Origin of the sequence: Lacticaseibacillus brantae DSM 23927 (assembly GCF_001436115.1) — a bacterium.
Lineage (GTDB): Bacteria > Bacillota > Bacilli > Lactobacillales > Lactobacillaceae > Lacticaseibacillus > Lacticaseibacillus brantae.
The window spans coordinates 115,344-230,686 of the sequence record NZ_AYZQ01000003.1 but is presented as its reverse complement, the minus strand read 5'-3'; the positions used below and the strand labels follow the sequence as shown (position 1 = coordinate 230,686).

At 47.6% G+C, this 115,343-nt stretch carries 109 protein-coding genes and 1 tRNA gene (2 of these 110 cut by a window edge); 28 read left to right on the top strand and 82 right to left on the bottom strand.

Annotated elements, in window-relative coordinates:
- The 6 genes from FC34_RS07170 to gnd all read right to left on the bottom strand — a co-directional run.
- A protein-coding gene (locus FC34_RS07170) for a metal ABC transporter ATP-binding protein (protein ID WP_057894736.1) crosses the window boundary here: on the bottom strand, positions 1-184 show its 5' portion. Its footprint begins 530 nt before the window's first position; the window shows 184 of its 714 coding nt (coding positions 1-184); the start codon lies at positions 182-184; its stop codon lies off the left edge, out of view.
- 102 nt (positions 185-286) lie between these two features.
- Positions 287-637: a hypothetical protein gene (locus tag FC34_RS07165; RefSeq protein ID WP_057894735.1), complete on the bottom strand. Its 351-nt coding sequence runs from the start codon at positions 635-637 to the stop codon at positions 287-289.
- Positions 638-701: 64 nt separating this feature from the next.
- Positions 702-824 (bottom strand): hypothetical protein, encoded by a 123-nt coding sequence (locus tag FC34_RS09880; RefSeq protein ID WP_268872377.1) that lies wholly within the window; start codon positions 822-824, stop codon positions 702-704.
- 84 nt (positions 825-908) lie between these two features.
- Positions 909-2,261, bottom strand: coding sequence for a gluconate:H+ symporter (locus FC34_RS07160; RefSeq protein ID WP_057894778.1), 1,353 nt, complete (start codon positions 2,259-2,261; stop codon positions 909-911).
- 269 nt (positions 2,262-2,530) lie between these two features.
- Positions 2,531-4,093, bottom strand: coding sequence for a gluconokinase (gene gntK, locus FC34_RS07155; protein WP_057894734.1), 1,563 nt, complete (start codon positions 4,091-4,093; stop codon positions 2,531-2,533).
- An 11-nt stretch (positions 4,094-4,104) separates the two neighbouring features.
- Positions 4,105-5,031, bottom strand: a complete 927-nt coding sequence (gene gnd / locus FC34_RS07150) for a phosphogluconate dehydrogenase (NAD(+)-dependent, decarboxylating) (protein ID WP_268872380.1) — start codon at positions 5,029-5,031, stop codon at positions 4,105-4,107.
- A 112-nt stretch (positions 5,032-5,143) separates the two neighbouring features.
- On the opposite strand from gnd, the gene FC34_RS07145 reads away from it, so the two are divergent.
- A complete protein-coding gene (locus FC34_RS07145; protein WP_057894732.1) occupies positions 5,144-5,983 on the top strand; it encodes a MurR/RpiR family transcriptional regulator in 840 nt (279 codons plus the stop codon).
- Positions 5,984-6,048: 65 nt separating this feature from the next.
- Positions 6,049-6,600, top strand: a complete 552-nt coding sequence (locus FC34_RS07140) for a TMEM175 family protein (RefSeq protein ID WP_057894731.1) — start codon at positions 6,049-6,051, stop codon at positions 6,598-6,600.
- Between the two features lie 116 nt (positions 6,601-6,716).
- On the opposite strand, the gene FC34_RS07135 is transcribed toward FC34_RS07140, so the two are convergent.
- The 19 genes from FC34_RS07135 to guaB all read right to left on the bottom strand — a co-directional run bounded on the left by FC34_RS07135 (position 6,717) and on the right by guaB (position 24,353).
- The gene (locus FC34_RS07135; RefSeq protein WP_057894730.1) at positions 6,717-7,577 is read right to left on the bottom strand and encodes an aldo/keto reductase; all 861 of its coding nucleotides are present in this window, start codon (positions 7,575-7,577) and stop codon (positions 6,717-6,719) included.
- Between the two features lie 71 nt (positions 7,578-7,648).
- Positions 7,649-8,488 carry a peptide-methionine (S)-S-oxide reductase MsrA gene (msrA, locus tag FC34_RS07130; RefSeq protein WP_057894729.1) on the bottom strand — a complete coding sequence of 280 codons (840 nt, stop codon included), beginning with the start codon at positions 8,486-8,488 and terminating at the stop codon, positions 7,649-7,651.
- A gap of 119 nt (positions 8,489-8,607) precedes the next feature.
- Complete coding sequence (gene nagA, locus FC34_RS07125; protein WP_057894728.1) at positions 8,608-9,768, bottom strand: N-acetylglucosamine-6-phosphate deacetylase; 1,161 nt, start codon at positions 9,766-9,768, stop codon at positions 8,608-8,610.
- A 127-nt stretch (positions 9,769-9,895) separates the two neighbouring features.
- Complete coding sequence (locus FC34_RS07120) at positions 9,896-10,783, bottom strand: PTS system mannose/fructose/sorbose family transporter subunit IID (RefSeq protein WP_057894727.1); 888 nt, start codon at positions 10,781-10,783, stop codon at positions 9,896-9,898.
- Complete coding sequence (gene agaW, locus FC34_RS07115; RefSeq protein WP_057894726.1) at positions 10,773-11,579, bottom strand: PTS N-acetylgalactosamine transporter subunit IIC; 807 nt, start codon at positions 11,577-11,579, stop codon at positions 10,773-10,775. The genes FC34_RS07120 and agaW overlap by 11 nt, the downstream gene beginning before the upstream one ends.
- Before the next feature lie 36 nt (positions 11,580-11,615).
- Positions 11,616-12,104: a PTS N-acetylgalactosamine transporter subunit IIB gene (gene agaV / locus FC34_RS07110; protein WP_057894725.1), complete on the bottom strand. Its 489-nt coding sequence runs from the start codon at positions 12,102-12,104 to the stop codon at positions 11,616-11,618.
- Positions 12,105-12,123: 19 nt separating this feature from the next.
- Positions 12,124-13,296: an SIS domain-containing protein gene (locus tag FC34_RS07105; protein ID WP_057894724.1), complete on the bottom strand. Its 1,173-nt coding sequence runs from the start codon at positions 13,294-13,296 to the stop codon at positions 12,124-12,126.
- 10 nt (positions 13,297-13,306) lie between these two features.
- Complete coding sequence (agaF, locus tag FC34_RS07100) at positions 13,307-13,729, bottom strand: PTS galactosamine/N-acetylgalactosamine transporter subunit IIA (protein ID WP_057894723.1); 423 nt, start codon at positions 13,727-13,729, stop codon at positions 13,307-13,309.
- A gap of 36 nt (positions 13,730-13,765) precedes the next feature.
- Complete coding sequence (locus FC34_RS07095) at positions 13,766-14,482, bottom strand: GntR family transcriptional regulator (RefSeq protein WP_057894722.1); 717 nt, start codon at positions 14,480-14,482, stop codon at positions 13,766-13,768.
- A 287-nt stretch (positions 14,483-14,769) separates the two neighbouring features.
- Positions 14,770-14,952 carry a hypothetical protein gene (locus tag FC34_RS07085; RefSeq protein WP_057894720.1) on the bottom strand — a complete coding sequence of 61 codons (183 nt, stop codon included), beginning with the start codon at positions 14,950-14,952 and terminating at the stop codon, positions 14,770-14,772.
- 193 nt (positions 14,953-15,145) lie between these two features.
- Positions 15,146-15,589: a hypothetical protein gene (locus FC34_RS07080; protein ID WP_057894719.1), complete on the bottom strand. Its 444-nt coding sequence runs from the start codon at positions 15,587-15,589 to the stop codon at positions 15,146-15,148.
- An 11-nt stretch (positions 15,590-15,600) separates the two neighbouring features.
- On the bottom strand, positions 15,601-16,353 hold the full coding sequence (locus tag FC34_RS07075; protein ID WP_057894718.1) for an aspartate/glutamate racemase family protein: 753 nt from the start codon (positions 16,351-16,353) through the stop codon (positions 15,601-15,603).
- 15 nt (positions 16,354-16,368) lie between these two features.
- Positions 16,369-17,913, bottom strand: coding sequence for a UDP-N-acetylmuramoyl-L-alanyl-D-glutamate--2,6-diaminopimelate ligase (locus FC34_RS07070; RefSeq protein ID WP_057894717.1), 1,545 nt, complete (start codon positions 17,911-17,913; stop codon positions 16,369-16,371).
- Positions 17,914-17,996: 83 nt separating this feature from the next.
- Entirely contained in the window at positions 17,997-18,470 is a 474-nt protein-coding gene (gene greA, locus FC34_RS07065) for a transcription elongation factor GreA (protein WP_057894716.1), read from the bottom strand.
- A 15-nt stretch (positions 18,471-18,485) separates the two neighbouring features.
- Positions 18,486-19,757, bottom strand: coding sequence for a serine hydrolase (locus FC34_RS07060; RefSeq protein ID WP_057894715.1), 1,272 nt, complete (start codon positions 19,755-19,757; stop codon positions 18,486-18,488).
- Positions 19,758-20,921 (bottom strand): sensor histidine kinase, encoded by a 1,164-nt coding sequence (locus FC34_RS07055; RefSeq protein WP_476703238.1) that lies wholly within the window; start codon positions 20,919-20,921, stop codon positions 19,758-19,760.
- Positions 20,921-21,610, bottom strand: coding sequence for a response regulator transcription factor CroR (gene croR, locus FC34_RS07050; RefSeq protein WP_057894714.1), 690 nt, complete (start codon positions 21,608-21,610; stop codon positions 20,921-20,923). The genes FC34_RS07055 and croR overlap by 1 nt, the downstream gene beginning before the upstream one ends.
- 159 nt (positions 21,611-21,769) lie before the next feature.
- On the bottom strand, positions 21,770-22,729 hold the full coding sequence (locus FC34_RS07045; protein WP_057894713.1) for a glycerophosphodiester phosphodiesterase family protein: 960 nt from the start codon (positions 22,727-22,729) through the stop codon (positions 21,770-21,772).
- A gap of 136 nt (positions 22,730-22,865) precedes the next feature.
- Positions 22,866-24,353 (bottom strand): IMP dehydrogenase, encoded by a 1,488-nt coding sequence (guaB, locus tag FC34_RS07040; RefSeq protein ID WP_057894712.1) that lies wholly within the window; start codon positions 24,351-24,353, stop codon positions 22,866-22,868.
- A 415-nt stretch (positions 24,354-24,768) separates the two neighbouring features.
- Here guaB and FC34_RS07035 point away from each other — a divergent pair, with 415 nt between their 5' ends.
- The 3 genes from FC34_RS07035 to FC34_RS07025 all read left to right on the top strand — a co-directional run bounded on the left by FC34_RS07035 (position 24,769) and on the right by FC34_RS07025 (position 27,658).
- Positions 24,769-25,542, top strand: coding sequence for a DeoR/GlpR family DNA-binding transcription regulator (locus FC34_RS07035; protein ID WP_057894711.1), 774 nt, complete (start codon positions 24,769-24,771; stop codon positions 25,540-25,542).
- Positions 25,543-25,582: 40 nt separating this feature from the next.
- Positions 25,583-26,584 (top strand): tagatose-bisphosphate aldolase, encoded by a 1,002-nt coding sequence (lacD, locus tag FC34_RS07030; RefSeq protein WP_057894710.1) that lies wholly within the window; start codon positions 25,583-25,585, stop codon positions 26,582-26,584.
- Between the two features lie 135 nt (positions 26,585-26,719).
- Positions 26,720-27,658: a hexose kinase gene (locus FC34_RS07025; protein ID WP_057894709.1), complete on the top strand. Its 939-nt coding sequence runs from the start codon at positions 26,720-26,722 to the stop codon at positions 27,656-27,658.
- Positions 27,659-27,690: 32 nt separating this feature from the next.
- Here FC34_RS07025 and FC34_RS07020 read toward each other — a convergent pair whose 3' ends face one another.
- The 10 genes from FC34_RS07020 to rsmG all read right to left on the bottom strand — a co-directional run bounded on the left by FC34_RS07020 (position 27,691) and on the right by rsmG (position 33,928).
- Complete coding sequence (locus FC34_RS07020) at positions 27,691-27,954, bottom strand: hypothetical protein (RefSeq protein WP_057894708.1); 264 nt, start codon at positions 27,952-27,954, stop codon at positions 27,691-27,693.
- Between the two features lie 5 nt (positions 27,955-27,959).
- Positions 27,960-28,190 (bottom strand): hypothetical protein, encoded by a 231-nt coding sequence (locus FC34_RS07015; RefSeq protein ID WP_057894707.1) that lies wholly within the window; start codon positions 28,188-28,190, stop codon positions 27,960-27,962.
- Positions 28,191-28,210: 20 nt separating this feature from the next.
- A complete protein-coding gene (locus FC34_RS09695) occupies positions 28,211-28,387 on the bottom strand; it encodes a hypothetical protein (protein WP_157052269.1) in 177 nt (58 codons plus the stop codon).
- Between the two features lie 149 nt (positions 28,388-28,536).
- The gene (locus tag FC34_RS07010) at positions 28,537-29,214 is read right to left on the bottom strand and encodes a DUF1129 domain-containing protein (protein WP_057894706.1); all 678 of its coding nucleotides are present in this window, start codon (positions 29,212-29,214) and stop codon (positions 28,537-28,539) included.
- A 14-nt stretch (positions 29,215-29,228) separates the two neighbouring features.
- The gene (ychF, locus tag FC34_RS07005; RefSeq protein ID WP_057894705.1) at positions 29,229-30,329 is read right to left on the bottom strand and encodes a redox-regulated ATPase YchF; all 1,101 of its coding nucleotides are present in this window, start codon (positions 30,327-30,329) and stop codon (positions 29,229-29,231) included.
- 158 nt (positions 30,330-30,487) lie between these two features.
- Positions 30,488-30,667 carry a DUF951 domain-containing protein gene (locus FC34_RS07000; RefSeq protein ID WP_057894704.1) on the bottom strand — a complete coding sequence of 60 codons (180 nt, stop codon included), beginning with the start codon at positions 30,665-30,667 and terminating at the stop codon, positions 30,488-30,490.
- A 13-nt stretch (positions 30,668-30,680) separates the two neighbouring features.
- Entirely contained in the window at positions 30,681-31,550 is an 870-nt protein-coding gene (locus FC34_RS06995) for a ParB/RepB/Spo0J family partition protein (RefSeq protein ID WP_057894703.1), read from the bottom strand.
- Entirely contained in the window at positions 31,540-32,307 is a 768-nt protein-coding gene (locus FC34_RS06990; RefSeq protein ID WP_057894702.1) for a ParA family protein, read from the bottom strand. Before FC34_RS06990 ends, FC34_RS06995 begins: the two co-directional genes overlap by 11 nt.
- A gap of 5 nt (positions 32,308-32,312) precedes the next feature.
- The gene (noc, locus tag FC34_RS06985) at positions 32,313-33,197 is read right to left on the bottom strand and encodes a nucleoid occlusion protein (protein WP_057894701.1); all 885 of its coding nucleotides are present in this window, start codon (positions 33,195-33,197) and stop codon (positions 32,313-32,315) included.
- Positions 33,197-33,928, bottom strand: coding sequence for a 16S rRNA (guanine(527)-N(7))-methyltransferase RsmG (gene rsmG, locus FC34_RS06980; protein ID WP_057894700.1), 732 nt, complete (start codon positions 33,926-33,928; stop codon positions 33,197-33,199). The genes noc and rsmG overlap by 1 nt, the downstream gene beginning before the upstream one ends.
- Before the next feature lie 216 nt (positions 33,929-34,144).
- Here rsmG and FC34_RS06975 point away from each other — a divergent pair, with 216 nt between their 5' ends.
- Complete coding sequence (locus FC34_RS06975; protein WP_157052273.1) at positions 34,145-34,828, top strand: type 1 glutamine amidotransferase; 684 nt, start codon at positions 34,145-34,147, stop codon at positions 34,826-34,828.
- Between the two features lie 81 nt (positions 34,829-34,909).
- Here the strand turns inward: FC34_RS06975 and FC34_RS06970 are convergent, their stop codons facing one another.
- Both FC34_RS06970 and FC34_RS06965 read right to left on the bottom strand, forming a co-directional pair.
- Entirely contained in the window at positions 34,910-35,548 is a 639-nt protein-coding gene (locus FC34_RS06970) for a hypothetical protein (protein ID WP_057894698.1), read from the bottom strand.
- 92 nt (positions 35,549-35,640) lie between these two features.
- On the bottom strand, positions 35,641-36,048 hold the full coding sequence (locus FC34_RS06965; protein ID WP_057894697.1) for a pyridoxamine 5'-phosphate oxidase family protein: 408 nt from the start codon (positions 36,046-36,048) through the stop codon (positions 35,641-35,643).
- Positions 36,049-36,216: 168 nt separating this feature from the next.
- On the opposite strand from FC34_RS06965, the gene FC34_RS06960 reads away from it, so the two are divergent.
- Positions 36,217-36,453, top strand: coding sequence for a hypothetical protein (locus FC34_RS06960; protein ID WP_057894696.1), 237 nt, complete (start codon positions 36,217-36,219; stop codon positions 36,451-36,453).
- Here FC34_RS06960 and FC34_RS06955 read toward each other — a convergent pair.
- From FC34_RS06955 to FC34_RS06935, 5 genes are all read right to left on the bottom strand, one after another.
- Entirely contained in the window at positions 36,445-36,810 is a 366-nt protein-coding gene (locus FC34_RS06955) for a hypothetical protein (RefSeq protein WP_057894695.1), read from the bottom strand. The two genes, FC34_RS06960 and FC34_RS06955, sit on opposite strands and share 9 nt — an antisense overlap.
- A gap of 108 nt (positions 36,811-36,918) precedes the next feature.
- Positions 36,919-37,158, bottom strand: a complete 240-nt coding sequence (locus FC34_RS06950) for a hypothetical protein (protein WP_057894694.1) — start codon at positions 37,156-37,158, stop codon at positions 36,919-36,921.
- Positions 37,159-37,210: 52 nt separating this feature from the next.
- A complete protein-coding gene (locus tag FC34_RS06945; protein WP_057894693.1) occupies positions 37,211-37,666 on the bottom strand; it encodes a flavodoxin domain-containing protein in 456 nt (151 codons plus the stop codon).
- A gap of 51 nt (positions 37,667-37,717) precedes the next feature.
- Positions 37,718-38,257: a CvpA family protein gene (locus FC34_RS06940; RefSeq protein WP_162259771.1), complete on the bottom strand. Its 540-nt coding sequence runs from the start codon at positions 38,255-38,257 to the stop codon at positions 37,718-37,720.
- A 67-nt stretch (positions 38,258-38,324) separates the two neighbouring features.
- The gene (locus FC34_RS06935) at positions 38,325-38,627 is read right to left on the bottom strand and encodes a hypothetical protein (protein WP_057894691.1); all 303 of its coding nucleotides are present in this window, start codon (positions 38,625-38,627) and stop codon (positions 38,325-38,327) included.
- A gap of 149 nt (positions 38,628-38,776) precedes the next feature.
- On the opposite strand from FC34_RS06935, the gene FC34_RS06930 reads away from it, so the two are divergent.
- The gene (locus tag FC34_RS06930) at positions 38,777-38,983 is read left to right on the top strand and encodes an LBP_cg2779 family protein (protein WP_057894690.1); all 207 of its coding nucleotides are present in this window, start codon (positions 38,777-38,779) and stop codon (positions 38,981-38,983) included.
- Between the two features lie 72 nt (positions 38,984-39,055).
- Here FC34_RS06930 and FC34_RS06925 read toward each other — a convergent pair whose 3' ends face one another.
- Together FC34_RS06925 and FC34_RS06920 are read right to left on the bottom strand one after the other, a co-directional pair.
- The gene (locus tag FC34_RS06925; RefSeq protein ID WP_057894689.1) at positions 39,056-39,691 is read right to left on the bottom strand and encodes an LVIS_2131 family protein; all 636 of its coding nucleotides are present in this window, start codon (positions 39,689-39,691) and stop codon (positions 39,056-39,058) included.
- A 2-nt stretch (positions 39,692-39,693) separates the two neighbouring features.
- Positions 39,694-41,052: an FAD-dependent oxidoreductase gene (locus tag FC34_RS06920; RefSeq protein WP_057894688.1), complete on the bottom strand. Its 1,359-nt coding sequence runs from the start codon at positions 41,050-41,052 to the stop codon at positions 39,694-39,696.
- A 180-nt stretch (positions 41,053-41,232) separates the two neighbouring features.
- Here FC34_RS06920 and FC34_RS06915 point away from each other — a divergent pair, with 180 nt between their 5' ends.
- Complete coding sequence (locus tag FC34_RS06915) at positions 41,233-43,068, top strand: FAD/NAD(P)-binding protein (protein WP_057894687.1); 1,836 nt, start codon at positions 41,233-41,235, stop codon at positions 43,066-43,068.
- A gap of 72 nt (positions 43,069-43,140) precedes the next feature.
- Here FC34_RS06915 and FC34_RS06910 read toward each other — a convergent pair whose 3' ends face one another.
- The 15 genes from FC34_RS06910 to FC34_RS06840 form a co-directional block, all read right to left on the bottom strand.
- Complete coding sequence (locus tag FC34_RS06910) at positions 43,141-44,232, bottom strand: baeRF6 domain-containing protein (protein WP_157052268.1); 1,092 nt, start codon at positions 44,230-44,232, stop codon at positions 43,141-43,143.
- 156 nt (positions 44,233-44,388) lie between these two features.
- Positions 44,389-48,147 (bottom strand): hypothetical protein, encoded by a 3,759-nt coding sequence (locus FC34_RS06905; protein ID WP_057894685.1) that lies wholly within the window; start codon positions 48,145-48,147, stop codon positions 44,389-44,391.
- Positions 48,148-48,462: 315 nt separating this feature from the next.
- Positions 48,463-49,107, bottom strand: coding sequence for a DUF3862 domain-containing protein (locus FC34_RS06900; protein ID WP_057894684.1), 645 nt, complete (start codon positions 49,105-49,107; stop codon positions 48,463-48,465).
- A 26-nt stretch (positions 49,108-49,133) separates the two neighbouring features.
- The gene (locus FC34_RS09690) at positions 49,134-50,504 is read right to left on the bottom strand and encodes a helix-turn-helix domain-containing protein (protein ID WP_057894683.1); all 1,371 of its coding nucleotides are present in this window, start codon (positions 50,502-50,504) and stop codon (positions 49,134-49,136) included.
- 31 nt (positions 50,505-50,535) lie between these two features.
- Positions 50,536-51,942: a hypothetical protein gene (locus FC34_RS06890; RefSeq protein WP_057894682.1), complete on the bottom strand. Its 1,407-nt coding sequence runs from the start codon at positions 51,940-51,942 to the stop codon at positions 50,536-50,538.
- A gap of 37 nt (positions 51,943-51,979) precedes the next feature.
- Positions 51,980-52,900: a class A sortase gene (locus FC34_RS06885; RefSeq protein ID WP_057894681.1), complete on the bottom strand. Its 921-nt coding sequence runs from the start codon at positions 52,898-52,900 to the stop codon at positions 51,980-51,982.
- Entirely contained in the window at positions 52,897-53,718 is an 822-nt protein-coding gene (locus FC34_RS06880) for a class C sortase (protein WP_057894680.1), read from the bottom strand. Before FC34_RS06880 ends, FC34_RS06885 begins: the two co-directional genes overlap by 4 nt.
- Complete coding sequence (locus FC34_RS06875; RefSeq protein WP_057894679.1) at positions 53,690-54,544, bottom strand: class C sortase; 855 nt, start codon at positions 54,542-54,544, stop codon at positions 53,690-53,692. Before FC34_RS06875 ends, FC34_RS06880 begins: the two co-directional genes overlap by 29 nt.
- A 123-nt stretch (positions 54,545-54,667) precedes the next feature.
- Complete coding sequence (locus FC34_RS06870) at positions 54,668-61,429, bottom strand: MSCRAMM family protein (protein ID WP_057894678.1); 6,762 nt, start codon at positions 61,427-61,429, stop codon at positions 54,668-54,670.
- Between the two features lie 78 nt (positions 61,430-61,507).
- Positions 61,508-63,811 (bottom strand): isopeptide-forming domain-containing protein, encoded by a 2,304-nt coding sequence (locus tag FC34_RS06865; RefSeq protein ID WP_157052267.1) that lies wholly within the window; start codon positions 63,809-63,811, stop codon positions 61,508-61,510.
- Between the two features lie 394 nt (positions 63,812-64,205).
- Entirely contained in the window at positions 64,206-66,785 is a 2,580-nt protein-coding gene (locus FC34_RS06860) for a BspA family leucine-rich repeat surface protein (protein ID WP_057894676.1), read from the bottom strand.
- Between the two features lie 189 nt (positions 66,786-66,974).
- A complete protein-coding gene (locus FC34_RS06855; protein WP_057894675.1) occupies positions 66,975-67,247 on the bottom strand; it encodes a hypothetical protein in 273 nt (90 codons plus the stop codon).
- A complete protein-coding gene (locus tag FC34_RS06850; RefSeq protein ID WP_057894674.1) occupies positions 67,219-68,649 on the bottom strand; it encodes a helix-turn-helix domain-containing protein in 1,431 nt (476 codons plus the stop codon). Before FC34_RS06850 ends, FC34_RS06855 begins: the two co-directional genes overlap by 29 nt.
- Before the next feature lie 393 nt (positions 68,650-69,042).
- A complete protein-coding gene (locus FC34_RS06845) occupies positions 69,043-69,816 on the bottom strand; it encodes a DUF6612 family protein (protein ID WP_057894673.1) in 774 nt (257 codons plus the stop codon).
- Between the two features lie 349 nt (positions 69,817-70,165).
- The gene (locus FC34_RS06840; protein WP_057894672.1) at positions 70,166-72,538 is read right to left on the bottom strand and encodes a phosphoketolase family protein; all 2,373 of its coding nucleotides are present in this window, start codon (positions 72,536-72,538) and stop codon (positions 70,166-70,168) included.
- 216 nt (positions 72,539-72,754) lie between these two features.
- Between FC34_RS06840 and FC34_RS09770 the strand changes: the two genes are divergently transcribed.
- The 4 genes from FC34_RS09770 to FC34_RS06825 all read left to right on the top strand — a co-directional run bounded on the left by FC34_RS09770 (position 72,755) and on the right by FC34_RS06825 (position 74,882).
- On the top strand, positions 72,755-72,904 hold the full coding sequence (locus FC34_RS09770; protein ID WP_169790025.1) for a hypothetical protein: 150 nt from the start codon (positions 72,755-72,757) through the stop codon (positions 72,902-72,904).
- Positions 72,905-73,005: 101 nt separating this feature from the next.
- Positions 73,006-73,836: a hypothetical protein gene (locus FC34_RS06835; protein ID WP_057894671.1), complete on the top strand. Its 831-nt coding sequence runs from the start codon at positions 73,006-73,008 to the stop codon at positions 73,834-73,836.
- Positions 73,837-73,981: 145 nt separating this feature from the next.
- A complete protein-coding gene (locus tag FC34_RS06830; RefSeq protein ID WP_057894670.1) occupies positions 73,982-74,254 on the top strand; it encodes an autorepressor SdpR family transcription factor in 273 nt (90 codons plus the stop codon).
- A complete protein-coding gene (locus FC34_RS06825) occupies positions 74,247-74,882 on the top strand; it encodes a DUF1648 domain-containing protein (RefSeq protein ID WP_057894669.1) in 636 nt (211 codons plus the stop codon). The genes FC34_RS06830 and FC34_RS06825 overlap by 8 nt, the downstream gene beginning before the upstream one ends.
- A gap of 39 nt (positions 74,883-74,921) precedes the next feature.
- Here the strand turns inward: FC34_RS06825 and FC34_RS06820 are convergent, their stop codons facing one another.
- From FC34_RS06820 to FC34_RS06800, 5 genes are all read right to left on the bottom strand, one after another.
- Complete coding sequence (locus FC34_RS06820; RefSeq protein WP_057894668.1) at positions 74,922-75,938, bottom strand: linear amide C-N hydrolase; 1,017 nt, start codon at positions 75,936-75,938, stop codon at positions 74,922-74,924.
- 103 nt (positions 75,939-76,041) lie between these two features.
- A complete protein-coding gene (locus tag FC34_RS06815; protein ID WP_057894667.1) occupies positions 76,042-78,447 on the bottom strand; it encodes a YhgE/Pip domain-containing protein in 2,406 nt (801 codons plus the stop codon).
- Between the two features lie 10 nt (positions 78,448-78,457).
- The gene (locus tag FC34_RS06810; RefSeq protein WP_057894666.1) at positions 78,458-79,039 is read right to left on the bottom strand and encodes a TetR/AcrR family transcriptional regulator; all 582 of its coding nucleotides are present in this window, start codon (positions 79,037-79,039) and stop codon (positions 78,458-78,460) included.
- A 136-nt stretch (positions 79,040-79,175) separates the two neighbouring features.
- Positions 79,176-79,670 carry a hypothetical protein gene (locus tag FC34_RS06805; RefSeq protein WP_057894665.1) on the bottom strand — a complete coding sequence of 165 codons (495 nt, stop codon included), beginning with the start codon at positions 79,668-79,670 and terminating at the stop codon, positions 79,176-79,178.
- 23 nt (positions 79,671-79,693) lie between these two features.
- Positions 79,694-80,377 (bottom strand): endonuclease III domain-containing protein, encoded by a 684-nt coding sequence (locus FC34_RS06800; RefSeq protein WP_057894664.1) that lies wholly within the window; start codon positions 80,375-80,377, stop codon positions 79,694-79,696.
- A 119-nt stretch (positions 80,378-80,496) separates the two neighbouring features.
- Here FC34_RS06800 and FC34_RS06795 point away from each other — a divergent pair, with 119 nt between their 5' ends.
- Positions 80,497-81,948, top strand: coding sequence for an APC family permease (locus FC34_RS06795; protein WP_057894663.1), 1,452 nt, complete (start codon positions 80,497-80,499; stop codon positions 81,946-81,948).
- 50 nt (positions 81,949-81,998) lie between these two features.
- Here the strand turns inward: FC34_RS06795 and FC34_RS06790 are convergent, their stop codons facing one another.
- Complete coding sequence (locus FC34_RS06790; protein ID WP_057894662.1) at positions 81,999-83,192, bottom strand: acetate/propionate family kinase; 1,194 nt, start codon at positions 83,190-83,192, stop codon at positions 81,999-82,001.
- Positions 83,193-83,351: 159 nt separating this feature from the next.
- On the opposite strand from FC34_RS06790, the gene FC34_RS06785 reads away from it, so the two are divergent.
- Both FC34_RS06785 and FC34_RS06780 read left to right on the top strand, forming a co-directional pair.
- On the top strand, positions 83,352-83,678 hold the full coding sequence (locus FC34_RS06785) for a hypothetical protein (RefSeq protein ID WP_057894661.1): 327 nt from the start codon (positions 83,352-83,354) through the stop codon (positions 83,676-83,678).
- A 10-nt stretch (positions 83,679-83,688) separates the two neighbouring features.
- A complete protein-coding gene (locus tag FC34_RS06780) occupies positions 83,689-84,213 on the top strand; it encodes a GNAT family N-acetyltransferase (protein WP_057894660.1) in 525 nt (174 codons plus the stop codon).
- A 54-nt stretch (positions 84,214-84,267) separates the two neighbouring features.
- On the opposite strand, the gene FC34_RS06775 is transcribed toward FC34_RS06780, so the two are convergent.
- From FC34_RS06775 to FC34_RS06765, 3 genes are all read right to left on the bottom strand, one after another.
- The gene (locus tag FC34_RS06775) at positions 84,268-85,926 is read right to left on the bottom strand and encodes an ATP-binding cassette domain-containing protein (RefSeq protein WP_057894659.1); all 1,659 of its coding nucleotides are present in this window, start codon (positions 85,924-85,926) and stop codon (positions 84,268-84,270) included.
- Between the two features lie 195 nt (positions 85,927-86,121).
- Positions 86,122-86,194: transfer RNA gene (locus tag FC34_RS06770), tRNA-Lys, on the bottom strand.
- Between the two features lie 82 nt (positions 86,195-86,276).
- Positions 86,277-87,212, bottom strand: coding sequence for a ribose-phosphate diphosphokinase (locus tag FC34_RS06765; RefSeq protein WP_057894658.1), 936 nt, complete (start codon positions 87,210-87,212; stop codon positions 86,277-86,279).
- 121 nt (positions 87,213-87,333) lie between these two features.
- Here FC34_RS06765 and FC34_RS06760 point away from each other — a divergent pair, with 121 nt between their 5' ends.
- From FC34_RS06760 to nagB, 7 genes are all read left to right on the top strand, one after another.
- Positions 87,334-88,266, top strand: a complete 933-nt coding sequence (locus FC34_RS06760) for an alpha/beta hydrolase (protein ID WP_057894657.1) — start codon at positions 87,334-87,336, stop codon at positions 88,264-88,266.
- A 67-nt stretch (positions 88,267-88,333) separates the two neighbouring features.
- Positions 88,334-89,035 carry an ABC transporter ATP-binding protein gene (locus FC34_RS06755; RefSeq protein ID WP_057894656.1) on the top strand — a complete coding sequence of 234 codons (702 nt, stop codon included), beginning with the start codon at positions 88,334-88,336 and terminating at the stop codon, positions 89,033-89,035.
- 5 nt (positions 89,036-89,040) lie between these two features.
- A complete protein-coding gene (locus tag FC34_RS06750; RefSeq protein ID WP_162259769.1) occupies positions 89,041-91,491 on the top strand; it encodes an ABC transporter permease in 2,451 nt (816 codons plus the stop codon).
- A gap of 836 nt (positions 91,492-92,327) precedes the next feature.
- On the top strand, positions 92,328-93,104 hold the full coding sequence (locus tag FC34_RS06745; RefSeq protein WP_057894654.1) for a Cof-type HAD-IIB family hydrolase: 777 nt from the start codon (positions 92,328-92,330) through the stop codon (positions 93,102-93,104).
- A 381-nt stretch (positions 93,105-93,485) separates the two neighbouring features.
- Positions 93,486-93,740, top strand: a complete 255-nt coding sequence (locus FC34_RS06740; protein ID WP_057894653.1) for a hypothetical protein — start codon at positions 93,486-93,488, stop codon at positions 93,738-93,740.
- 12 nt (positions 93,741-93,752) lie between these two features.
- The gene (locus FC34_RS09685; RefSeq protein WP_157052266.1) at positions 93,753-93,929 is read left to right on the top strand and encodes a hypothetical protein; all 177 of its coding nucleotides are present in this window, start codon (positions 93,753-93,755) and stop codon (positions 93,927-93,929) included.
- A 144-nt stretch (positions 93,930-94,073) separates the two neighbouring features.
- Positions 94,074-94,775 carry a glucosamine-6-phosphate deaminase gene (gene nagB, locus FC34_RS06735; protein ID WP_057894652.1) on the top strand — a complete coding sequence of 234 codons (702 nt, stop codon included), beginning with the start codon at positions 94,074-94,076 and terminating at the stop codon, positions 94,773-94,775.
- A gap of 59 nt (positions 94,776-94,834) precedes the next feature.
- Here nagB and FC34_RS06730 read toward each other — a convergent pair whose 3' ends face one another.
- The 3 genes from FC34_RS06730 to dnaB all read right to left on the bottom strand — a co-directional run bounded on the left by FC34_RS06730 (position 94,835) and on the right by dnaB (position 98,888).
- Positions 94,835-96,127: an adenylosuccinate synthase gene (locus tag FC34_RS06730; RefSeq protein ID WP_057894651.1), complete on the bottom strand. Its 1,293-nt coding sequence runs from the start codon at positions 96,125-96,127 to the stop codon at positions 94,835-94,837.
- A gap of 172 nt (positions 96,128-96,299) precedes the next feature.
- Positions 96,300-97,460, bottom strand: coding sequence for a hypothetical protein (locus FC34_RS06725; protein WP_057894650.1), 1,161 nt, complete (start codon positions 97,458-97,460; stop codon positions 96,300-96,302).
- 33 nt (positions 97,461-97,493) lie between these two features.
- On the bottom strand, positions 97,494-98,888 hold the full coding sequence (dnaB, locus tag FC34_RS06720) for a replicative DNA helicase (protein WP_057894649.1): 1,395 nt from the start codon (positions 98,886-98,888) through the stop codon (positions 97,494-97,496).
- A gap of 191 nt (positions 98,889-99,079) precedes the next feature.
- On the opposite strand from dnaB, the gene FC34_RS06715 reads away from it, so the two are divergent.
- Positions 99,080-99,484, top strand: a complete 405-nt coding sequence (locus tag FC34_RS06715; protein ID WP_057894648.1) for a VOC family protein — start codon at positions 99,080-99,082, stop codon at positions 99,482-99,484.
- Between the two features lie 73 nt (positions 99,485-99,557).
- On the opposite strand, the gene rplI is transcribed toward FC34_RS06715, so the two are convergent.
- The gene (gene rplI / locus FC34_RS06710) at positions 99,558-100,013 is read right to left on the bottom strand and encodes a 50S ribosomal protein L9 (protein WP_057894647.1); all 456 of its coding nucleotides are present in this window, start codon (positions 100,011-100,013) and stop codon (positions 99,558-99,560) included.
- 23 nt (positions 100,014-100,036) lie between these two features.
- Positions 100,037-102,049: a DHH family phosphoesterase gene (locus FC34_RS06705; RefSeq protein WP_057894646.1), complete on the bottom strand. Its 2,013-nt coding sequence runs from the start codon at positions 102,047-102,049 to the stop codon at positions 100,037-100,039.
- 208 nt (positions 102,050-102,257) lie between these two features.
- Between FC34_RS06705 and FC34_RS06700 the strand changes: the two genes are divergently transcribed.
- Complete coding sequence (locus tag FC34_RS06700) at positions 102,258-103,595, top strand: dihydrolipoyl dehydrogenase family protein (protein WP_191978488.1); 1,338 nt, start codon at positions 102,258-102,260, stop codon at positions 103,593-103,595.
- Between the two features lie 79 nt (positions 103,596-103,674).
- Here the strand turns inward: FC34_RS06700 and FC34_RS06695 are convergent, their stop codons facing one another.
- The 5 genes from FC34_RS06695 to FC34_RS06675 all read right to left on the bottom strand — a co-directional run bounded on the left by FC34_RS06695 (position 103,675) and on the right by FC34_RS06675 (position 108,993).
- Positions 103,675-104,526 (bottom strand): carbohydrate ABC transporter permease, encoded by an 852-nt coding sequence (locus FC34_RS06695; protein WP_057894644.1) that lies wholly within the window; start codon positions 104,524-104,526, stop codon positions 103,675-103,677.
- On the bottom strand, positions 104,526-105,401 hold the full coding sequence (locus FC34_RS06690; protein ID WP_057894643.1) for a carbohydrate ABC transporter permease: 876 nt from the start codon (positions 105,399-105,401) through the stop codon (positions 104,526-104,528). The genes FC34_RS06695 and FC34_RS06690 overlap by 1 nt, the downstream gene beginning before the upstream one ends.
- A 79-nt stretch (positions 105,402-105,480) precedes the next feature.
- Positions 105,481-106,734, bottom strand: a complete 1,254-nt coding sequence (locus FC34_RS06685) for an ABC transporter substrate-binding protein (RefSeq protein WP_057894642.1) — start codon at positions 106,732-106,734, stop codon at positions 105,481-105,483.
- Positions 106,735-107,164: 430 nt separating this feature from the next.
- Positions 107,165-108,352 carry an MFS transporter gene (locus FC34_RS06680; protein ID WP_057894641.1) on the bottom strand — a complete coding sequence of 396 codons (1,188 nt, stop codon included), beginning with the start codon at positions 108,350-108,352 and terminating at the stop codon, positions 107,165-107,167.
- 128 nt (positions 108,353-108,480) lie between these two features.
- Complete coding sequence (locus FC34_RS06675; RefSeq protein WP_083479282.1) at positions 108,481-108,993, bottom strand: transcription repressor NadR; 513 nt, start codon at positions 108,991-108,993, stop codon at positions 108,481-108,483.
- Positions 108,994-109,074: 81 nt separating this feature from the next.
- Here FC34_RS06675 and FC34_RS06670 point away from each other — a divergent pair, with 81 nt between their 5' ends.
- On the top strand, positions 109,075-110,457 hold the full coding sequence (locus tag FC34_RS06670; protein ID WP_057894640.1) for a TrkH family potassium uptake protein: 1,383 nt from the start codon (positions 109,075-109,077) through the stop codon (positions 110,455-110,457).
- A 3-nt stretch (positions 110,458-110,460) separates the two neighbouring features.
- Positions 110,461-111,099: a potassium channel family protein gene (locus tag FC34_RS06665; protein ID WP_057894639.1), complete on the top strand. Its 639-nt coding sequence runs from the start codon at positions 110,461-110,463 to the stop codon at positions 111,097-111,099.
- Positions 111,100-111,176: 77 nt separating this feature from the next.
- Here the strand turns inward: FC34_RS06665 and FC34_RS06660 are convergent, their stop codons facing one another.
- A complete protein-coding gene (locus FC34_RS06660) occupies positions 111,177-111,797 on the bottom strand; it encodes an NAD(P)H-binding protein (protein ID WP_057894638.1) in 621 nt (206 codons plus the stop codon).
- Positions 111,798-111,921: 124 nt separating this feature from the next.
- Between FC34_RS06660 and FC34_RS06655 the strand changes: the two genes are divergently transcribed.
- Entirely contained in the window at positions 111,922-113,325 is a 1,404-nt protein-coding gene (locus FC34_RS06655; RefSeq protein ID WP_057894637.1) for a DUF2252 domain-containing protein, read from the top strand.
- A gap of 33 nt (positions 113,326-113,358) precedes the next feature.
- Here the strand turns inward: FC34_RS06655 and FC34_RS06650 are convergent, their stop codons facing one another.
- From FC34_RS06650 to FC34_RS06640, 3 genes are all read right to left on the bottom strand, one after another.
- A complete protein-coding gene (locus FC34_RS06650) occupies positions 113,359-113,844 on the bottom strand; it encodes a methylated-DNA--[protein]-cysteine S-methyltransferase (protein WP_057894636.1) in 486 nt (161 codons plus the stop codon).
- A 119-nt stretch (positions 113,845-113,963) separates the two neighbouring features.
- Positions 113,964-114,977 carry an amidohydrolase family protein gene (locus tag FC34_RS06645; RefSeq protein ID WP_157052265.1) on the bottom strand — a complete coding sequence of 338 codons (1,014 nt, stop codon included), beginning with the start codon at positions 114,975-114,977 and terminating at the stop codon, positions 113,964-113,966.
- Positions 114,978-115,052: 75 nt separating this feature from the next.
- Positions 115,053-115,343 carry the 3' portion of a TetR/AcrR family transcriptional regulator gene (locus FC34_RS06640; RefSeq protein WP_057894635.1) on the bottom strand. 297 nt of this gene lie beyond the right edge of the window, so 291 of the gene's 588 nt are visible here — the last part of the coding sequence; the start codon falls outside the window, past its right edge; its stop codon occupies positions 115,053-115,055.

Genomic DNA, 115,343 nt, shown 5'->3' with positions numbered 1-115,343 from the left:
TGGTACCGGTTTGCGGCTTCAACTGTTTCATCAATAACCGCACAAGCGTGGTTTTCCCGACCCCGTTGGCCCCGATGAGGCTGGTCATGCTGCCAGGCGCAAGCTCAAAACTCAAATCCTGATATAAAGGGCGATCATAAAACCCGAAATTCAAGTGATCGACCGTTAATAGTGGTGTTTGCATCGCTGCCTCCATGATATTGGTAATGATTACGATTAACGATATCTAGTTTACACGAGTTCTGGGCAAAAAAAAACAACCTTTTGAAAAAGGTTGTTGGCTCAATTACAGTTGCGTCCCTTTAAGGTTGTTCAAATCATTGGCAGCACTGAAGTTAATGCTAATAGTCTTTGGTTGATCTTTAACAATCAGGATGTAACCGTGGCCCAGAAAATCCTTCTCGCCCGTGTAGGTGATAGGAAATTCTTGTGCTGGTGCGGCCTGGCCTTGGATGACCATGGCGTAAATTTCATCATCAGTGGAATCATCAGAAAAAGCAATGGCAACAGGTGAAACCACAATCTGTCCTGCTTTGTTCATCACTGAAATGACATCAAAAATTTGCTTCGTCACGGTTTCTGGAAAGACCTTGGCAACTTCTTCACTCACGCGGTGTTTCTTTGTAGCATCGTACATGTGTCGACCCCCATTAAACTTTCAATGGCGCTAGCATATCATATTTTATCGCAGGCGTCTAAAGTCAGTCGATAAACCACCAACCTTTGAACGTCTGCTCGTCGCTGGCACCAAATTCACCTTCGTCGTCATCCCCGAATTCTGGGTCGAAACTAAAATCATCATCTTCAAATTCGTCTTCGTCCATGTTTGCACCCCTTCTTCTAAGGTAGCAGGTTGCGCCTGTTTTTAGCCACCAAAAAAGCCATGCTTTTACGCATGGCTTTTGACGTTAAACGAACAGACTCAGTAACATGACGCCGCCGAGTCCGACGACCGCGATGATGGTTTCAAGCACCGTCCAAGTCAGTAATGTTTCTTTGACACTTAAGTCGAAGTATTCCTTAAACATCCAGAACCCAGCATCATTCACGTGGCTGGCAGCTAAACTCCCGGCCCCGATAGCCAACACCATCAAAGCAGGATCGACACCAGCACCGGTCATCAATGGCAAGACCAGACCTGCAGCAGTTAATGCGGAGACAGTCGCGGAGCCTAAAGCGACCCGCAGAACAACTGCGATGAGCCAACCTAAGATGAGTGGCGAAATGTTAACGGAACTGAACAGGGTCTTAACGGATTCACCAACCCCGCCATCAATCAGCACTTGCTTGAAGGCACCACCACCACCGATAACCAGCAGCAGCATGGCAATTGACTTCACCGCTTCTTCAAGCGTCGTCATGATTTGAGAAGTCGCAATCTTGCGATGATAACCCATTGCCCACATTGCAAACAGCAATGAGATCAGCATCGCGATACTTGGGGAACCGATGAAGCCCATGATGTTATCCAACACATTCGGGTTCTTTGGTGCAATCCCATTATGCACGACCAATTCATACACAGTGGTGATGGCCATCAGAATCACTGGAAACAATGAGGTCAAGACTGACAAGCCAAAACTTGGCGTGTCTTCCAACTTGAATTCCTTTTGAGGGCCAAGAGCCTTCAAGTTACCAGAGTGTTCAAAAGCGGTTGGCACATAACGCCGGGCAATCTTAGAGAAGAGAATCCCTGCCAAGTATACAGTAGGAATTGCAATGATAATCCCGTACAGAAGCACTTTACCAGCGTTGGCCCCTAAAACAGCGGCAATCGCGGTTGGTGCTGGGTGAGGTGGCAGGAAGCCGTGGGTGACGGACAATGCAGCTGCCATTGGTAGCCCTAACATTAGAATTGGTACGCCGGCTTCAACCGCAATCGCAAAGACGATTGGGACTAATAAGACAATCCCAACTTCAAAGAACAGCGCAATCCCAATGATGAAGGACGCCACAACAACCGCAATTTGCAGATGTTTGCGACCAAAGCGAGCAATTAGGGTATGCGCAATCCGATAAGCACCCCCGGCATCGGCAACCAAGCGACCAAGCATGGCCCCGAAACCAAAGACAAGCGCTAACTCACCTAATTGACTCCCAATCCCATTTTGAATCGTGGTGGCAATTTTGGCGGCAGGCATCCCTAGACCAAGGGCCACTACCACTGAGGTAATAATTAATGAAACATAGGTGTTCATCTTAAATTTGATGATCAATGTGAGTAACAGTAAAATCCCAATCACCAAAACCAGAATTTCCATCATGGCTTTATCCTCCTTTAGTAAACGATTACATTGTTTGAATAAAGGAAAGGCTGCCAACGCAACCTTTCTCGGTGTTTCCTATGATAGCAGTGCCGCAAACCCGCGGCACAAAGGTAATGAATTCGAACTTAAACGCGCTCGCTTACGCTCTAAACGCGCTCACCGACGCAGCCTTCTCGTGATAAGTCAATCCAGTCGGCGCCGTACCCGTCGCCGAGCTGTCTTAACTTATCTTCCGAAGGCAAACCGCGTCGTCTCGCGCTCTGTTAATCTTCTTCGGCGATTTTTGCATGTGGATTTGGATGCTTGCGTTGGTACTCAGCAATGCTGCTGTATTCGCCTTCAAGTTCACGGCTCAAACGAATCCAAATTGGTAATAATTCACGGTAAGCTTCGAAGTTGTCGGGATTTGGTTGGTGCTTGTTGGTGACCCCAACCATGTCTTTAACCACACTCAGATCATCAATGATGCCCAAGCTCTTCATCCCGAGCACTGCGGCCCCGAGGGCTGAACTTTCGAAACTTTCAGGAATGTTGACTTCCTGTTCAAAAATATCAGCTAACATCTGACGCCAGAGTTCACTGCGGGCAAAGCCACCGGTCGCTTGAATGGCTTTGGGCTTGCCGGCAATCCCTTCAATCATCAACATGACCATGTAAAGGTTAAAGACAATACCTTCAAGCGCTGCCCGAACCATGTGGGCCCGCGTGTGTTGCCGGGTCAATCCGAAGAAACTTCCCCGAGCATTGGCATCCCAGATGGGTGCCCGTTCCCCACCAAGATATGGGTGGAACAGTAAGCCATCAGCCCCAGCAGGAATCTTGGCTGCAATATCAGTCAAAATTTCGTACGAATCAACCTGCATCTGTTCAGCAGTGATTTTTTCAGGGGCGAAAAGTTGATCGCGAACCCAACGGAAGACAATCCCACCGTTGTTCACAGGGCCACCAACCACCCACATATCCTTATCCAGATAGTAGGTAAACAGCCGACCTTGAGGGTCAACGACTGGCTTATCAACGACGACCCGCACCGCGCCAGATGTCCCGATAGTAACGGCCAAGACGCCAGGGTCAATGGCATTGACACCTAAGTTACTGAGGGTCCCATCGCTGGCACCGAGGATAAATGGCGTTTGTGGATCAATGCCGGTGACGGTGGCATATGATGGTGCCATACCCTTCAATTGATATTCGGTATCAACCAAACGAGGTAATTGATCACGGGTCACCCCGGTCACGGTCAGTGCTTGATCATCCCAGTCCATATTGAAAATATTGAACAAGCCAGTCGCGTTAGCTAACGAGTAATCCTGGACGTATTCCCCGAACAAACGGAAAAGAATATAATCCTTAATTCCGATGAAGTGAGTGGCTTGATTAAAGAGGTCAGCATGTTCAGCCTTCAGCCACAGCAGCTTTACCATAGGTGACATTGGATGAGTTGGCACCCCGGTGTTAGCAAACAATTGCGCGCCAATCCCATTTTGCTTCAATTGTTCAGCGTATTGACTGGCCCGGTTATCTGCCCAAGTTATCACCCGGGTGATAGGCTTGTCGTTTTTATCCATGAGAATCAAACTATGCATCGCAGCTGAGAAGGACACGCCCTTTAATTCTTCGGGTTTGACCTTGCCTTTACGCATAACTTCTGTCAGTCCGGCAATCACCGCTTCAAAAATTTCTTCTGGATCTTCTTCGGCCATATCTGGCGTATCTTGGTACAGTGGATAAGGGTTATTGGCGTACGCTTGCGCTTGGCCCTTCATATCGAATAAGACAACCTTAGTACTTGTGGTCCCTAAGTCCACACCAATCATGTAATCCATGAATCTTCCCCCTATTTATGGTCGACTGCGTGTCCACCGAATTGATTCCGTAACGATGCGACAACCTTCCCGGCCACGCTATCGTCTTCTTCAGAGCGATACCGCATCATTAATGAGCTACTGATAACTGGTGTCGCCACGTGTAACCGAATCGCTTCTTGGACAGTCCAGGCACCTTCACCCGAGCTATGCATGACGCCTTTAATTTCATCCAAGTTGGGATCAGCGCTAAAGGCTGATTGCGCCAACTCCATAAGCCAACTGCGAATCACAGAGCCGTGACTCCAAACTTTAGCTACCCCTTCATTATCATAATCAAACGGACTTTTGGCCAGTACTTCGAATCCTTCGCCGATGGCTTGCATCATGCCATATTCAATCCCGTTGTGGACCATCTTAAGGTAGTGCCCTGAACCGGCGGGCCCAGTATAGAGATAACCATCTTGAGCAGCAATGGCTTCAAACAGCGGTTCAATTGTTGCAAAGGTATCCTTGTCGCCACCAATCATGAAGTTCCCATCATGCCGTGCGCCGGCCATACCACCAGAAGTCCCAACATCAAAGAAGTGAATGTTCTTTGCGGCTAAATTCTCGCCATGCCGAATCGAATCTTCAAAGTAAGAATTCCCGCCGTCGATGACAATATCGCCGGCGCTGAGTTTGTCGCCGAGTTGGTTAATGGTTTCGTCTGTGGGATCACCTGCCGGCACCATCACCCACACAATCCGCGGTGCAGAAAGTGCTTCAACCAATCCATCAATTGTATCCACTGCCTTGGCGCCTGTCTGCGCTGCAGCGGTGCGAGCTTGTTCAAACAAGTCATACGCGACGACATCAATGTCTGCATCCCGCATGTTCTTGACTAAGTTCAAACCCATCTTCCCTAAACCAATCATCCCAATTTGCATTGTGCTGCCCCTTTTCGTCTTGTACTTAATGGCTACATTTTATGTAAATTTTTTACAAAATGCAAGCGTTTTACTCGTAAATTATTTTCTAAGACGATTCAGAATGCTATACTCGAAGTAAGCATACAAGGAGGCGTTAAAAATGCAAGATTTTAGGCTTCGATTACAAGCTTACCAGGCGAATCTCAGTGACAAGGAGCAGCAACTCGCGCAATACCTGCTTGATCACCAAGACGCCGCCAGTCACGTGACGATTTCAGATCTCAGTCAAGCCACCGGCATTTCAACCGCAACAATCTCACGTTTTGCAAAAAATCTCGACTTTCCGAATTTTCAAGCGTTAAAAATCGCCTTGGTGCAGTCGAATGCGCCGTCCGACTCACTCTTTGTTGAAATCAGTCCCGATGATTCAGCGACGACCATGGCGCACAAAATTTTCAATTCAAACATCGACGCCCTCAAAGCGACTGAAGCAAATCTCAGCGATGATAACTTAAATGCCGCCTCAAATTTGATCGTAAAGGCCCTCCAGATTGGCATTTATGGTCTTGGGGCCAGCAATATTGTCGCCCTTGACGGCTATCATAAATTCCTGCGCACCCCAGTGACCGTCAATTACGCCAGTGATTATCACATGCAACTGATGAGCATGACACGGCTAACCAAGCGCGATGCTGCCATTATCGTGTCGCATTCAGGTGAGAATCACGATGCCCTTGCACTCGGTAAAATTGCGCATCGCCATCACGTGCCACTTATTGTCATCACCAGTTCCGCCAACTCACATTTAGCTAAGCTTGCTGACATCGTGCTGGTCTCAATTGCGGAAGAATTTCAGTACCGAACTGAAGCTTTGCATGCCCTTATCGCCCAAATCAGCTTAATGGATACCTTGTTCATGTTGACCGCCATCAAGACCAACAGCCAAACCGCTGCCGTCTTTGAAGACATCCACAAAGAAATCCAAAAAACCAGAGCGTGAGCCAAGCCGATTCAAGGCCGGACGGGCTCGAGCTTTTAGCAACAAATCATTAAGGAGTACCTCAGATGAAAAAAGAACGACTTGAAGCTTTTACTGATGGCGTTTTGGCCATTGTCTTAACGATATTGGTGTTGGAAATTCATTTGCCAGCAACAGACCACACGCCACGCGCATTAATCGAGATAGCCCCCGAGTTTCTGGCTTACGTCTTTTCCTTTATCCTGATTGCGACGATGTGGGTCAACCACCACTATCTCTTCTTACAAGTGAACCGAATCAACAATCGCGTCATTTGGGCCAATATCATCTTGCTCTTCTGGTCCACGATCCTACCAGCGACAACCGCGTGGGTCGGCACAGATATTCACTCACAGACTGCCGCAATTGTTTATGCAATCAATATCGTCTTCTATAACATCGCCTTCGCCTTCCTACGCGAAAGTGTCACCAGAATCAATACCATCATTAAGCCTAAAAGAGGCACCGAACTGCTGTCATTTGGGATCAACATTTTGACGCTTGGCGTGACTCTGTTCTGGCCACCATTTGTTTTTATTGGCCTGATCACAAATGTTTTGTTGTGGGCACTGCCCCACTTAGTGACGGATAAAGATTAAGTTTTTTTGCGTGATTTCAATGTACTGTGCAACACTCAGCGGTCATAAAATATTCAGCAAATAAAAAAAACCGCCCACACCGATTGAAATCGGGAGTGAGCGGCTTTTCATTTGATTTAGAAGTTGGTGGTATCAGGGTCAGTAGCTAAGCCAGCAACACCATGAAGATCATCAATCAAAGTCATATCGTGATGGGATAATTCAAAATCAAACAATTGCCCATTTTGAATAATCCGGTCTTCGTGGACAGACTTTGGCAGTGGCAAGAAGCCGTGCTGTAAGGACCAACGAAGTACAATCTGAGCAACACTGCGGTTATAGCGTTCCGCCATCTTCTGTAAGGCTTCGACTTCAAAAATCTTACCCGTACCAAGTGGACTATAGGCTTCACTCAAAATGTTGTGAGCATCGTTATAAGCGACAACTTCTGGTTGTAAATCACTTGGATTCAAGAAGATTTGGTTAACCATCGGGGTCACCTTGGCTGTCTTCAACAATTCATCCAAGTGCTTTGGCCGGAAGTTAGAAACCCCAATTGCCCGCACTTTACCGGCTTCCAAAGCTTCTTCCATCGCCCGCCATGAGTCAGCATTAGCTTCAGCCCAGTTATCACGGAAGGCAGCTGGATTTGGCCAGTGAATCAAATACAAATCCACGTAGTCAACGCCTAGCTTCTGTAAGGAAGTATCCAAAGCCTTCTTCGCGGCTTCGTAGCCGTGATCAGCATTCCAGAGCTTGGTAGTTAAGAAGTAGTCTTCACGTTTCAAGCCGCTCGCCTTCAGACCAGCACCAACACTCTCTTCGTTGCCATAGGCAGCAGCGGTGTCGATGTGACGATAGCCGGCTTTTAATGCCGCTTCAACACTGCTTTTAGCGACATCACCATCTGGTGTTTGCCAGGTCCCGAACCCAACAATGGGAATTTCGACACCATTAGCTAACGTATAGGTATCTGTTAATTTAGTTAAATGAGTCATTAAAAAAATACCTCCTTTGTCATAAGTTAATGGTAACACAATGACAAAGAAGGTTACATAAAATAAGTGGATTAACGTGCAGTGCCTCTGAGCCGCTTCAGGCCTAAACGGACCCGACCACCGAAGTGTTGCAAGCCCAAATATTCTTTGCGGCTGCGTTCGAGTAGTTTGTAGCGCCGCGGATTCTTTTTGTAAAACTGTTGATGGTAATTCTCGGCTGGCCAGAAAGTGGTGGCTGGTTCAATCGCCGTCACGATTGGCTTGCGGTACATCCCAGAATCAGCCAACTGGGCTTTTGAAGCCTCCGCTTGCTGATGTTGGGTTTCATCCCTATAGAAAATAACTGGTCGGTACTGATCGCCACGATCATTAATTTGGCCCATATCGTCAGTGGGATCGGTAATTTGCCAGTAAAGATCAAGCAAATCTTGATAGCTGACAACCCGAGTATCAAAGACAATTTCCACTGCCTCAACGTGGCCAGTATATTGCCCTAAAACCTGGTCATAGGTTGGATGGTCAATAGATCCACCCGTGTACCCAGAGAAAACAGCGCTGATACCAGGCCGTTGCTCAAAGGGTTCCACCATACACCAGAAGCATCCACCAGCAAAAACAGCTCGGGATTCATATGGCGCATCGGCATCATAGTGGCGCTGCAAGTCAAAGGTGTCCGCTTCTTTTGCATCGCCCACCACCAGCGCATAAAAATCAGCCACATCTGGGGTCAGATTATTTCGCAAAGCCAGTGGCCGCAACTTGCCTTCGAGTATCGCCAATTGGCTGTTGAAACTCTCGCCTTGGCCGACCGCATTTTTGGCGGCGGTAATCTGCTCACGTTCCCAATCGCGGGTAGCGGGATTCAAAATGAGGTTATACATAATCGTCATTAATTCCTCTTGTGCGACCATTTGCGACCTCCTTAGATTGTTTCGGTCATTATACCCGCTAATCGTAAAAATGCAAGCGGTCTCAGCGGACACAAAAAGCCATGGTCACCTTCTGGAGATCATGGCTTTTTGAGCAATGCTTAAGCTTGGGCAGCGTAACGTTGCTTCCCATCAAGGTAAGTTTCTGCCAAGCTCATGTCTGGATTCAAGACAATGTAATCGGCAGCGCGTCCTGGCAAGATACTGCCACACTTGTCGCTGACACCACAAGACTTCGCAGCCGTATAGCTAGCCATCAGCACAGCATCTTCGGGAGTCACGCCATTCCATTCAACGACATTCTTAATGGCATCGTTCAACTTCAGGATTGAGCCAGCAAGACTGTCCCCATCCTTTAACCGTGCCATCCCGTCTTTGACGTACACTGGGAATTCACCCAGTACATAGTCACCGTCTGGCATCATACCAGCACGCATGCAATCCGTAATCAAGGCGATGTGTTCTGGGGTCTTCTCATCGATGAGTGTGCCCGCAACTTCTGGCCGCACATGGTGGCCATCGCAAATGAGTTCATCATCGACGCGATTCAGGTACATCGCCGCGCCAACCATCCCTGGTTCACGATGGTTCAAGCCACTCATCCCATTAAAAGTGTGGGTGAAGACTGATGCGCCGGCTTCAATTGCTGCTTTAGCTTGTTCAAACGTCGCATCTGAATGGCCTAAAGCCACAACAGTTCCCGTGTTAGTCACCTTTTCAGTGAATTCAACGGCACCGTTACGTTCAGGTGCGATGGCAATCTTTTGTAATAAGCCTTTAGCTGATGCTTGCCATTGCTGGAATTCATCAAAACTTGGGTCCTTGAAATACTTAGGATTCTGCGCACCCTTATGTTCGGTCGTGAAGTATGGGCCTTCAAAGTAAATCCCTTGAATTTTGGCCCCAGTTTCATTACCTGCATTGTCCCCAATCGTCTTGCAGACGGCATTCAGTTGGTCAAAAGAGCCAGTCAAGGTGGTTGGCAGCCATGAGGTAACCCCGGCCTTTAACAAGCCCTCAGACATCACGTTGATGGCGTCCCAATCGTTATCCATCACGTCATGACCTAACAAGCCATGAATATGGGTATCAACCAAACCTGGGGCAATCCATTGATCACCTTTTTCCACGATTTCTCCGGCCGGCTTTTTATTTTCCGGGAAATAATTGCCGAAGTGGCCGTCGTCGGTGACTTCCAAATAACCATTGTTTTCGGTATTTGACTTCAAAAAGAACTTTGCAGCGTGAATGTAATAACTCATGGAATTCTCTCTCCTTTATGTATCGTGACGACTAGGGCCGCCACGTTGAAGCTCTGCTAGAAAAGCATTGAATCAAATAAAATGCGGAACCGGGTCAGATCGTCCCAGCTCCGCACCTTTAAACCAATTACTTAATGGCTGCTGGCCATGCAAACAGGCCAAAGAATGAACCGATTAAGCCAATTAACAATGTAATCCCGATCAGGGTTAATGGGCTGCGGCCCTTCTTCAACATCCAGTAGCAGAAGAAGGTATAAGCAAGTGGCAAGAGGGCTGGCATAATCTTATCGATAATCCCGGCTTGAAGATCAATCTTCATCTTCCCGATTGCAAATGAGCCGTTGGTCCCGTTCAAACTAAAGTTGATGTAGGTCGCGGTCAAGCCACCAACAACAGCTAACCCAATGATGGTTGCGGCGCGAGAAATCTTTTGCGTGTTTTCACGCATTGATGCAATCGCCCGTGTCCCTGTGTTATACCCATAATTCATCAACCAGAACAGCAAACCAAAGTGAACGGCGTTGAATAAGAGTAAGAACAGAATTGGTCCAAAGATATTCCCTTGTTGTGACAGGGAAACCCCGATACCACCTGTGATAGGTAACAAGGTCAACCAGAATAAGGCATCCCCAATACCACCTAAAGGTCCCATCAAGGCAACCTTAATCCCACGAATTGTGGACCGGTTTTCCTTGTTTTCTTCCATCGCGATAATAACCCCTTGAACGAAGGTTACTAAGAATGGGTGAGTGTTAAAGAACTGCATGTGATCAAAGAGAGCAAAGCCTAAATCCTTCTTGTTGGTATGAATTTTCTTCAAACCAGGGATTAAGCTGTAAGTCCAGCCCCCACCTTGCATACGTTCGTAGTTAAACGATGACTGCAACAAGAGTGAACGCCAAACCATCTTATGCAACGTTGACTTGTCAATGACTTTGTTAACTGATGGATCTTCATAAGTGTCAGGAATTTGAAGGTTATCAACTTCCTTAATGGTTGCTTCGTTAGATGCCATTGCTGTAATCCTCCTCTTCGTCAGCGTCTGCACTAGCAGCAGGTGCAGGGGTGGTAGGTGTTTGGTTACGGTTGATGAAGAAGTCATAAGCCGCAACAGAAGCTGCTAACAATGCGATGGCTAAGATTGGCAACTTCCCATAAGCCGCTGCAATAAAGCCGGCAACGAAGAATGGTGCGTATTCAATCTTCCACATAATCTTCAGTAACATTGCGAAACCAACGGCTGGCATCATGCCACCAGCAGCTTGGAATCCACCAAGGATCCAAACTGGGATAGCCTTAACGGCAGCAGTAACAACGCCTTGACCGAAGATAGCTGGCAAGAATGCCATGATGAAGAATCCGATGAATAAAATAACTGGTTCAATCCAGGCCATTCGATCCATTTTCTTGGTATCACCGTTAACTGCGGCAACATCCATTGTATGCATCAAAGGTGCTAAGGCCGTGAACAATAATGTAATAATAGCTTGAACAGCAACAGAGAATGGTACGGCAACCCCAACGGCAACTTCCGGCTTCAAGCCAGAAAGAATTGCGAACAAGGTCCCAATCACACCACCAATAACAACGTTAGGTGGTTGTGCCCCAGCGAGTGGCACCATACCTGCCCAAACAAGTTCCAAAGTCCCACCGGTAATAATACCCACGGTAGGTTCACCGAGAATAATCCCGATAACAGCACCGGTAACGATAGGGCGGTGAATATGGGTCAACCCGTTAAATTGGTCAATCCCGGCAATCCCTGCCCACAAGCCAACAAGGATGGCTTGTAATACAGTAACGTCGTGCATGTTTTAACCCCCTCAAAATTTTTATAACAACGGCTTCTATGCCTTTGCTAACAGATCCATTAAATCGGTGGCGCGTTCGTTAGGGATACCTTGGACTTCAAGTTGAATCCCCATGTTGTGCAATTCGTTAAAGGTCTCAATATCTTCAGGTGAGACAGAAACGGTCGCAGATAATTGTTTCTTGCCTTCAGCGAAATGCAAGTTCCCAATGTTCAACTTCTTGATTGGCACGCCGCCTTTAATTAAGGCTAAGGCATCTTGCGGTGTCCGAATAACCAAGAGGATCTTCTGGCTAGGTGCAGCTTTTCCAATAACTTTGATGGTCTTGTCAATGCTGAAGAATCGAATACCAACGGTGCCAGGGATAACCATTTCCATCAAGTTCTGTTGAACAGGATCCGTTGAGACATCGTCGTTAGCCACGACGATCAGGTTAGCTCCAATGGTATTCACCCAAGTCATCCCCACTTGTCCATGAACAAGCCGATTGTCAATCCGTGTTACTAAAATGTTTGGTTCAGTCATGATGTCTTCCTCCTATGAATTAAGCTTGGTAGTCGTGTAAAATTACGCCCTTAACAACGCGGTTAACGGTCCCTGTTGGTGATGGTGTGTCTGGCGTGTTGCCAACCTTGATAGAACTCAGTAATGCCAGAGTTTGGGCAAACATCACGTCAGGTAAGGCCAGGTAGGCTTCAGGTAAGTTCTTTGGTGCAGCTTCAAACAAGAAGCTTTCACCAGAAAAGTCCAAATCTTGCGAGACGCCAATGGCAACGACACGCTTAGCGATTTCGTCACCCTTGATTTCTTCCGTGACATCGACGTCGTATTGACGGGTGTATGGGTCATTACTCAAGAAATCAAAGACCAGGGTCTTGCCATCAACGAATGACTTAGGTCCATGACGGAAGCCCATGGATGAATCAAAGATGGTTGCCAATTGACCAGCAGTTAATTCCAACACCTTCAACTGAGCTTCACGAGTAAGCCCGCTCAAGCTGCCAGAACCTAGGTAAGTAATCCGATTGAAGTCTTCATCAACCAAGTTCTGAATGAAACTTTCGTGATCAATCACTTCATGACCCATAGCGGAAATAGCCTTGACCCAAGCAGCTTTATCACTTTCCTCCGCTGTGTCAAAGACCAACAGTGCTGTCAATGCCATGCAAGAGAAACTCCCGGTCATCGCAAAGCCTTTGTCGTTTGAACCGGCTGGTTGCAACAAGACCAAATTCTTCGCTTCGCCTTCAGCCCGTTGTGCCAAATTGCCTTCTGGTGCACAGGTAATCGTCAATTGATACAGGGATGAGACAAGTTGTTCAGCGAGTTCTACGGCCTTGATGCTTTCAGGTGAGTTCCCACTCCGAGAGAATGAAACCAATACGGTTGGGGTATCAGCTTCTAAGTAGTCGTATGGGGCAGACACGATATCCGTTGTGGGGATGGCTTCGAACTTGAAGCGTGAGCGGTCGCCGTGCTTGCTCAAGTATGGGGTGACCGTGTCGCCAACATAAGCGGAAGTACCGGCCCCAGTAAAGATTACGCGAACGACACCGGTTGTTTCATTGGAGACCTTATCCAAGAATGCGGTAATCGCCGCTTTGTGCTCGTTATAGAGGTCAAAAGCTTCGGTCCATAATTCTGGTTGGTGCTTAATTTCTTCAGTCGTAATTTGAGCGCCCATTGCTGTCAGAGCAGCTACATCTTTTTCAAACATGTTTATCCTCCTAAATCCCGTCTTCGTCATCAGTGACTTCACGTTGGCGTTGCTTAAATTCAACAACACCAGATTTACCGGCCGTTAATGCGGCTTCCGCGAACTGATCAATATCGAGTTCGCGTTGGAACATAATTTCCATCAACATGGAAACATTCGTCCCAGATAACACCACCACATTGTCATAATTCATTTTGCACATGACAGCTTGATTGAATGGGGTGCCTCCGGGAATATCAGTGAAGAATGCAATGCCAGAAACATCGCCTAGTTCTTTGACAGCAGCTTGGAATTTCTCCTGCAGTTGATCGGCTGTCATCCCTTCTTCAAAATCAATCCCGATTAGCTTTTCATGCTCACCACTCAAGAGCTTAATGGTGCTCATTAATCCGGTCGCGAAATGGCCGTGGCCAGTGACAATCATTCCAATCATTGCTGTCTCTCCTTTATTGTTCGTTTTGATTCGGCGTTAGTTGACGTGATGGACCTGATAGATGAATTGATCTGATCGGGCCACGCTCATTGTATATTCAACAACGTCATGGGTATCGCTATAGGTGGTGCGACGAACATTCAATCCTGGGGAGTCGGTCGGTACCTTTAGTAGGTCCGCATCTTTACTGCCGATAAGACTGGCGTAGAACCCTTCGGTCGCTTCGGCAATCTTAACGTGATATGTATCTTGCATCACCGTGTATAACGCAGTGTCTTTCAGCATCTCAGCTGTGAACCCCGGAAAAATCGTCCCAGGAATGTACGTCCGTTCAACCATCAACGGCATGCCGTCCGCAATCCGAACCCGTTTCAACTTATACACCGGTGCACCCAGCGGTAAATCGAGTTTCTCAGCAATGTACTTATTCGCCTCAACCTCATGCAAGTAAAGCAAGTCGGTTTGAGCAGTGCGGCCAAGCGCCGCCATCTGGGTACTAAAGCTGTATGTCGTCGACAGGTCGGTGGTTTGCTTCGCATTGTTTAATACGAAGGTCCCACGGCCATGTTGCCGATAAACTAAGCCCATGGTTTCCAGCTCATCAAGTGCCATGCGCACAGTATTGCGGCTCACCTGGTAGGTATTAGTTAATTCGCGTTCAGAAGGTAGCTTGTCGTGAGGTTGCATGTGACTTATCTTGTCGCGTAAAAGATCAACCAATTGTTCATGCAGCGGTTGTTCGTAAGTCGCCATAACATCATCACCTTAACTGGTACCAACCACAAGACCAGTGTAAGGGTTTTAAAACTTGCTGTCAATATAATTTCTCAAGGATAAAGTGATAAATTCGCTTTCAAAAATTGGTATCAAAGGTGCCAGTCTGCGCTTTCCTATTTTGAAAGCTTTTTCATTACCGTTATCCCGGGAAATTCCAATCGGTATAGCCCAATGAATTCTAATAGAATCGCCGTTCCCTCTCATAATCGCATTTGAATTGTCACAATTTTCGACATCAAAAAAGCCTAGCTGCGACAAGCAAGCTAGACTCCAGGTAAAATCGTGATTAGCCAACCAATAACTTGAGAACATTTATTGCCGAATGATGTCTTTGGGTGCCATTGGTGTTTCAGCCCATCAATGAACTGCCAAATGATTGCCGCCAGAAGCATCACAGCGATGATAACGGCGAGCATAATTAATGCAGCAATCACTACTGTTTTCATATAAACCTCCACGAATATGCGCCTTAGGTAACCTTTGTGTATAGGTGACAATACCTGATAATGCTTTTATCGTCAAATCCTATCTCTTCAACTGGTATACATGGAAACTACCCTACAAGGGTCTAGCTCGCTGTCAAGGCCCTGACAGCCGCATAAAAAAACCGCGCTGCGAAAGATTCGCAGCGCGGTGCTTTTAATTTTCTTGATGTTCTTTTAAGACGGTCTTGGCGTCAGCTAGGACCTGAGCTTCTGGGGTCACCAGCACTTGTTGCTTATGCAGCCAAGCGATGAAGCTCGTATAATCCTCCGGCTTCAAGAACATGCCAAAAAGTTTCTGGTGGACCGTTAATGGCGCATAAGTCTTATTGAAGTCCACCCGATTCTTATCGGTAAAGACGTATAGCCGGCTGGTTTTGAAGGTTTCTTCGGCCTTTTCAGTCTTATACACTGTGACTTGTTGATTCTTCACGCCAATAAAACCACCGCCAGAACGGCCTAACCAGTACTGATCGAAGTGGCGGTTCTCGGCTTCTGCCCGAGCTCGTTTCGCTTTGAAATGATTACTCAGATAGATAAACTCGACCAACAAAAGAATCAAAAACAGAATAATTCCAACAATAATCCCAGCTACTAACATGACGGCTCCCCCTAGTCTGCCATAATGGTGCGCAGTAATGCTTTACCTTCAGCTTCGCTTGCCCGGAAGGCCCGGCCAAGTGCTAATGACTTATCAACGATAATACTTTGGGCATCGATGGTCTGATAAGGATGATCACCGGCTAATTCTTGGGCCAATGATAATTCAGTACAGCCAAGCACAATGACGTTCACCCCAAAGTCATCGTGCATGGTTTTAAGAATCTTATGATACAACTGGGCGTCGACGTGGTCGTTCTCCTTGATATTGGTGTAAATCAATTCATTGACCATATCTTGAACGTGTTTGTCGCCCAAAACGACTTCGCGACCAGCTGCTTCAATCTCATCAGCATACACACCGTCGGCAATTGTTCCCGCGGTGGCAATCAGGCCCACGCGTTGTTCATCTGGATACTGTTCACACATGGTTTTGATTGCCACACGTGGCATATGAATTAATGGCACATCTGTTTCTGCCTGTAACTGTTCATAGAAATAGTGGGCAGTATTGCAGACAATCACCATGAAATCGGGATTGAGCAGGCTCTGTTGGCGAATGTCATCGCGTAAGTATGGGAAAAAATTAGGCTGGCTATGATCCAAAATATAAGCGGTCCGGTCTGGTACAGTCGCATGATTGACCAGTAGGTAATCAAGATAATCCTGATCACGCTTGGCATCGGTGCGCTTATTCAACAAGCGGACATAGCTTTCAGTCGCTGCGGTCCCCATCCCACCAATAACTGTAAAGAATCGTTGCATACACGTTACCTCTTTCTATAGCGATTCGGCAATTTCCGTCACGACAACCATATCAGTTGGCCATGGGGTATCAACGCCCCGAACTTTTTGATAGGGGTCAGCGCCCTTACCAGCAACAACAACAATGTCATTAGGGCCACTGGATTCAATGGCTTGGCGAATCGCTTCCCGACGATCAAGGACGTGATGGACATTCACTTTGTCGTGGTCAATATCTTGATCGATTTCATTAATAATGGCTTGTGGATCTTCAAATCCCGGATCATCGGTCGTCAAGAAGGCTTCATCGGCGTATTCGTTCAACACCTTCGCAAAACCTGCTCGGCGTGAGACCCCTTTGTCACCAGGGGATCCAACGACGACCAGTAGCCTTGGATGATTGTATTCGTTGTCAATAAAGTGCAACAGGGCCTTCATACTGCCGTAGTTATGGGCGTAATCAACATAAACGACCCCGTGTTCAGAAACGGCAAGGCGTTCCATCCGCCCAGGAATTTTAATTTTGGCAATGCCTGGGACCGCAGTCCGGGCATCGACGCCAGCTAGGCCAGCGCCAATGATGGCCGCGGTGGCATTACTTTCATTGAAGTCCCCAATCAGACTGAGTTCATAGTGGCCACCGATGTTTAAGGCCGCCGCTTTGTCCGTCACAGGAATAACGGTGAACTTGCTGGTGGCGGTGTCAGCTTCTTGGCTTTCGAAGCGGAAATCAATTGTAATATCATCCCGGGTTGGCTTAAAGTCTGTCGAAGCAAATAAGTAGATGCTCTCTGGATAAGTCGTGGTCGTTGCGGCCGCATACACTTCATCAAAGTGATCAGTCTCGGCGTTAATCACCACTTTACGGGCGTTCACAACAAGTTGCAGTTTATTGTGTAAGTAATTTTCGAAGTTAGGGTGCTCATTGGGGCCAATGTGGTCGGGCGTGATGTTCAAGAAGAACCCGACATCATAGGTCAGCCCAAAGACCCGATTACGCAAGTAGGCTTGTGATGAGACTTCCATGACTAAATGGGTCATCCCATTATCAACCGCTTCACGCATATCATGGAACAAGTCCAAGCTTTCTGGCGTGGTCAAATCAGACTTAAAGCGTTGATCAGGGTTAGGGCCCAAAATGCGATCAATCGTCGAAAACAGTGCCACGTGCTTAGGATGTGCTTCTTCGAGAATCCCACGCGTGAAGTAGGAAGCAGTCGTTTTACCTTTGGTCCCGGTATAAGCAATCACAAACAAATCGTCTTGTGGGAAGTCATAGAAAGCGGCGCCAAGAATCGCCATCGCTTTAGTGACGTTAGTGACAATCAGCGCATTCATCCCGTTGCCCTCAACATATGGCTTCTCAGCCACATAGGTTGTCGCGCCATTATCCTTGGCCATCGACAAATAGATTGGCCGGAAGTGGGTCCCTTTGCAGAAGAAAAGACTTGGGCCAGAGACCTTGCGGGAATCATAGGTAATCCCCGTCATTTCAACGTTAATGTCGCTTTGAACCGCGCTACTTTTTAACAGGTGATGCTCTTTGAGTAATAAGATACATGCATGTAATGATAATGCCATGTCAATCTCCTTATCTGGTATCGATTCGTTCGCGTGTCTGTGCTCGCTGATTACGTCCGCTTACACTCTGAAACTAAATTATATCATACTGGTTTGGTCGGAGTGACATGCGTCAAGCGAACGGTATATTCGCCATTAGGGGCAGCAACTGTCACCACCTGGCCTGGCGCTTGATTTAGCACAGCTGCACCCAGCGGCGAATCGCTGGCCAAGTTGTCAGGATTAAGGCGCGCTTCCGCTGGACCGACCAAATGATAGGTCTCCGTTTCACCTTCAGCCAGGAAAACGAGCGTGACATCCGTCCCAATGGCTGCATTGGCCCCAGTCGGTTCAGGAACCACTTGCGCATAGCGAATCAGCTTGTCCAAATATCGCAGGCGACTTTCTAAATGACGCAAATCTCGTTTGGCAGCACTGTATTCTGCATTCTCGGAAAGATCTCCCAAAGCACGAGCTGCCACTAATGCAGCAATTTTATCGGGCCGTTGGGCGGTTAAGGTCACAATTTCTTGTTTTAAAGCCGCCAAGCCATGGGCGGTAATTGGATGATACTGCATCTAATCGCTTCCTCGTTAGAACAAATTACTGAAGAATTCGACAATCCCCCGCCAAATCAAGACAAAGACGTTGGTTTTTTTGACGGTTTTTTGAGTGGCCATCGGCACGCTGAGCCGCTGACCGGAGACATTGGTCAGATAACTGGCATTCCCCGCCAAGCTCAACGTCCCAACGCGCGTGCCAGCTGTTTCAGGGGCAGAGAGCTGTTTCTTGGCGGCGGTGTATTGATACTGAACTTGAGTGGCTGACTTAGGGAGATAAATGGTCATACTTTTTGCGGGGGCAATCGCCACATGTTCTTGCGTCCCACGCTTAACGGCAATCTGCTTAGATGGCCCAGCGCTCGTGCCTGCCTTAAACACTGCCACTGGCACATATTCCCCGTAAACATACTTCATCAGTTGGGCAGTTTGTGAGAAGCGAACTTCATGATCAGGTCCGTTAGCGTGCATCACCACTGTAATCAGCCGCAGGCCATTTTTCTCAACCGTACCAGTAAAATTCGCTCCAGCTAGGTCGGTGGTCCCAGTTTTCAGGCCATCCACCGGTAAACTAGCATCATAGCTCGATAAACCTGGCAGCATGTGATTAAAATTCTCCATCATCGTATTATCGCTGTTACCCGAAGCAAACTTCAGCTTGGGAATTTTGGTGGTTTGGAGCACTTCTGGGAAATCGGTAATCAAATGTTGAGCCACGATGGCCACTGAGCGAGCTGACATACTATTCTCAGCGTTCGCACCAGTACCGGCCACAATGTCTTGTCCTAATTCACTATTATTCAACCCGGTGCTATTGACGATGGTGGCGTCTTGGATGCCCCACTTATGCAGTTGATTCTGCATTGCCGTAATGAACTGGGCCTGATTGCCACTTAAGGCATCCCCGAGCAACATCATAGCAGCGTTAGCGGAAGAGATTAATGCCGCTTGATAGAGGGCTTTAACAGTATACTTACCGTCAGAGCGGAGGGGTACGTTGGATAAGTTGGTATTTTGGCTGATACGATAACTCAGCGCATCAACGGCCACTTCTTGATCCCAGCTGAGCTTTCCAGACTTCACGGCATCAAGGACTAAATAAATGCCCACCATCTTTGTCATTGAAGCGATTGGCAAAGCCTGGTCGGCATTTTTGGCATAGAGAACTTGCCCCGTTTTGGCATCGATTGCCAAAGCAGCACGCGCATTCACATCAATAGTGCTGGCCGCCATCGCTTGATTGGGTAGTCCAAAACCAAGCAATACTGTGATGACCAGCGTTAATTTAACCCAAAATTTCTTCATTTACTTTGTCTCCTCGTGTGGTGATAGTGTTGCGCCCATTTTTAGTGGTAAATGCATGACAAAACTGGTCCGTTCTGGCGTTGATTCGGCATAGATATACCCACCGTGTAACGCCACAATGCTCTGAGCGATAGCCAGACCCAACCCAGTGCCACCGGTCTCTTGGGAGCGGGATTCTTCGACGCGATAGAACCGATCAAACAATTGGTTCAAGGCATCGTTAGGAATCTCGGGGCCATCGTTGGCCACATGAATGATGGCTTCTGAACCGACTTTTTCGGCCTCAAGCCAGATATGTTTGCCTCCCGAGCCATACTTCAAAGCATTCACAATTAAGTTATTAAACACACGCCCAAGTTTCTCCGTATCAGCTTCCATCATTAAGGGGTTCGGTTTACCGCTGACTGAGATGGTCATGCCCTTATGCGCGGCTTCGAGCTCAAAACTGGCGGCCAATTGTTCCAGCATGGCAACCATATTGAAACTCAAAATATTCAGCGGCGTCGTGGTTTGGCGGACCTTGGTGTATTCAAATAAGTCCTCCACCAGCACCTTCATTTGCTTCGCTTTGAGATAGGCTGTATGCGTGTACTTAAGCAGTTCATCCTCGCTGCGGAATTGGCGATCTTCAATCAAACCTAAATAACCAATGATTGACGTCAACGGCGTGCGAATATCATGTGAGACATTAGTAATCAGTTCATCCTTGCTCTGTTCAATCCGTCGTTCCTCTTCCATAGACTTCACAGTCGAATCAACCAAAGCATTAATGCTCGCAATCACTTTTTGCAAATCAGTATTCACTTCGAAACTAATCCGATGATCCAAGTGGCCATCTGCAATATAGTGGAGTTCCGCGATCACGTGGCGCATCTGCATTTGCCGATACCGCCGAATGAGTCGCCAGTACACGACGGCTGCATCCGCCACGCCCATCAAGGCAATAAACAGATTCCGCCAACTCCAGATATGAATCCCGGCACTGCCGAAGGTCACGCCGCTTTTCACGCCCCAAATAGCATTCTCAAGTTGCTGATTGCCCTGAATCATCTGCATCAGAATGACCACAACCGCAAGATTCAACATCAAAAGCAAAATGACGGTCACGATGCCTTCCACCAGCAGTTCAGACTTTTCTTTGGCGGTCAGATGTACTTTTTCCATTATTGTGCCGAAACCTTGTAACCAACGCCCCAAACAGTTTCGATAACCTTCTCGCCATCGGTGGCCTCTTCAATCTTATCGCGTAAGTGAGAGACGTGGACCATAACGGTCTTGGCCGAGATGATACTTTCTTGTTGCCAGACGCGTTCAAAAATCTCATCCGCAGAAAAGACCCGGTTCGGGTGGCTAGCTAGCAAGTACAAAATCCCAAACTCCAAGGCAGTTAGTTGAATCTGCTTACCTGTCAGGGTGGTTACTTCGTGGCTGTCCTTCTTAATGACTAAGGGACCGACTTCAAGGACGTCGGGTTCATCATTGGTGACGGCATTTTGGCTGCGGCGTAATAAACTCTTCACGCGCGCCATCACTTCCAGCGGGTTAAACGGCTTAGTCACATAGTCGTCTGCCCCGGTTATCAGGCCTTGAATCTTGTCCATATCGCCGGTTTTGGCCGAAACGATAATAATCGGGATTTGTGAGTCTTTCCGCACCTGCTTGACCACATCAATCCCCGATAGATTCGGCATCATGATATCCAGAATCATCAAGGCAATATCAGGGTTGGTGGCCAACTTGGTGATGGCTTCCTTACCAGAATAAGCGAGTACGGGTTCATAGCCTTCGTTTTTAACGTAGATACTCAAAAGTTCAACGATTTCTTTGTCATCATCCACAACCAGAATTTTCATGGTGGGTTCTCCTTCATTGTTCATATTGCCTTCATTGTACCAGATTGTTTCACCACGCAAAGGCCGGCCATGGTGGCTTAACCGAAATTTATAGGCACACAAAAACGCCTCTGACCACAGAATCAAAGTTCTGTGCCCAGAGGCGCTTGTAAGCCATGATTAAGCGATAGTGATGTTGGCTTGATTGATCCATTGATTGCCACCAACGCTGTAGAATGTTTGACCATTGATTAACGTCGTGCCAAAAGCTTTCCAGGTACTTCCCTTAGCCAACGTTTTGCTTGATTTCTTACCTTTACCATTGGTGATGGTCCAGATATTAGTCTTGGCCTTTGTTTTGACAGCTAGGCGCTTTGTTGCTGGTTGCGCTACAGCCTTAGTGCCCTTGTACAACCGAGCATAGTCGGTGAAAATCCCGTCAACACCAGAGTGCAAAACTTTTTGGACGTTGCTAGGATTCTCATGCCATTGCCATGGCATCACTTGCTTGCCATGTTGGTGCAAGTTAGCAATCATTCCGGCTGAAGTGGCTTCAAACGTGTTACTGATAATATCCACTGACTTCAACTGGTTATAATTTGGGGTCCAGAAATACGAATTCAAGAGGTACATCGTTGGAACGGCAGGGGCTAAGTGCTTCAAAGTGTTCAGTGAAGCGAGTGAGAATGATTCAAAAATCACCCGATGTTGTAACCCATAACGATTCACCAAGTTGACTAAAGAAGTTTCCACCCCTTCGCCGGCTCGGGTTTCAATCACAAATTTAACGTTTGCCCGTGAAGCATAGTGTGCAAACACTTGATCCAATGAATGCAACTTCTCACCATTGGCCATGCGCAAGTTTGACAGCACTGACCATGGGGTTTGCGTAATCGTCATTGCCTGTCCAGCCATGCGACTGGTGGTGTAATCATGGCTCACAACCAAGGTGCCATCAGCTGAACGCACTAAATCTTGTTCGATATAGTTGGCGCCGTCCGCTAAGGCGCGGTCATAGCTGGCAAAGGTATGTTCGGGCACGTTGAGATTCCCCGTCTCACCACGATGCCCAATCACGGTAAAGCCTGATGCTAAGATAAAAATGAGTGCGAAGGCACTCGTCAATAGTAGTTTTTTCATTATACCCTCCAAACAGCTAATAAATTTAGTGTAAAGGAAAACCGGCAAAACGCAAGTCAGAACGCATGAAAACCGGCAAAAAAACAGGGATGTGACAAAACTGTTCGTTTTGCCCATCCCTGTGCGTTCAATCGTATTATTGTGCGGAGTAATTGGGTGATTCTTTGGTGATCTGCACATCATGCGGATGGCTTTCCCGCAAGCCTGCACCAGAAATTTGGATGAATTGGGCATCGTTCGCCAGAGCTTCCAAGTTGGCAGCACCGACGTAACCCATGCCGGAGCGTAAGCCGCCGTCCATCTGGAAAATGACGTCAGCGAGACTGCCCTTGTACGCGACCCGACCTTCAATCCCTTCAGGTACCAACTTGTTGGCTTCATTGACGCCACTTTGGAAATAACGATCAGAACTGCCGTGGGCTTGTTCCATCGCGCCCAGACTACCCATGCCACGGTATGTCTTAAATCGGCGGCCTTGATAGATTTCAAATTGACCCGGCGCTTCATCTGTACCGGCGAGCATTGAACCCAGCATGACTGCGTTACCGCCAGCTGCCAAGGCTTTGACGATGTCACCAGAATACTTAATCCCGCCATCAGCGATGATGGTTTTGCCTAATTCACGGGCCACACTGGCAGCCTCATAAACGGCGGTGAGTTGGGGTACCCCGACGCCGGCCACAATCCGCGTGGTGCAAATGGAGCCAGGGCCAATCCCAACTTTAACAACATCGACGCCGGCCTCATATAAAGCCCGAGCGCCCTCAGCGGTAGCAACGTTACCAGCAATCAGTGTTGCTTCAGGGAAGTGGTCACGAATCTCGGCAATTTTGCGCAAGACACCAGCTGAATGGCCGTGAGCCGTATCAATCACAATGGCGTCAGCACCAGCGTCGAACAAGGCTTGCGCCCGTTCAAAGGTGTCAGACGTCACCCCAACGGCAGCCGCGACCAGCAAACGGCCGTGATCATCCTTGGCCGCATCGGGAAATTCGACCACTTTCTCAATATCTTTAATGGTGATAAGTCCGGATAAACGACCATCTTCATCAACCAGTGGTAATTTCTCAATCTTATGATGTTGCAAAATAGCTTCAGCCTCACCCAGTGAGGTGCCCGTTGGCGCCGTCACGAGATGTTCTTTCGTCATGACCGTATCAATGGCCACGCTTAAGTCATCGACATAGCGTAAATCCCGGTTAGTGATAATCCCGGTTAATTGCCGGCTGTCTTCATTATCGACAATCGGCACGCCACTAATGCGATACGTTTGCATTAATTCATCCGCGGCGCTAACAGGATCAGTTGCAGTCAGGAAAAATGGATCAATGATGACACCATTTTCTGAACGCTTCACCTTCAGGACCTCAGCAGCTTGGGCAGCAATGCTCATATTCTTATGGATAACCCCGAGGCCACCTTGGCGAGCCATCGCAATCGCCATGTTAGCTTCGGTAACAGTATCCATACCCGCAGAAATAATTGGGATGTTCAGCTTTAAATTCTTAGCGAGTTGAACCGACAAATCAACATCATGGGGCAACACGTGACTTTCAGCAGGGACCAACAAGACATCATCAAACGTGAAACCGCGGCGTGCAAATTTTGTTTCCCAATTATTCAAATTAATGCCCTCTTTCAAAAATTTTGTTTATCAGCATAGCATGTGGGTCAGAAGGCGTCAATTCTTTCTGAAAACACCTTGAAAAAGCCTAATTGGTGGGGATTCTCGCATTAAGTCTTTCTCATAATGAGTAAATTTTCCCGAACATTATGTCTGTGTGATTCATTTCACAACGATAAAGTTCGTCAATCCTGAGATTTTGCCAGAAATCAAAAAATAATGTTCGTTTCTTTGTGTGCCAAAGACACAGGTTCAATCAGCCAACTTTTGAGATTCTGTCTGTCGTCAAATCACGTATTGGCTGTGAAACAACTCAATTTTTGGGGGCCGCCTTGACGGAAACTGTTTCAGGTGTTAATTTTAACTTGTGCTCTAAAAGAAACAAAACAGAACATAAAGGCACAAGGAGAAACTCATGCTGAAACGAGAACGGTTACTTACGATTCAAAACCTAGTTGAGAAAAAAGGCATCGTAACCGTTAGCGAAATCGAGCAGGCGTTAGGCGTTTCCAAGATGACGGTTCGCCGGGACTTGGATGAGCTCGCGGATAATCAAACGCTCATTCGGATTCACGGCGGCGCGCAAAGCAAGCACTATGTGAAGACCACAGAACTTTCGCGGTTGGAACGGCGTGACTTGAATGTGGCAGAGAAACAACAAATTGCCACCATCATTACCAGCTTAATCGCTCCAGGTGACACGGTCTTTATCGGACCGGGCACCACCAACGAGCTGGTCGCCGATGCGTTATCGATCAGCGATGTCAACATCATTACCAATAGCCTGCCGGTGTTTGAGAGTTTTCAAAACCACGCTAAGCGGACGAAGATTCAACTCATCGGCGGCCACTATCACGCTCGCACCGGTGCTTTCATTGGGAGTATCACAGTGGAAATGCTTGAACGGCTGCGGCCCACCAAGGCATTTATCAGTGTCAGTGGGCTTGACGGTGACGCGGTAATGGATGAAAACGTGGATGAAGGTCAAGCCTTGGCCATCGCCCTTAACCAGGCCGCCAAGCGCTACATCGTCAGTGATCACACGAAGTTAAATCGCACCGCGTTTTATCGGTTCTACGATTTGAGCGAATGCGATGCCCTGATTACCGACGGCGACATCCCCAAACCAGATTTGGCCCGTTACGCCAATCTGACAACAGTTCTTACTTCCCCGATTGTTCGGGTCTAACTTATGGCAACAACTTTAAAAAAATTTTTGGAGGTCTATCATGACTGTTACTTTAACTGAAGGTCAATACAAGCACCTGGTAAATTTGTCGAACGACAAGAACGTTATTTCTGCTCTGGCTATCGATCAACGTGGTTCAATCAAGAAGATGATTGCTAAGGCTGCAAAGTCTGAAGCCAACGAAACAGAAATCGTCCACTTTAAGGAAGCTGTTTCTGAAGAATTAACACCATACGCTAGCTCAATTCTGCTTGACCCTGAATATGGCTTACCAGCCAGCAAGTTACGTGCAGCCAACGCTGGCCTCCTGCTCGCCTACGAAAAGACGGGTTACGATGCCACTGAACCTGGTCGCCTGCCAGATATCATCGCTAACCAATCCGCCCTTCGGATTCAAGAAGAAAACGGTGACGCCGTTAAGTTCTTGCTGTACTACGATGTGGACGAAAGCGATGAAATCAACGATCAAAAGAAAGCCTTCATCGAACGTGTCGGTGCTGAAGCTAAGGAGAACAACTTACCATTGTTCCTTGAATTAGTTTCATACGATGCCAACATGGATAGCGTTACCGATGCTGAATTTGCTAAGGTAAAGCCACACAAGGTTATCGAAATGACCAAGGAATTCAGCAAGCCTCGTTACAACGTTTCTGTCTTGAAGCTTGAAGTACCTGTTAACCAAAAGTATGTTGAAGGCTTCACCGAAGGCAGCAACGAAGCTGTTTACACCCAAGACGAAGCTAAGAAGTATTACAAGGAACAAAGTGATGCCACTGACTTACCATTCATCTTCTTGTCAGCCGGCGTTTCAAACGCTCTCTTCATCCAAGAACTTGAATTCGCTCACGAAGCTGGTTCAACCTTCAACGGTGTCCTTTGTGGCCGTGCCACTTGGAAGGACGCTATCGAACCTTATGCCACTCAAGGTGACGCTGCTGGCCGTCAATGGTTACGGACAGAAGGTAAGGCTAACATCGAACGCTTGAACGATGCCTTAGCTAAGACCGCTACCCCTTGGACCGACAAAGTCGTTAAGGGCTAGAGTGTGAAAACTCGCGGTTAACAACTGAGCACGTTTAGAAATCAAACATCCCCAAAAGAATCGACGACAATGTGATGTTGTCGCCGATTTTTTTGTGACATGATGAAAGCGCTACATTAAAAAGGAGGCCTAACCATGATTTTAACTGTAACCATGAATCCCTCGATTGATATGGCTTATCCTGTGAAGCATCTGGAGATTGATACCGTCAATCGTGTCGCTAACGTTCGCAAAACGGCCGGAGGTAAAGGCCTGAATGTTTCTCGCGTGATTGCCCTGATGAATCGGCCAATTACCGCTACGGGGGTATTAGGTGGGTATTTCGGCCAATACATTGAGCACCAGCTTGATTTAACGCACATCGCACACAGTTTCACCCACATTGATCAAGAAACGCGCAATTCAATCGCCATTTTGCATGATGACGGCGACCAAACTGAATTGTTGGAAGCTGGGCCAGTGCTGACCGCTGAGGATACGGCTGCTTTTCTCAAACATTTTGAATCATTGCTCGAATCAGCTGATATTATCACCATCTCAGGCAGCTTGCCCGGCGGCTTACCCACCGACTTCTATGCCCAGATGATTGCGATTGCAGATCAGCATCATGTGAAAGTTCTACTTGATGCCTCCGGTGAAGCTTTAAAGGCCGGCATTGCTGCTGACATCAAACCTCTGCTGATTAAACCTAATGAAACCGAGTTAGCCGCTCTCTTGCATACACCAGTCGATAAGCATAACTATCCAGCCTTGAAGCAACACCTGTCATCACCAGTATTTGCCGGCGTTGAATGGATTGTGGTCTCTCTCGGGGCTGCGGGTGCATTCGTCAAGCACAATACTGATTTCTATAAAGTGACCATTCCAAAGATTAACGTCGTCAACCCAGTTGGCTCCGGTGATTCCACGACTGCCGGCTTAGCTATGGCCTTAGAGGCCGGTGAAGACGACGCCACAGTAATGAAAACCGCCATGACCACTGGTATGTTAAATACCATGGAAGCAGAAACGGGCTTTGTTAATCCTGATTTATTTGATGAATACTTCGCCAAAGTTACCGTCGAGAAGTTCTAAATAAAAATCGCGACTCAACGAGTCGCGATTTTTTAATGCCTGATTTTTGTCCACACCACATGGACCAGGAGGCCAATGAGCAACCAAAACAAGAGGTTTAAGACGAGAAATGCATTCAGCCAGTACAGGCCGCCCGTTGGCAAGAAAGCCATGATCAGGATTGCTATTGTATAAACGACGATACCTGGCCACCAAGATGTCGCTCGCAAGCGTCCCAAGCGATAGCGATTCACTAATAGAATGGCCACTAAAATGGTGAGAATTGGAAACACAATGTTCCAAAGCGCTAATGACATGTCCCTCACTCCTTTTTAGGAAAGAAGATCACCCGCGTGTAATACAGTGCATAACCAAGTGGGACAGCGGTGGCCAGGAGCAAAATAAGCAGCAAGCTCAAGCGCAGCGGCCACATCCCCACAATCAACCAAATCCAAAAACCAGCGAACAGATAAAACGGCACAAGCCACAAAAATCTGCGGAACTTGGACTTCTTTGGATTCTCGAGATAAGGCGAAAGTAAGAGATCAAGCATCCTTCTCACCTCCAATCACGTTAGCGTTTGTTGGCACTGGCCTTTTGGTCATGATACGTGCCAAAGGCGACAAAAGCCCCAAGCAGGCCGACAACTAATTCACCTGCCGCTTGCCAATAATTGTGACCAACAAAGCTAGCGATGGCAAAGCCCACCAACACCAATGCCAGTACTGCAAAGAAATATACCTTCCACATATTTTTCGCCCTCGATTTCCATACCAATCATTATTTGATACCGTCAGCATAGGTCCAGTCGCTTCCCCTGTCAATCAAACAACCCCTAACAAAAATGTCACTTTGCGACTAGACCAATAAAAAAATCCGCGCATGGCGGATTTTTTTGGTTATTGTGGGCTGAAAACGCCACGCAGGCCGTATTGGCGTTTGAGCAACCAATGGGCCCCGTAAGCAACTGCCGCAAGGACGGCATCCGCAATCCAGCTCATCGCGCTCGTCACAGGACTCTTGATCTGCCCAACGGTACTTGAGAGCAAGGAGAACAGCAGGATAATCAACATCGCGCCAATCAGAATCTGCCACATTGGCCGCCGTTGATCTTTAGGTGAACGGGTCCATTCATTGTAGTAACTGAAGACGAACCCAGCCATCAACGCCATCAGCAGCATTGGCACTAAGCCCCCGGCACCGGTGACGGACTTGGGATTGAAGTATGCCCCCACCCCGTACACCAGGGCAAACAAACTCAAGAAGAACAGTGACATGTCAGTCGCTACCAGCCAATATGGCTGTTTCTTCACTGGCTTGGGCGCATTGAGGATACTTTCTACTTTGACCGTGACCGGCCCATATAATTGAGTGGCTGGCTTACCTTGCTTCTGGGCGGCCAGCATCTCTGGTAACATTTCTGCCAAAATGGTTTGTTGTTGTGCTTCAGGAATGGCATGGTCGTTCAATTCCCGGCGGAACTTGAAAATATAATCATCATTTTTCTTACTTAATTGACCAATCAACGCCTCAACATCGACGGTCGGTTGGTTGTCGGTAGTTTCTGTTTCAGCCAAAAATCGTTCCTCCTCTAGACATTAAAGCGGAATTCGATGATGTCGCCATCTTCCACTTCGTATTCTTTACCTTCAGACCGGTAACGGCCGGCTTCTTTGACAGCTGCCACACTGCCATATTTGTCGAGATCAGCAAAGGACATGGTTTCGGCCCGAATAAATCCGCGTTCGAAATCTGAATGAATAATCCCGGCCACTTGTGGTGCTTTCATGCCACGTTTGAACGTCCAGGCCTTCGTTTCCTTGCCACCAGCAGTGAAGAAGGTCGCCAGTCCCAACAAGTGATAGCTGGCCTTAATCAACTTGTCCAAACCAGATTCGGACACCCCTTCAGCAGCTAAGAAGTCAGCTTTGTCAGCGTCATCGAGTTCAGCAATTTCTTCTTCTGTCCGGGCTGAGACAGCAATCACTTCAGCGCCTTCTTTGGCTGCGTAGTCTTCAATGAGCTTAACGTATGGTGAGGCATCTGGGTCAGCCATGTCGTCTTCTGCAATATTAGCCACATATAAAACAGGCTTGCTGGTTAATAAGAACAGACCTTTGACAATCTTTTGTTCATCCTTGTCGAGATCAATACTCCGAACAGCGCCGCCTTCATCAAGGACGGGCTTAATCTTTTGCAGGACGGCAAATTCTGCTTCAGCTTCTTTATCCTTGGTCCGCGCAATCTTTTCAACGCGAGCATAGCGCTTGTTGACGCTATCCAAATCAGCCAGGCTCAACTCTAAATTGATGGTTTCGATGTCATCTAATGGATCAACTTTGCCGGTGACACTGGTGATTTCATCGTCATCAAAGGCACGCACAACATGGACAATGGCATCCACTTGGCGAATGTTTTCCAGGAACTTGTTTCCTAGACCTTCACCCTTTGAAGCCCCCTTCACGATTCCGGCAATGTCGGTAAATTCGAATGTGGTAGGAATGATTTTCTTAGCAGGAATGAGTTCATCAATCCGAGCTAAACGAGCGTCGGGCACTTCAACCATACCGACGTTTGGATCAATTGTGGCGAAGGGATAGTTCGCCATTTCAGCGCCCGCCTTCGTAATTGCGTTAAAAAGGGTTGATTTCCCGACGTTGGGTAACCCCACGATACCTGCTGTTAAAGCCATGTAAGTCCACTCTTTCTGTTTTTTTATTGGTTGTGCTGAGAATAGGCTGTCTCACCTAAACGCGCTTGCAAGCACAATCATCTCCGTCCAACTTGTCCCGCAATCGACCTAACCCGTCGATTTTTCGGGCCTGTGTTGGTACTCGATGATTCCCGTGCTTACTCGCGCTCTAAAACTTTTTTCAATTTTTTATCAAACTCACCGCGGGGCATCATAACAATGTGGCCGCAACCAGTGCATTTGATTTTAATATCCATGCCTAAGCGAATAATTTCAAAGCGATTGGTCCCGCAGGCATGGGGCTTTTTCATTTGGACCATATCATGTAATTCGTACATCACAATACCTCCGTTAGTCGATATTGACATCTAACAAAGCCAGAATCCGATTCAAATCAGTCTCAGAAACAAAATCAATTTCGATTTTGCCCTGGCCTTTCCGGTTAGCCGCAATATTCACCTTGGTGCCAAAGCGATCGCCAAGTTGGTTCTCGCTGGCCCGTAAGTAAGGTGATTTTGGGGTTTGTTTGGCCGCTGGTTTCTTTGCGGCATGGTTCAACTGATTGATGAGCTGCTCCAATTGACGCACGGTCAATTGTTCTTTAACTGTGCGTTTCGCCACTGCCACCAGACGCGATTTGTCTTTTAAGGACAATAACGTCCGAGCCTGACCCATGGCGAGTTTGCCTTGATCCAAAAGTTGTTTCACTTCGTTAGGCAGGGTCAACAACCGCAAATAATTGGCGATATAGGGCCGACTTTTGCCGAGGCGATCAGCCACCTCAGCTTGGGTCAAATGCAGCCGCTTAATCAGCGTATCATAGGCCTGCGCTTCTTCCAAGGCAGTCAAGTCTTCACGTTGCAAGTTCTCAAGAACTGCAACTTCCATCATGGCTGCCTCATCGAAGTCACGCACAATGGCCGGAATTGTGTCCTTACCGGCTAGCTTTGAAGCCCGAAACCGGCGTTCACCGGTGATGATTTCATAGCCGTTCACACTTTTGCGGACAATGATGGGTTGAAAGACGCCGCTTTGTTTAATCGAAGCACTCAATTCAGCCAGTGCTGCTTCGTCAAACGTCTTGCGCGGCTGATAAGGGTTAGGCCGAATATCGGCCAAAGGCAATGATTCAACATTATCGGTTGCGACTGCTGGGCTTTCAAAGTCGGAGAAAATGGCATCAATGCCCCGACCAAGCCCTTTATTATTCTTATTTGCCATGAGCTTCGAGGACCTCCTTGGCCAAATCTTGGTAAACTTCAGCGCCACGAGACTTTGGATCATAATCAATGATTGGTTGCCCATAGCTTGGGGCTTCAGCTAAGCGCGTAATCCGCGGAATGATGGTCGCATACACTTTGTCACCAAAATACGACTGCACTTCATTAATCACTTGCGCGCCCAAATTCGTCCGAGCATCATACATGGTCAACAAGACCCCTTCAATGCTCAGGTTTGGATTGAAGTGCTTCTGCACGAGTCGAATTGTATTGAGCAATTGGCTCAAGCCTTCCAGCGCATAGTATTCACTTTGAACGGGAATCAGAATCGAATCACTGGCGGTAAAGGCGTTAATCGAAAGCTGACCTAATGAAGGTGGGCAGTCAACTAACACATAATCATAATCATCTTGAACAGGTTCTAACCCCAGCTTCAGTCGCATTTCACGGGCCATTTGGCTGGTTAATTCAATTTCAGCCCCGGCCAATTGAATGGTTGCCGGCACGATATCCAAATTCTCGTTTTTGGTGTGCAGAATGGTGTCTTGAATTGGCACTTCGTTGACCAATAAGTCATAAATATCTTGTTCAACCTGGGCCTTTTGAATGCCGAGCCCACTGGTCGCATTTCCCTGCGCATCGGCGTCAATGATTAAGACGCGTTTTCCCATACTGGCGAGGCAAGCACCCAAATTGATGGTTGTTGTTGTTTTACCCACGCCGCCTTTTTGATTTGCAATTGCAATTACATGTGCCATTAGGGCTAGTCCTCCGTCTTTGGGATTTCGATGACAAAACGATAAACATCTTTGTCCTCTTCTTCACGAGAAGTAATGGTCATCCCAGATTGTTCAACCATACTGAGCGACTGCCGAATCGTGTTAATGGCCAAGCGTGGATCTTGGCCACCAAGACTCTTCGCTTTGCTTTTGGCCTTTTTAGCTGGCTTTGCTTTCGGAGTCGTCGGCTTGACTTCTTCCTCATCAGGGGCTGCTTGGACCTCAGGTTGCGGATCGACAATCTCAGTGACGGCCGCATAGGTTTCTTTAACGGTTAAACCCTCAGCCATAATCCGGTGGAGCATCAATTGTTGATGATAATCGTCCAACTTCAACAATTCCCGGCCGTGGCGTTCGCTAATTTCATTGTTCAAAATGGCATTCTGGGCGGGCTCTGATAGTTTCAAAAGCCGTAATTTATTCGCAATAAAGGACTGGCTCTTCCCCATCTGTTCAGCTAAAGCACTTTGGGTAATATGATTAAGACTCATCAAATCGGCGTAGGCTTGAGCCTCTTCAATCGCCGTTAACCCTTCCCGTTGCAGATTTTCAATCAGAGCCATGGATGCTGATTCAGAATCAGACATCTTCTGGACAATTGCTGGCGCCGTTTCGAAATTCAACGTTTGCATCGCCCGGAAACGCCGTTCACCGGCAATAATTTCATAATGCTCGGGTTCATATTCCCGTAACACAATAGGTTGGAGTAAACCGTGCTCTTTAATAGTCTGGGCTAAGTCGTCGATTGCGCCTTGTGCGAAAACCTTCCGCGGTTGGAAACGGTTCGGCACAATTTGATGCAGAGGCACGTCTCGAACGACTGTCTTATCAGGAACCTCTTCTTTTTTTCGATTGAAAAATAATGCCATCATTGGCCTCCTAATGGTTGTTTACTTGGCGTCCCTGGCTTCCGCGGGAAACGGGCCGGTGTGGCCTTCACCTTATCAATAATCAACAAGTGGCGCGCGTCTGTCAGACCTGGCAGCACAACTTGTTTGTCTGCGGCCAACTTACCACCTAATTGCATCAGTGCTGGCTCAGCTTCAGTCAATTCTTGGTCGGTTTGCGCAGCTTTCATCGCGACAAACTGACCATGTAATTTAACCAGCGGTAAGCACAGTTCAGCTAAGACATTCAGTGGTGCTACCGCCCGAGCAGTGACTAAGTCAAAGTTTTCCCGGTGGACACTGCGTTTACCGCCGAACGTTTCCGCACGGTCATGGTATAGCGCCACGCCTTCCAGATTCAATTGAGCGACTAAACGGGATAAGAACCCAATCCGCTTATTGAGGGAATCCACAATCGTGATGCTTAGTTGAGGAAAAGCAATCTTGAGCGGAATTGATGGGAACCCAGCTCCGGAGCCAACATCGCACAAGGATAATGCTTCAGTCTGCAAAGCTGGTACTTCTAGCGCTAGGGTCAGGGAATCATAGAAATGTTTTAAGTAAACTTCTGGCTCAGCCGTAATACCGGTCAGGTTCATTTTCTCGTTTTCTTCAACGAGATAAGTATAGTAAAGATGAAATTGCTGCATTTGATCAGCGGTTAAGTTGATACCAACCGCTGCCAGGGCCGCTTGGAAAGCTTCTGGATTCATTGTGGCCTCCATTATCTCTGCCTAAAATCGTGAAACAACCTTGTTTCACGTACCTTTTCATTCTAACTTACACTACTTTTATGTACAAGCCAATTTACCGCTTTGTTTCACGTGGAACACCGACGGCCATGCTGGCGGTCTTGACTGCCTCAAGCATGGTATTTTACCCGCAGCTGTGCTATATTAAGCCAAAATACAAAAGGAGCGATGACGACAGTGGCTGATGATAAATTAATCAAGATTGCCTACCTCTATGAGGACCTGATGAACACTTACGGGGATAGCGGCGACGTGAAGATCCTCCGCTATTTACTCAATAAGGACGGCTATGAAGTCCAAGTGGACAATGTCAGCCTGGACGCCAAGTTTGATGCGAACGATTACGATTTTCTCTTCTTTGGCGGTGGCCAAGATTATGAGCAAACCGTGGTCGCAAAGGACTTACTACGGCATCAAAGCACCATGAAAGACTACATTGAAGCTGGCAAGCCAATGTTGGCCATCTGTGGTGGCTATCAGTTACTTGGCAGCTACTACAAGATGATTGACGGAACCGTCATTGATGGACTGGGCATCCTGCCACTGCATACCGTCTTCAAACCTGATAGTCGCATGATTGGCGACACTGAATTCGAAACAGAATTCGGCCCGGTCAAGGCCTTCGAAAACCATAGCGGTCGCACCTACTTCGATGATAAAGATAAACTGAAACCCCTCGGCAAAATGATTCAGGGTTATGGCAACAATCCCGACGACGGCGTGGAAGGCATGCGGTACAAGGGCGTCATTGGTAGCTATGCCCATGGCCCAATCTTGCGGAACGAAAACATCGCAAAAGCCGTAGCGAAAATGATTATTGACAATCATAACGCGCGCTTGGCTACTCCAGCGCAAGCATAAGAAAAGGAGTTGTGACAAAACTATGTTTTGTCACAACTCCTTTTTAGTTTCTGAACAAACTGTCTTTTGTCGCACCTGGTTTTAGTTGAAGATAATCGGATAGCGATCGCCAGCTGACCCCTTGCCAACAACCCGTTGACGCAGAATCGTTTGCCACTGATCCCGTGGGGCCTTGGTGATATCATTCAGATACAATTCTCGGTGCGCGGTGTCAGTGGTATCAATCTCAAAAGGCGTGCTCTCAATAAAGTGCTTCAACATATCAATCGTGGCTTGGTTAATGAGACCCACATGTCCAATCTGAGCTTCAAGGCCTTCTTCGAAGCGGCCGTAATGAATTTTCTTAATAATCGGATTTGTTGCGCCGAGCTGTTCGATGGCCGCATCAACAGCCGCCTTCGGCATAAAGTTAGGGTGCTTCATCAGCATCTCGTAATCTTTATGGGGACTCGTGAAGTCACCATGCCAACTGACATTGAGTGGGTAGTGATTATAGTTCCGGAAACCCTCAATCTCAATGCCGTGATCCGGTGCTTCTGTCATAAATTGACCCAAAGTTAACATCGCTGCCGCATCTTGCATGAATTGATCAGACTGTTCATCGCCTGATCCACTTAGCATGATGTAGTTGCGTTCACCCAATTGCACGACCGAGCCGTTCTGTGTATCAGTTGTGTACTCGTCCGTTTCCATCTCTGACCAATCGAATAAAAATGCCATCTCGGCGCCTCCTCATGTATTTGAGGCAAATATACCACCGACTTGACATTTTATCTCGTTTCGAGACTTCAGCGGTGATATTTCGCGGTTAGCTAATGGTCTGCTTCAATCAAATCACCTGCTTGGGCGCCTGCGTCTAACTTATAAATGCGTTCCACTTTAATGACCACAGCCGCAATAGCATCAGGTAAGTGACGCGCTTCAGCAAATGCCTGCGCGTCTTTAAAAATTTGGTCCTCATCGTGGAACTCAACCGTGCCCTCAAACCGAAAGCCTTTTAAGGCTGGTCGATCCACAACGGCCACGGCTGCCTTACCATTCTGGTGCAAATTATGCCATGCCTGTTTGCCGGTCTCTTCGTTGTAAATCAAATGGGTCTCATCAAAAACCCGCATGGTGCCTTTCGGTCCTACTTGCGGATTGCCGTCTTCGTCAACGGTGGCGAGGAAATTCAGTTGCTCACCAATCATCTTTTGCATTTCTGGCGTTAATGTTGCCATTAAATCAGCTCCCCTTTTACTAACTTTTTGTAACCATCTTCAGTGTAACAGATTCCAGGCCATTTGTTTACTCAATTTTAGTTAGTTAAACATATAACAAGCATAATTAATGCCATCAATTCGTGATAGGCTATACTGGAAATAAGTCAAACAAGGAGTGCTGGTATTATGCGAGATGAGTTGGATGAATTGTACGAGGCGGCCCGCCAAGAACTTGAGGATTATCGAACCCTTTGCGCCACACAAAAAGCACTTGACCCAACAACCTCGGATCAAGTGCAAGCTGCGTTGACAAGTCTGATTGCGCGGACTCGGCAAAATTATAATGAACATTATTTATTATGGCGTTGCCAAGTATTAATGACACAAGCACCGGCAGACCGGTCCTTACCAAATTTACTTTGAAGCGGCCCGTTCTTCAACGGCTTGCGCAATCAACGCATCTGCTTCTTCATCGGTGATGACAAATTTGCTCATCACCATTTTTTTCGTCCGGGGTAAATCATGATCTACCAGTGCTTCTTTAGCGTAATCAACTACAATTTGCGGATCCCAGACCAAAGGGTCCGCACTTTCTTTGGCCGGATTACGCCAGAAATCATAAATCAGCAAGACCAAGACAACCCCAATCGCGACGCCTAGCCCACCGAGGGTCAGAACTTCTGGATGTCCCTGGCGAAACAGGTTAATCACAGCCACAATTAGGACGATTAGCAAGAGCGCCAAGCTGATTTTTTGACCAGTTAATTTAGGATTATGCACGATACTCAGTCCAATCTGGAATTTTTAGGGCGGATCACAAGATAAGGCGAGGTCGCCAGCAGCCAGCAGTTTGGCCCGCGCCTCGCCTTATTCACACATAACATCGTACTAGAGATGGGCTAAGATGGTGTACTTACCCACCTTCTGGGGATCAGAAACAGCCGTCACTTTAGGGTCACCGGCCGCTTCATAGAACACAGCGAACTGCCCATTGGCATCGCGGGCGACCACTAATCCCTCATCAACAGCGTGGTCAACTTTGTAGATTTCAGCACTGCGTCGTGCTTCTTGGTAGTCATAGTTACTAGCAAGTGCATCGCCAGGATTAAAGAAAATAATCTCATCCATCGCTATCCCACCTTTCTAACGCAATTATACCAGCCTCAGCCCGACCAAACAGCTAAAGCTTCTCAACTGAGGTTATCAGTTCTTTGGCGAAATTAACCAGCAAAGGCATTGTTTCGTCGGAAACTCCTTGTTCAATTTTGACGGTAGTCGCACCTTGGATGGCACCACTAGCCCGTAAGTTCGCCGTAAATAGTGCCGGGGCAGTGTTATAATCCTCGCCATAATACGGGTCGCCGGTCCCCACCACGCCAAAAATGAGTGGTTTTTGGGAGAAGTCGGTCGCCGATAAATCGAGGAAAAAGTCTTCCGTTTCTTCCGGAATCGTGCCCCCTGTCCAGGTATAAGTTGCCAGTGCGACGGCATCATATTCCTTCAGTGATTCCGCAGCTGTCTGCTGCATTTCAGCCATGGTGACATCAATATTTCTGTATTCAAAGTATTGTTGCAAAACCCGCGCCATTCCCAGAGCATTGCCGGTAATGGACGCATATAGAATTAATACCCGCATGTGCGATCACCTCTACGTTCAGTATACGCAACTGACCGACAATGTAAAAGCTTACACATTCGTTGTTGCAGGCACTGTCCCATCATCACTTGGCGTTTGCAACCAGTTACCTAGTTCATCATGAAACGGACTATTCTTCGTGACAAATTGGGCGACTGGCGATTCTGCGTATTGATCGAGCAGATTCGCACCCGGTGCAATCAACAAGACGCCTAACACCAAGCTAATGATTAAATAGTGCATCCCACCAGAAAGCACCATCCCCGCCAAGCCATTGATTTGCCGGACCACCGGCAAATGGGTCAGGATGCGCGTCCAAGAAATGACCACTCGCACTAGGAGCCGCGCCACAATCAGAATCACAAAGAACGCGATGATGACGGCTGTCATCGAAGGGGCTTGTACCCCTGCGCTCTGATTCAGGTTTTGGAACCAGGATGCCAACCCACTAGCGCCACCCAAGGCGACTGCAATCGCAAGAATGTTACCGATCAAACTCAAAATCACCGCCACAACCCCGCGGTGATAGCCACCAACAGCAGCTAACAACAACCATACAATAATAATCCCACTGAGAATCACGATAGCCACTCCTCTATTTGTAATATCTTCTAAGTATAAAAAAATAAGCCGGGGTGACCACCGACTTAAGCCTAATTTATGCAATTTTTACAGAATCATCAGCGTGAAGAATGAAATGGACCGCGTCAGCGACTTCCTTCTGAGTATAGAACTTCACCATTGGACGGTCGCCATGTTCATCCACTTCAATCACGGGCTCGAATCCAGAGAAACGCCGCAATTCTTGGCGTAACCAGGCATCCCAGACTTGAGTAACTAGGCCACGATTTTGATTTAAATTCTTGCGCAAGATTAACTGCTTGTTATCCCACACACGCACCTTCATTTGTCGGTTTGGCTGACTAGCAGCCAGTTCGTTAAGATAATCATATGTTGTCATTCTACACACCTCATTTCAAGTCCACGGCGGTATCATTTTGTTAGCCTAATTATACCAAACGTTTGTTCGATTTAAAAGCAGTTTGTTTCACTGTGCGCAGTCCGGTGAAATTAGGTATACTAGAAACAGACTTAGAGGGGGTAGTATTTTTGGCCGACAATCAACAAATCAGCAACTTTTCACATGAAATCATCGAATTTCAACGGAAGAATAATCTGAACGATGCCGAGATGGCGTTGAATAGCCACGTTTCTGTGGAACACATCCACAATATCAAGGCAATGCGTGAAGTCCCCGATCCGACAGTAGTTGCCAACTTACGGAACTACATGGAACACAAACCCAAGGGTAAATAAGCTAACAATAGCTAAACCAAAAGGCCTCTGAGCGACAGCAATGTCAGCTCAGAGGCCTTTTGATATGACGGTTTAATCTTCATCTTCCAGGGGATCAATCCGCACGAACGTATCATTGGGAATGCGCAGAATCGAGAAGCGTTGGGCATTATGGCCCACATGCATGCCTAACCCGTTTAAGAATGTTGGCTTATAGGTGCCAGTATACGTGGCCACATAAGCTTTTTCAGTAATTTTGTCCATCTTGGTTAAAGTCTTTTTGGACCAGGGATAACCTGAAGCTGCAATGGTCAGGGGTTCTGGTCCGTCGGCAATCGTGGCGTTGCGGCTGGTAATTTCGTATTTGGCACCTTCCGTCCAGTAAGTAAAGTAGCGGACGGGGTCCTTACCATTCCCAGAGCGCACGGCAACATAATATGAATGCGTGTCACCAGTTTGCAGGACCAGATTGGCATAGCTGTGTTTAACGCTGATGGTTGAAGTATCCCCATAATCCACCGGCCGCAACCAGGTGACCCAAGACATTCCCCAAAGCAGTCCAAACAGCACCAAAACCTCAACAATGTCAGTCACAATTGTACTGGCTGCTCGCCGTTGACCCGAAACAATCATCTTGATGTGTCGGGACCGGATATTCATCACAATAAAAATCAGATAAACCAAAATGAGCAGCCACGCAATCAGGCCAATTAGATTCCAAAGATTCATTACTAGTCCTCCTGTGTGGTCGAGTCAGCCCGCGCAACGGCGGCTTGACCTAATAAATTTAAGAAATGCCATGGATAGTCATAGTGCGGATTGAAAAGCATATCGACATAAGCTAAGTCATCAATTGTATTGCGATTTTGAATCATCACGGACAACAAATTGGCTGACTGGGAAACATCATACTCACTATACAACTGGCCGCCTAAGATTTGGCGATTGGCACTATCAAACACAAGCCGCATGAGCACTGGCACAGTCGAGGCCATGAATGTGGGCCGATAATTCACCGTCAGGGTCACTGCCTCAGCCGCAAAGCCGCTTTTCTTCGCATACAGCTCAGTTAGCCCGGTTGAAGCCAGGGTCTTCCCAAATAAGGTTAAAGCACTGGTCGCCTGTGTCCCCATATATTTAACCCGGCGTTTAAACAGATTAATACCAGCTAACTTCCCTTGGCGCACCGCATTAGTTGCCAGAGGCGTATAGGCATCCTTGCCCGTCGGATTAAAGTGTACCGCCACGGCATCACCCGCCGCAAAAATATCGGGATTACTCGTTTGCATATAGTCGTCAACATGAACCGAGTCATCGGCGTTCATGGCGACTTGGTCGTGCAATAGCTCAGTCATTGGCCGAAAGCCGACACAAACAATCGCTAAGTCCGCTTGGTGTTCACCTAGGTCGGTTTGCACGAAAACTTGATGATCATCCCCGTCAAATTTGAGGGCAGTTTCATCATACAATGTTACCCCGTGATCTTCCAAGTCTGCGCGCACCCGTTGACTCACTTCTTGATCAGCATAATGACTTAGGAGCGGGCGCACCCCGTTAATTAGCCCCACCGCTTTACCTGAATGACTGTAAGCCTCAGCAAGTTCGACGCCAATATAGCCCCCACCGATGATGAGGATTTTGCTGGCTGTCGCCGCCGTCTTATGAATTGCCACCGCGTCATCATAACTCTTACACAAAAGTACTCGTGGAATGGTGACCCCTTGCAGCGGCGGAATCACTGGGTAACTGCCAGCAGAGAAAACCAGCTTGTCATAGTGATCCGTGAATTGAGCATTTGTTTTGAGATCAACAACCGTCACAGTATGATTCGCCGCATCAATATGGGTGACATCGTGTTCAAGTTGAAAATGCAGTTTAGGGGCTGATTTTTCGAGAACATCAGCATGATTCAAAAAGAGATCATCAAGATTGTGAACCTCACCACCGAGATACAAGGCAATGCCACAGGATAAGAACGAGATATCCGGCCGTCGTTCGTATACGGTCACTTCAGTTTCTGGGTGCTGATTGATGATTTCTTGAACAGCAGCTGTTCCTGCATGTGTGCTGCCGACAACAATAACTTTCATTTTAACCGCCTTTATTTGAACCTTTCAATAATCTATGAATAAAAATCTACTTCCCGATTAAGCAAAATGCTTCTGCTTTATTATGCCATTCTCGTCTAACAAAACAAAGGCCTTCATCTCGGCATTTTTATAGAGGCCGCGCTATAATGTTTGTAACATTGAATAAAGGAGTTTTGTGTTATGCATATTGCTTTGATTGGCGCTGGCCCACGCGGCATGCTCATTCTCGAGCGCTTGCTCGCCTGGCAAACTGCGCATTATCCTGAGACCGAATTATCCATTGACCTGTTCGATCCATATGGTATCGGCGGCCGGGTTTGGCAAGTCGATCAACCTCATGAACTGATTATGAATACGGCCACTCAGCAGATCACCTTATTCTACGATCGAAGCGTCGCAGCCAATGGCCCACAAGCTCCAGGACTCGATTTGGCCGACTGGGCTGCCGGTGTTGGCCCAGACTATATTAAGGCGCAGGGTTTCCCGGATTATTTAGCTGAAGAAGCAGCCGGTTTGGGGCCCAATGACTATGCTTCCCGGGCCCTCTATGGGGCTTATATTCACTGGGTTTATGCCGAACTCAACCAGCGCAAGCAAGCCAATACCACTATTACGCTTCATCAAGTGCCCGTGAGTGCTGTTCAAAAGCACGGTGAGCAATTCCAGGTGACAGCCACAGATGGCGTCATTGCCGTGGACGAAGTTGTCATGGCGCTGGGTAACCTTGAAAACACGCCAACACGTGAGCAAGAGCAGCTGGCTGACTTTGCTGCGGAGCATCAGCTCACTTACATCCAGCCTGGCTTCCCAAATGAAGCCGACCTCAGTACTGTTGCCGCTGGCGACAACGTTATTGTCCGGGGCTTAGGCCTCAGTTTCTTTGATTTCATGGCCCGCTTTACGATTGGACGTGGCGGCCATTTTGATCGCCAAGCCGACGGGCACCTCACTTACGTCAAAAACGGCAAAGAGCCCCACATCATCGCTGGTTCACGTCGTGGTTTTCCTTATCGCGCTAAGGGTCGCAATCAAAAGGGGCCTGGTGAAGAATGGCCACCGCAGTTTCTGACCGATGCCCAGATTGAGACGTTCCAAAAACAAGGCCATATTACGGGGCAAGAATTCTGGACGCTTTTACAACATGAAGTGGAATATATCTATTACACCTTATTGATTGAACAGTCGTATCCAGAAATCGATGTTGCCACTTTCCAAGCCGAATTTAAGGCTAATCCTGAAGGGGCTGTCGCAGCGATTCCTTCCACAGACCAGCTCGACTGGCAAGCCTTACAAGCCCCATTACAAAGCGCGGAACCAGCAGACTTTAAGACCTTTATGCTGGCCTACCTACAAGATGACGCTGCCGCTGCTGAACAAGGCACCAAGACCGGCCCGCTTACCAGTGCGCTTGAAGTCTTGCGAGATATGCGGGACCCAATTCGGCAGATTATCGAACGTGAACTGCTCACTGACGATCAATATCTAGACTTCTTCCTGCGTTGGTTCAATCCTCTCAATGACTTTTTGTCCATCGGACCGCCAGTTATTCGGATTGAGCAATTGGCTGCCCTCGTCGATGCCGGTATCGTTACCCTGTTAGCGCCCGGCATGACCGTCGAAACCGAAGCAGACCATTTCGTTGTCGGCACAACCAGCAATGACACGACATACACAGCCAAAGCCCTGTTCGAAGCCCGTGTGCCAGCCGTCAGTGCGCCAACTGCGATTAATCCGTTAATGCAGCAATTGCTGACGGACCAATATGCCAGTCTTTATGCGCTCCAGCTGCAAACTGAGAAACGCTTCCAGTCTGGAGCCGTCAACGTCGACCGCAAAACGAACCAATTGCTCAATAGTAGCAATCATCTGCAAGCCGGCCTGTACTTCTGGGGCGTACCAACAGAAGGTGTGCACTGGCTAACGACCGCCAGCCCCCGGCCCCTGGTCAACGATGTGTCTTTACGCACCGCTGATCAAATGGTTGAAAGCATTTGGTCCACACAAGCAGGTCATTAAATACTTCATAACAAAAAAGGCGTCGTTTAAACAGCAACCACTGTGTAAACGGCGTCTTTTCAATATTCAATTTTAATATCTGAGAATAGCACTCACTGGCACTGAGAAGTAGTCAGCATTCATCAAGGTGACTTTGCCACCAAAGGCCAAGACGATATCAGCCAGGTCGTTCAACAAGTTGTTGTGTTGCGCTTGTTCGGAACTACCTTCGAGTTGCATGTCCTTAATCCGGCCATTGTAACGGGCGCCACTTTGGATATAGAGGTGTTCAACTGCACCGTTTACAACGGCATCGACAACTTGGCCGAGATCTGAACGGTAGCGTTTCTGGCTGGTGGCCCGGTCAATCCGATTTAAAGCATGTTCGAACTGATCCTTGCGCCATTCTTGGCGCATCTGGTCAACTAAATCGTCCAGTTCAGGCTTGGTCAAGTTTACAGGACTCGCCTCAATCTGATAGCGGTTAGACAAGTACAGGTTCTTACTGATTTCGTGGAACATTCGCAGATTTTGCGCCAGGCCAATCAGAATCAGCATACGTTGATGCGGCTTGGAATACGTATCGGTAATGAATTTATCTAAATCCGTATAGTACCGCCGTTGATCAGAGAGTTCGTCAGGACCCTTTGAGACTGAATTCTTCTCGCCACCACGGAGTTCGGCGCCGATTGTTGCTTCCATCCGTCCAGGATTTGCTGGCAGGGCTACCGGTGTCAATGTCGTCCCATCATTGTGGTAGAACTCAACCCGGTCAATGTTCAGTGCTAATAAATCAAAGTCAAAATGACGTTGATTATCCAAAAGTAATGGCAAAATTTGTGGTGTTTCAGTCACCATGGCTTGTTCGTTCACCACATTGCCGAGCGCTTGAACATAGGTGCGCTTACCGTTAGTGATGAGACCAAAGCCATGGCCATGAATGTCAGCCCAGGCCAAACTGTCATTGATGAATGGATCAATGGCGGGTGCAAACGTCTCCCACTTGGATTCAGGCCAAGCGGTTGCCATCACCCCTTCAGCATGTTTGGCTAAATTCTTGATTTGAATCTTGGACTTTTCAGGAATTTGCTCATCTTCCATCGGCAGATAGATGGTCACAAAAGGTCCTTGATCAGTTGTCTCCTGTAGGAATGTCCGTAAATCTGTTGAAATTTCACTTGCCATAAACATTGCCACCTTCCTTATAGTTGCTTACTCGTAGCATACCAGCAAACAGAATTCGTTTTCAAGAAAAGCTACTTACAGCGAGTAAGAAAAAGCGCGTCATCGGATTGATAGGATTATCGTCCGATTAACGCGCTTTTCATTGGCAGTTTTTGATTAAACTAGGTTCGAGAAACCATGGGGATGAATCAGTTGCGAAATATTCAAGACGCTCGCAATGGCGTTCCAAACCAAATCAGTAGTGGCATCAATAACTGAACTGCCCACCCCGAGTAACCGGTGGAAGAGTGGCACATCGTTTTGCTGCACAGCATTGGTGACTTGTGCCATCACCGTTTGGTTTTGAGTGATGCCGTTAATCCGATTAAAGGCTTCGGTGAGCATCTGTTGTGCCCCCGCCCCGGCGGAATCGAGCAAGCCCAACGCGCCATGGAGCACGGAGTTAACCCCGGTAACCACGGAAGCCAGAGTGCCAAAGACCAAGCGATCCGGCTCATCACTCAAAATTGGATGCTCCGCTTCGCCAAGAATTGTCCGCAGCGCGCCATCAACTAAGGAACCAATCGTGTCAAAAATAGCACTAACATTGCCTCCGAGTTTGCCTGCCGCAGTCAGCAACGCGCCCTGGCCACCAGGTGTTTGTTCACCCGGATGGATGAAACCATTGATAGCAGAGGTCGCAATCCCAACCACACTGCCGACCAAGGAAGTAGAAGTCTTAATTAAGAAGTTCGCAAAGTTATTCACACTCAATGCCGATAAGAGATACATCTGCATCTCAGCCATTTCCTTATTGTTCATGAACTTCTTGTTGTACTCTGCCGCTGTTGGTGCGTCCGTATTAGCCACGCTTGGGCCACCGGCGGTACTGTTAGCCTTGGCTGATTGAATAAATTGGAAGACCCCATCGTGTAACCAGTTGGCAACATCTGGGAAGTCAAAGCGGATCAGTTGGCGAATGGTGTCCCCTAAGGTGGCCATGGCTGCGACGAGTCGATTACCGCCATTGGAAGCCAAGCGATCATCAAGCATTCCCAAGGTCCGTTCAACGGTATTGCCGCTCAACCCCGCCACAAAACCACCGATCAAAGCATTGAGGGTTGGGAAGGTGACGCCTGAAGCGCTGCTAATATTTTGGTTATACAAGAACCCGACGAGATAGCCGGTATTTTCATCAACGGGTAAGCCTTTAATGGGTTGACCAGTCATCCAAGACAATAAATCGGCCAAGACCTGATCAGGATGGCTCGCAACAAAGTTTGGATCCGCAAAATCGCCCAAGGTATTCCCCGCAAAGTTATCTGGCAACGTGACCTTGCCATCTAAACCGAGGTTCAACTTGCTGAGGTCAAAGACCACCCGGCGACTTTCACTGAGATCAGTTGATTTTTCCCAGTGTAAATTGGTCATTTGCTTCCGCATCATGGCATCAACATCCATGTTCATTGGCATGGTGCCGTCATCCAGCATCAAATCGTCCCACGAAGAATCAGCAGGTTGACTGTACAATGGCGTCCCAATGACGGAGACAATGACGGGATTAACGACCTTATATAGACCTGTCAACAACTTGGAATTGACCGTCGCACCCAAGCTATTGGCTAAATCTGCCGTTGCCTTGAGTGGGGATGCCATCAACGTATCCCAGAATGCCTTGTCGTTCATATGGCCAACGAATTGGTCAATCATTTGGCCAGAGAAACCAACTTGCTTCAAGGCACCTTTGACATCAGTAATGTACTTCGCATCCCCATTACCCGTGAAGTGCGTCAACATCCCTGAAATTTGGGTGGCAAAAGCGTCCTTAAAGTTCTTCAATTGTTGGGTCGTGTAGTCATTGTTTGGGGCAAAGCTTGAGGTTGACGATTCTGATGGCTTCAAAGCTTGGAACCCATCATCAACAACAACTATGCCATTCGAAAGCTTGTGATCATTTGCCTTCTGAGGTTGTTGTTTATCTGCCACGGCTGGATCAACGGCAATGACTTGTGGCGTTTTGGCTGTGTTCGTTGGCAAAATGGCCAGGTTTAGCACTTCCAAACTCCGTTCTGCTTGGTCAACGGCTGCTTGAGTAGCGTTACTGTCAGCGTAGACAGTTTGTGCCTTCGCATAGGCCGCGCGCAATTGCGTTGCCACATCATCTTTAATCCCACCGGCAAGGAGCAGCTTCTGGGAAAGTTCAATTTCAGCTTGCAGGCCATTAGGATTGGTTTGCCCTTTTGCTTGGTAATCTGCGGTATGACTACCATTGTCGCGCGTTTTATTCACCACTTCATACACCAAGCTAGTTGTATCGAATGGCTTACTATTGGCCGCTGCTTCCACAAAATTGTGATCCTTGGTGTAAACCAAGCCAAAGCGCTCGGCAACCTTTGTGCCTCCACTAAAGCGACTCAAGTCTGGATTGGTGACAACCATTGGGATTTCGACCGTTGTGGTCCCGCGTTGGAAGGAGCCAATCAGATTGCTTAACGCATTGGAGTTGCTAGCGGTCCTGAGCATGGCATTGCGAGCGCCATTGAGTAAATTGTCGGCCGCATAACCAGCAACCTTCAACGGATTAAAGGCCGTATTCACTAAATTCTGGAGGAAATTATTCAATTGGTCAGCGACGAAGCCACCCACTAACGGAATCTGACCAAGAATAGCCTTGTTCTGTTTGGTGATACCACTAATGTCGACATACAGACTGACTTGATCGTTATCTGCATTAATAAAGTTCTGTAACCCCTTGGCCACAGCATTAATGGCTGAGTAAATGCTGACATTGTAGGCCAGGCCCAGTGTATTACCGACATTACCGGCCCACTTCAATTCCGGAACACTCAATGGCGTGTAAGTGAAATACACCTTATCAAGAGCATTGGCCGTACGGTTGATGGCGTCGTTCACGTGTTGATGCACAGCATCCCCGACTGAGGTTGAAAAATCATCACTGACGACATATTGTCCACCCTTATTGTCATTGACTAAGCGGACGTTCACCAGCTTGGTCAATTGCGTTAAGGCTTCTGGCGTCAAATCTTTCATCGCCGCCGCTAACTCGCCAGTCACGGTCCCAGGCTTGTTCACGTCGCCGAGATTGAAATCGGCATGGATACTTGGCAATGCTTCTAAGTCGCCGAGGTTGACCCCAAAATTCTTCAAAACAGACTTAATGGAATTCAGAGCCGAGCCAGCAGGATTCGCTAACGTCCCAACCGCGCCGTTCAGCGCCTCTTGCAGCGACTTCACGGCATTAATCACTTTGACGTTATTCTTCTGGACTGCGTCTGAAATCCCCGTAATTGCGGCTTGGTTTTTGGCGGCATTGATAGTCACCGTCACTTTGGCTTGCCCAGTTTGACCGGCGCTTTGGTAATTGCCTTGCGCATCAGCTTTTGGCTGCTGGTAGTTAGGATTCATATCCAAATTACCATTCTTACTGTCGGTCACTGTTTGTTGATTATCATAGCCAACCAATGCGACATGATCTTTCAAATCGGTTGGAATCTGTGTGACAACTTGTTGTTGTGCTGAGCCGCCCACATTAACTTGTAAGCCATCGTCCTTCTTGCCAACTACCGTAATATTGCGCTGATTGTTGGTGACGGTCACATTGTCAGCCGAGACCACGCCATCGGCATTGAGGTTCGACTTTCCATCAGTCATTCCTGCCGCGGCTTGGTTAGCCACCGCATTACTTTCCACCTGTGCGGTATTCCGATCAATGGTGGTGTTGTTATCAGCGTGTGTCGTTTGCCCAATTGACACATCAATTACTGCCGCATGTGCAGATTGTGGCGCTCCCAACGCCATCGTCCCAGCTAATGCGAGTGACGCTACTCCTGCCATCATCCAGCCCTTCTTGGTCTTGAAAAGCTTCTTCCGAAAGACCGCTGACCCCTCAGCGGTTTTACGCTTTAATCGGTTCATGTTTACCCCTCCAAATTAATCGTTGGACTGAACAGTCCACTCGAGTAGTGTAAACTTGATTGCGGCCAATTTAATCGCAGTTGATTTTTGCCCACTGAACAAACACAATTTAAAAAGAGCGCTTACGAACGCAGAAGCCGGCATTAAAGGATTGTTCAATATAATTCATACTTTTGAATATAAAAATGGTCGTAAATCGATTATTTATCTTGCCAATAATGATAATACAACGGGAAAACGCTGTGACAAACCTCAGAAAAACATTTTCACAGGCACATAAAAACGAGGTTGAAAGCACCTCGTTTTTGTGTGAGCTTATAAACCTGTTTGTTTGGGGTCCACGACCTTACCGTCAATAAATAGGATCGAAATTTTATAAGCTGCCTGGCTAACCTTGCCTTCGTATTCATACGCCAAAACCGGTGTGGGATTGACGAGCGAGATGACCCGCAATGGATGTCCAAGCACGGTGATAACTTGGGCAATGGTGTCTCCCTTCTTCACCTGTTTGTAATCAGCCAAGGTCAACCGCGATCGGACGTCCTCATACACCCCCTCAACTTGCTTACTCAAAACCTTATCATCCATGAATGTCACTTTCACGCTGCCCACTTGGCCATTGGGACGATTCCACGTCAGCACTTTCCCAGTTTGATTGGCAACTGGCACTTCTTCAATTTGACTTGGTTTTCCTAGCAAGGCAGTCACTTGGGATTGGGTATCATAGTTAGCTTTACTATCAGCAATTTGGTTGAATTTTTGCGTCAATGTTAGGTCTACTTTTGTCGATGGCTTAGCTGTCGGCTGCTGGCGAGTACTGCGATTACCTTGAACTGTTTTTTTCACCTTGTTTTGCTCCTTATTGGTCGCGACCGCCTGCTGAGATTGTTGGCCTTGATGCAGGACATACATACTACCACCTACACCGACAGCCACAATCATGGCAATGACAAGCCACATCAGTCTCCTCTTTGTCATGACTTGGCTCACCTTTCCACGTGCAACGCTGCGATAATCATTGAAAACAAACGATCCAAATTCCGCCGCGAGCCTAACTCTGGCACCCATTCAAACACTTTCGACGCATCGACCTGATGATTGAGCGGGGTGTAGTCGCCGCTTTCAACGACAACAACATAATTATGGGTCTTTGCGTGAGCAAGCACGGTTTGAGGCGTGAATAGCCATTGAATATTAGCAAAATGGTCAAAGAGTTGATGAATCACTGACTGATCAATCGTCACTGCCTGCGGTGAGAAGAAGAGATCAATTCGTTTGAGACTAGCTCGATGAGGCGTCAATTCGCGGTTTGCTTGCACCACGGGTAAGATTTGGACAGCATACTGGGGTTTCACTGCGGTCTTCACGAACTCAATTAAATCAGCTTGCTGATCTGGCCGTAACTTTGGTCCCAATGGCAGAGCATGTTTGACCAAAATGTGGCCCATAACTGCTCCCCAACTGAGGGTTTGTTCTGTCTCACTCAGTTGGGTTAAAGGACCCTTCAAAATGGCCTGCCCAAACTCTTGCCAATATTGAAGCGACCGCTCGGGATTGATTTGCCGAGTTAATAAGGCAAATTGCGGGTCGATAAATAATTGATACCGCAGACTATACAGCAAACGTTTAGCTGGTTCAGTCCCCATCCCAAATTGCTGAATCAGGTGGTTAATAAAGACAATCTGGTCGCTGGCCGATAAACTCCCCAAAGGTAAAATCAATTGTCCAGTCAGATTATCGCGGCGCAACAAGGTCAGATAAATCACACGTAAGAAGTTGGTTAAATCATAATTGTCTAGGTTTGCTTCTGAAATTCCCAAAAGCAGTGCCAACCAAGTTCTGGCTATGGTGAGTGGCATCTGCGGTTCAATCGCCGTGCTATCATCAATCCCACTGGCACGCAGTAATCGCGCATAAATCTCTTGGACAAAGAGCTCGTTGCCTGTGATTCTTACTGTAGCAAACGACCACCGAAGCCCTAGACTAGTCACATAACCCTGAAACGGCTTGAGACGCCGGCGTAAAGTTACGGAACTGACACCGTGTGCTTTGGCAAAAACATCACCCTGTGCCTTGCCTTGATTCATCAATCCCCACAAAATATATTGTGCTGCTAGGCTATCACGAATCAAAAATTGGCGGTAGCGCGCAATCACATCATCTTGATCAATCCTAAGCTTCATCTTTGCGAGGTCGTTTTGCAATTCACGATTTAAATTGTAGGCTGTCGCATATGAAAGATGGGCTTTTTGTGCGTATGCCGCCAGCCGAAAACAACCCTCAGCCTCGATGATCTCACTGAGTAAAATTAACTTCTCTTCTTCACGCTTTGTCATCAAAACTTGCTCTAGTGTCATGGCTACCCCTTCTTCCTTTTAAAATATCGTCCTAATCCCGTGGATAAATCGTGCCATCATACTTGACGGTAAAGGTAAAACCGGACTCCTCCCCGGCCTTTAATAATCCTGTAACACGGACTGATTCGGCCTTACGCCAGTTAAGTAACTGCCAGTCAAACGGGCTCTGTGCATAAGTCAGCGAGCCGGCACTAACAATTGACAGCGGCGGGACGACAACCCACCGAGTCGTGTTTGTGCCCCAGCGAGTTGGGACACCGCGATTATCCAACTCCGCAACGCGCTGGAAGGTATAACCTGCTTTGCCCAGGCTATCCCAAGACTGACCTTGATAACTTGATCCCATCCCTAATTTCTGAGCAATGGCGTTACCGGTCACAACTTTTTGGACACCGCCTTGGCGATTAAACAAAGAGTATGACCGTTCGAAGTTATTCTGACCGCCCTCAGTCAGCCATTGGCCAGGTGTATATTCTGCAACTGTTGGGACAACTTGCCCGTTTGTCTCAACGTCCTGGATACTAGTAATCACCGATGCGTTAGCGCTTGCAAAATCCGCCTTAACGCGATTATAGGTCGCCAGTAAATCAGAGTAACTCATAGTTGGATCAAGATAGACATAGAGTTCCTTATCGATAGTTGGCGCTGTCGTATAGTTTTCAACCACGCGAACGGGCACCGGGCTAGCAAAGTCCGCATACGGTCGACTGAAAGTGAATTCGTCATTGTTCCCGCCAACGTTGGTAATGTTAATATACGCCCGTTTACCGCCTTCAGCTGTATTCAGCATCACCTGAGAAGCTCCGCCAAAAGCGACGCCTTCAATAATTGGGGAAACGAGACGGGCCCCAACAGAGACCAAGCGCATCGGATCAAGCAGCAGTAGCGATCCAATCCCGCGAACTGTCTCTACTGCGGCCAACGCTAAGTCCCATTGAACCAAACCGTCAATGTTAATTCCTTTACCAACCTGTAAGGGGACCGTTTTAATCACTTGACCAGCTGGGTTTAAATACAAGACGTGCCCCGTTTGGTTGGCCTTGTTGTAAGTGAATTCATAAAATCCAGTGTTATCGCGCCGCACTAATCCGCCTAAAACTTCATAGTTAGCATCTGGATCGGGTACGGCTAAATTCTGCGCGATCGTCTTGGTTGTCGAAGTGAGGTAATTATGAATGGTATCCGTCGCCGCCGCAAGATTAAAGTCTTTTGGTGTCGTTCGATCAGCCAGTCGAAACACGCGCTGGCCGTTCAGCATTGTTGACGTCAGCGCCGGATCGGTTGCGACGACTGACTGTGCTTGTTGTACTTGTTGGGATGGGACAGATTCTGCTGCATAAACCGTAGTTGTTATTTGGGCGCTTATGCCACCCACTAAGCCAAAAGCCATTGCAAGCATTGCAACAACTTTGGCAAATCGCTTACCCTTAATTTTCATAGTTGTCTTCTCCAAATTTTATTTACACGGCTAGACTTTATCTGACATACCTTTTACCGCCTTTGTGATCACTGACCATGATGCCAGCAATTGGCAGAAACAAGGTTAGGCCCAAGACCAAGCAGAGTTGCCATGGCGCAGAAGCCAGCACCATCCCTGCCGACCTGACCGCTAATTGTTGCCAAATATTTAATGGCGCAACGCCTTGATTAACAACTTTATCTGCCTTAGTGGCTACTGATTTTTGACTAATCCCCAAGCCTTTCAAGACGGCCGATGGTGTATGTTCAAACGTGGTATAGCCCGTGTATTTTGCTTGCACCACGCGCCGATATGGCGTTCCTTCAGGGCCCTCGCACCGAAAAATCGTCATAATCGCTGCGTCCGTCGGCCCAACGTCATCTAAGAGCCCAATTTTATTAGCATTCACGACCTGATTACTGCTCACTTGGTATCGATAGACATACCCGTAGTTGGTGGCATAAACAGCATTGCCAGCTTTTAACACCTTGATATTAGCCAACCCAAGACCGGTACCGAAGATGTTGTGACTGGCAATGACATAATTGCCATGAGCCAACCGCTGCGTGGGACGATAAGTGGCCACCCCAGAAAGTAAGTTAGCGTCTGTCATCCCAGCCAGAATCGGTAGGGCCACCCGCGCTTGTGGAATATATAAACGACCAATCCCGTTTTGGTTGACGGTAGTGGTTTGTTTCAGCTTGGCTGCAGTATAGGCCGGAATTCCAACACTTTTGATGGCGGCACTATTGTCAGTTGCGGTCGCAATTTTCTGTGGAGCCGCATTCGCTAATGGTGTTAATTGTGCCTGTGAAACGGCAATTAAGGCCGCATTCTGATTGAGTAGCTGATTTCCCCACCAAGCAAAAACCGTCAGAATCGCTATGACACTCACATTGATAATGAAAATTACGCCCCACACTCGCCGCCCGTTCATAATTTAGCCCGCTTTCGGTGTTTAACAATAAGATATAAGAATAGACTCATCAAAACCAGGGCCGAAATGAGCAAGACCTTGTTCTGATAGCTCCACGTATCCCGAGCCACAACCGGATCCTTTGCCGCTTCCGCCAGCGAAATCCGATGACCAGTCACCAAGAGACGGTGGCTGTTAATGCCAATCGGCGTACACGTTAGCAGGGTCACTAGATCGCGATTCGCTTCAATCTTGATGGCGTCAATGCGATCCGGGGTCACCACCTTAAGATTGTCAATCCGATAGGCCCGTTTTTGCCCGAGTACGGACACATAGAAGACGTCTGACTTTTTCAGCTTTTCCGCATCCGAAAACAGGGTTTGGTTTTCAATGCCTGAGTGCCCTGTAATCACTGCCCGGGTATTCTTACCCCCAACAGGAATCGAAGTTGTCTGCATATGCCCTAAGCCTTTATCCAGCACGGCAAAGGTGGTGCCTTGATAGAAAGGCATCTTGGTCATGTGGATGGCGGGAATATCCAGATAGCCCATGACTGAACTTTTGATCGTGTCTTTATAGGCCACCGGCGTTGCGGGTTGGCCAGATTGTTGGCCCCATAAATATCGGTTATACGCCTGTGCTTGGGCCAATTCGTGTGCCTTCTCTTTGGGGTCCATTTGTTCCAATTGTCGCTCATAATTCGTGATGGCCTTGCCGCGATCGATGTTGGCGTACCAATTGCCGACAATCGGATAGAAAAAGATGGCAATGCCAGCAAAGATGAACAGGCCGGATAAAACCGCGGCCCAATTAATTTTTTTGCGTTTCTTCGTGCTCAACGGATGTCCGACCTCCTTGTTTGCGAGTCCGATTGCGGTAATAAGCATAGGCGATGATTATCACTGCCAACCCGAGCAGCATCAGCACAATATGCTCGTAATTCCAGAAATTCCGTTTCTGGACGGGCGCCTTGCGTGCCGCCGTGTAGGCCGTACGATAACCGGTCACCAACAATCGATCTGAATTGATGCCCGCCGGCCAACACGTCAATAAGGTCACGGCATCTTGGCCGCGCCGAATTTTAATCGCATTGACCTGGTCAGGCTTGACCTTCTGAATGTCATGAACCTTGTACGCCAGCTTCCGATCAAGCACTTGAATGAAGAAATAATCCCCCACTTGTAACTTGTTAATATCAGAAAACAGCTGTTGATTCGCTAACCCTGAATGCCCAGTAATGACGGCGCGCGTATTCTTGCCGCCGATGGGTACTGAAGTCATTTTCATATGCCCCAGACCTTTTTCGAGCACATCATCATTAGAGCCGTGATAAAACGGCATGTTGACAATATCAATGGCGGGAATATTCAGCATCCCCATCACGCCGCTCGCATCAGGCAAAATCGTATTGTAGTTAGGCAGTTTAGCCGGTATATTCCGTTGCTGCTGCCAAATCCCATCGTTATAGGCCTGGGCAGCCGCAAACTCTTGGGCCACCACCTTGGGCGCTAACTCTTTGATGTCCTTTTGGTAGCGCGTGACCGCATGACCCCGATCAATATTGGCAAAGTAATTCGCCGCGATGGGGTATGCCAGTAGGAGCACGGCCACGGCAATCAGCACGAGTGAGCCGATTTCAAGCCGATTCAGTTTTATTCGTCTCATTTTTGACCACACGTGCACTCACTGCCTTACTTTTTTGACTAGACGGTTGCAATAATCGAACAAAGCTCAGCCTGAAGCCAGGCCTAATGCCTCAGGTTGAGCTCTTTGTATTGGCTTCAAGCCTCACCCGAGCCGATGATGAAAATAGGACCAAGCCCCGACGCTACCACTGCCAATCAGTGCCAAGAGCAGCAGCCATAGTTGCGACTCATTGCCCATGCTGGCACTGGTTTGGGGAATGCGGGTGTTGGGAATCCGCCCTTTAGGCAGAGGTGCCGTGGGCGGAATTTTCGGTAAATGGGTATTGGGCAATTCTGGTACCGTTGGTGGCACCGGTGGCACTGGTGGAATCGTTGGCGTTTCAACTCCTGACTTTGGGTACAGCCAGACCTGGTTCAAGCGCGTGCCATCAACCAGCGTGGTTGGAATTTGCACGATTACCGGTGTCATTGGCTGGGTCACCCCATTGCCCGCCAGTTCTTTCACCAGATAAAAGCCGGGATCCAAATCAACATGGGCAAAACCCTTTGCATCAGTGGTGAGCGTTAACTCGGGAAAACTGGGATCCACCGTGTAACTGCTGGGGTCGGTGTAATTAGGCGTGCCGGCCCCGGCCAGAATGCGTTGAATCGTATAGTTGATGCCCGTCACTGGCCGCACATCCCCTGAGCCAGTACTGGTATCTTCAGCGCCATCGTGGCGCGCATTGGCCGGATCACCATTTGCATCGACGTATTTTTGAATGGTCAAGCCATACTCACCACTCGCGGCGGCGACTGAGTGCATCTGCGCTAAGCCAAACGTGGCGAAAATGGTGAGGAGTAAACCGACTTTCAGGACCGATTTAAGCGGTCCACGCCCATGGCGGCCCCAATAGATGAGGACGCCAATCACTGCCAGCAAGAAGAGAATCACAAAAGTCCAAATCATGAAACTCCCCGTGAACGGTAAGATTGTTGTGGGCGCATCGGCCATGACAAAGGTGAGATAGTTCTTGTTGGGATCGAGCGGCCCACCTTCAGGAATCAACTGGTTAGGCTTGCTGTTTGAAATATAGTTGCTATCGGTGCCGTCCGTGCTGACGACGCGCCCAAGATTGTCTTGCGTAAAGGCCAATTTCACAGCCGTGCCATTCAGCTCATAACCTGCTGGGGCCTTAATTTCTTGAACCCAATAGGTGTTCCCTAAGACGAGGTTTGAGACGTCCAGCTGGCCATCAGCACCGGTGCTGTAGGTCTTTGTTGGGTCTAATGGCTTGGTTAATGCCGCGTCCGTCCAAATCTGGAAGACCGCGCCGGCGAGTGGTTGCCCATTTTGATCTGTTTTGTAGAGCTTCAATTTCGGCTGAGTACTCTTTTTATTGAAAACAGTAACCGGTGTGACTGCGGTGCCGGCCGGATTTTGGACCACCGCATCGACTTGATGAACCAAGTCTGCCTTGGCCTGGTCGGTCAAAACATAGCTGCTCGGGGCACCAATTTCAATCAACCAATAGGTTGGGTTGGTCAGCGCTAACTGGTCAAACAGCCCTTGGCCGTTGGTGTCAGCCGTTTGCACATTCACACTGCCGTCAGCATTCGTGACAACATTATTAGCCAAATTACTGTCAGCCTTAATCGCGGCGAGAATGTCGGCCGTGGATTTACCCGCTTTAATCAGTTGATAAATCGCATCGGCACTGGCCTGAGACCGCGCCAGCATGAACTTGGCGCCGGCAAGCAGCTGCGAATGATTGTCCGCATTGGCTTTGACAAACTTAATCTGACCGACAGTTTTTTTCTGCTGATACTTCACGATGTTGCTGACGGGGTAAACGGTCGTGTCTGCCCCTTTGAAGCCGAGATAACTTTCGTGCTTAATGTAGTCCGTATCTGGCACAAAACTCTGATCAACCGCAAAGTCAGCCCGGAAAACCAGCTGTTCACCTGGTTGAATCGTGCCATGATACCGCATGCCAAACTGTTTGGCTTTGGTCTGGTTCATGTAGTCATTTTGCAGTAAATGCTGGTACGTCTGGTTTGCCGTGACCCAACCAGTATAATCACCATAGAAATCGCTGAAGAGACCAGACCCACCACTACCAGTTCCCAGCGTATCAAAGCTCGATAGCAGTGATTGCTGGCGATCACGGCTGACATAGAACCCAAAATTGCCTTGGTCGGCTAGAATCCGGGGACTGGTTGACGGGTCCAAGACAAGCGAACTGCGCACATTCTTTTGACCCGTGCGCGCCAGCGTGATGCCGGCATTCGTGTTAGTCCCCACATCGTCTTTCATGAACGGGACAATCGCAGTCACGTACGGATTCACGAGTGGCTGACTCTTGGCATCAATCGTAATGTAGATTGAGAAAGTGCGATCGGGTTTGGTATCAAAGTCGTACACGGCATTGCCTGGTGAAGAAGCTGACTCACTAGCGGGCATTGGCCCAATGGTTTCCTTGATGCCATAACTCGTTGCTTGCTGAACATTGACATACGCGCGATTCTTCAACACTTGCTCGCTGGCATCAGATGGCGATTGGAGACTATCAAAAGCCGGGGCAATCGGTTCTGGTGTCAAAGCGCCATTCACGTTGGCCATGAAGACATCTTTTGTCATAAAGCTGGCTTCTTGATTGTTTTTGCCGCCCATGATGTCAGACAGATCAAACCCAATCAAAGCGTAAGTGAGCGGTAAGCCTTGCGTGTACGTCTGCCCAGAGATCTGTTTCAAAGCCGTGTAATAATCATTCAAGGCCTTGCTGTTGGTTGGATCAGTCCAATCAATCTGTAAGACTTGTGCCTGCCGCGCGCCATCAATGGCATCAGTGTAGGCACTGCCTGAGCTCCCTGGCGCAAGCGCTGAGAAAACTTGTTGATAGGTTTGATTGTCTCCCAAGGTCATCGCTTTGGTTTTGAGGGTATACGTGCTGGCAAAATTCGTCTGATCAAGGCCGACACCGTCAACCGATTGGCGATAGTAGCCTTGGCTATTTTGCGGAATCACCAGCCGGATATCCGGGGTGGTTTGGGCCGCAGTTGGCGAGGTGATCAAAACATAGCTCGTATTCAACTCACTTTTAAAGCGGTCTGCGACGGCGGTCCCAGGTGTTAACGGTTCGCCATTGTAGCCGTAATACCGGCGAGAAAAGACGAGGTTGGCCTTGCCAGCTTGTTCACCAGGGCTACTTTGAGTCAGATATTCATTGCTGATATCCTTCCCGGCATAACGGTAACCGACTGAACTCGCATTCAACCATTGCCCCCGCCAGTCGCCTGGACTCAAGGTGGTGCTAGTTGGCAAGCCATTACTGAGCGTATAACCCCACAGGGTGGTTGGAAAACCAGGATTCTTTAACATTTCTGCCCCGTTAAACCAAGGGGTCCCCGGTAACTGCAGTGAGGCGCGAATCATATTGGGATTGTTATTGGTCATGGTCCCAATGGCCTTGGAATCAAACACTAATGGCGAGCGAATCACGCCCACCGGTTGATGGAGACCATTGGCACTTGAGGTGGCTTCATCAACCACCCACACATCTTGGCCGGTGAAGTCGTAGCGAATCGCCGTGTAAGTTTGCCGCAGCTGGGCTGAACTCATCCCCGCCGAATTCTTCATTACCGTGGCCCAATCCGACCATTGATAATCCTTCGTATCATTGGCTGGTGCAACGTCATCAAAATGCCATTGGCGTGCATCATTTGTGCCGTTGGCCGTGACGCGTTTACCCAACTTAATAATCTTGGACCAATCGAAGAAGCGACTTGCAGATGTCATGTCCTTGCTGGCTTCAAAACTTGGCGCAAAGGGATCCTGATACTTCGCCGGATTATCCACGAGCTTTTTTAACATATCCAGATTCATATAAAAGGCGTCAGAATTCCAAGTTGCCATCATATCAAGGTTCTTGTTTAATTCAAACGAAGTGGCGTTTCCGATGCTCCAGGTGCCTAGTTGTATCGTTAATCGGAACATGGCGTTGGTGGTCACATCGTCCGTTCGATTCGTCCCCAGTGGCGTGCCGGAATTCTTATCCACGTCAAAGGCCTTCCACTGACTATAAGCGTTCGTCTTGTTCGCCCAGTCGATCAATTGATCATTGGCGGAAAATGGTGTCTTCAACAACGGATCTGATTCCAACCCAGCCACAATCACCCCAGTTGGTGGCATGGTGAACGAATCGTTGATATCGTGACTGCTAAAAGTCTTCGTCAATCCTGAAAGACGATACGTAGCAAAGGTGACATCCAAGCCATACCGATCTGCCGTCACCGCATAATGCGCGCCTGTCTGGGGATTCACAATAAACGGGCTGCCTGGCAACGCGACATTGGTCTGCGCGTTGGTGGTGGTGCCCCGCAGAGCCACGGGATTGTCCGGGAACACACTGCTGTCAGAAATCACCGGTGTAGTGTGCAGATTGATGGCCTTAATTTGGTCGTCCGTTAACGTCGTGACTTGATAACGGGCATAAATTGCAGCTAGTTGGGATTCGACGCCCCAACTTTTCGCCTGGGCGACCGTGGCCGCATTCGGCGCATATAAAACACCGCCATCGCGATAGACCAAACTCCCGTTGGGACTGAGGCCAGTTGGGTACACACGATTTGTACTCGTGATTTTCATCGTACTCCCCATGAGTGCTTGCCACTGCGTCACTTGATAGTCCGTGTACAGCGGCATTGCCTGGCCATCAATTTGATAACTGTTCAGGTTGATCTGGCGATCAGTCGAATAATCCATACTTAGTGGCAGGTTACGATAGTTCGCATATTGATTGATGCCAAAGTTGCCTGGTGCAAAATTGTTCCGATCCTTAAAGAACAGGGCAAAAGTGGCGTAGTTTTCCTGGAAATCACTAGGCAGCACATAATCAAATGAGACTGTCGCCGTGACTGCCCATTGGCTGACCACTTCATTCGTATAGCTTGGATTGAGAATCTGTGAATCGTTCCAATGCACCGGTAAATATTGCCCAGCACTAGTCCCGCCATCTGGATTCTTCAATTGCCAGATTTTGGTCCCCGCGGAAGCATTCGCCGTCAAGCCACCAGTCGTTTTCAACTGATCTTGGCCGGCAGCAGTGGAGAAATTCCCCACCCCGTAGAAGATGTCGCGGACATTGCCGCCTTGGACATAATCAACCTGGCCTGAATCGCCCACCCCAAGGGCCGTAAAGTTGGCGACTTGCTGAAGATTCATTTGAATCTTAATCGTCCGCCCGACTTTGGTGTTGACCCCAACGCCGCTTGGGTTATCACTCGAAAGCTGAGGCATAATCACATAGCCGTACGCCAGCAGATTCGTGAAGTTGTTATAATCCTTGTCTCCCACGGCATCCCCATAGGCCTTGTAGGCGTCATAAATGGCCCCATAACGGTTGCTGGCTAACCCAGAGCCGGTAATTTGGTTGACTGTGCGAATTTGGAAGGCTGAGACGGCTTTCGCTGTAATTTGTTGCGAGGTGTAAGTGTACCCTGCATCAAAAGTTGGCATGGGTGAAAACGACGTGGTGAACTTATCGCCTTCATCTAGGTCACTCGATACCTTCCCTTTGAAAACTGTGGTCGCTTCACGGCCAGTTTGGTTGAAGGCAAAGGTCAGTTTCTTGGCCGTATCGGCCGAATAGGCATTGGGAACAGTGGTCGTCCCGTTACCGCGCAAATATAGGTTGATCGCATTCAAACTTTCAGGCACTTGGTGAGCCGCTTGATCGCCAATTTTATTCATCGTGGCGGTAACGGTATACACCATCGAGTCATTCACCCGCACCAAGTTGTTGGTGTAGGAACTGTCATGACCAGCCGCATTATCGGCATTGAGCTGTGCCTCACCATCTTGCGCCGCATATTTTCCTGTAAATCCAGTGTAGATTCTAAAAATCACATAATAGTCCGCTACCCCGTTATTCTTGGAGGAATACCATTTGGTTATTTTCTGGTAGGCAGCGTAATCATTCTGAGCGGCAACTTGTGTGACTTCTTCTTTGGGCCACAACAAATCGCCTGAAATTCCGTTTGGATTAATTGCACCAGCCTTGGGATCATTGGGATCCGCCGCTGGTAGCGTCAGCCCAGTTACTGCCGGCGCTGCGGCCGTGGCAGCAAGACTGATGAGTTTGAGCGCCTGAGCGTCAAACGCTAAAGGTTTAGTGCCTACTTGGGTCGCCAAGTGTAAGCCTTTGACCACATTCGGCATTGGTCGAGTGAGGGCCAATTCCTTTTTGGTCCAGACGTGACTGGATTGATCTTTCGTTTGCTTCTCAGTCGCAGTCTTTGGTGTCCCGTGCTTGATGACGTCCCGATCTGAGCGTTTGCCAAACGCAAATAACGTTTGCTGATGCCCATCGGCCGTCGCGATGACTTTAAACTTCCGATTGAGTGGATTGGTGAATTCTAACAGAAATTCTCGCTTGAGATTGGCTGGCACGACCACTTCACTTTTGATGACCTGCTGATTGGTATTAATCGTATCCAATTCAACTGGCCCAGTTTTCGTGGCTGCGGTCAGTTCGTCAAAAGAGGCGTGCTCCTTGATGGTCACCTTTGGCAAATCAGTCGCCTCACCACCAGCGAAGACGCTGTAAAGTCCCTTAAACGTCGTCGCTGGTAAGGCCGCCGCTTTCAAAGGTTTCGCGACTTTGACCAAGCGCACACTCAATCCATTCACAATGGGAATGTGGACCTGCTGCTTGGGAGGCTCGATTGCCAGCTGAACGCCACCGTTAAAAGTCTGTTCCTGGCTGGTCACGGCATGACCTGATGCGTCTTTGACGGTGAGGATAGCTGGCTGCCCAGCTAAGGCTCGCACAGCCTGGATAGGACTCATTAAGGCGCTCACAAGCATGACGACTAACATGGCCAGATGAACAATTTTGACCCGAAGCGATCGTTGTTTAATCAAGTTAACCCTCCTTTCTATCGTAAAAAAGTAGAAACCCACAAGGCTGGGCCTCGGATTCCTACTTCCTGTTGCCACACGTTAAGCTTCAGTGCCCTCATCGTGCTTGTGCTTACGTGCGTAGTACATCCCAGCTGACCCAATAGCAATCAAGCCTGTAGCCGTCAAAATCAGAATGAGTAACCCTTGACCCCCGGTAAATGGCAGGTTGGTGTTTGGTGCGTCAGAAACTGTCGCTGCATACACAGTGTTGCCATTCTGCTGGTCAGTAACTGAGGTGTTGTACGTGACTTTCACGAAGGTCGGTGTTTTTACCAGTTCATATCCACTTGGTGCCACCGTTTCAACTAAGGCATAGTAACGGTATACGTTATTAGCTAAGCTGCCCCCAGTAATATCTACTGGCAGCGCACCCCAATTGGCAGTCCCATTTTCATTTGTGGTCTTGTCAATCGCGTGGAAATTAATGGCTTTTCCATCAGCCGTCGTTGCCGCAACCAAGTTGCCTTGATCCCCTGCTGGCTTAGTTGTGAGTGACGCAGCGGCAGTGGGATAAGCCGCGTCAAAGCTGATTGCCTTATGCACGGTATCCACCCCATGATCAGTGGTGGTGTAATCCGCTCCAGTCAGGTTTGTCCCGGTTGCCACTGTCTTTTCAAAGACTTGGTTGGCATTTTCGGATAACAGCTTAAAGTCAGAAGTCAAACTTGAGTAAATGCCTTGGGCATCAGAGTCACTGGCCGATTGCAATTTACGCAATGCCACGTTGACCTCTGCGACAGCTGCCTTAACATCAGCGGATGCATCGCCTGAAGTGTAGAAGCCCCAAACTGGTAAGGACCAAGCTTGGAAGGTAGCACCAGCCAAATGTGTCGCTTGATCTTGAGTTGAGTTCTTCAACAGATTGAAGCGTCCAAAGTAGACATCTGGTGTATGCGGCGTACTTGGTGTATCCGGTGTATTAGGCGTATTCGGTGTTTCTGGTGGTGTGGTTGGCGGTGTTGGCGGTGTTGGTGGTGTCGTCCCAGTTGTAGGTGGGGTAATCAGCGGCTGGAAGGTATTGGCCAAAACCCCGCCCAAGTCAGCGTTAGAATCAGTCAACTTAGTCCAGATATGGGTGTTCAGGGTTTTTGCGTTTGGCACGGCCTTGATGGCGGCGTATAATTTTGCCTTTCCAGATTCAGTCAGATTAATGACCAGTTGTGTGGCGTTGGTGCCATCCCCAATGGCCGCATTTTGACCCAACCCATTTTGATTGACTGGTGTGACTGTGTTCTGCGCCACAGTGTAATCAGAAGAGGTCAGTGCGACGGGAGTTTCCTTTCCAGCATTGTCATAAATGGAAACTGAAATGCCATGACCATCAGTGCCGTCATAACTTAAACCGGCTGGCAAAATATCGTTCCAGCCAAATTGACCAAAACCAATATTCTTGCCACCGATTGCGGATGACTGGCCCGTACTAATTTTGTTGCTGTTTAACCCGTAATCCCCATTAGTTACGTCAACCTTTTGACCATCGCCATTGGAGGCCCATTCGTGATAATGAACCGACTCCCCGGCATTGGCCGTCGTGGTCGTCCACTCACTATCACCGGGAATGTTTTGATTGAGGCTCCACCAGAAGGTTTCCCCAACTTGTGGCGAATAACCATCACCGCCCATAACGTTCTTTGAGATGGTGTTCGTTGATGGAATGTTCTTGGGATAGGTGTAAACCGTATACAAAAAGCCATCTTTAGAATCACGGTCGGTCTGCGGTAGTACAACAAAGTATGGTGCAGACTTTTCATAGTTGATGACCGTATTGCCGCTGGTTTGGCTCATATTGAAGTTAGTGGCATTGTCCAAGAGTGTCCGATCACCTTTACCCGCGGTGATGGTTGGTGCTGCTCCAGAGCCAGCCCAGAAACCAAGCTCTTCAATTTCCCAGTAACCATCGGCTGCCTTGGCCCCACCCAGCCATTGAGACAATTGCAGAGCAATTTTCCCATCGTTTCCAGTCACACCATAGAAAACGTTACTCGTTTTCGTATACTTACCTGCATCCTTCGTTGGGTCAGTTAAGTCGTACTTGGTGTAATCTGACTTGCCATCTTCAGTCACAAAAGTCGCCCGGAAATAGACATTGGGTAGGACAGGTGAATTTGCGAATGTAGAACCAGGCTTTTGCTTCCCATCATCCTGCCCCCCAACGGTTTGGGCATGCTTTTCAATAACGATGGACCGTGGTGTGGAACTGTCAGGAATTGCATCCTTAGTTGCGGCAATAACAGTCTGGCCGTTGCTGATGACGGTCGTCACTATACCAGTCATCGCGGTTCCAGCAACACTCGTTAAAACCATTGCTGAATACAAAAACTTTTTCATTTTTCGGTTTCTCATTGAACCAATCCTCCTTGGTACGTATTGATGACTAATCAGCATCATGACCGTAAGTATAATTCACACAAACGTCACAAGTCCTTCACCAAATAACAATTATTTTTATGAACTAACTCTGTTTTATTATTCACAAACCCAATAAATCCGCGGTAGACCAATGAATGTGTGCCGATAAAACGATTTCGCACAATTAAATTTTTCCAAATCTATAAATATAAATTTGTTGATTTTGTTAAACCTAAATTAAAAGACGTTTACTTAAAAAATTACAGTCTATTTAAAAGAAACCGTTGTTTTTTCGACAAAAAACCACGCATAATTTGATATGCGTGGTTAGTAAATTCTAATCAATCCATTTACTCTATTGACTTAAAACACTCCATAGATTGATAACTTATGACCGTCGTTTGCGACTGGCCAGACCTAACAAACTGAACAAACTCGTCACGCCCAGTCCTAAAGCGGCTAGAATAGTGTTCTGTTCATCTCCCATTTGCGGAAGAGATTCTGTGCTTGTCAGTTCATGAACCGTGGCCTGACCTGTATGATGCAAGCCAGGTGTATTAGGCCCAATTGGCGTGTGCGTATTCGGCAAGCTCGGATTAGGCTGATGCGGTGTTGTCGGGTCACTTGGTTCGTTGGGCTGACCCGGATTAGTCGGTGTTGGGTCAACTGGTGAAACTGGGTCGGTTGGTGTTGGATCAATTGGTAATACCGGATCTGTTGGTGTCGGATCTGTTGGCGGCGTCACAACCGGTACTGCCGTGTAGGTGACGGTTTGTTCGCTATCTGGCGTGTCTGCTGTCACTGGCGCACTCTCAGGCACCGCAGTTAAATCCGGTGTATAGCCTGATAAAGCCGGGGAATCGACGGCTGGGAAGGTTAGCGCATCCCCCTGCATAATCCAATCGCCGAACGTCACAGCACCGGTGACCCAATCAAGCGTTGCGGAACGCTTGAATTGCACTTCTTGTACCTCATCGGCAAAAGCCTGTCCACCCTCAGCCTTAACATAGTGAATTGTGCGCTGAACAGTTTTACTCGTAACGAGAGCTGTTGGATCAGTCGGCCATTTAGGCGACACGACACCACCAGGATCAACTGGACTACCAGGATCAATCTCTGTACCAGGGTCCACAGTCGTCGTCCTATGTTTAAGATGAATGACCCATGTGTTGTTGGCAGTTGTGATATGATCAATGGCTTTGAAAGTGGCAGTGGTGCCATCAGCCTCATCAATGATCAGATTCGGTTGATTAGGCACGAAAGTATATCGACTCGGGATTGATAAAGGCCAGTCTGCCCACGAAGAATCATTCCAAACTTGGGTGTTTTGATTCTGCGCAGATTCGACCACACTACCTTGAGCATCATCATCAACGAATGTAACAGAAAACGGGATCTTGAAATTTTGAGACCAAACAAACGTCTCAGTTGGACCACCAATTGTCTTATATAAGGCTGCCAAATTGCCTGGCGTATAACGACTCCCATTTGGTGCGAGTGGCTGACCAGAATCAACCGCTTGCCAAGTCGATTCGGCGGCAGTAATTATCTGAGGGTATGTGCTATCGTTGGCATCAGGATCAGTGTCCAAATAGGGCATTCGGCCCCCATTCTTTGGCACTGGGATACTTGGATCCTGGGCAAAAACTATCCCTGGGCCGAGCTTAATCTCCCACAATTGGGAATCACGTGAAAACATATCCGTCGTCTTTGGCAGCTGGTCCTGGCGCACTTTCCACCGACTGAGGTCGATATTTCGCAAGCCACCTTTATCAGCCTGACCATAGTTCTGATACATTTGGGCAAACATCGAGGACATATCTACGACTTGGCCAACGTCAAAACTAGCCACGTCGTCAAGATGCTTCAGCTTCGAGTCGCTAATAAACATCGCGGCCATCGTCGTGACCTGACTCGTGTTCCAGCCCTCAAGACTTAAGTTTGTGAGGTTGTACATGTCCCCAAACGTTCTGTCCATTGCGGTAACGCTACCTGTGTTCCAGTGACTTAAGTCTAGTGAATTCAGGCTCGAACTGGCAAAAGTTCTACTCAAGGACTGTACTTGACTGGTATCAAAATTCTCAATACCAGTGATTGTAGCCTTACCGAGGCCATTTTGCCCACCGAAATTTGAGAATGCACTCGCTAACGTCGTGACCTGACTTGTATTCCAATTGGTTAAATTCACTGATTGCATGGCGCTACGGTCTTGAAAGAGCCCACTCATATCAGTTACATTCGCAGTGTTCCAACTGCTTAAGTCGAGGGTCAGCAGTTTATTCTTGGCGGGGCTTTTTGTCATGGCAAACATGCTGGCCATTTTCGTCACTTGTGATGTATCTAGGTTTTGAATATTGTCAATCTCGGTTAAGGCACTAAGATCGCTGAACAAAAGTGACGAGATACTATTAGCAACCACAGGGCCGTCGATGACAATCTTTGACAGATTATTCGCAAATAACGACACAGATGGCGTGTATTGTGGATTGTCATTGCCAGGTGCCCAAGTTGCAATCCCGCCCGAGAAAAATCGATGGGGGTCGCGAGCTGTCGAGGCCAGCGTGCCAGCATGAAGCGTCATGGTCCCCGAGTCGACATCATAATCCCACTTCACTGTCCCGTTTGTGCCAGTGAGCACTTGCCCGGTGGTAGCAGCAGGCGATACAGTAGCAGCCTGTGGCTGGGGTGTCACATTGGTTGTTTGCGTCGCTGGCTGGACGGACTGACTCTCCCCTTGAAGATTGGTTTGAGCGGTGGGTACTGTCGTTGCTTTGCTCGTCTCAACATCTGCCGCGGGTGTGTTCGGTTGAGACACTGTTGAGGCTGCAGGGGTTGTTGTCAAATCCGCAGCATAGACCTCTGGGCTTTGGGTTATCTGTAAGCCTACAAATACGCCTACTAGACCCACAACAGTTCCTACGACCCATTTCTTCTTGCTTTTATACATTTTGTAATGGTTTGTCGGCATTAATTTTCCCTCCAAATAAAATTCTTTGAATATTGCCTTGCACCCTGTAGACTAGCGCACCCAGTTCCCTAGCACGCATCAATTTCATATAGATCAATTTATAACTGCCGGACTCCCACCTTAAAAGCTTAACCACATGAGTTTCTGTAACCATCCGCGCCAATTTCGATGCAGAAAAACAAATCAGAACTAATCAAAGGTGGACAAACCCTCGAGAATTTCTAACTGATGAAAAAGGCTGCGCAGGTCTCGTTTGGCCCGAACAACGTCAGTTTCCCAGTGGTCTGTATCTTTAATGGTGGGAGCGAGGTATTCGAAGAAACTCATCTCAACAACCATATCGTTCATAAATCCTCTGGCCTTTAAATCTAGCGCCCAAGCAACAGCTAAGCGCATCGCAGCCGAATCTAATGCTGGATACTCATATTGGTGATTAATAACGATTTGGAGGTGTCGACGCATTGTTTGCTCCTCTCTGCGTTAGCCCTGCTTGTACTAAACGCTGAAAATTCTGATAGTCGCTAATTTCATACATCCAAACACTCGTCATAAACCCGCTTTGCTCCAGCTGATCGACTAAAGGCGTTCGTTGATTATAAACAATGACAGACAAAACTCCCGGTACATTGGCCGGATTGCGGTCAAAGGGATTTAAATATCGCACATCCACGACATTACCGAGCTCTTGCACTAGCTTATGAAAGACCGATTCCGGAACTCCAGGCAATAGCAGCACAGACATACGTAGCGCCTTACCTTGAAAGACTGCGAAAACTTCATCAATCAATCGTTTCAACCGAGCTACGTCTTGATATCGCCCAACTGCGTCTAATCTCGGTCTAAGATTGAGAATAAAAGAATTCCGCAGGTCTGGTCGTGAAATCGGTGTGGTATCTAAAGTCGCAAAGTTGTAAAACTCGGACAAAAAGGGCAATTCTCGATTTAAAACGATGAAGTTAAGGCAACTTTGAAATAATAAATGCAGGCCTCGTTCCATCCGCCAACTGCGGGCATCAATCGATTCTCCTGATAGGTACAACGTATGCCCGGCTTGGCGTTCTCGTGTTTGGACGCGCTGTGGATTAATGGCATATGACTGTAAAATAAAAAAAGGCGATAATAGCAGCATTTGTTCAGACTCCGCATACAAACGGTCTGCCTGTGCTAACGGAATGTTCAACGTCTCCGCTAGCTGAATTGTGAAAGAGGTTGTTTTTACCTGAACCGCGACAGGTATCTTGCCAATCATTCCCTGCTGGGATCGATGAAGCATAATTTTTAGCGCTAGCCGATAATTTTCAATTTCATGATTAGCAGCGATTTCATCGGCAGGATGTGCAAGAATTTGAGCCAGCCATGCATTGATAAAACTCGGACTCATCATGGGCCCATCAAGATTTGGAATGAGATAAAAAAGCAGATTGTAAAGAATTTGAGCGTTCATCTCACATCCTTGGATTTGGCCAGTCGTTATCCGTAATGACAAGCCAAAATTATCGATTAAATCCATCAATGGTTTAAGATGTCTTCTTAACGTCGAGTAACTGATATCAGCGTGCTTTAGAAACTGTTCCAGTTGAAACTCAGTATTCGTGAATGATTGCTTGAAATATAAATAAACTAAATTGTGTGTATATAGCCACTGTTTGTAAGTCACAACATCCGGAATGTGTCCGGATTCGGATTGAATCCGATCGATATCCAGCAAAATCTCTCGGTATATCTTGTAAATTGGTTGATAGGCTTCTCCAAGCTGCCGCGCGACAACGGAGATATCAAGATGTTCCCCCATCTCAATCATTTGTAGATAAACATCTATTTTGAGTATTTCTTTGTGTGAGAAAATTACTTGTTCAATAAACATCGGCCTTCCCCTCCGATGATACTTTATCAATGAAATACTCCGAATTAGTGGAACCGTGCTTAATATTCAAAAAAAAGAATGTTGAATTTATCAAAATGAAAAATATTTATTTATGTAAAAGTAATAATTTTCACAATCAAGCTCATAAATTAGTCAAAATCTGACAAAAAAATCTACCCACATCATTTATTCACTGATGTAGATAGATTTTGCGGTCCAACCCTAGGTCACATAAAATGATATATCGTTTCATAACTTTAAACTCAGATTAGTATCGATTACAGTAGCCAATCTGAGATTCCGCATAGCTGCCACTGGGAAGATGCCTTGACCAACAGCACACTTTTGACCCAAAGGTTGAGAGTCCAAGTGCCTCACGCGTCAAGAGCTAATTTAATCAGCAAGTTTTGGTTCGAGAGCGGGACTTTGGCCCCACTTAGAATAAATAACTGAAATTGTTTCCTTCAATTTCTCGACATCGCTGCCGTCTTTATATTTCTCAACACCTGTCACGGTAAGCTTCTTAGGAAGTTTGCTCTTCTTGTCAATCTGATAGGCATAGGTCAACTGACTGACGCTCAGCTTTGATAACTGGACATTCGGCAGGTCGGCCGCAGCCAGATTTGCGCCTGCTTTAACGGCCTCATTAGCTTCTGAATCAGTCAGATCAATCTTGATATTATAATTATTGGTGTCGCTTGTGACTTGTGCCCGCTTAAGAATCTTTTGTGATAAGTTCTGCATTGCATTGGTTTTCCCAATATTCGCCATATTCGAAAAAGTTTTAGCTGCACTACTTGATGTCGAGGCGTCGTACCACTCGTCATCTTCAGCGACATAGACTTTTTTCCCCGCTACATATATTTTATACGCCGTTAAATCTTTACCATCCTTCATGCTGAAAGCACTCAACGAGGCCGCAGGTTTGAAATTGATATCAGAAACCATCCCAATCTTTACGGCGCCCGCTTCTGAAGAAGACACCTTTGAATTATAGACCATGTGAACATTAGCCTTTTTTGTCTGGGCATCTTCTGTCTGTTTCAGCAATTTGGTAGCAGAAGGTTCGTTGCTTACCTTGGCCTTACTGGAAGTACTTGTTGTTTTCCCACATGCCGTCATCAAGACAGCTAAACCTATGACACTTGAAATAACCCACTTTTTCATCGTTGAATCTCCTATTCTGTTTTTACGCCTATTATTATGCCTTTGCCAAGACTGCAGCCAGCATAAAAAGAAGCCATCTCAATATTATTTACTATTTTTGATGGTTTAATAGTCCTTTTCCAAAAAAGATAAATAAGATTGCATTATTATAATCATTACCATTTCTACCGTGATCTGGAAGGACAAGAATTCCACTCATGGAATCGAGAACGAATGAGCCAACTTAAGTTGATAAATCGATGTAGCCAAGGCATTGGTAAGATTTTCATAACGAAACTGGCGTTACGAAAGGACGCAAAAACACCTGACCCAGTTGTTACTGGGTCAGGTGTTTTAAAATTTAGAATGTTTACTTAATTGGCTTCCATACCCAATCGAGAACTTCAGGAATATCTTCCCCATGTTCACGAATGTAATCGTGGTGATATTGGAGGGTATCGTCCATCTTCTGGATGAAGGCAGCAGCTTTTTGTTCATAGCCAGGAACATGACTAATGGCGTCCTTAGCCAAGTGATAACGATCAAGTTCGTTAACAACCCGCATGTCGAATGGGGTCGTAATGTCCCCTTCTTCACGGTAACCATGAATCATGATGTTGTGGTTGTGACGAGTGAACCAGATGTCACGAATGAGACCTTCGAAACCATGGTAAGCAAAGAGAATTGGCTTGTCTTTAGTAAAGATTTGGTCAAATTCGTCTTCACTGAACCCACGAGGGTCAATTTCAGGGCTCCGCAACTTCAAGAGGTCAACAACGTTAATGAACCGAATCTTCAGTTCTGGGAAGGCATCGTGAAGCAAGTTGATGGCAGCCAGACTTTCCATATTAGGTTCTGTCCCAGCAGCAGCCATCACTAAGTCAGGTTCAACCCCATCATCGTTAGAAGCCCAATCAATGCGCTTCAAACCATTTTGAGCCAGAACAGTAGCTTCTTCGATGCTGTAGAACTGAGGCCGTGGTTGCTTAGAAGAAATCAAGATATTAACTGTGTTTTGTGAGCCGAAGAGTAATGGTGATACGGCCAACAATGAGTTCGCATCAGCAGGCAGATATTCACGAATGAATTCAGCCTTTTTCTCAGCCACGTGAGTCAAGATACCTGGATCTTGGTGCGTGTATCCGTTGTGATCTTGTTGGAAACTGGTTGAAGTTGAAACCACATTCAAGCTAGGGTAAGCCTTGTGCCATGGTTCTTCACTCGCCTTACGAATCCACTTGAAGTGTTGCGTAATCATAGAATCCACGACCCGCAAGAAGGCTTCATAACTGGTGAACAGACCGTGACGACCAGTCAAGGTATAACCTTCGTTAAAGCCTTCAGATTGATGTTCAGATAATTGTGAATCAATAATCCGGCCACTTGGTGCCAAGTATTGGTCAGCAGGTTCGTGAATTGGTTCCATCCATTGCCGGTTTGTCACTTCAAACAAGCTGTATAACCGGTTAGACATAGTTTCATCAGGGCCAAAGATCCGGAAGTTTGTTGGGTTCAACTTAATTAAGTCGCGCAAGTAGTCAGACCAGATAATCATATCTTGCTTAACTTGCTTCCCATGTTCCGTATTGTCCAGAGCATACTTGGTGTAGTCTGGGAGCACTAATGGCTTAGGATCAATCCCACCGTTGGTAATTGGGTTGGCGGCCATGCGCTTGTCACCCTTTGGTGGTAAGGCGGCTAATTCAGGAATCAACTTGCCGTTTTCATCAAAGAGTTCTTCAGGTTTATAAGACTTCAACCATGAAACTAAGTCATCGGCGTGTTGCATGTCGCCTGAATCAACAGGAATTGGAATTTGGTGGGCACGGAATGAACCTTCAATTGGTTCGCCGTCCCATGTCTTAGGACCAGTCCAGCCCTTTGGTGTACGGACAATGATGACTGGCCAGTGTGGCATGGTCTCGTCGCCAGTTTCGCGCGCATGCTTTTGAATGGCCTTAATCTTCTCGATGGCAGTGTCCAAAGTCTTCGCCATCACTGGGTTCAACTTGTCAGCGTCGTCACCTTCAACAAAGTATGGGTCCCAGCCAAGACCTTCAAAGTACTTGGTTAAGTCTTCGTCAGACTTCCGAGACAGGATTGTTGGGTTAGAAATCTTAAACCCGTTCATGTGCACGATTGGTAAAATCGCCCCATCATGAATTGGGTTAATAAACGTATTTGAGAACCAGCTTGCTGCTAATGGGCCAGTTTCGGTTTCACCGTCACCAGTAACCACGGCTGCAATAACGTCAGGATTATCGAGAATAGCCCCGGTCGCATGACTCAAAGCGTAACCCAGTTCGCCACCTTCATGGATTGAACCTGGTGTTTGGGCACTCGCGTGAGAAGCCACCCCACCTGGGAAACTAAATTGCTTAAAGAGATGCTTCATCCCTTCTTCATCCTGGCTAATGCGAGGATAAATATCGGAATAGGTGCCATCAAGGTATGAGTTAGATACCATGACTTGGCCACCATGACCTGGTCCTTCAATATAGAACATGTTCAAATCATACTTATTAATGACACGGTTTAAATGCGTGTAAATAAAGTTCTGACCTGCAATTGTCCCCCAGTGACCAATTGGGTGATACTTCACATCAGTATCCTTCAATGGCCGCTTCAACAATGGGTTATCAAGCAAATACAATTGACCCACAGAAATATAGTTCGCTGCCCGCCAATAAGCGGTCATTTTATCGAAATATTCTTGTGAAGAGTAATCAACAGCTGTTGTCATGAATATCCCTACCTTTTCTGGTTTGATGAGCACAGTATACCACATCTAAGTGTTTTTCGCTTAACTTTACTTAAAAAAACTGAAAAACACTTAAATAAGGGACACCGCTTACAGATGTCAGTATAACGCGATCCCCATAATTTAACGAAAATAAAGCCTCAATCACTTGGCCTTTTGTCTCAAAAGCGGGTAGAATCGATGTTGGAGATGATTGTGATGAAATTGTCAAAGTTTGATTGGTTACTGACTGGGTTTGGTTTTTTGGGTGCACTGTTTCTTACAGGATTTGGTGCTTGGCTACCCGCGCTAATCGTGATTGCATTAATGCTTGGCGCGGTCAGTATCGATAAAAAGCTATTATTCTAATTCTACGGCGCTCACGCGAGCGCTATTTTTTTGGCCCGATTTTGATTTTTTTGCTCAAAATTATACAATTGTTATTGTGAGATAACTGGGAGGTTATTAAAATGAAAAATCAGATTCGGGCAATTTTGGGTTTATCTGTGATACTTTTTCTCGGTGGCTGTCAGCCTAAACAGGCTGCCCCCACGCATACTTCGTCTTCTTCGAGCTCAGTGGTCGTGAAGAAAGCCCCGACTGTTGTGACTGCCAAAACGCTGCAGACTAATGAACAGTCTCAAGTGACAGCCGCGATATATTACGGAGCCGGTACCTTCAAAACATCGGCTTGGCAAGAGATGCAGCGGGAAATCCATACGTCACTCGTCATCCACAAAGCTGCAGGTGACGATCCGATTCAGTATCAAGTCGCGATGACCAACAACGTCATCATTGGATACACCCCAGCGAAAACAAAAATCACGCTCTGTTCGGATAACGCCCAAGTAGGCGCCATCACAATCAAGAAACTGGCCACGTATGTCGACAAACACTTCACCAAGTCTGCTTGGCGAAAAGCTGTGAAGAAGACAACGATCGTCCAAGAAACTGCACCTACATCCAGCAGTAGTAGCCAAGCAGCATCCTCAGCAAGTCACCAACAAACCGCCGCGGCGTCAAGCAACGATGCCACCAGTGCTAGCAATGATCAAAGTGCCGCTAGCAGCGATGACAGTGACAAACCGTTAACCCTGGCCCAGGCCAACGCGATTATGAAGCCTTATTTCCAATCCGTTTATAACGGCAAAGCTGATGGCTATACCTTTGCACAATTGAAATCAGAGAAGCTCAGTGATGAAATCTGGATTTACCGGACACCTGATCAGAATTATTTCTGGTATGTCCAAGCCGGCGGCGTTTATTCGCCTCGCCAAAATCACGTCCTCTTGGAACAGTAATTAATTATCACCTCATTGGGGGGTCCGCCTGAGGATGAGGTGATTTTTATTCGGCCTATTTAGAAAAAAGTCTAAATAGTTTGGCTATTTGGCCGAGAACAGGTTATAATCTATTTAGAAAGATATCTAATTAGGAGGTGTTGTCATGGCAATGAACCAAACCTTAAAAGCCATTGCCGACCCAATTCGCCGGCGTATCTTGGAATTGCTGCGGACGCGCAGCTATTCTGCCGGTGAGTTGGCCGCACAGTTTGACCTGCAGCAAGCGACCATCTCATATCACTTGAAGCTTTTGAAACAGGCCGGTCTGATTAGCGAGCGGCGGGATAAGAATTTCATCTACTATGATCTCAATGCCAGTGTGTTTGAAGAAGTCCTTAGTTGGATTTACAGTCTCGGAGGTGACAATCATGAATAAAACTTGGAAAACATTAATCATCAGCAGTCTCATCATTCTCGCACCAATCATCTATGGACTCAGCGAGTATCAAGCACTCCCCGATCGCATGGTCATTCACTTTAATTATATGAACCAACCAGATCAATGGGCAGCTAAACCCATCGTTGTCTTTGGCATTCCAATCATGATGCTGCTGTTACAATGGTTCGCCGTTGGCATCACTAGTCTCCGGTCAAAAGGTCAAGCGCCTGCCCCTCGGTTTGAACGGGTCGTCTATAGCATCATCCCCATTTTGACTGTGGTATTATACATCACCATGATTCGCTTCAGCCTCGGCCAAGCGATGGACATTCGTCGCATTGCCTTATTCATCATTGGCTTGATCTTTCTCAGCATGGGCAATTACCTGCCAACTATCCCAGCCGACAGCGGCTTAATGAACGCGCACTGGCCACGCATCAAGAATCAGGCCGTCTGGCGCCGGCTGAACCGGGTACTGGGGTATAGCTTTGTTGGCGGGGGACTGCTTGTGTTACTCAGCTTGTTCTTCTCCCCAATAATTTCAGTGATTTTCTTGGGCATCTTCCTCATTTGGCTGTTTGGTATTCTGCTCTACAGTGTCCGCATTGCCATTAAGACGCAATAAAAAATAACCCTCAGTGCAAAAATGCGCTGAGGGCTATTTTTATAAAGCGTGCACGGCATTACTATTGTCAACATCAAAGTAAGTCACGTCAGAGATTGTCTGATCAATGGCTTTTTCATTGAAAGCTAACCCATTGCCCGTCTGCATGACCAATGTGCGTTGGCTTAAATCATAGCCTACCCAATAGCGGGTGTAATCAGTCAATGGAGACTGTGGATTGGCATGTTCTAACCCGCGGGGAATAATCACTGACCGAAACGCAGCATACAGTTGATTCAGACCTTGGTCGGCGGTGAAAGTGTCCATATGATTGGCGATCACCGCAGCGCGCGTAAACCGCGAGACGGACGTGAAGTCGCCGGGTAAGCCATACAGCCCATAACCGGTCCCACCTTCGATTGGGTGCAACGTCAAGTTAGGATTCCACTCTTGATCGGCCGTAATATTTTGGTCGGTCATCCCCATATAGTTGCGTAAGTTGGTGGTCTGCCAACCATACTCCGGACTATTGGTGACAACGCCAATATTGTCATATAGCTTAAACGCCCCATCATTAACGGGTTCAAGGACAATGCTGTCGCCAGTTTCATCGACAAACGTGTAGTGCGCTGGAATTGAATACTTCCCACCATTCACTTCTAACGGTTGGTCCAAGAGGGCGAACTTTTGATAATCGGCGCGGATTTCCGCAACGGACGCATACTGACTCAAGACATAGGTCACGAATTCTTCGCCAATCACAGGGGTCAAGCCGCGCGCAGCGATGGATTCTTGGCTGGCCCGGGTGCATTCCATTAAGACCTGAATATCGCCAGCCAGACCTGCTTCATTCACGCCATCGTATAAAATATGCGTGCCCTTGCCACCAACACCAACAACGGCGTATTTGGATTGCCAGCTGTTCAGGACGCTTTTGATCTGAATCCCTTGCGGATACGCCACGACGCACGATGGCATCGGGTTCCCATCTTCACCAAACATGCCCGCGGCCAGATCCATGGTCCGTCCCCAGAAGACCTTCCCATCAGTAGATGACAATCTAATTCCTGTACACATCACAATGCCTTCTTTCATTCAATTAAAGTCATACTACACCTTCATAAAAAATGGCGCGAACCCATTTGACTGGATTCGCGCCATTAATTTTTATGCTGCGATTTTACTTTTCAACTGCTTGGAGTTCTTGGTTGTTATCAAGTTGGGAAATTCCCATCAGATGACGACGTTGTAAGAAAATCATGCTTAACCATAACAGGAGTAAGCTGACGCCACTGACCAAGATTAAGAACCAAACCGCACCAGTGGTTGTACCTGAAGCAATTCCGCCAGTCAAAGCATTCCGGAAACCTAAGATTGAGTACGTCATTGGCAGGAATGGGTGAATGGCATTATAGAAGCCATTGGTAATTTCCATTGGGAAGGTCCCACCGGAACCACCTAATTGCAACATCAGTAAGACCATCGCGATGAAACGACCTGGGTTGTCGAGTAACATTGACAAGAACATCACCAGGTACATTGACGCTAGGGCAAACAGAATGGCGAACAAGTAGTACTGCCCAACATGAGCAACTGTTAAGCCACCAACCATCATCAAGGTTGCTTCGACAACTGCGGCCCCGACAGCGACAACGCCGCCAAGCACAGCCTTAGAAACAAACCATTGTGTTGCAGTACCGTCGGCCTTTGAAACCTTACGGATTGGGTAAGCGAAGTTGAAGACCAAGGCCCCAACGTAAAGTGCTAAGGAAAGCACATAAGGTGCTAAAGCATGCCCGTAGTTAGGAACATATGAATAGTTCTTGTGGGTCACTTTCGTTGGTGCAGCGAACATATCAGATGTTGCGCTGGTTGTCTTAATGCCATTGATTTGCTTAGCACCAGAACCTAATTGCGTTGCCAAGCTCTTGGAACCAGTTTGTAACTTGCTTGCGCCATCAGTTAATTGACCGCTATTACCGTTCAATTCTGATGCCCCACTGGCCAACTGGTTAACACCACTCATCAAGGTTGGGATCTGACCATTCAACTGGCCAAGACCGTTATCCAATTGTGTTGCACCGGTTGCCAATTGGCCAACACCAGATGTTAAGGCAGGAATTTGACCATTTAATGTGGTTAAGCCGGTACTTACTTGAGCGGCACCTGAGTTCAATTGAGAAACGCCAGTGACTAAAGCAGGTACTTGTCCATTGAGCTTTGCAGTCCCAGCTTCTAATTCTTTGGCACCAGCCACAATTGCAGCGCTATTGGCATTGAGTTGCGTGCTGCCGGTATTAAGTTTATTGATACCTGCAACCAAGGCGCCCGTAGAATTAGCTAATTGAGCAGTTCCAGCCGAAAGTTGGTTAGCACCAGAAGCGATTGACGACAAACCATCAGAAACGCTTGTGGAACTGGCACCGACAATGGCATTAATTTTCTGGCCTAAGGCAGCCACAGCAGCTTTATCGGCATCATTCGACATTTGTCCTGCCGTCTCTTGGAGCGCAGCTTGCAATGCTTGTGCACTTTGTTGATTACCTTCACTAACCTTGCTCTGCATTGAAGCCACACCATTTGCCAGTCCTGCGGCACCACTATTCAAATCATTGACACCTTTTGTCAGCTCTGGCGCTTGCGCTGCCATTTCATTAATGCCCTTAGCTAAGCTACCAACACCTGCGGTATAGGTGGTTAGTCCACCAACAAGTGAGGTTGATCCGGTAGCCAATTGACTTGCACCCTTTTGAAGCTCGCCAGTCTTACCATACAGAACGCTTAACCCATTAGAAACTTGAGAAGCCCCACCGTTCAAGCGGCTTACACCACTTGCTAATGGTGCAACCTTGCCATTCAATTGGCCTAAGCCAGTATCCAATTGGCTCGCACCGGTGGCGAGTTGTTGAACACCAGATGACAATGGGCTCACTTGAACCTTCATGGTTTGCAAACCATCATTCACTTGAGAAACCCCAACGGTGTACTTGTTTAACCCATTGTCCAAGGTCACGAGGCCGTCACCCAGTTGGGTCGCGCCGTCAGCAGCCTTGGTCATGCCCTTACCAACCAATTTCATTTGGCTGAATAAGGCGCTGGCATAAACATTAGTCACCTTGGCCCGGATTTCAGAATTTAACTTATCAACCCCAACGCCACTAATAACTTGGCTCAAGTAGTTCAAGGAGTCGTTGGTTTCATAAGTTAAGTTCATCTTCTTGGGTTTATCTTTTAAAACTGTTGCGGCGTTAGCCGAGAAGTTGGAAGGAATCGTAATAACCGTGTAGTACTTGTTATCCTTCATCCCTTTTTTGGCTTGAGCTGCTGAAACAAAGCGCCAGCCAAGTTGATCGTCCTTCTTCAATGTCTTAACCATTTCGTCCCCAACGGCGATGGTTTTACCTTGATAGTCCACAGCCTTATCTTGGTTAACGACTGCGACAGGCAAGTCCTTGGTATCCCCATAAGGATCCCAAACGGACTTTAAGAAGAAGATGGAGTAAAGAAATGGAATCAGCATGATGACCAACACTGATAGTAAAATCATGCGGTTCTTGCCGATGAACTTAAATTCGTCTTTTAGCATTGCGTACCTCCTATTGAATAGTTGCTGGATCGGCTTCATCGAGATAAAGTCCGAGTAGTTCTTGGAATGAGGTCTTCCGGCTAGGATTTCGATCAGGTAAAAAGCCCATGATTTCCAAGACCGTAAAGCCTAAAACTGAACTGATAAACGCTTGTACATAGGCGCTGGTATCCATATGGCGCAATTTAACATTTTTGACCAAGCGCCGCAGTAAACCGAGGGCCCTACCAGTTGCTTCAACAAACGGACTCGTTTCAGGGTAGTTATGGATGAAATAGAGTAATTCAACCATTGGCCCTTCGCTATCGAAGTAATCATGTGCGGTTTCAGCATAAATCTTCAATGCTTCGCGTCCAGAAACGCCAGATAACCGTTCAACGAGCTGTTGATACAAGCGATCCATGAATTCAGTACCCAATGTTTCAATCACTTCATCCATATTGTGGAAGTAGTTATAGAGTGACTGTGACCGAATATCAAGTTCTTTGGCTAAGCTTTGAAACGACAATGATTGAAAGCTGCCATCCCGCAGGACAATCTCTCTAGCAGCCTCCAACACTTTGTCATGATCAAGTACCCGATGTTTCCCCATGTCGGTGCCTCCCCTCAAAGTATTCTCTAATTACAATATGTGAATATACTCCGATTGTTTGAAGTTTGCAACCTACAAGTTGTAGTTTGTTGAAAATATTTTTTGGGGAGAGGGGTTTTGAAGAAAACTTTCAGGATTATCTGTCATGCGGATTGCGGAAAAAGCGCGCCCGCATCCTTTGGCCACGCCAATGCGCTAACCGATAACGGACGTGAAGCACCCCGATGACCACCATCAGCACATCAAGCGCAACGCTGAACCAGATTGAACCCGACGGTAAGTATTGGGCCATCAGCGCGCCGGTGCTTGCCACCCCGTTGAGAATGCCAGCTAACGCGATGTAGAACCAGGCCGTGGCCCGATTAAAGAAACTAAACAAGTCAGCAGCTTCTTCTTGTTCATTGATGCGATCGTGAAGAATTCGCTGCAGCCGTTGGCGCTCCCGTTTTAATTTGAGCGGTGGCAAGATCCAGTACCAAGGCGACACCTTCGGATAGGGGGTGGTATCCTTCAATTTATCAACAATTCGTTTCTGGTCAGTCAATTCCAGGGCGCCTTGGTACAGTGAAAAGCCATACAGCAACCACGTCCCCATAAAAGTCATAATCACGTAAACCTGTTCACGCATCATCGGTGATCACCTTCTTAGACTGATTATTCTGCTGGCAGGCCATCAGTTTCATCTTTTTGAACCGCTTCTGGCGGCCAGGTATCAGCGGAGACATTGGGCTGTAGTAGAAAAGAATCGTCATAGGCATGTCGGACTTGGGTCTTCCCATGTTCATCAATCAAGGCGTGCCATTCGCGAGCTTGATCCAACGTGGCCGTTGCCAAAACATCTTGAAAGTCCTGGCGCATCGGTTCATAGCCTTTATAAGGACCAAAGCCTAGTCGGTTAAACAATCTCAGCGCGTATTCATCTGCCACGAATGTTTTGTGGTTAAAGGTATACATCAACATGACATCCGCGGTTTCTGGACCAATCCCATTGAGGGCCAAAAGGGTCTGGCGTAATTCATCGACGGGGCGGGCACTAATCTCTTCGAAACTGCCGCCTTGCGCTTGAAACCATTCAACCAAGTCATGAATGCGTTGCGCCTTTTGACGGTAGAAGCCAGCAGGTCGGACTAAATCCTCAAGGTCAGATAATGGCATGGATAACAACTGCTTAATCTCTAAGTAAGGTTTCAAGTTCTCAACAGCCTTCTCCACGTTCTTTGAAGTCGTGCGTTGAATCAAAATCATCATCAGCCAATCTTCCAATGAATCGGCCTGCCACCAATGCTGCCGACCATAATGTGCCTGTAAATTGTTCAAAACAACTAATCGAGAATCCATTATATCCTCCTCAAAATCTCATATTTGGTTAAAGTCACTAACAACCACCGAATTCTATTGCTATGCCTGCGCTTAATCGCTAGAATATTGTAGAATACATCACAATATAGGAGGTTATTATGGCAACAGAAACCAAGCAATTACGTTGGTTCAATATTGCACTGATTGCGTTCGTTGCGGTTTGGGGACTTCAAAACGTCTTCAATAACTACGCGCAACAAGGCTTGTCAGTGATTACATCATGGATTTTAATCATGCTGCTCTATTTCGTTCCGTATGCCTTAATTGTAGGCCAACTCGGGTCGACCTTTAAGGATCAAAACGGTGGGGTCTCATCTTGGGTCAAGGAAACAAGCACGAAGCGGCTCGCTTATTTTGCCGCATGGACTTATTGGGTTGTACATATTCCTTACCTCGCTCAGAAACCTCAAAGTATTATTATTGCACTAAGTTGGCTTTTTCGGGGAAATGGGAACTTCTTGAAGACCGTTCCTTCTATTACAGTATCAGCAATCTGTCTTGTGCTCTTCTTAATTTTTCTCTGGTTAGCCTCACGCGGCCTGACAACGCTGAATCGGATTGGGAGTATGGCGGGGACGGCAATGTTCATTATGTCGATTCTCTTCATTATTCTGGCCGTGGCTGCCCCATTCATGGTTAAGGGTGTGCATGTGGCCACACCTGACATGGGTAAGTTATCGACGTATATTCCGAAGTTCAACTTTAATTACTTCACCACGCTCTCCATGCTCGTCTTTGCGGTTGGTGGGGCTGAAAAAATCTCGCCTTACGTTAACAACACCAAAAACGCTTCTCGTGAATTCCCAATGGGGATGTTGGTCTTGGCCGGTATGGTAGCCTTATGTGCTATCCTAGGCTCATTTGGGATGGGTGTTTTATTCAACTCCAACCATATCCCAACGGACTTGATGGCTAATGGTCCTTATACCGCTTTCCAAATGTTAGGGAATTACTTCCATGTTGGACCAACCTTCATGATCTTGTACGCTATTGCCAATACCCTGGCACAAGTCTCGGCTTTGGCCTTCTCAATTGATGCCCCACTGAAGATTTTGCTTGGGGATGCGGATGACAACTTCATCCCTGCTAGCCTGTCGAAGCTTAATGCGAAAGGTACGCCAATGAACGGTTACAAGATGACTGGGGTGCTGGTCAGCATCTTGATCATTTTGCCCGCTTTAGGAATTGGTAACATGACTGAACTCTTCAACTGGTTGTTAAACTTGAATTCAGTTGTCATGCCATTACGTTACCTCTGGGTGTTTTTAGCCTTCATCTTACTTAGTAAGCAATTAGGCAAGTTCCATTCTGATTACCACTTTGTCAAAAGTGGGCGCTTAGGTGTCATCATTGGTGGTTGGTGTTTCATCTTTACTGCCTTTGCCTGCATCTTGGGGATGGTGCCAAAGATTTCTATGGCCGACAATCCTTCAACTTGGTGGTTCCAATTGGCCCTGAACATTATGACCCCACTGGTCTTATTGGCTCTTGGACTCATTCTGCCAGCCTTGGCGCGGCGCGATAAGCGCAATGCAGCTGCCACGAAATAATTAAAAAAAGCGTTGTGACTTAACCAAGTGGTTAAGTCGCAATGCTTTTTTTAATTGTTAGCTAAGTCCATGACGTCGCGGGCAATCATCAATTCTTCATTGGTTGGCACCAACCAGGTTTGCACAGTGGCATCTGCGCGACTGAGGTCGGTTTCCTTGCCCCGCACCTGATTTTTCTCTAAATCGATAGTGGCACCAAGATAGGTTAATTGATCCATAATCCGGGCCCGCATATCAATCCCATTTTCGCCGACACCGCCAGCAAAGACCAAGGCGTCCACGCCGTTCATCAAGGCCACGTAGGAACCAACGTATTTCACAACCCGGTTAGCGTAAATGTCTAGCGCCAGGGCCGCCTTTGGATCAGTCGCTTCCACATCTTCCAAGTCGCGTTGGTCAGCAGATAGTTCAGAAATCCCGAGCAGCCCGGATTGATTATTGAGGATGTGAATCATTTCGTGGACATCGGTAATGCCCAGCTTATCCATCAAGTAAGCAACGAGTGACGCATCGACATCCCCGGTCCGGGTACCCATGGTGACCCCTGCCAGCGGCGTAAAGCCCATTGAGGTATCCAGCGACTTGCCGCCTTGCACGGCCGTGACAGATGAACCTGAGCCCAAATGCATCACAATCATCCGCAGGTCTTCAACAGGTTTACCCATTAAGTCTGCAGTCCGTTGGGAAACGAAACGGACACTGGTCCCGTGAGCGCCATATTTACGGGCGCCGTACTTTTCGTAGTAGTGGTACGGCAAACTGTACAAATAGTTCACCGCTGGCATACTCTGGTGAAAAGCCGTATCAAAAACAGCAACTTCAAGGGCCCATGGCATAGCTTGCCGGAAAATCCCGATGTACCGCGCTTCAATTGGATTATGCAACGGGGCATAATCGCGTAAATTATTAATTTCAAGTAAGACATGGTCGTCGACGACCACAGATTCTTTGAAGGTTTCGCCTCCAGCAACCACACGATGACCAATGCCGACGATTTCATGGAGATGTTCAACTAAGCCTAGGTCCTTTAAATATGTCATCAAGGCCGTCACGGCTTCGGAATGCGAGTCGATTGGGTGATCATCAACAAATTGCTGGCCGTCCCCGTAGGTAATTTTGACCTTTGATTTGGGTTGACCAAGCCGATCAATGAGGCCATCAGCCAACTCGACTTCAGCGGGCATGTCAAAAAGCTTCCATTTCAATGTGGAGCTGCCGGCGTTCACTGCCAAAACCTTAACCATGCGTTATTTCCTCCTTGTCATCCAAACGCCGCTAAATGGTGGCGTTATCTTCACAATAGTACCAAGTGTAGGCGCCATCAGCAAGGGAGGCAATTACCGTGCTTGTTACATTTGTGGTAAACTTAACTCCAAAATTGCAGAAAAGTGAGGCGCGTTGTCATGACCAAGACTTTAGCCGATCAAGGATTCCCAAATGGCGAATTTGCGGCTTTTTCGACCGCAAAAATGTCATTCTTCCTTCCATATACTGAACAGACCTCTCCCGCCGACCTGAACCAATTCTTCGGGCCAGACATTCTCCACATCTCAATTACCAACAACCATGACCTGGAAATTGCCTTACCGGATAGTGAAATTCAGCTGGCCCATTATAATCAAATCATTTCCAAGTTTACCAATGGCAAATATAAGGTCATTGACGCTGATTACTATCACAATAACTTCAACGCTCCGATTGTTGACGAGCATCAACACGGCATTTTATAGGAGGACTACTGTGGCAAGTTTTGAAAAATATCATCCCATTATGTCAGCTCATTACACCATGGATTGGCTGACAAGCTTTACGGTCAAAGATATCTTTGCCTTACGGCATGATCAAAGCGTGGCCACGGGAAGCGGACGGCAAGCTGACGCTCAAATTACAGACACTGTGACTTATGTCAATCAAGCCATGCGATTGGTAATGAGCAACCAAGCCTTGCTTTACGGGATTGAAGATCGCCTGACTCAGGCCTTTCTCGGGAGCTTCGGGTTGCTCGAAATCCATGATCAGCAAGCGCAAGTGCAGTTTGAATTGCTGCCAACAGTTCAAGCTCAAGGCGTGATGGGTGAAGTCCTGCCGCGCATGATTGGGTTTGCCTTCTTTGAACTTGGCCTGACCGAACTTACGGCCACTGTTCCAGCAGCAAATACTGTAGCCGCTCACCTATTAGCCAATCATCATTTCCAAGCCGCTGATGATGGCCGCTATACCTTAACCCCAGACGATATCGGGAATGATCCCGCCTATCAGTTCTAATAGAATCACCACGAAAAAAGCCGCCGAATCATTTCGATTCGACGGCTTTTTTGATTAGCTCAGCAATGCTTGGATAGCAGCTGGACTAAGAACCTTGGCCTGATGCTGTTTAATTTGGACCACATAATCGGCCTGTTGGAGCAGTTCGGCGTCAAATTGGTGGGTGATGAGCATAAAGCCCATCGGCAAAGAAAAAAGCACTTGTTCCACCATTTTGGCATGTTGTTGGTCCAAGCCACTGGTCAATTCATCGAGAACCAAAAAATGTTTTGGCTTCAGCAAATTCCGAGCCAACGCCAACCGTTGCCGCTCACCACCAGATAATTCATTGCCGCTTGTCCCAATTAGCGTTGCTAAGCCGGCTGGTTGATTGACCACCCAGGTATCCAGATGGACTGCAGCGAGAACGTGCATGATAGCTGCTTCACTCACTTGGTCGTCAAACAACGTCAGATTATCGCGGACTGACGCGTCAAAGATAAATGTTTTTTGCGATTGGAATCCAATCGCATCAGTCACGAATTGCGCGGTACTAGACGATACTGGCACTCCCGCCACAAAGACTCTGCCACTCACCTGGGATTGATACCCAAAAATGGTATTCACTAACGTCGACTTGCCCGCACCGCTTTCACCAACGACCACAACCCGATCTTTTGCTTGAAAGTGTAAATTAATGTCATGCAGAATCTCCTTATCGGCCGCGGCCACACTGACATGGTCAAATGCTAGAAAAGATTGTGCCGGTGCCGTTGGCGCGGTAATCAGTTTGGCCAGTGGCATGTCCGCTGTCAGCTGCTTCTGGTAGCGGGCAAACAACTGGCGCCCACCCAGCAACTCTGTCAGCATATCAGTCAATGCTTCGACCGGAAATGAAATTGACACCGACAATTGAGCGAAGGCCATTAACTGCGGCACGCCAAGTTGCCGATGTAAAACCAAGTACGTCCCAATCAGCCAGGTCCCTAAGTACACCGCATCTCCTGAAAGCGCGGACAGACCAGCAATAATTTTGCGAATCAGAATATCATGTTGTTCAGCAGCTGTGAGCGCCTGAGCTTCTTGTTCGTGTAACCGCGTAAACGTCGACTCGCGCCCAAAATTCTTGATTGTCGTGAGGCCTTGGACCCAGTTCGTCATTGTTGCCGTGTAATGCGCCATCTGCGTAATCACAGGCGTCTTAGCTTTCGCCAAAATGTTCTTGGCAAGAATTGGAACTAGTACCGCCGGGATCTCCAGTAACAAAATCGTGATCGCTAAGCCGCCATTCAAGAACAACGCGTAACCAAAAGCCAAGCCAAATTGTAAGGCTAGGCTCATCATCTCAAGCATGGCACTCAAATAATTCGTGCGCAGCAACTCCAATTGATTGGTCAACTGGGCCACGCTGTTCCCGACTTGTTGGGTCAGAATTCTGCCAACCGGCTGGTGCACCATCTTTGTAAATAGTGCCACCCTTACATCATAAAGATAAACTGTCTCAAGCTTCTGTTTGATGAAGCCCCCACGGAACCCAACCACTGCCATGGTCACGGCAAACGCGACCACCATTAATAGCAACACAAAGAAGTTGATGGTGACCGAACGTGTCACAACCATGGTCAGAAATTGAATCACAAGCGCGTAACTGACAACCAATACGGCATGCACAATGAGGACCGCACAAAAAACAGAGCAGAGGAGGGGATGGTTTTTGATAAACCGCGTATTCATAAGCTATTCCTCAACTTTATTTGTTTGTGTATTTGTCGACTCACTGGTGGCCTACATTGGCTAAACTCCTCTCGCGTGGGATTCATTCCGAAAATTAGAATACGATAAGTTTACCTCTCATCTAATATTAAGACAAGCTTTCTTTGGACACGAAAAAACCGCCGAATCATTTCGATTCGACGGCTTTTTGTTTGCTGGGTGGTCAGGGGATCGAACCCTGGACCCACGGATTAAGAGTCCGTTGCTCTGCCAGCTGAGCTAACCACCCAAAACTGTTCTCAAATTGACAACTTAAATAGTATATCAGAACAGTTGTATAAAGTCACCTGCTTTTTTGAATATTCTCGCAGTTAATCGCGGGGTTCAAAGAGTGGGTGGATGGATTGGTTGCTACTAATCAATTGCATGGCCTGGCCTAACATTGGGCCAACGGATAGAATCACCATGTTGTCGAGCTGATCTTCTTGGGGGATATCAATGGTATCAGTCAAGACGATTTGCTTAAGGTTCTGCGCAGCTAAACGTTCGCTCGCGCCGGCAGAAAGAACCCCGTGCGTGGCGACCGCATAAATATCCAAAGCGCCTTCAGCCCGTAAAGCTGTGACTGAATCTTCAACCCGGCGACCGGTATCAATCATGTCATCAATAATGATGGCGTGTTTGCCGGCCACATCCCCGATGACCCCAACATTGTCATCGCCAGGGCGCTTGTCGATAATTGCAATCGGCGCGCCTAAGAGTTCAGCCAATTGGCGGGCATGCTTGGTACCACTGTGGTCAGGCGCAACCACGACCAGATTGTCGCCAATCTTTTGGCTCTTCAAGTACTGGGCCAACAGTGGCATTGCTTGAAGGTGGTCCACTGGGATATCGAAGAACCCTTGCAACTGATCCGCATGGAGATCAACGGCGATAATGCGGTCAATCCCGTCCATTTCCAACATATTGGCAATGAGTTTGGCCGTAATTGGTTCGCGGGAACGAGCCTTGCGATCGGCCCGCGCGTAACCATAATATGGCACCACAACATGAATCGCATGGGCACTGGCACGCCGTAAGGCATCAACCATAATCATCAATTCCATGAAGTTCTCGTTAACGGGGTCAGACACGGGTTGAATAACGAAGACGTCTGCGCCGCGGACACTTTCGTTAATATCGATTTGAATTTCACCATCGGCAAAGTGCTTCACGGACGCTGAAGACAGTTCAACGCCGACTTCTTGAGAAATTTTTTCTGCGAGGGGTAGGTTCCCATTTAAAGCAAACAACTTAAACTTGCTCATATTTCCTCCTAAAAGACAGGTGTAATTTGTCTTAATTATACGCAATCAGACGCCAAATGGCTATTGTTCCCGTAAATTCGGTATAATGAAAGCTAGAGAGAACACAAAGGAGTCGTTGGTTATGAAAACAAGTCGGATCTTGGGAACGGTCACGCCGCTCCTACTCACTGCCGGCACATTAGCCGCTGCCGAGAAACTGTATACTTATGCTTTTAAACGCATTAATTACATTCCTGATGCCAGCGACTATATGCAAAAATATGCCTCACTTTATTATTCTCACGTTGATTGGGTTCAAGCTCGCCCTGACTTAGATGTCTGGGAGCTCACCACGCCTGATAACGCCCACATTTCTGCCCTCTGGATTCCGCATCCGCATAGTAAAAAGGCCGTCATTGTTGGTCACGGCTACAAAGGTACGGGGATCACGATGAGCAACTACGCGCATATGTTCTACAACTTGGGTTTCAATGTTCTGATGCCAGACGACCGCGGCCATGGCGATTCGGATGGCGATTACATTAGTTTCGGCTGGCTCGATCGTCTCGATTACCTCGACTGGATTCAACATATTATTACTAAACTCGGTGACGACAGCGAAATCTTACTCTTTGGGACGAGCATGGGTGGTGCAACTGTCAGTCTCGTTGCTGGCGAACCTACCTTACCCCGCCAAGTCAAAGCAATCGTGGCCGATTGCAGCTACACTAGTTTAGACGATGAATTAAGCTACTTAATTCGCAAGCTCTTCCATCTGCCACGGAATCCATTGGTCCCGATGGCTAGTTTTATTAATTATCGCCGCCTCGGTTATCCGTTCAAGGTGGTCGATGTGACCAAGGCCCTCACCCACAATCGCCGGCCGCTGTTTGTGATTCACGGGTCAGCTGATGATTATGTCCCGACCTGGATGGCCCAGAAAAATTACGCCGCCAGCACCGGTCCAAAAGACTTATGGATTGTGCCTGGTGCGATTCACGCTGAAAGCTACTGGATCGATCCAGGCCGTTATCAGCAACGGGTCAGTGATTTCATCACGCCTTATTTCAAATAAATTATCGCAAACCGCCACTTTTAGAGTGACGGTTTTCTTGCAATCATCGTTATAACGGAGGAAAAACATGGCTTACATTGAAGTGGAACATGTCACCAAACGTTATCATATGGGAGAAACTGAAATTTTTGCTAACCGCGACTTATCTTTTGCAGTTGAACAAGGCAGTCTGACTGTGATTCTCGGCCCCAGCGGCGCGGGTAAATCGACTATTCTAAATATTTTAGGCGGGATGGACTCACCGAGTGAAGGCGCAGTGGTCATTGATGGCGTGGATATTTCTGGGTTTAATGCTCGCCAATTGACCGAATATCGTCGTAATGACGTTGGTTTCGTCTTCCAGTTCTATAATCTCATCCCCAACCTGACCACCAAAGAAAATGTCGAATTAGCGGCTTCAATCGTGCCCGATGCCCTTGATGCCACGACGGTGCTCGCGCAAGTTGGCCTGGGGCAACGGTTGAACAACTTTCCATCCCAATTATCCGGTGGTGAGCAACAGCGCGTGGCGATTGCCCGTGCACTCGCTAAGAATCCAAAACTGCTGCTCTGTGATGAGCCCACTGGCGCCCTCGATTATGAAACAGGCAAACAGGTGCTGACACTTCTGGAACAAGCGGCACGCCGTGATCACAAAACCGTGATGATTATCACGCACAATGCTGAACTGGCCAAAATGGCGGATCGGGTGATTCACATTAATGATGCCCAAGTACGCTCTGTGACCGATCAGCCTGACCCCCTGCCCGTCAGCCAGATTGAGTGGTGATGACCATGTCAATTCTCAATAAGAAACTGTGGCGCGATATCACGCAACATTTTGGCCGCTTCATTGCCATTGTCATGATTATCTTCCTTGGTGTTTTGCTCTTTGTCGGTGTGCGTGGCATTGGCCCCGCCCTTAAAGACAGCGCCACCCATGAACTCGACCAACAACAGTTAGCCGATATCCAACTTATCAGTCCGGCCGGTTTCTCAAAGGCCGACCAAGTTGCTTGGCAGCAAAAAGCTGCCGTCACTGTCAGCCGCGCGCGTTATCGGCAAGTTCAAACGAAGGCCGGCGAAGTCGTGGCCTTCTATTCACAGCCAACAAACTTGAATCGGCCCCGCCTCACCGAAGGGCGCCTCGCCAAAACCAATCGTGAAATTGTGCTTGATGCCCGCGCTGCCAGTAAATACCATTATCGACTAGGCCAGACCCTCACCCTCAGTGGTCAAGGTTTCAAAACTAGCCACCTGACCATTGTCGGTTTCGCGCAGTCGCCTCAGTACGTCGATAATACGCAACGCGGTGCGGCAACGATTGGCGATGGCACTGTAGCCTTCTTTGCCTATGCGAAGCCTTCTGCCCTTCAAATGCCAATCACCAATGTGGTCTGGTTACGGCTTAACAAAATTGATCACAGTCAGCGCTACACCGATCACTATACGCGACAAGTCACGCAAGTCGTTGATCGCTTAACCCCTATGGTCAAAGCCCAACTGGCTACTAAGTCACAGCAACAAGAACAAACTATTGCCCAATTGACCAGAGCGAATCAAGCTCAGCCAACGCCAGCGCGCACTCAGCAATTAGCCCAACTCAAGGCCCAAACTTTTAACTATCAAGTGCAGACCCAAGCGGATTATCCAGGATTCAGTGCTTACGGCGATACGGCAGATCGGATTTCGGCGATTGCCAATGTCTTCCCAGTCTTCTTCTTCTTGATTGCGGCATTAATTACCTTCACCACCATCACCCGCTTGATTGAAGAAGCCCGGGGCCAGCTTGGCATTATGAAAGCTCTTGGCTATGCCAACCACACCATTGCACGCAATTACTGGGGATATGCCCTGATTACAGCCATCCTTGGTACAACACTGGGTGTGATTATCGGTAGTCTCTGGCTGCCGCGGTTTGTCTTGCAGCTCTACACGACCATGTATATTTTCGACCGACCCGTGATTTATTTCCAATGGGATAGCATCGCCTTGGCCAGCCTATTTGCCCTCCTCAGCACGTTGGGCGCCGCGCTTATCGTCATTTGGCAGCAATTGCGCGTCGGTCCAGCAGAATTAATGCTCCCCAAAGCCCCGCGCTCGGCCAAACGCATTTTGATGGAACATTGGACCTGGCTATGGCAGCGGCTAAGTTTTAATCAAAAAGTGAGCTATCGGAATCTTTTCCGGTTTAAGTCACGCCTGATTATGACCGTCATTGGAATTGCCGGTGGCTTGGGCTTGCTTCTAACTGGATTTGGCATTCGCGATGCCATCACCGCCACAGGTACCCGGCAAATGGATGATATTCTGCGCTACCAAGTCAGCATTCGCGCCAATGAGGCTGATAAGGTCACGCCCGCCATCAAAAAATTGACCCACGTGAACGCGGTCCTGCCAGTGGCTAGTTCTCTGGTAAGCGTCAAAGCCCATGCGCAACAGGTCAATGATGTGAATCTTAATCAGGTCACTTCAAGCACACTTCCGCAGTTCATTCAGTTGAAAAATACCAATGGTCACGCGCTGAAGGTGGACGGCAAGGGTATCATCATTAGCCAGAAGCTAGCCACATTGTTACACGTGAAACATGGTGACACCATCACCTATAAAACCCCGACTGGCCAAGCCAAGCGGGCGACGGTGGCTGGAATTATGGTCAATTATGTCGGCCATGTGATGTACCAGAATAGTTCCGCGCCGGCAAATACGTTGTTGATCAAGCAACCGAAGCTCACAGCCAAACAGGAGCAGCAATTTGCTAAGGCAGCCATGAAAATTCCTGGCGTGCAAAATGTCAGTTTCAAGGCAGATCAACTCAGCAGCATTGCCACGATGACCAAACAACTTAATCCTGTTATCGCCATTTTTATTCTGTTGTCCGGCACCTTGTCCCTAGTCGTCTTGTATAATTTGACGAACATCAACATTTCAGAACGCCTGCGCGAGCTGTCGACCATCAAAGTACTCGGTTTCTACGACCGCGAAGTGACCGCCTACATTATCCGGGAAAACATTATTCTGACCGTTGCTGGGATTATCGTCGGGTACGGCATCGGTAATGCGCTCACCGCTTATATTTTGCACCAGGCCGAAACCCCGCAAATTGTCTTCCCACTGACCATCACCTGGAGTAGCTATCTGTGGTCAACAGGTTTGATGCTGGGCTTCACCGCCATCGTCATGTTCATGACCCATCGCCAGCTCCAGCATATCGACATGCTTGACGCCCTCAAAGCCAATGATTAGAGCGCGAGCACTACCGGGAGACACCGAGCACTAGCAAACTTTCGATGATGGGTGGTTTCTCCCATTGAGAAAGTAGCTAGGCGCAAGTGTCTGGGAGTTCGAGCGCGTTTAGAGCCCGAGACAATGCGGTTCAACCCTGTAAATAGTCGTGCAGCGTTGCGGCAGAATCCCGCCGGTGGAGCGCTGTGGGCCGACTTGAAGCCCGCCCAAACCACGGTCTCCAAGATCGACCTTGTTCAGGGTTGAGAAACCCACTCAACCCTGAACAACTTCACAGCTGACCGGCGGATTCTTCGCCGCCCGCTGCCAGTTTAATCCAGCTCTATTCCTGAAAAATATCAGCGACTACCGTCATTAGGTGGTCGCTTTTTGATGCCAGAAACTGACTCTGTCTATGCCAAGCAAGATTTTGATTGCCGCACGGCTTCTGCCGGTCAGCTGTGACATTGTGCTTAGCCGGTCACGGCTTAGCACAAGACCAAGCTTTGAGACCGCGAGCTTCGGGCTCAAAGTTGCGTCCACAGCGTTCCACCGGCAATGAAGCCGAAGGCAAAGAACATCAGAGTCTCCTCTAACATTTTCAAATCTAAAAATGGGCCGTATGACTTCTGCCGGTCAGCTGTGATATTGTGCTTAGCCGGTCACGGCTTAGCACAAGACCAAGCTTTGAGACCGCGAACTTCGGGCTCAAAGTTGCGTCCACAGCGTTCCACCGGCAGTGAAGCCGAAGGCAGCAATACCAATCCAAACACACTAAAAACGATTTCAATTTTCGGCCAGATTTGGGCAAAGGCTATGCTACACTAGATGGGTAATTCTAATTAAGGAGCGAGACGATGTATAAAGCAGCCGCATTTTTTGATTTAGATGGCACCCTATTCGATAACGAGAAACAAGTTCCAGCCGAAAACCGCACCGCTTTGGCGCAATTAAAAGCCAATAACATTTTGCCCGTCATCTCTAGTGGCCGGAATCTGTGGGAAATCAAACCAATGATGGATGAAAATGGCATCGATACCGCAGTCACAGCGAATGGTGGATTCGTCTACTATCAAGGTCAGGCCTTGGTCGACCATCCGATTGGCACCAGTCAATTGGACCGCTTAGTGGCCATGGCAAAAGCCGATAACTTCCCAATCGGCTTCTACAATGATCACGACGTTGCCATCACCTTCAGCGATGCTAGCACCCAGAAAAACTACCCCATGGTCAAACAAACAGAGCCGCGGGTTGAACCTGATTTCTACCGCAACAATTCCGTCTACATGCTCCTACTCTTTACGCCAATGACCAACGACTTCCAAGCCAAGTATGAAGCAGCGTTTCCTGAACTCACCTTCTATCGTAACGGCCCCTATGCACTAGACGTGGTGAATGCCGGTGTTAGCAAGGCGAGTGGGATTGAAGTCTTGATGGCGCAACCCGATCTCAAAGCAGCCAAATCATATGGTTTCGGCGATGGCAATAATGATATCCCTATGCTTGAATACGTGGATTATGGTGTGGCCATGGGCAATGCCCTCCCACAGGTCGCAGCAATTGCAGACTTCCAAACCACCGACAATTTATCTGGTGGAATTGTCAAAGGCCTACAGCATTACGGTTTAATCTAAAAAGGGAACGTTTGTTCGATTTTGACGGTTTTGCTCACTTTTTTGACGCAAAATCCGGACCTTTTTCACAAAAAAACAGCTGCTGATTCGTGAAATTTTTTTGACGGGAAAATAATTTGTTTTTTGGCTAAAAAATTTTATGTCGCAAGCCCTGCAAGGCTTTTCGCATCTAACAGAAAATCAAGCCTTGACTTTTTTTGAAGTGGAACAAGTCAGCGCGCTCTAGGTAAAAAATCGTTTGTGAATCATCTTTCACAAACGAAATGAGCAAGACCTCAAGGCTACTTTTGCCGATGAATCTGCTATAATCAATATCACGATAACGATTACGTGTCACCGTGATAAGCGATTGCGACGATGCAAATTTTGGAGGCGGATGGCGTGCTTGAACCAACCAAACTGAATCAAATCTGGATTAACGATCATATCTATATCGCAATTCTTCCAGAGTCGGCCTATAACCTTGAGGTCTGGGAGAACACCACCGGCAAAATCCACCGGATGGCGCGCATGGATTATAAATATCACCGCGACACCTTTGCGGGTTTCATTTATCGTCTGTGTCCCGATATTAATTTGATGCAAATCCATTCCCTACAAAAGCAAATCAATCCATTTTTTGACCTGGAAGTATAGGAGGTAACGCAGATGAACGGCGTCTTTTACCAATTACTTTTACTTAGTGTGATTGCCCTGGTAGTCACCTTGAGTCTGATTGGCCTTGAATGGAAGACTAAGCAACTCTCTCGCCTCAATACTGGGGTGAAGGCAGTGGTCGCAGTCGTCTTAGTGGGGCTGATTGTCAGCCTACTGATTGTGCGTTAATCGAATCAGTCCTGCGGGGCTGATTTTTTTTGGCGAAATTTATTTTGACCGGAATAAGGAAATTTTGGTCTAGACTGCTTGCGACCGTCCCAAGGCGGTGTTAGAATTGGTGTAGACCAAAAAAGACGAGGGAGTGTCAGAATAATGGAAATTATCCGTGTAAAAGACGCCAACGAAGGCGGCAAAAAAGCATTTGAAATCATCGCAAATGGCATGCAAAACGGTGCAAAGGTATTGGGTTTGGCAACTGGTAGCACCCCAGTGCCAATGTACAAAGAAATGACAGACAGCGACTTAGACTTCTCTAACATGACATCCGTTAACTTGGATGAATATGTTGGTTTAGGTGGCGACGATGCCCAAAGTTACCGGTTCTTCATGAATGATCACTTGTTCAACCACAAGCCATTTAAGGAAACATTCGTGCCTAACGGTAAAGCCAGCGATTTAGCTGCTGAATGCAAGCGGTATGACCAAGTTATTGCTGACCACCCAATTGATATCCAAATCTTAGGGATTGGCCGTAATGGTCACATTGGCTTCAACGAACCTGGGACCAGCTTCACTTCAAGCACACACTTGGTTCAATTAACCCAATCAACCATCAACGCCAACAAGATTTACTTTGACAAGGTTGAAGACGTGCCTACCCAAGCATTATCCATGGGGATTGGTTCAATCATGAAGAGTAAGAAGATCATCTTGATGGCCTTTGGCGATGCCAAGGCTGACGCCATCAAAGGTATGATCGATGGTAAGGTTTCAGAAGACTTACCTGCTAGTGTCTTGCAAAACCATGCCGACGTCACTGTTATCATCGACGACGCTGCTGGCAGCAAGCTTTAATCCATTAAATTGAAAAAGGGCCACGGAAGATAAACTTCCGTGGCCCTTTTTTGGTGCGCTTATTTTATTTTGTCCCACACGTTCGCCAAGATATTGGTTTGTTCCCGATCTGGCCCAACAGAGAAGGTCAATAAATCGACGTCGACGAGTTCCGCAATCCGCTTCACATAATTCTGAGCGGCTACGGGCAAGTCTGCCATGGTCTTAGCTCCGGTAATATCGTCATGCCAACCAGGCATTTCTTCATAAACTGGCTTGCATTCAGCTAATTCATTCAGTGAAGCAGGATAACGATGGATAGTTTCGCCATTGCGTTCATAGGCGACACAGATTTTGACTATGTCCAAGCCGGTCAACACATCGATGGAATTCAGGCATAAATCAGTCATCCCGGCGACGCGGCGCGTATGTTGAACCACGACGGCATCAAACCAGCCAATGCGGCGTGGGCGTCCAGTAACGGTCCCATATTCATGGCCAGCGTCACGGATAAAGTCGCCTTCTGCGTTCAACTGTTCTGTTGGGAATGGGCCATCGCCGACGCGTGAGGTATAAGCTTTAGCCACACCGACCACGCGGTCAATCTTGGGTGCACCAACACCAGCACCAGCGGAAACCCCGCCAGCCGGATTGGATGACGTCACAAATGGATAGGTCCCTTGGTCGATATCGAGCATCGCGCCCTGAGCACCTTCGAATAGCACGTGGTCACCGGCATCAATTGCGTCATTCAAAATCACGGAGGTGTCAGTGACATATTGTTTTAATTGTTGCCCATAGGCATAATAACTTTCAAAAATTTCATCAAAAGCCATTGGCTCTGCGTCATACAACTTAGTAAAGACGCGGTTCTTTTCTTCTAAATTAGCTTTTAAGCGCGCCGCAAATGTATCGCGTTCCAATAGGTCGACCATCCGAATCCCGACCCGTGACGCTTTGTCCATATAGGCCGGGCCGATGCCACGATTGGTGGTCCCAATCTTGTTATCGCCTTTGCTGGCTTCTTGCAATTGATCCATTTTGATGTGGTAAGGCAAAATCACATGGGCACGATCAGAAATCCGCAGATTGTCGCCACTCAAGCCTTGTTCGCGCAAAGAAGCGAGTTCCTCAACCAAACTCTTTGGGTTCACCACGACCCCATTACCAATCACGGCGAGGTGGTCTTGAAATAAAATCCCAGATGGAATCAGACGTAACTTGTAGACTTCCCCATTACTGTGAATGGTGTGGCCAGCATTGTCTCCGCCTTGATACCGGCTGACAATTTTAGCATCTTGGCTCAAGAAATCGGTAATCTTACCTTTCCCTTCATCGCCCCACTGAGTCCCAACAATGACGACAGTACCCATAAAAACATCGCTCCCTGCGCAAATGTACGGTTTAAACCGCCATGAATCATTGTAGCAAGGTGAACCAGTGAAAACAACCCAAAATCCGAATGTTAACTTTTTAATGCAAAAATTACGCATAAAAACCCGAACATTAAATGTTCGGGTTTTGGAATATCTGTTTAAACACGAATTAGTCTGCACTGTGGAGCTGAGCCGCTTGGAGGTAGGCATAGATATGTCCAAAGGCCATTTCCAAGATACTATCGGTCATCACGGTCACAGTCTCCCCTAAATCGTCCTCAATCAAATTGAGGGTGAAACTTGAGCCAGTCACATCGCTCGGATAGCCAATCAAATGGTCTTCAGCATCTGCCACCCGAATTCGCATCACTTGCTGGTCTACGGCTAATTCGCTAATCATCTGAGTCATAAGGTCATCACTGGCTTCAAACTCGCGATCAGCATTCAACACTGGCTGCTGCGTGAACTGGTGGGCGATATCCCACTGTTCATAAAATGCCATGGTCTGTAAGTAATCAGAGGCAGTGACGACATTTTGGATAGCACGGAAACGAATCGCCGCATAGCCACCAAACTGGGCAGCGCGGTCTTTGAGCTTCAAGACCACAAGCTCGTCTGTGACGGCTTTAATCGTGCCAACGTAGAAGTTATCCTCCCGGTCCTTGGGCACGACTGAGACCACCGTCTGAGCGGCCTGAGCGTTACGCATCACATCAGGGAGCTGGCCATCATTTTGATGGAGGATAGTTTTGACGTGCTTTAGGTGATCCCGCGACTTCACGAGCAGCGTTTCCAGGTACAAATCAAGTCCTTGGAATTCAATCACCAGCACATCACTGAAATCAACCTGCAGATAACGGATGTCTGTATAGTTGAACTTATTAAACACCGCTAATGTGAAGCGGTCCTCAGCCAAGGCGGTAATCTGGCCTTCGAGATAGGCGTCGTCATCGGCTAGAATCACCATCACCATTTGCCCACTCGCTTGCACTTGGCCTGCGAGTTGCGGCATCAGGTCACTTTTGGGATTGAATTTCAAAGCCGCTTCCTGACCATGAATCGACAAGAAGTGCTCATCTTCCGCCACTTCAATTCGGAAGGTCATATTCTCTAAGTCATCGCCAGCGAACTCAACCTGATCAATGGCAGAAAAGGCAATCAGCACTGAACCGTCTGCAATCCCTGCATCACTATACGTCCCCAAGATGACACTGTTTGGCCCCATCATCTGCACATAGCCGGTATAGAAATCGTCTGTATCGCGTTGATAGACGTTAATGAGCAACCGTTCATTGAAAGCGGCCATCAAACTCATTAAAATTGCATCCATGTTCGTCCTCCTTTTCCTGATTTATTGCCCGGGTTATGCGCCGGGATTGTACGCAATCGAGCTGAATTTATTAAATGATTTGACGAACAGTAATTTAACCGTTCCTCGGGCACCAGAACGGTTCTTCTCAATGATGACTTCAACTTCACCAACATCCTGATCGTCTGGGTCCTTTGGTGGATTCTGTTGATAATCACCATCGCTATCGCCGTCGTCTTCACTACGATAGTAATCATCACGATATAAGAAAGCGACAATGTCGGCATCCTGTTCGATAGAACCAGATTCCCGGATATCTGACAACACTGGCCGCTTGTCTTGGCGCTGTTCCACGCCCCGAGAGAGCTGGGACAAGGCGATGACTGGCACATGTAATTCCTTAGCTAATTTCTTTAACTGCCGTGAAATCGCGGAGACTTCTTGTTGCCGATTTTCTTGGCCGGAACCTTCAATCAACTGTAAGTAGTCAATGACAATAAGGCCCAAATTACCGCGTTCTTTGGCTAAGCGCCGGCATTTAGCTCGAATTTCTGCCATCCGTACCCCAGGAGTATCATCAATATAGACTTCCGCCCGACTGAGACTCCCCATGGCAATAATGAGGTTCTCCCATTCTTTTTCGTCGAGTTGGCCAGTCCGCAGATGATTGGCATCAATACTACCTTCTGAACACAACATCCGACTGACCAACTGTTCCGCCCCCATTTCCAGACTGAAAATGGCCACTGAACTATCGGTTTTAGTGCCGACATTTTGGGCAATGTTTAAGGCAAAAGCTGTTTTACCAACGGCCGGACGCGCGGCTAGAATAATCAATTCTTCTTCGTGCAAGCCAGTCGTGATTTTGTCGAGATCCCGGAAGCCTGTAGGGAGACCGGTAATCTCTTGATCGTTTTGGTAGAGTTGATCAATTTGTTCCATGGTCGTATTCAAAACGTCTCGGATTGGTTTAAAACCAGCCTGATTCCGTTTCTCTGACACTTCCATGATTTGCCGTTCCGCATCTTCAAGCAAGGTGTCCACGTCATCTTGATCATTCTGGGCCTGCTTGGCTATCGCTTGGGCCGTATCAATCAACCGCCGTAATTGACTCTTTTGGGCGACGATTTTGGCATAGTAGACCACATTTGCGGCACTCGGTACTGCTTCGGCGAGCTCGACCAGATAAGGGACGCCGCCGATATCATCCAGCTGATTGTGCGCGGATAGATATTCCTGCACCGTCAATGGATCGATGGCTTCGCTACGGTCAGACAGTTCGATCATCGCTTGAAAAATCAGCCGATGCGCGCGCCGATAGAAGTCGTCGGCGGTAATATATTCTTGAGCTTCGATTAAAGTATCAGGTGTGAGAAAAATCCCGCCCAAAACTGCCTGTTCAGCTTCAATGCTCTGTGGTGGTTGATATTCAGCCAATCCATTATCCATTTCGCGAGCTTCCTTTCATGATTAGTCCTAACTAACTATTTTAAACAAGTTTGGCCCCTGGGACAACTAATTCAAGAAGCTTAATCTGACGCGGTTTATTCACGCTAAATAATGGCAAGCCAAAGAGTTGTGATACCGCGCTTCGCCCTGCTATAGTTGGAGCAACCAGGCCACACAAAGGAGATGTTCACATGGCTAAAATGGTTTTTGTTAATTTACCTGTTGCCGATTTAGCCCGGGCGACGCAGTTCTATGAAGCATTGGGCTTTGAATTGAATCCAACCTTCTCAGATGATCACGCTAGCAGCATGGTATGGAGTGACGATATTTTCGTCATGTTGCTCAAGCACGACTTCTATCAACAATTCCTGCAGCAACACACGCTCGCAGACACGACTAAGGTCAGCGGGAGTATGACTGCTTTCAACTTGGACAGCATCGCAGCAGTCAAGGCGTTCGCTGAAACCGCTAAGCAACATGGCGGTGATTATTATCACGTGGAAATGGGGATTCCAGAGACCCAAATGTATGAACTTGAAGTCCTGGATCCTGATGGCAATATCCTCTCCGTTTCTTGGATGAACATGTCAGCCTGAGACTAAAAAAGCAACCGCCTATTGGCAGTTGCTTTTTTAGCTAGCGCTCGGTTGTTAGCTGTGCTGGCTCACGCTATTGTTGCGCGACGACGTGCACGCGAATTGTCGCTTCAACATTGTTAAATAGTTGGACCTTCACGTTCCGGTAACCCAGAGCCCGAATTGGTTCAGGCAGGTCAATCTTGCGTTTATCGACCTTGATTTGATATTGCTTCTCTAAGGCTTGGGCAATCTGCTTGCTAGGAATTGATCCAAAGAGGCGGCTATCTTCGCCAGCCTTTGATTGAATTTGCACGACAGTCTTATCGTTTTCAATCTTAGCTTTGAGGGCTTGGGCTTCGGCAAGTTCTTCGGCTTCCTTCTTCTCTTCAGCCCGTTGTTGGCCGTTAAGTTGGCTCATTGCTTGTGCAGTTGCGGCCTTGGCTTTGCCATTTTTGATTAGGAAGTTTTGCGCGTAGCCATCTGGCACTTCTTTGACTTCGCCGCGCTTACCTTTACCCCGCACATCTTCTGTAAAAATAACTTTCATCGCATTTTACCCGCCTTTACTTATTATTCTTCTTCTTCAGCATTCACCGCGGCAATGGTATCCAGTAACTGTTGTTTGGCATCAGCTACGGATTCATTCTCCAGTTGGGTGGCTGCATTACTTAAATGCCCACCGCCACCGAGTCGTTCCATCATCACTTGAACGTTCACATCACCAAGCGACCGCGCAGAAATCCCGATCTTATTGGCGCTGCGGCGCGTGATGACGAAACTGGCTTCGATGCCACTAACCGACAGCAAACTGTCCGCTGCTTGTGCTGCAATGACCGGATCATAAATCTGATCCTCTTCACCTGTACATAATGCCATAGTTGGCGTCACCATTTCAATGGTATCCATAAGGTGATTCTTCTGAATAAAGTTGGAAACATTTTCTTTCAGTAAGTTCTGAATTAAAACAGCATCCGCTCCGACTGACCGTAAGTAGCTGGCGGCGTCAAAAGTCCGCGTCCCAGTGCGTAACGAGAAGGACTTGGTGTCCACGGTAATCCCAGCTAACATGGCGGTGGCTTCCAGCTTATTCAATGCTGGCACACCGGTTGGTTGATATTCAAACATTTCAGTAATCAACTCACAGGTGGAACTCGCGTATGGCTCGATGTAAACCAGCATTGGATTATCAGGGAACTCTTCCCCACGGCGGTGATGGTCAATAATGACAGTCCGCGTAGCCAAGCGTTCATAAAGATCTTTGGCCGCTGTAATCGATGGCTTGCTGTGATCAACCAGAATCAAAAGGCTTTGATCCGTGGCCTGACTGACTGCCGCTTCTGGTGTCACAATTGAATTGGCAATTTCTGGATCTTGGGCAGCGGATTCCATTAAGCGCACCACATCAGAGTGCAACTTATTGGGATCAATCACCATTAAACAGTCTTTCCCATTCATTTGCGCAATCCGGCGAATCCCCATGGCTGCCCCAACGGCATCCATATCCGGCCGACTATGGCCAACGACAAAGACCTTGTCCGTTTGCTTGAAGAGTTCTTGCAACGCTTGGGCAATCATCCGCGCCCGCACCCGCGTCCGCTTTTCCATAGGATTCGTCTTCCCACCGTAGAAACGGGCTTCCCCATCCTTGGCTTTGACCACAACTTGGTCACCACCACGCCCTAAGGCTAGGTCGAGGTTACTTTGAGACGTCAAGAACAGTTGGGCTAAATCAGTATCCCCATAAGCTAACCCAATGGACAAGGTTAAGGGATAGTTCTGTTTAGATGTATCTTCACGAATGACATCTAAGATTTTGAACTTATCAGCTTGCACGGCATCGAGCGCCTTGCGATAAGCCACTAAGAAAAAGTGGTCGTCGTCAACCCGCTTGATGAACATCCCAAAGCTTGTGGCCCAATCAGTGAGTTGGTTAGTGACATAATTATTTAAGTTAGAAATGACCTGATCATCCATGGTCTGGGTAATCTCATCATAGTTATCCAAGAAAATCTGACCGATGACAATTTGCTCATCGGCTGCCTTATGTTCAATCGCGGCATAGCGCGTGATGTCCATTAAGTAGACAACACCGATACTCTTTTGGATGATGAGCTCGAAATCGTGTTCACCCCAATGGACTTCTTTGATTTCATTGGCGTCTTCATTAGCCTCAATCAAGCTAGCCAACTCGGCATCAATTGAGCTCAGTGGTTTCCCCAGCAAGTTATCTTGATCGAAGTACTGTTGCAGATAGGGATTGAGCCATTCAATATTTAAGTCTTTATCGTAAATCAAAATCCCAACAGGCATCTTGACTAAGGCTTCTTGTTCCCCGCGCTTAATGCGGTAGGATAAGTCTGAAATATATTGATTCGTATTCTTCGTGATGGTTGCCAGTGTGACAAAACTGCTGACAACAAGGCCTAATAAACATAAGAAAATGATTAACGCGAGCCAGGGTTTAATAAACGCCGCGACCACGATTCCGATGAGTGCCAGAATGACCATCGCTAAAGACAAATAACGGAAGCGATAATCTTCGAGGAACGTGGGCAAGTTAATCTTGGCAAATAATTTTTTCATAGAATTCTCGCCGGAACGATTGCCTCCTAGAATGTCGATTTATTTAAGGAATCTTTAAGTCATAATACCACACTCAAGCCAGAGCCGTCGTGGCCTCCCCACAAATCAGCCTTAAGGCCGACCATTGGTATACACTTTCACAAGCCGATTCTTCTCACTTTCACAGACACGCGTGCTACGCTTAGCACAAGATAGCGAAAGGAGTTGCATCAGAATGGTACAGTATGATTATGACGTTTTATACATTGGCAGTGGACACGGCACGTTTGACGGGGCGATTCCATTGGCAGCTAAAGGTGTCCGCGTTGGCATCATTGAGGCTGATCTCATTGGTGGCACCTGCCCTAACCGCGGCTGTAATGCTAAAATCACGCTCGACGCGCCAGTCGTTTTGAGCCGGACAGTCACCGACATGCAAGGCATTGTCGATGGTCAGGTCACAATTAATTGGCCCGGCAACATGGCCCACAAGCATGAAGTCATTGACGACCTGCCAGACATGATTGGTGGCTTATTAGATTCCGTACATATTGATGTCATTCACGGCCGCGGCCGTCTGACAGATGCCCACACAGTCACAATTGGCGAGACTGTCAAAACTGCTGAGAACATTGTGATTGCGACTGGTTTACGGCCACACCGCTTGGACATCCCAGGGAGTGACTTGGCGCATGATAGCAGTGACTTCATGAATTTGACCGAACTGCCACAACGGTTAACCATCATCGGCGCCGGTTATATTGCCATGGAGTTTGCAACGATTGCCAACGCAGCTGGTGCCGATGTGACGCTCATTATGCGGGGCGACCGGGCTTTGCGCCATTACTACCAGCCATATGTTGAACAAATTTTGACTGACTTGACCGAACGCGGTGTCAAATTCCTGCGCAACACGCAAGTGACAGCGATTGAAGCCATTGATCAGGGTGTGACCGTGACCACCGACAACGGGACCAGCATCGCGAGCGATTGGGTCCTTGATGCCACTGGTCGGATTCCAAACGTCGAAGACCTAGGCCTTGAAAAAGTCGGCGTTGCTTATACGCAACACGGCATCAGCGTGAACGACCAGCTGCAAACCAGCGTCCCTAATATTTATGCTTCTGGCGATGTCATCGACAAGGTGCAGCCAAAATTAACCCCAACGGCCGTGTTTGAATCCATGTACCTGTCTCACAAATTTGCCGGTGAATCTGATGCTGCGATTGACTACCCTGCCATCCCATCAGTTGTCTTCACCTCACCTCGGATAGCCAAGGTCGGCATTTCTGTCACCCATGCGAAAGAAAATGATACCTATACGATTGAATCGCATAACGTCTTGGATGATTGGTATCGGCACGTGAACAAAGAACGCTTCGGTGAAAACCAACTGATTTTTGATGCTGAGCATCATCTTGTTGGCGCCACTGAAATCAGTGACCAAGCTGCAGATGTAATCAACACCTTGCTACCAGCCATTGAGTTCAAATTCACCGCTGAGCAACTCGGCCGCCTGGTCCCTCTGTTCCCATCCATCGGGTACAGCACGTTAGGCGAACTGTAAGACTAATATTCAAAAAAGGAGTTACGCCATCCCCAGCGGGTGACCGTAACTCCTTTTTGTGTGGCTTCAGCGCTGAAGCTTATTTGACAGCCCCCTCGGCTACACCGCGAATAATATTCCGTTGTGCAAAGGCATAGAACACAATGACTGGAATAATGGTCAACAACAAGCCAGCCATTGCCAAATTCCACTGAATGGTAAATTGTCCAAAGAACGAGAACGTGGACAGTGGAATAGTGCGCAGGTGCTCATCAGCTAAGACTAACGATGGCAGCAAGTAATCATTCCAAATCCAGATGACATTCAAAATGACGACTGTATTCGTAATAGGCTTCAACATTGGGAAGATCACTCGCCAAAAAACGGTCCATTTAGAAGCACCATCAAGATAGGCCGCTTCTTCCAGACTAAACGGAATCGACTTGATGAACCCATGGTAGAGGAAAACGGACATCGCCGTCCCAAAACCGACATACATGAAGATTAGGCCCCCACGAGTATTGAGGAAAGGAATACCTGTGACCTCTTGGACATTGCCAAAGAATTGAATGAGCGGCATCATGATTGTCTGAAATGGAATCAACATGGTCGCAATGAAGATCATGAAAATCCATTTCGCCCAAGGCCGGGACTCATTACGAGCCAATACCCAAGCCGTCATCGCTGATAGCACGATGATCAATATCGTTGACACCACAGTGATGACAATACTATTCAATAGCGAGGTCCAGAAATTCATTCGCTCCATGGCAACTTGGTAATACTGAAAGCTAAACTTACTCGGCAAAGAGAGAACGTTATTATACAGTTCTTCCCGAGTCTTAAACGAATTGGTAAATAAAATGTAGAGTGGCGACAAGTGCACGATAGACACAAGCAGGACCAGCAAGCTACCAATCCAAACGAAAACATTAGCTTGGCGTTTAGTCATTACATAGTCACCTCACGTTTCTTGGTAATGCTGACCTGGATTAACGTGAATACAGCGACCACCAGGAAGAAAATCACTGCCTTGGCCTGACCATAGCCAAAGTTACTATTCGAGAAAATCTCATTATAGATATTCATCGCGAACATTTCAGTGGCATGGGCCGGACCGCCACCCGTCAGCGACAAGTTCACATCGAAAATTTTGAAACAGTTCGACAAAGTCATGAACAATGAAATCGTCACTGCCGGCATAATCAAGGGCAGCTTCACTTTCCAAAAAACTTGCCAGCGATTAGCACCATCAACTTCAGCGGCTTCAATCATATCCCCAGGAATCGCTTGAATCCCTGAAATGTAGATAATCATCACATAGCCAGCCATCTGCCAGGTGAACACAAATACCATGGCAATTAAGGCAAAGTTCGGATCTAGCAACCAGTTGAAGAAGAACTTATCCAAACCTGTCACTTTACCAATAATCGCGAAACCATCAGAGAAAATGAACTTCCAAATGTAACCTAGAATTAAGCCCCCGATCAGATAAGGCATGAAATAGAAGGTCCGAACAAGATTTTTGGTCTTTAGTTTGGAAGTCACCAGTAAAGCCACTACGAGTCCGAGCACATTGATAGTGATGACTCCTAGAACTGTAAAAATAAAGGTTTTTAAGGCCGAATTCAGGAACCGGCCGTCACTAAAGACATTAATAAAGTTTCGTAAGCCAACAAAGATTTTGGGATTACTTTGAATGCCATCCCATGAGAAGAAAGAATAATAGATCCCAATGATAAACGGGACGAGAACGACAAAGATGAAGATAAGCACGGTTGGTGCTACGAAAAGAAGATTCCAATACTTGTCATTTTTATTTTTCATAGCGCCTCCTGAATCAATGATAAGTGATTAATAATGGCTGGTAGCCAAAGTTCCGGCTACCCCATGCGGTAAGTGCTGCCTACTTTTTCTGAGCAGCTTTGACAAATTCTGCTGATAATTGGCTCACGAATTCTGTGCCGGTCATCGACTTGTTTGTAAAGAACTTCTGCGCTACCGGAACCAAGTCAGTGTCAACGATGCCAAATGGCCAGTAAACAGAAGCCCATGAGAAATCATCGCCGGACTGTGATGCATCGTAAACGGTCCGAGAGAGCGTATCCATCTTCGCCGTGTCCACTTTGATATTGGTCATTGCTGGAATCATTTGGAACTTGTTGACGATATAATCCTGGCCTGTCTTACTCGAGGTCAACCAATTCAAGAAGTCCATGCTGGCTTTAACCTCTGCAGATGACTTATTGGCATTCACGTGCCAATATTGCGGCACATCGACAGCAATTTTGTCATTGCCTTCGAATGGGAATGGCACCATCGCTAATTCTGCAGTTGAATTCTTATAACTCGAAAGCAGTGGATTGATCCACATTCCTTGATTAATACTTGCTGTCTTTCCGGTCATAAAGTCCCCAATTTGCTTGTCATAATTCACTTGCAATGGGTTATTGGTGTAGGCGCGGATGGCTTCATAAATCTTGGCCAACTGCTTGAATTCATCAACATTCTGCAGTTTAACCTTTCCAGAATTCACATCCTGCACAAATTGTCGTTGATTCTTTTGCAGCGAGAAAGCTGTATTCAACATATGCCCAATCAAGAAGTAGCTCTCTTGGGAGAGTTCAAATCCTGTAAACTCACCATCGGCCTTACTTTCCTTCAAGAAAGCAATGAACTTATCAGGATCATTAATTGACTTTGGATCGACTAAGGCCTTGTTCACAATCAAGCCATAACCTTCAACACTGTATGGCAGACCCAAGACTTTCTTGTCGATTTCAAAAGCTTTGTTCTTCGCGATATTCTTAGCAAAAGCTGCATCAGACATATTTGCCATGTAACTTTTCAGTTGTTCGCCTTCAAGCCCACCACCAGAACTAAAAATGTTTGGCCCTGATGTCCGGTTCGAAAGTTTGGTTTTGACCTGAGTGATGTAGTCATCACCAGTGGTCCCCCAAACTTCAACCTTCACGCCTTTTTCTTTCTCATATTGTTTTGCCAGTTTCTTTAAATCGTCTGTAATCTCCACTTTAGATTGAAAGATAGTAATCTTTTTGACTGAGCTGGCATCACTACTACCACTTGATTTGCCACAAGCTGCCAGAGTGATAGCTGCTAAAGCAGTCACCGTAATCGCTAAAAGGCGTTTGATTTTCATTATTAATACACTCCCTATTTTGACGAGACTCGTTTCATGCCCAGATATCGCTTCGGAGTCTCTGTCGAAGTCGATGGCAATCAGTAACTCAGCTGATGTTCTTCCCCATAAGAACCAGCCATAAATCAGATGTTTCACGTGAAACGCTACAGCAACTATGTAAAGCTTGCCTCTAGGTCTTGAAAACATTGGTCATCTCGACTTAGAAATAGATTCAAACTCATTTTCAATCGATGGCACCGTCCCCCAATAAATTAATTTCAAAAAATGTCTTAATTCAGATTAATATAATTATGGAAACGGTGTCAACATAATTATAATAAATAACTAATGTTTCTCATCAGATATAAAAGCTAAACAACCGCTTCTGCCGGACAAAAAAGAGCCTGCCAGCGGCAAGCTCTTCCTTTAAAAGTTACTCAAACAACTATTAATCCAACACGACGCCTTTTGTCTCTCGACCAAGCGTGATAATCGCCACCACAGCGAGAACAATTGCGGTCGCAAAAATTCCAAAGATGAGCGTCAGACTCACGCCTTCTGCAACTAAGCTACCGACCATCAGGGGGCCAAGGATGCCACCCAGTCGCCCAACGCCAGCCGCAATGCCGGTCCCACTTGCACGAATAGCCAGTGGATATTGTTCAGGCGAATACGCGTATAGCACACCCCAGGCACCAAGGTTGAAGAATGAGAGTAAGGCACCAAACGTTAGCAAAAGCCCCACATTACCAGCTGTGGCAAAGCCCATGGCACTAAACGCTGTCCCTAGCAGAAACAGGGACAAGACAAGTTTGCGACCCCATTTCTCGACTAACCAGGCAGCGATAAAATAGCCAGGCAACTGGGCCAAGGTCATAATCAAGCTGTAGCCAAAACTGTTAATCAGACTGTAGCCTTTGATCACCATCACCGATGGCAGCCACAGAAACATGCCGTAATACGAAAAGACAACCATGAACCAAACGATCCACAACATCAATGTCTTCTGCCAATATGGTGCCCGCCATAAGGTGATCAAATTCTGGCGTAAGGACTGTTTAGCACTAACCGCATGCGGCTGTTCATGCAAACCGTAGCGGAGATACAGGGCATATAGTGCAGTCAAAGCTGATCCTAAAACCGCAATCCGCCAACCCCATTGTGGGATGACAAAATACGCAATTAAAGCCGACAATAACCAGCCACCAGCCCAGAAACTCTCAAGCAAGACCACCATCCGGCCGCGGGCCGCGACAGGGACGGATTCGGAGACCAAAGTCGAGGCGACGGGCAATTCGCCACCAAGACCGGCCCCGACAAAGAACCGAATAATTAAGAAGAGGACATAACTGCTCACCAATGCCGACAACCCAGCCCCGACTGAGAATAATAATAGCGTGAAAATTAAAACATCTTTTCGGCCGATCCGGTCAGCCAGAATGCCAAAGAAGACAGCTCCCACAGCCATCCCCAGTGAACTAATACTCCCAATCCAGCCCATCTCCGTCGCTGATAAGCCCCACTCACTTTTGAGGGCAGCAATCACAAAAGCCAGTAACCCAACGTCCATTGCATCAAATAGCCAGGCCAAACCAGAGATGACCAATAAGCGCCGCGGCGCAGTCTGTGTCGTCATAATAAATCCTCCTCATCAAAGGGTGTCTTGACACCTATAAGACTTAGTTGACTATTTTTCAGCAGATATGTCAAGACACTTCGATGAAACCAAAAAAATACGCCTGACTAGGCGGATTTTTGGCACTACTACCCTTCGTATAAGAAACCAGCCGCTTTCAGTTGGTCACGGACATGCGTCAGTTGCTGCACATCGTCGAACGCAATGGTATGCAAATGAACGCCTTGCGTCAGCTCGGAAAGTAAATGGGCCTGGCTCGTGGTGACCTTACGGATAAAGTGTTGCACATCATTGGCGGACTTAAGCATCAACTCACCCCGTAATTCACCATAGACTGGATGGTCCACAATGACGTTCAAGACTTGCACCCCCGCATCGACCAGCAATAATAACTCTGTCCCCATTTGCTCTGGTGTGTGCTGAACTGCGAGAACAGCGGTATTTTGCAATGTCTGCTGGTATTCATAACCTCGCGGGGTGGCGACAATATCTTCGCCCTGTGCTCGCAAAAGCGCCACATCACCGACAATTGATTGCCGACTGACACCGAATTTCTTAGCGAAAGCACTGGCACTGATTGGCCGTTCACTGGCAGTCAATTGCGTTTTAATCTGGGCTTGACGTTCACTGTTGCTTATCATCGAAAAATCCTCCTGTATGCGATATCATTAGCCTAGCACATGTCACCACGCGTGGCACGCCTTGAATCTATTAGGAAAGAGATGATTGCTATCGCTCGCCTGCGTCTATCGCCGCCGCAAGTCATTCTCATCAGCTTCTTGTTGATGATTCTCATCGGCGCGTGTCTGTTAACCCTGCCGATTGCCAGCCAAAATGGCCAGAGCATTGGCTTTTTGGATGCGTTGTTCACAGCGACTTCAGCTAACTGCGTGACCGGACTCATCGTAGTTAACACGATGAGTCATTGGAGCTGGTTTGGCAAACTCGTCATCATTACCCTCATCCAATTGGGCGGGATTGGCTTTATGACTGTCACGACGGGGTTCTTATTACTCACCCGCCAACGCATTGGCCTGCGTGATCGCAGCACCATTCAGGCCGCCTTCAGCCAAAATAGTATCGGCGGCACTGGTCATTTGGTTCGACGCGTACTGCGGTATACCGCAGTCATTGAAGGGACTGGGGCGATTTTACTCACTTTGGTGTTCCTGGCTGCTGGCAATGACTTGTGGCGTTCCATCCGTTACGGGATTTTTCATGCGATTTCAGCTTTTTGTAATGCTGGTTTTGATATTATTGGCGACAATAGTTTAGTCGCTTTTCAAACCAATTGGCCACTTAACCTTATTCTGATGGCACTAATTATTCTTGGTGGTCTGGGCTTCACCGTGATTGCGGAACTGGCGCAGTTACGGCATCCTTCACCGCTAGGATTCAAACGGCGAATACAGCATCTGTCTTTACATACGAAGCTCGTCCTCGTCACCACAACAGCGTTACTCGTGTTTGGGACGGTTATTTTTCTCTTGTTGGAGTGGGACAATACCAAATCCATGGGCAGACTGGCACCGCAAAATAAGGTACTCACCGGGATGTTTGAATCGGTCACTCTGCGGACGGCCGGGTTTGATAGTCTCAACCAAGCGAACTTGACCGATTATTCCAAACTGATCGGCAGCACCTTAATGTTTATCGGTGGCTCGCCCGCTAGTACCGCTGGCGGGATTAAAACAATTAGCCTAGCCGTGCTCATTATTGCTGTCCGCTCGGCGTTACGCGGGGAGCAACATTTGGTCGTCTTCAAGCGCAAGATTGCCTTGGCCAACTTACAAAAAGCCCTCGCCATTGCTGGCACATTAACGATTTTGACTTTGCTGACGATCTTAGTCTTACACTTCTCAGAAGCCAACAATAGCTTTCGACCGTCGATTTTAGATCTAATTTTTGAAACGACGTCTGCTGTGGGCACTGTTGGCGTCACGACAGGCTTAACGCCGCATCTATCCGTGATTGGTAAATGCGTCATCGCCCTGTGCATGTTCATTGGCCGACTCTCGCCCATCACTGTCGCCGTGGCACTCAGCGGGCGCCTCCGCAATCAATCAGCCGTCGACTATCCAGAAGCAGAAATTAATGTGGGGTAAATCATGAATAATTTAAAGGCAACAAACTTTGTCGTTTTCGGGTTAGGCCGTTTTGGCACTAGCTTGGTTCATAATCTCGTCGCCCAAGACGTCGCCGTGATGGTGGTTGATAAAGACGCACAAAAAATCAATGATATCGCCGATCGCGTCGATCAGGCGGTGATTGGTGATGCCAGTGACGAGGATGTCCTCGACAAAATTGGCATCGGAGACTTTGATGTGGCGATTTTTGCCATGGGGGAAGAATTCGAAGCGACGATTATGTCAATGATGATGGCCAAGGAAAAAGGAACCAAGCGTGTGGTGGTCAAAGCGTTGGACCCCCGTCAGGCCCAGATTCTCACCCGCTTGGGGGCGGACCAAGTCGTCTTGCCCGAGGTCGAAATGGGCGAGAAAATTGCCAAAAGCCTCGTCAATCCCAATATTCTGGACGTCATCGACCAAGCCAATGGGATTGCCATCAGCGAAATACGCCCCGATACCGCTTGGATCAATCACACAATCGCTGAAGCTGACATTCGCCAGAAGGCTAAAATCACTGTCATCGCTATTATCCGCAATCAAGCGACCATTATGCCTGTCACTGCAGATCTTACTATTCTGGCGGATGACATTCTTATCGTCATTCAGAATAAAGGCTAATTATCACCCGGGCAATGATAAAAAGCGGTCGAAACAAAGTCAACTTTGTCTCAACCGCTTTTTATTTGTCGACTGCTTTAAAATGCCTTTACTGCGTCGACGATTGATGTCTCACCACTGTGCATGGTCACCACGTGCTTATAAGTGTTCGGTGCGTCAAGGACAGCAACCAACACTCCCGCGACATCTGGAATTGGATTGGCGCCACCGGTGGTCACATTCAGTTGGACTAAACCGGTGCCGGGTTCATCACGCAAATTACCTGGTTGGACAATGGTGTAATCCAAGCTATCGTCATTAATCAGCCAGGTATCAGCGAAGAATTTCGCAATATTGTACGCATACAAATCCTTTGACCATTTCTCAGGTTCAGTCGCAAATAAGGAACTGAGCAAGATGAAACGATTAATTCCGTGCAATTTAGCCGCCTGCGCGACTTTAACCGCGCCATAGGCATCAATCTGCAACAAATCTTTGCCCCGTGAACCGGCGACGAAATACACAGCCTGAGCATCGCCAAGCATTGGGGCCATCTCCTTGGCTTCCGCATGGAGGTCAAAAGCCACCCGCGTGGTGTGGGGCCCAAAATCATCATCGTCATGCCGGGTGCCGGCAATCACTTCATGACCGGCGGCCACCAATTGACGGATTAGTGCTTGGCCGACTCGACCACTTGCACCTGCAACAAATACTTTCATCGACATCCCTCCTTCATACTATTGTCAGCATAACGCCAACAGCCACTCTTCGACCAGCGCAAGGGGCTATTGCTTGACGATTTTTGCTGACAATCGCCATAATCGAACAAAAGAGGTGCACTTTATGGTTAAAGAACTTGATCTCACAGAACTCCATGTCAATCATGATGTGAAAACACTCCACCAGAATGGGAAAAGCCGCCGCGACAAGGTGCCATTTGCCCATCTTGGCGTGTACAAGGTCAGCACCCGCGATGCCAATGAGGCGATTAAACGGGTCGAAGCGGCCTTAATTCCTGAACTCATCCCGATGCGTCATCAACGCATGGCCGCATCTGCCTTTGCGTTCTTCCGGGGTACGGCTGAAGTCATGGCGGGTGATATGGTTCACCAGACCCGCTCCAAAATTAATGTCGTCGCCTCTGGTGATGCCCACATTGGGAACTTTGGGTTCTATGCGTCGCCGGAAAGACGGCTCTTATTCGATTTAAACGACTTTGATGAGGCTGGGGTCAACAGCTTTGAATTTGACCTCAAGCGCCTGCTTGTGAGCATTGTGCTCGCTGGAGAGGCCAACCAGTTTAAAGACAGTAAACTGATTAAACTGGTTGAACGCGCCAGCGAAGTCTACCAGTTTGGGATTAATAAAGCGATGAGCTTCAACACGCTCGATCGGTTCTACGTTTCCAGTGAAATTCATGAACTGTTTCGTGAGATGCAAGTCGATGCCGAACCGATTGCGTTCGTCCAACCCATTATCAAAAAGGCCATGCAGCATAATTCAGAACGCGTTGTCGACAAATTCACCACGACGGATGCCCTCGGCCATGTGATGTTCCGCGATGTGCCACCAAAGTCGATTCATGTCACTGATGAAACCTATAAAGCAATTGAAACGGGGATTAACGACTATCGTCAGACCACCCGGCCAGATGTGAACCTGTTGCTCTCCAATTACCATGTGACTGACATCATTCGCCATAGCGTGGGCGTAGGGAGTTTTGGGACCCGCTGCTATTTGGTGCTCTTCACCAGCAATGATAATAGCCACCTGGTATTACAAGTCAAAGAAGCCCTGCCGACCCGGGAATTTATTCTCCCGGACAAAAAGCGCATTACCTTAGCTCAAGAAATTGATGAAGGCCAACGGATTATCGATGCCCAACGCATCTTACAAAAAGCATCAGATCCTTTCCTCGGCCACTTCAATCTCAATGACCATAGCTATTATGTGCGCCAGTTTCGGGACATGAAAGAAAGTATTGATTTGACCACCTTAGATTGGCAGAACTTCAAACTCTATGCGCAGGCTTGTGCCTATCTACTAGCGCTATCCCATGCGCAAAGTCCAACAGTGCCAACAATTCAAGGCTATATCGGCAATAAAGCCGAATTCAATACCGCCATGAGCGAATGGACCGCTGAATATGTCAATCAAGTTAAGCAAGACTACCAGAACTTTGTCGAAGCCTTGGCTAATCATCAGTTTGAACCAGTAACGCCAACCACTGACAACCCTGATAACTAAAAAAATCCTGTGACGACAGCGTCACAGGATTTTTTAGGCTTCTAAGGTCAGTAATTGACGTTTGAGTGGCAGACCACCACGAAAACCACCCAATGCGCCATCCTTACGCAAGATTCGATGACAGGGAATGACTAGCATCAGGGGGTTCTTGCCGACAGCAGTGGCGACAGCGCGAACGGCTGTTGGCCGCCCGACCGCTTGGGCCAGCTGGGTATAATTCCAAGTGTGACCATATGGAATCTCTTGCAGTATCGTCCACACTTGTCGTTGGAGCGGTGTACCATTGATGACATCAAGCGGCACATCAACAGTCATCGCCTGCCCACTCAGATAGGCAACTAAAGCATCCGCAGCGACTTGGACGGTGTCTTGGTTAGGTTCTAAAGTAGCTTGCGGGAAGAAACGACTAATTTCGGCTAAGTCAGCATCGGGCGAACCCACAAACGCAAGACCTTTGGATGTGCCCGCGAGATAGAAATGCTGATGGTTAAACGTAAACTCACCATAATCGAGTTGCATAGGCTCCTCCTTACTTCTTCTTAATCTTAGGCCATATTATACTGCAGTTTGCCAATTAACAGCACACAAAAAGCCGCGATTGCTCGCGGCTTTTTTGTGTGGGCTCAATGAACCTAAATTTAATGACTAAGATGCAGCAACTGGATGGCATTATCGTAGGCAATTTTTTGTTGGTCAGCTTGACTTAACCCCGCATCAGCTAGAAAACCGGCAATATTTTCCGGATGATTATAGGGATAGTCTACTGAATACATCAGATGGTCACTGCCCATTTCAGCCATGGTCAATTGTAATTGGGTGGGGAAAAACATCCCGCTGGGCGTGATATAAAAATTATCCCGGTAGGTCTCGCCAATACTTCGATCCAAGTGCGTCGCCGGAGTCACCACCTGGTCTAATCGTTCCAAAAATCCCGGCACCATTTCACCCCAGTGACCAGTGATAATGTGCAAGTTTGGATGGCGATCAAACACGCCCGCCAGAATCAGCCGAACCATCTGCACCCCGAGGTCTTCATGCCACCCCCAGCCAGCGCCAGAAAACGCCCAAGCTGTTAACGCATCCCATTGATTACCTTGATAGTAATGCTGACTAATGGTGGCCGGCACCACAGCCGGGTGGAAGTACAGCGGCACATCCAAAGCCTCAGCACGAGCAAAGATTGGATCATACCGCGGGTCGTCAAACATTTTATCCCCATAATAGCCATGAATCATGGCCCCTTGGAGATGGTCAACTTGAACTGCGCGTTGTAATTCATCCGCGGCTGCTTCAGGGTCACCTACTGGTAAAACAGCCCAACCGCCAAACCGATCAGGATGTGCCTGGACGGCTTGACTCAACTCATCATTAGCCTGACGACACAACGGGATGGCCACATCAGGACTCAGGTTTTGCGGGGTATCGTCACCGTACCCCATAATTTGCATTTGAATCTGATTCGCATCCATAAAGGCGAGTCGTTGGTCATCCGTACTGGTAATTTCAGAATTATCGCGGGGGTTCTTGGCCATATAATCAGCGATACTATGATCCGCTGGATTAATTGATAGCTGCGGCTTGGTCACATAAGCTTGCGCGGCGGCGTTGACAGTTGCTGATTCCCAGTGTTCTTCAAGTGTGATAAATTTCATAATTTAAAGCCACCTTTCGAAGCACACTATAGCCGCAAAAAAGCCCGCTCGCTAGCGCAGTTTGTTGTCAAAATCCTAGAGATTGTCACTATCCAACCGATTGAAAATTTGTCGTGGGTCAGGAATCATTAACGCGTAAAGACGGACGAGGTCTGCAGTATCAATGGCCGGGTTCTTCAACATCACCCGGCTGAAACTAAACACGCTGCGGGCAATCACTTCATTGACAAACGCGCGTAATTCACTGCGATACTCATTGATGAATGCTACCCGGGTCATATCATTAACCAATACCATGATGGTACTTTCTTCGGCATCAGCCCATTGAATCATCTGCAACAATGTCTGATTCGCCTGCAACTGTTT

Bases quoted from the DNA above. Each gene is read 5' to 3' on its own strand.
- FC34_RS06810 (WP_057894666.1), bottom strand. From the start codon at position 79,039: ATGGGGAAACATCGGGTACTTGATCATGACAAAGTGTTGGAGGCTGCT.
- FC34_RS06705 (WP_057894646.1), bottom strand. From the start codon at position 102,049: ATGAAAAAATTATTTGCCAAGATTAACTTGCCCACGTTCCTCGAAGAT.
- FC34_RS07070 (WP_057894717.1), bottom strand. From the start codon at position 17,913: ATGGCATTATCATTACATGCATGTATCTTATTACTCAAAGAGCATCAC.
- FC34_RS06885 (WP_057894681.1), bottom strand. From the start codon at position 52,900: ATGAACGGGCGGCGAGTGTGGGGCGTAATTTTCATTATCAATGTGAGT.
- FC34_RS06805 (WP_057894665.1), bottom strand. From the start codon at position 79,670: ATGATGCGTGAACAGGTTTACGTGATTATGACTTTTATGGGGACGTGG.
- msrA (WP_057894729.1), bottom strand. From the start codon at position 8,488: ATGGTCGCACAAGAGGAATTAATGACGATTATGTATAACCTCATTTTG.
- FC34_RS07085 (WP_057894720.1), bottom strand. From the start codon at position 14,952: ATGAAAACAGTAGTGATTGCTGCATTAATTATGCTCGCCGTTATCATC.
- FC34_RS06730 (WP_057894651.1), bottom strand. From the start codon at position 96,127: ATGGGTACTGTCGTCATTGTTGGGACTCAGTGGGGCGATGAAGGGAAA.
- FC34_RS07140 (WP_057894731.1), top strand. From the start codon at position 6,049: ATGAAAAAAGAACGACTTGAAGCTTTTACTGATGGCGTTTTGGCCATT.
- FC34_RS06645 (WP_157052265.1), bottom strand. From the start codon at position 114,977: ATGAAATTTATCACACTTGAAGAACACTGGGAATCAGCAACTGTCAAC.
- FC34_RS07045 (WP_057894713.1), bottom strand. From the start codon at position 22,729: ATGAAAAAACTACTATTGACGAGTGCCTTCGCACTCATTTTTATCTTA.
- FC34_RS06675 (WP_083479282.1), bottom strand. From the start codon at position 108,993: ATGATAAGCAACAGTGAACGTCAAGCCCAGATTAAAACGCAATTGACT.
- FC34_RS09685 (WP_157052266.1), top strand. From the start codon at position 93,753: ATGAACGGCGTCTTTTACCAATTACTTTTACTTAGTGTGATTGCCCTG.
- FC34_RS06970 (WP_057894698.1), bottom strand. From the start codon at position 35,548: ATGGCATTTTTATTCGATTGGTCAGAGATGGAAACGGACGAGTACACA.
- FC34_RS07000 (WP_057894704.1), bottom strand. From the start codon at position 30,667: ATGTACGAATTACATGATATGGTCCAAATGAAAAAGCCCCATGCCTGC.
- FC34_RS06900 (WP_057894684.1), bottom strand. From the start codon at position 49,107: ATGTGGCTTGTCATTGCCATGATTGTGGCTGTCGGTGTAGGTGGTAGT.
- FC34_RS07105 (WP_057894724.1), bottom strand. From the start codon at position 13,296: ATGTTTGAAAAAGATGTAGCTGCTCTGACAGCAATGGGCGCTCAAATT.
- FC34_RS06995 (WP_057894703.1), bottom strand. From the start codon at position 31,550: ATGGCAAATAAGAATAATAAAGGGCTTGGTCGGGGCATTGATGCCATT.
- FC34_RS06820 (WP_057894668.1), bottom strand. From the start codon at position 75,938: ATGTGTACAGGAATTAGATTGTCATCTACTGATGGGAAGGTCTTCTGG.
- FC34_RS06950 (WP_057894694.1), bottom strand. From the start codon at position 37,158: ATGGATGAGATTATTTTCTTTAATCCTGGCGATGCACTTGCTAGTAAC.
- FC34_RS06785 (WP_057894661.1), top strand. From the start codon at position 83,352: ATGACCAAGACTTTAGCCGATCAAGGATTCCCAAATGGCGAATTTGCG.
- FC34_RS06915 (WP_057894687.1), top strand. From the start codon at position 41,233: ATGCATATTGCTTTGATTGGCGCTGGCCCACGCGGCATGCTCATTCTC.
- FC34_RS06965 (WP_057894697.1), bottom strand. From the start codon at position 36,048: ATGGCAACATTAACGCCAGAAATGCAAAAGATGATTGGTGAGCAACTG.
- FC34_RS06660 (WP_057894638.1), bottom strand. From the start codon at position 111,797: ATGAAAGTATTTGTTGCAGGTGCAAGTGGTCGAGTCGGCCAAGCACTA.
- agaV (WP_057894725.1), bottom strand. From the start codon at position 12,104: ATGACTGAACCAAACATTTTAGTAACACGGATTGACAATCGGCTTGTT.
- FC34_RS06905 (WP_057894685.1), bottom strand. From the start codon at position 48,147: ATGAACCGATTAAAGCGTAAAACCGCTGAGGGGTCAGCGGTCTTTCGG.
- FC34_RS06680 (WP_057894641.1), bottom strand. From the start codon at position 108,352: ATGACGACACAGACTGCGCCGCGGCGCTTATTGGTCATCTCTGGTTTG.
- FC34_RS06840 (WP_057894672.1), bottom strand. From the start codon at position 72,538: ATGACAACAGCTGTTGATTACTCTTCACAAGAATATTTCGATAAAATG.
- FC34_RS06825 (WP_057894669.1), top strand. From the start codon at position 74,247: ATGAATAAAACTTGGAAAACATTAATCATCAGCAGTCTCATCATTCTC.
- nagB (WP_057894652.1), top strand. From the start codon at position 94,074: ATGGAAATTATCCGTGTAAAAGACGCCAACGAAGGCGGCAAAAAAGCA.
- FC34_RS06960 (WP_057894696.1), top strand. From the start codon at position 36,217: ATGCGAGATGAGTTGGATGAATTGTACGAGGCGGCCCGCCAAGAACTT.
- FC34_RS06845 (WP_057894673.1), bottom strand. From the start codon at position 69,816: ATGAAAAAGTGGGTTATTTCAAGTGTCATAGGTTTAGCTGTCTTGATG.
- FC34_RS06665 (WP_057894639.1), top strand. From the start codon at position 110,461: ATGAATAATTTAAAGGCAACAAACTTTGTCGTTTTCGGGTTAGGCCGT.
- FC34_RS06670 (WP_057894640.1), top strand. From the start codon at position 109,075: ATGATTGCTATCGCTCGCCTGCGTCTATCGCCGCCGCAAGTCATTCTC.
- FC34_RS06830 (WP_057894670.1), top strand. From the start codon at position 73,982: ATGGCAATGAACCAAACCTTAAAAGCCATTGCCGACCCAATTCGCCGG.
- rplI (WP_057894647.1), bottom strand. From the start codon at position 100,013: ATGAAAGTTATTTTTACAGAAGATGTGCGGGGTAAAGGTAAGCGCGGC.
- FC34_RS06685 (WP_057894642.1), bottom strand. From the start codon at position 106,734: ATGAAAATCAAACGCCTTTTAGCGATTACGGTGACTGCTTTAGCAGCT.
- FC34_RS06920 (WP_057894688.1), bottom strand. From the start codon at position 41,052: ATGAAAGTTATTGTTGTCGGCAGCACACATGCAGGAACAGCTGCTGTT.
- FC34_RS07145 (WP_057894732.1), top strand. From the start codon at position 5,144: ATGCAAGATTTTAGGCTTCGATTACAAGCTTACCAGGCGAATCTCAGT.
- croR (WP_057894714.1), bottom strand. From the start codon at position 21,610: ATGAAAATTCTGGTTGTGGATGATGACAAAGAAATCGTTGAACTTTTG.
- FC34_RS07020 (WP_057894708.1), bottom strand. From the start codon at position 27,954: ATGTCATTAGCGCTTTGGAACATTGTGTTTCCAATTCTCACCATTTTA.
- FC34_RS06690 (WP_057894643.1), bottom strand. From the start codon at position 105,401: ATGAAAAATAAAAATGACAAGTATTGGAATCTTCTTTTCGTAGCACCA.
- FC34_RS06815 (WP_057894667.1), bottom strand. From the start codon at position 78,447: ATGCTAAAAGACGAATTTAAGTTCATCGGCAAGAACCGCATGATTTTA.
- FC34_RS07075 (WP_057894718.1), bottom strand. From the start codon at position 16,353: ATGCAACGATTCTTTACAGTTATTGGTGGGATGGGGACCGCAGCGACT.
- FC34_RS06890 (WP_057894682.1), bottom strand. From the start codon at position 51,942: ATGAAAATTAAGGGTAAGCGATTTGCCAAAGTTGTTGCAATGCTTGCA.
- FC34_RS06835 (WP_057894671.1), top strand. From the start codon at position 73,006: ATGAAAAATCAGATTCGGGCAATTTTGGGTTTATCTGTGATACTTTTT.
- FC34_RS07120 (WP_057894727.1), bottom strand. From the start codon at position 10,783: ATGGCATCTAACGAAGCAACCATTAAGGAAGTTGATAACCTTCAAATT.
- agaF (WP_057894723.1), bottom strand. From the start codon at position 13,729: ATGATTGGAATGATTGTCACTGGCCACGGCCATTTCGCGACCGGATTA.
- FC34_RS07080 (WP_057894719.1), bottom strand. From the start codon at position 15,589: ATGTTAGTAGCTGGGATTATTGTTGGAATTATTCTGTTTTTGATTCTT.
- FC34_RS06850 (WP_057894674.1), bottom strand. From the start codon at position 68,649: ATGTTTATTGAACAAGTAATTTTCTCACACAAAGAAATACTCAAAATA.
- FC34_RS06935 (WP_057894691.1), bottom strand. From the start codon at position 38,627: ATGACAACATATGATTATCTTAACGAACTGGCTGCTAGTCAGCCAAAC.
- FC34_RS07165 (WP_057894735.1), bottom strand. From the start codon at position 637: ATGTACGATGCTACAAAGAAACACCGCGTGAGTGAAGAAGTTGCCAAG.
- FC34_RS06875 (WP_057894679.1), bottom strand. From the start codon at position 54,544: ATGAGACGAATAAAACTGAATCGGCTTGAAATCGGCTCACTCGTGCTG.
- greA (WP_057894716.1), bottom strand. From the start codon at position 18,470: ATGCAGTATCATCCAATTACCGCCCATGGCTTGGCGGCTTTAAAACAA.
- FC34_RS06760 (WP_057894657.1), top strand. From the start codon at position 87,334: ATGAAAACAAGTCGGATCTTGGGAACGGTCACGCCGCTCCTACTCACT.
- FC34_RS06655 (WP_057894637.1), top strand. From the start codon at position 111,922: ATGGTTAAAGAACTTGATCTCACAGAACTCCATGTCAATCATGATGTG.
- FC34_RS06865 (WP_157052267.1), bottom strand. From the start codon at position 63,811: ATGAGAAACCGAAAAATGAAAAAGTTTTTGTATTCAGCAATGGTTTTA.
- FC34_RS09770 (WP_169790025.1), top strand. From the start codon at position 72,755: ATGAAATTGTCAAAGTTTGATTGGTTACTGACTGGGTTTGGTTTTTTG.
- FC34_RS06925 (WP_057894689.1), bottom strand. From the start codon at position 39,691: ATGAATCTTTGGAATCTAATTGGCCTGATTGCGTGGCTGCTCATTTTG.
- FC34_RS09695 (WP_157052269.1), bottom strand. From the start codon at position 28,387: ATGTGGAAGGTATATTTCTTTGCAGTACTGGCATTGGTGTTGGTGGGC.
- dnaB (WP_057894649.1), bottom strand. From the start codon at position 98,888: ATGGATAATGGATTGGCTGAATATCAACCACCACAGAGCATTGAAGCT.
- FC34_RS06795 (WP_057894663.1), top strand. From the start codon at position 80,497: ATGGCAACAGAAACCAAGCAATTACGTTGGTTCAATATTGCACTGATT.
- nagA (WP_057894728.1), bottom strand. From the start codon at position 9,768: ATGAGTTATTACATTCACGCTGCAAAGTTCTTTTTGAAGTCAAATACC.
- lacD (WP_057894710.1), top strand. From the start codon at position 25,583: ATGACTGTTACTTTAACTGAAGGTCAATACAAGCACCTGGTAAATTTG.
- FC34_RS07025 (WP_057894709.1), top strand. From the start codon at position 26,720: ATGATTTTAACTGTAACCATGAATCCCTCGATTGATATGGCTTATCCT.
- FC34_RS06945 (WP_057894693.1), bottom strand. From the start codon at position 37,666: ATGCGGGTATTAATTCTATATGCGTCCATTACCGGCAATGCTCTGGGA.
- FC34_RS06750 (WP_162259769.1), top strand. From the start codon at position 89,041: ATGTCAATTCTCAATAAGAAACTGTGGCGCGATATCACGCAACATTTT.
- FC34_RS06725 (WP_057894650.1), bottom strand. From the start codon at position 97,460: ATGGATGCAATTTTAATGAGTTTGATGGCCGCTTTCAATGAACGGTTG.
- noc (WP_057894701.1), bottom strand. From the start codon at position 33,197: ATGGCATTATTTTTCAATCGAAAAAAAGAAGAGGTTCCTGATAAGACA.
- FC34_RS07060 (WP_057894715.1), bottom strand. From the start codon at position 19,757: ATGAAGAAATTTTGGGTTAAATTAACGCTGGTCATCACAGTATTGCTT.
- FC34_RS07015 (WP_057894707.1), bottom strand. From the start codon at position 28,190: ATGCTTGATCTCTTACTTTCGCCTTATCTCGAGAATCCAAAGAAGTCC.
- FC34_RS06910 (WP_157052268.1), bottom strand. From the start codon at position 44,232: ATGGCAAGTGAAATTTCAACAGATTTACGGACATTCCTACAGGAGACA.
- FC34_RS09690 (WP_057894683.1), bottom strand. From the start codon at position 50,504: ATGACACTAGAGCAAGTTTTGATGACAAAGCGTGAAGAAGAGAAGTTA.
- FC34_RS06755 (WP_057894656.1), top strand. From the start codon at position 88,334: ATGGCTTACATTGAAGTGGAACATGTCACCAAACGTTATCATATGGGA.
- FC34_RS07095 (WP_057894722.1), bottom strand. From the start codon at position 14,482: ATGGCGACTTACGAACAACCGCTGCATGAACAATTGGTTGATCTTTTA.
- FC34_RS06855 (WP_057894675.1), bottom strand. From the start codon at position 67,247: ATGCGTCGACACCTCCAAATCGTTATTAATCACCAATATGAGTATCCA.
- rsmG (WP_057894700.1), bottom strand. From the start codon at position 33,928: ATGAATCCAGAAGCTTTCCAAGCGGCCCTGGCAGCGGTTGGTATCAAC.
- FC34_RS06775 (WP_057894659.1), bottom strand. From the start codon at position 85,926: ATGAATACGCGGTTTATCAAAAACCATCCCCTCCTCTGCTCTGTTTTT.
- FC34_RS06745 (WP_057894654.1), top strand. From the start codon at position 92,328: ATGTATAAAGCAGCCGCATTTTTTGATTTAGATGGCACCCTATTCGAT.
- FC34_RS06715 (WP_057894648.1), top strand. From the start codon at position 99,080: ATGGCTAAAATGGTTTTTGTTAATTTACCTGTTGCCGATTTAGCCCGG.
- FC34_RS06990 (WP_057894702.1), bottom strand. From the start codon at position 32,307: ATGGCACATGTAATTGCAATTGCAAATCAAAAAGGCGGCGTGGGTAAA.
- FC34_RS06800 (WP_057894664.1), bottom strand. From the start codon at position 80,377: ATGGATTCTCGATTAGTTGTTTTGAACAATTTACAGGCACATTATGGT.
- gntK (WP_057894734.1), bottom strand. From the start codon at position 4,093: ATGGATTACATGATTGGTGTGGACTTAGGGACCACAAGTACTAAGGTT.
- FC34_RS09880 (WP_268872377.1), bottom strand. From the start codon at position 824: ATGGACGAAGACGAATTTGAAGATGATGATTTTAGTTTCGACCCAGAA.
- FC34_RS07160 (WP_057894778.1), bottom strand. From the start codon at position 2,261: ATGGAAATTCTGGTTTTGGTGATTGGGATTTTACTGTTACTCACATTG.
- FC34_RS07135 (WP_057894730.1), bottom strand. From the start codon at position 7,577: ATGACTCATTTAACTAAATTAACAGATACCTATACGTTAGCTAATGGT.
- FC34_RS06860 (WP_057894676.1), bottom strand. From the start codon at position 66,785: ATGCCGACAAACCATTACAAAATGTATAAAAGCAAGAAGAAATGGGTC.
- FC34_RS07055 (WP_476703238.1), bottom strand. From the start codon at position 20,921: ATGGAAAAAGTACATCTGACCGCCAAAGAAAAGTCTGAACTGCTGGTG.
- FC34_RS06650 (WP_057894636.1), bottom strand. From the start codon at position 113,844: ATGCAACTCGATTATGGTGAGTTTACGTTTAACCATCAGCATTTCTAT.
- FC34_RS06790 (WP_057894662.1), bottom strand. From the start codon at position 83,192: ATGGTTAAGGTTTTGGCAGTGAACGCCGGCAGCTCCACATTGAAATGG.
- ychF (WP_057894705.1), bottom strand. From the start codon at position 30,329: ATGGCTTTAACAGCAGGTATCGTGGGGTTACCCAACGTCGGGAAATCA.
- agaW (WP_057894726.1), bottom strand. From the start codon at position 11,579: ATGCACGACGTTACTGTATTACAAGCCATCCTTGTTGGCTTGTGGGCA.
- FC34_RS06765 (WP_057894658.1), bottom strand. From the start codon at position 87,212: ATGAGCAAGTTTAAGTTGTTTGCTTTAAATGGGAACCTACCCCTCGCA.
- FC34_RS06695 (WP_057894644.1), bottom strand. From the start codon at position 104,526: ATGACTAAACGCCAAGCTAATGTTTTCGTTTGGATTGGTAGCTTGCTG.
- FC34_RS07035 (WP_057894711.1), top strand. From the start codon at position 24,769: ATGCTGAAACGAGAACGGTTACTTACGATTCAAAACCTAGTTGAGAAA.